The 92,540-nt window shown below is 59.9% G+C and carries 87 protein-coding genes and 3 pseudogenes (1 of these 90 only partly in view); 35 read left to right on the top strand and 55 right to left on the bottom strand.

Translation table 11 applies throughout. From position 1 onward, the window contains the following. On the top strand, positions 1 to 132 hold a 132-nt coding region (locus B9Z52_RS09435; RefSeq protein WP_146182808.1), incomplete at its 5' end, for an IS3 family transposase. 74 nt (positions 133 to 206) lie between these two features. Here the strand turns inward: B9Z52_RS09435 and B9Z52_RS09430 are convergent. Then, positions 207 to 680 carry a hypothetical protein gene (locus B9Z52_RS09430; RefSeq protein ID WP_108413574.1) on the bottom strand — a complete coding sequence of 158 codons (474 nt, stop codon included), beginning with the start codon at positions 678 to 680 and terminating at the stop codon, positions 207 to 209. 160 nt (positions 681 to 840) lie between these two features. Here B9Z52_RS09430 and B9Z52_RS09425 point away from each other — a divergent pair, with 160 nt between their 5' ends. The 3 genes from B9Z52_RS09425 (at position 841) to B9Z52_RS09415 (ending at position 3,214) form a co-directional block, all read left to right on the top strand. Beyond that, positions 841 to 1,818, top strand: coding sequence for a LysR family transcriptional regulator (locus tag B9Z52_RS09425; protein ID WP_199222070.1), 978 nt, complete (start codon positions 841 to 843; stop codon positions 1,816 to 1,818). Then, positions 1,815 to 2,675 carry a metallophosphoesterase gene (locus B9Z52_RS09420; RefSeq protein WP_108413573.1) on the top strand — a complete coding sequence of 287 codons (861 nt, stop codon included), beginning with the start codon at positions 1,815 to 1,817 and terminating at the stop codon, positions 2,673 to 2,675. Before B9Z52_RS09425 ends, B9Z52_RS09420 begins: the two co-directional genes overlap by 4 nt. Before the next feature lie 116 nt (positions 2,676 to 2,791). After that, positions 2,792 to 3,214 (top strand): universal stress protein, encoded by a 423-nt coding sequence (locus tag B9Z52_RS09415; protein WP_108413572.1) that lies wholly within the window; start codon positions 2,792 to 2,794, stop codon positions 3,212 to 3,214. Positions 3,215 to 3,306: 92 nt separating this feature from the next. Here the strand turns inward: B9Z52_RS09415 and B9Z52_RS09410 are convergent, their stop codons facing one another. Both B9Z52_RS09410 and B9Z52_RS09405 read right to left on the bottom strand, forming a co-directional pair. Further along, a complete protein-coding gene (locus B9Z52_RS09410) occupies positions 3,307 to 4,920 on the bottom strand; it encodes an alkaline phosphatase (RefSeq protein ID WP_233251907.1) in 1,614 nt (537 codons plus the stop codon). Positions 4,921 to 4,947: 27 nt separating this feature from the next. After that, on the bottom strand, positions 4,948 to 5,751 hold the full coding sequence (locus tag B9Z52_RS09405) for an alpha/beta fold hydrolase (RefSeq protein ID WP_108413571.1): 804 nt from the start codon (positions 5,749 to 5,751) through the stop codon (positions 4,948 to 4,950). A gap of 97 nt (positions 5,752 to 5,848) precedes the next feature. On the opposite strand from B9Z52_RS09405, the gene B9Z52_RS09400 reads away from it, so the two are divergent. From B9Z52_RS09400 to B9Z52_RS09345, 15 genes and pseudogenes are all read left to right on the top strand, one after another. Next, the gene (locus B9Z52_RS09400; RefSeq protein WP_108413570.1) at positions 5,849 to 6,733 is read left to right on the top strand and encodes a DMT family transporter; all 885 of its coding nucleotides are present in this window, start codon (positions 5,849 to 5,851) and stop codon (positions 6,731 to 6,733) included. Positions 6,734 to 6,856: 123 nt separating this feature from the next. Next, positions 6,857 to 7,843, top strand: a complete 987-nt coding sequence (locus B9Z52_RS09395) for an MDR family oxidoreductase (RefSeq protein WP_108413569.1) — start codon at positions 6,857 to 6,859, stop codon at positions 7,841 to 7,843. A 127-nt stretch (positions 7,844 to 7,970) separates the two neighbouring features. Continuing rightward, entirely contained in the window at positions 7,971 to 8,894 is a 924-nt protein-coding gene (locus tag B9Z52_RS09390) for a 3-keto-5-aminohexanoate cleavage protein (protein WP_108413568.1), read from the top strand. Positions 8,895 to 8,943: 49 nt separating this feature from the next. Next, positions 8,944 to 9,939, top strand: a complete 996-nt coding sequence (locus B9Z52_RS09385; protein ID WP_108413567.1) for a tripartite tricarboxylate transporter substrate binding protein — start codon at positions 8,944 to 8,946, stop codon at positions 9,937 to 9,939. A gap of 22 nt (positions 9,940 to 9,961) precedes the next feature. Beyond that, complete coding sequence (locus B9Z52_RS09380) at positions 9,962 to 10,300, top strand: NIPSNAP family protein (protein ID WP_108413566.1); 339 nt, start codon at positions 9,962 to 9,964, stop codon at positions 10,298 to 10,300. Next, on the top strand, positions 10,297 to 11,211 hold the full coding sequence (locus B9Z52_RS09375; RefSeq protein WP_108413565.1) for an NAD(P)-dependent oxidoreductase: 915 nt from the start codon (positions 10,297 to 10,299) through the stop codon (positions 11,209 to 11,211). The genes B9Z52_RS09380 and B9Z52_RS09375 overlap by 4 nt, the downstream gene beginning before the upstream one ends. A gap of 36 nt (positions 11,212 to 11,247) precedes the next feature. After that, entirely contained in the window at positions 11,248 to 11,751 is a 504-nt protein-coding gene (locus B9Z52_RS09370; RefSeq protein WP_108413564.1) for an SRPBCC domain-containing protein, read from the top strand. Positions 11,752 to 11,887: 136 nt separating this feature from the next. Then, entirely contained in the window at positions 11,888 to 12,055 is a 168-nt protein-coding gene (locus B9Z52_RS17860; protein WP_158270529.1) for a hypothetical protein, read from the top strand. Positions 12,056 to 12,133: 78 nt separating this feature from the next. Next, positions 12,134 to 13,183, top strand: coding sequence for a hypothetical protein (locus B9Z52_RS18130; RefSeq protein WP_233251906.1), 1,050 nt, complete (start codon positions 12,134 to 12,136; stop codon positions 13,181 to 13,183). Further along, the gene (locus B9Z52_RS18125) at positions 13,180 to 14,532 is read left to right on the top strand and encodes a hypothetical protein (protein WP_233251905.1); all 1,353 of its coding nucleotides are present in this window, start codon (positions 13,180 to 13,182) and stop codon (positions 14,530 to 14,532) included. Before B9Z52_RS18130 ends, B9Z52_RS18125 begins: the two co-directional genes overlap by 4 nt. Positions 14,533 to 14,606: 74 nt before the next feature. Further along, the gene (locus B9Z52_RS09360; protein WP_108413563.1) at positions 14,607 to 14,924 is read left to right on the top strand and encodes a transcriptional regulator; all 318 of its coding nucleotides are present in this window, start codon (positions 14,607 to 14,609) and stop codon (positions 14,922 to 14,924) included. Beyond that, on the top strand, positions 14,911 to 15,201 hold the full coding sequence (locus tag B9Z52_RS09355) for a BrnA antitoxin family protein (RefSeq protein ID WP_108354838.1): 291 nt from the start codon (positions 14,911 to 14,913) through the stop codon (positions 15,199 to 15,201). Before B9Z52_RS09360 ends, B9Z52_RS09355 begins: the two co-directional genes overlap by 14 nt. Before the next feature lie 5 nt (positions 15,202 to 15,206). Beyond that, positions 15,207 to 15,497, top strand: coding sequence for a BrnA antitoxin family protein (locus B9Z52_RS09350; RefSeq protein ID WP_108413609.1), 291 nt, complete (start codon positions 15,207 to 15,209; stop codon positions 15,495 to 15,497). Further along, positions 15,478 to 15,618 (top strand): hypothetical protein, encoded by a 141-nt coding sequence (locus B9Z52_RS17855; RefSeq protein ID WP_158270528.1) that lies wholly within the window; start codon positions 15,478 to 15,480, stop codon positions 15,616 to 15,618. The genes B9Z52_RS09350 and B9Z52_RS17855 overlap by 20 nt, the downstream gene beginning before the upstream one ends. Positions 15,619 to 15,625: 7 nt before the next feature. Next, positions 15,626 to 16,670 (top strand): annotated as a pseudogene (locus B9Z52_RS09345) (virulence RhuM family protein). Positions 16,671 to 16,763: 93 nt separating this feature from the next. On the opposite strand, the pseudogene B9Z52_RS09340 reads toward B9Z52_RS09345, so the two are convergent. Continuing rightward, positions 16,764 to 17,060 (bottom strand): annotated as a pseudogene (locus B9Z52_RS09340) (LysR substrate-binding domain-containing protein); the annotation flags it as partial. Between the two features lie 134 nt (positions 17,061 to 17,194). Between B9Z52_RS09340 and B9Z52_RS17605 the strand changes: the two are divergent. Continuing rightward, positions 17,195 to 18,829, top strand: coding sequence for a hypothetical protein (locus tag B9Z52_RS17605; protein WP_146182815.1), 1,635 nt, complete (start codon positions 17,195 to 17,197; stop codon positions 18,827 to 18,829). A gap of 103 nt (positions 18,830 to 18,932) precedes the next feature. On the opposite strand, the gene B9Z52_RS09325 is transcribed toward B9Z52_RS17605, so the two are convergent. Continuing rightward, positions 18,933 to 19,841: a LysR substrate-binding domain-containing protein gene (locus B9Z52_RS09325; RefSeq protein ID WP_108413560.1), complete on the bottom strand. Its 909-nt coding sequence runs from the start codon at positions 19,839 to 19,841 to the stop codon at positions 18,933 to 18,935. A 110-nt stretch (positions 19,842 to 19,951) separates the two neighbouring features. Between B9Z52_RS09325 and B9Z52_RS17995 the strand changes: the two genes are divergently transcribed. Both B9Z52_RS17995 and B9Z52_RS17990 read left to right on the top strand, forming a co-directional pair. Next, positions 19,952 to 20,665, top strand: coding sequence for a helix-turn-helix domain-containing protein (locus B9Z52_RS17995; protein WP_199222069.1), 714 nt, complete (start codon positions 19,952 to 19,954; stop codon positions 20,663 to 20,665). Between the two features lie 3 nt (positions 20,666 to 20,668). Then, positions 20,669 to 21,637, top strand: a complete 969-nt coding sequence (locus B9Z52_RS17990) for a DNA glycosylase AlkZ-like family protein (protein ID WP_199222068.1) — start codon at positions 20,669 to 20,671, stop codon at positions 21,635 to 21,637. A 93-nt stretch (positions 21,638 to 21,730) separates the two neighbouring features. On the opposite strand, the gene B9Z52_RS09315 is transcribed toward B9Z52_RS17990, so the two are convergent. The 15 genes and pseudogenes from B9Z52_RS09315 to B9Z52_RS09245 form a co-directional block, all read right to left on the bottom strand. After that, positions 21,731 to 22,627, bottom strand: a complete 897-nt coding sequence (locus tag B9Z52_RS09315; protein WP_369907875.1) for a CoA ester lyase — start codon at positions 22,625 to 22,627, stop codon at positions 21,731 to 21,733. Positions 22,628 to 22,635: 8 nt separating this feature from the next. Further along, positions 22,636 to 23,988, bottom strand: a complete 1,353-nt coding sequence (locus B9Z52_RS09310) for an MmgE/PrpD family protein (protein ID WP_108413559.1) — start codon at positions 23,986 to 23,988, stop codon at positions 22,636 to 22,638. A 183-nt stretch (positions 23,989 to 24,171) separates the two neighbouring features. Next, positions 24,172 to 25,353: a CaiB/BaiF CoA-transferase family protein gene (locus B9Z52_RS09305; protein ID WP_108413558.1), complete on the bottom strand. Its 1,182-nt coding sequence runs from the start codon at positions 25,351 to 25,353 to the stop codon at positions 24,172 to 24,174. Positions 25,354 to 26,050: 697 nt separating this feature from the next. After that, entirely contained in the window at positions 26,051 to 27,208 is a 1,158-nt protein-coding gene (locus B9Z52_RS09300; protein ID WP_199222066.1) for an acyl-CoA dehydrogenase family protein, read from the bottom strand. 45 nt (positions 27,209 to 27,253) lie between these two features. Beyond that, positions 27,254 to 28,141 (bottom strand): MaoC family dehydratase N-terminal domain-containing protein, encoded by an 888-nt coding sequence (locus B9Z52_RS09295; RefSeq protein ID WP_108413556.1) that lies wholly within the window; start codon positions 28,139 to 28,141, stop codon positions 27,254 to 27,256. A gap of 270 nt (positions 28,142 to 28,411) precedes the next feature. Then, positions 28,412 to 29,929 carry a class I adenylate-forming enzyme family protein gene (locus tag B9Z52_RS09290; protein ID WP_108413607.1) on the bottom strand — a complete coding sequence of 506 codons (1,518 nt, stop codon included), beginning with the start codon at positions 29,927 to 29,929 and terminating at the stop codon, positions 28,412 to 28,414. A 2-nt stretch (positions 29,930 to 29,931) separates the two neighbouring features. Continuing rightward, complete coding sequence (locus tag B9Z52_RS09285; RefSeq protein ID WP_108413555.1) at positions 29,932 to 30,936, bottom strand: tripartite tricarboxylate transporter substrate binding protein; 1,005 nt, start codon at positions 30,934 to 30,936, stop codon at positions 29,932 to 29,934. Between the two features lie 112 nt (positions 30,937 to 31,048). After that, positions 31,049 to 32,023: a nitronate monooxygenase family protein gene (locus tag B9Z52_RS09280; RefSeq protein ID WP_108413554.1), complete on the bottom strand. Its 975-nt coding sequence runs from the start codon at positions 32,021 to 32,023 to the stop codon at positions 31,049 to 31,051. Between the two features lie 15 nt (positions 32,024 to 32,038). Beyond that, the gene (locus B9Z52_RS09275) at positions 32,039 to 33,205 is read right to left on the bottom strand and encodes an acyl-CoA dehydrogenase family protein (RefSeq protein WP_108413553.1); all 1,167 of its coding nucleotides are present in this window, start codon (positions 33,203 to 33,205) and stop codon (positions 32,039 to 32,041) included. Between the two features lie 18 nt (positions 33,206 to 33,223). After that, positions 33,224 to 34,408, bottom strand: coding sequence for a thiolase (locus tag B9Z52_RS09270; protein ID WP_369907877.1), 1,185 nt, complete (start codon positions 34,406 to 34,408; stop codon positions 33,224 to 33,226). 111 nt (positions 34,409 to 34,519) lie between these two features. Continuing rightward, a pseudogene (locus B9Z52_RS18120) lies at positions 34,520 to 34,843 on the bottom strand (Zn-ribbon domain-containing OB-fold protein); the annotation flags it as partial. A gap of 10 nt (positions 34,844 to 34,853) precedes the next feature. Continuing rightward, positions 34,854 to 35,774, bottom strand: a complete 921-nt coding sequence (locus B9Z52_RS09265; RefSeq protein ID WP_108413552.1) for an SDR family NAD(P)-dependent oxidoreductase — start codon at positions 35,772 to 35,774, stop codon at positions 34,854 to 34,856. Between the two features lie 544 nt (positions 35,775 to 36,318). After that, a complete protein-coding gene (locus B9Z52_RS09255; RefSeq protein ID WP_108413550.1) occupies positions 36,319 to 37,122 on the bottom strand; it encodes an enoyl-CoA hydratase/isomerase family protein in 804 nt (267 codons plus the stop codon). 48 nt (positions 37,123 to 37,170) lie between these two features. Next, positions 37,171 to 37,590 carry a MaoC family dehydratase gene (locus B9Z52_RS09250; RefSeq protein ID WP_108413549.1) on the bottom strand — a complete coding sequence of 140 codons (420 nt, stop codon included), beginning with the start codon at positions 37,588 to 37,590 and terminating at the stop codon, positions 37,171 to 37,173. Between the two features lie 9 nt (positions 37,591 to 37,599). Further along, positions 37,600 to 38,052, bottom strand: a complete 453-nt coding sequence (locus tag B9Z52_RS09245; RefSeq protein WP_108413548.1) for a MaoC family dehydratase N-terminal domain-containing protein — start codon at positions 38,050 to 38,052, stop codon at positions 37,600 to 37,602. A gap of 191 nt (positions 38,053 to 38,243) precedes the next feature. On the opposite strand from B9Z52_RS09245, the gene dapD reads away from it, so the two are divergent. Further along, on the top strand, positions 38,244 to 39,221 hold the full coding sequence (gene dapD / locus B9Z52_RS09240; protein WP_108413547.1) for a 2,3,4,5-tetrahydropyridine-2,6-dicarboxylate N-succinyltransferase: 978 nt from the start codon (positions 38,244 to 38,246) through the stop codon (positions 39,219 to 39,221). Between the two features lie 72 nt (positions 39,222 to 39,293). On the opposite strand, the gene yjjJ is transcribed toward dapD, so the two are convergent. The 8 genes from yjjJ to B9Z52_RS09200 form a co-directional block, all read right to left on the bottom strand. After that, positions 39,294 to 40,625: a type II toxin-antitoxin system HipA family toxin YjjJ gene (gene yjjJ, locus B9Z52_RS09235; protein WP_108413546.1), complete on the bottom strand. Its 1,332-nt coding sequence runs from the start codon at positions 40,623 to 40,625 to the stop codon at positions 39,294 to 39,296. A gap of 155 nt (positions 40,626 to 40,780) precedes the next feature. Then, on the bottom strand, positions 40,781 to 43,882 hold the full coding sequence (locus B9Z52_RS09230; protein ID WP_108413545.1) for an efflux RND transporter permease subunit: 3,102 nt from the start codon (positions 43,880 to 43,882) through the stop codon (positions 40,781 to 40,783). A 9-nt stretch (positions 43,883 to 43,891) separates the two neighbouring features. Then, positions 43,892 to 45,019: an efflux RND transporter periplasmic adaptor subunit gene (locus tag B9Z52_RS09225; RefSeq protein ID WP_108413544.1), complete on the bottom strand. Its 1,128-nt coding sequence runs from the start codon at positions 45,017 to 45,019 to the stop codon at positions 43,892 to 43,894. A 173-nt stretch (positions 45,020 to 45,192) separates the two neighbouring features. Further along, entirely contained in the window at positions 45,193 to 46,146 is a 954-nt protein-coding gene (locus B9Z52_RS09220; RefSeq protein ID WP_108413543.1) for an alpha/beta hydrolase, read from the bottom strand. Between the two features lie 21 nt (positions 46,147 to 46,167). Next, on the bottom strand, positions 46,168 to 46,989 hold the full coding sequence (locus tag B9Z52_RS09215; protein ID WP_108413542.1) for an amidohydrolase: 822 nt from the start codon (positions 46,987 to 46,989) through the stop codon (positions 46,168 to 46,170). A gap of 10 nt (positions 46,990 to 46,999) precedes the next feature. After that, a complete protein-coding gene (locus B9Z52_RS09210) occupies positions 47,000 to 47,839 on the bottom strand; it encodes a shikimate dehydrogenase (protein ID WP_108413541.1) in 840 nt (279 codons plus the stop codon). 18 nt (positions 47,840 to 47,857) lie between these two features. Beyond that, a complete protein-coding gene (locus B9Z52_RS09205) occupies positions 47,858 to 48,994 on the bottom strand; it encodes an ABC transporter substrate-binding protein (protein ID WP_108413540.1) in 1,137 nt (378 codons plus the stop codon). A 130-nt stretch (positions 48,995 to 49,124) separates the two neighbouring features. Next, positions 49,125 to 49,469 carry a YkvA family protein gene (locus B9Z52_RS09200; protein ID WP_108413539.1) on the bottom strand — a complete coding sequence of 115 codons (345 nt, stop codon included), beginning with the start codon at positions 49,467 to 49,469 and terminating at the stop codon, positions 49,125 to 49,127. 90 nt (positions 49,470 to 49,559) lie between these two features. Between B9Z52_RS09200 and B9Z52_RS09195 the strand changes: the two genes are divergently transcribed. Beyond that, positions 49,560 to 49,940: a YkvA family protein gene (locus B9Z52_RS09195; protein WP_108413538.1), complete on the top strand. Its 381-nt coding sequence runs from the start codon at positions 49,560 to 49,562 to the stop codon at positions 49,938 to 49,940. A 132-nt stretch (positions 49,941 to 50,072) separates the two neighbouring features. After that, complete coding sequence (locus B9Z52_RS09190; RefSeq protein ID WP_233251904.1) at positions 50,073 to 52,574, top strand: TonB-dependent receptor; 2,502 nt, start codon at positions 50,073 to 50,075, stop codon at positions 52,572 to 52,574. On the opposite strand, the gene B9Z52_RS09185 is transcribed toward B9Z52_RS09190, so the two are convergent. The 4 genes from B9Z52_RS09185 to B9Z52_RS09170 are packed head-to-tail and all read right to left on the bottom strand — an operon-like array spanning position 52,567 to position 55,776. After that, complete coding sequence (locus B9Z52_RS09185; protein ID WP_108413537.1) at positions 52,567 to 53,208, bottom strand: response regulator transcription factor; 642 nt, start codon at positions 53,206 to 53,208, stop codon at positions 52,567 to 52,569. The genes B9Z52_RS09190 and B9Z52_RS09185 overlap by 8 nt on opposite strands. After that, complete coding sequence (locus B9Z52_RS09180) at positions 53,205 to 54,134, bottom strand: ATP-binding protein (protein WP_158270527.1); 930 nt, start codon at positions 54,132 to 54,134, stop codon at positions 53,205 to 53,207. Before B9Z52_RS09180 ends, B9Z52_RS09185 begins: the two co-directional genes overlap by 4 nt. Positions 54,135 to 54,164: 30 nt before the next feature. Then, positions 54,165 to 54,785, bottom strand: coding sequence for a cytochrome b (locus tag B9Z52_RS09175; RefSeq protein ID WP_108413535.1), 621 nt, complete (start codon positions 54,783 to 54,785; stop codon positions 54,165 to 54,167). Between the two features lie 43 nt (positions 54,786 to 54,828). Further along, on the bottom strand, positions 54,829 to 55,776 hold the full coding sequence (locus B9Z52_RS09170; RefSeq protein WP_108413534.1) for a beta-propeller fold lactonase family protein: 948 nt from the start codon (positions 55,774 to 55,776) through the stop codon (positions 54,829 to 54,831). A gap of 416 nt (positions 55,777 to 56,192) precedes the next feature. On the opposite strand from B9Z52_RS09170, the gene B9Z52_RS09165 reads away from it, so the two are divergent. From B9Z52_RS09165 to B9Z52_RS09145, 5 genes are all read left to right on the top strand, one after another. Next, positions 56,193 to 58,235, top strand: a complete 2,043-nt coding sequence (locus B9Z52_RS09165) for a 4Fe-4S binding protein (RefSeq protein ID WP_233251903.1) — start codon at positions 56,193 to 56,195, stop codon at positions 58,233 to 58,235. Continuing rightward, positions 58,232 to 59,242, top strand: coding sequence for an FAD:protein FMN transferase (locus B9Z52_RS09160; RefSeq protein ID WP_108413532.1), 1,011 nt, complete (start codon positions 58,232 to 58,234; stop codon positions 59,240 to 59,242). The genes B9Z52_RS09165 and B9Z52_RS09160 overlap by 4 nt, the downstream gene beginning before the upstream one ends. A gap of 313 nt (positions 59,243 to 59,555) precedes the next feature. Then, entirely contained in the window at positions 59,556 to 61,256 is a 1,701-nt protein-coding gene (locus B9Z52_RS09155) for a PQQ-dependent methanol/ethanol family dehydrogenase (RefSeq protein ID WP_108413604.1), read from the top strand. 80 nt (positions 61,257 to 61,336) lie between these two features. Next, positions 61,337 to 61,675, top strand: a complete 339-nt coding sequence (locus B9Z52_RS09150; protein WP_108413531.1) for a c-type cytochrome — start codon at positions 61,337 to 61,339, stop codon at positions 61,673 to 61,675. A gap of 8 nt (positions 61,676 to 61,683) precedes the next feature. Further along, positions 61,684 to 62,496 carry a tetratricopeptide repeat protein gene (locus B9Z52_RS09145; RefSeq protein WP_108413530.1) on the top strand — a complete coding sequence of 271 codons (813 nt, stop codon included), beginning with the start codon at positions 61,684 to 61,686 and terminating at the stop codon, positions 62,494 to 62,496. Positions 62,497 to 62,500: 4 nt separating this feature from the next. Here B9Z52_RS09145 and B9Z52_RS09140 read toward each other — a convergent pair whose 3' ends face one another. Then, positions 62,501 to 64,531: a sigma-54-dependent Fis family transcriptional regulator gene (locus B9Z52_RS09140; RefSeq protein WP_108413529.1), complete on the bottom strand. Its 2,031-nt coding sequence runs from the start codon at positions 64,529 to 64,531 to the stop codon at positions 62,501 to 62,503. 214 nt (positions 64,532 to 64,745) lie between these two features. On the opposite strand from B9Z52_RS09140, the gene pedF reads away from it, so the two are divergent. Together pedF and B9Z52_RS09130 are read left to right on the top strand one after the other, a co-directional pair. Further along, the gene (gene pedF / locus B9Z52_RS09135) at positions 64,746 to 65,237 is read left to right on the top strand and encodes a cytochrome c-550 PedF (RefSeq protein WP_199222065.1); all 492 of its coding nucleotides are present in this window, start codon (positions 64,746 to 64,748) and stop codon (positions 65,235 to 65,237) included. 31 nt (positions 65,238 to 65,268) lie between these two features. Beyond that, positions 65,269 to 66,132: an ABC transporter substrate-binding protein gene (locus B9Z52_RS09130; protein ID WP_146182814.1), complete on the top strand. Its 864-nt coding sequence runs from the start codon at positions 65,269 to 65,271 to the stop codon at positions 66,130 to 66,132. A gap of 81 nt (positions 66,133 to 66,213) precedes the next feature. Here B9Z52_RS09130 and B9Z52_RS09125 read toward each other — a convergent pair whose 3' ends face one another. After that, the gene (locus B9Z52_RS09125; protein ID WP_108413527.1) at positions 66,214 to 68,307 is read right to left on the bottom strand and encodes an acetoacetate--CoA ligase; all 2,094 of its coding nucleotides are present in this window, start codon (positions 68,305 to 68,307) and stop codon (positions 66,214 to 66,216) included. A 90-nt stretch (positions 68,308 to 68,397) separates the two neighbouring features. Next, positions 68,398 to 68,958, bottom strand: coding sequence for a cob(I)yrinic acid a,c-diamide adenosyltransferase (locus B9Z52_RS09120; protein ID WP_108413526.1), 561 nt, complete (start codon positions 68,956 to 68,958; stop codon positions 68,398 to 68,400). A gap of 199 nt (positions 68,959 to 69,157) precedes the next feature. On the opposite strand from B9Z52_RS09120, the gene B9Z52_RS09115 reads away from it, so the two are divergent. Further along, positions 69,158 to 70,585 (top strand): FAD-binding oxidoreductase, encoded by a 1,428-nt coding sequence (locus tag B9Z52_RS09115; protein WP_108413525.1) that lies wholly within the window; start codon positions 69,158 to 69,160, stop codon positions 70,583 to 70,585. Positions 70,586 to 70,626: 41 nt separating this feature from the next. On the opposite strand, the gene iaaH is transcribed toward B9Z52_RS09115, so the two are convergent. The 11 genes from iaaH to B9Z52_RS09060 all read right to left on the bottom strand — a co-directional run bounded on the left by iaaH (position 70,627) and on the right by B9Z52_RS09060 (position 82,902). Then, entirely contained in the window at positions 70,627 to 72,240 is a 1,614-nt protein-coding gene (gene iaaH, locus B9Z52_RS09110; RefSeq protein ID WP_369907874.1) for an indoleacetamide hydrolase, read from the bottom strand. A gap of 95 nt (positions 72,241 to 72,335) precedes the next feature. Beyond that, positions 72,336 to 73,088, bottom strand: coding sequence for a response regulator transcription factor (locus B9Z52_RS09105; RefSeq protein ID WP_108413523.1), 753 nt, complete (start codon positions 73,086 to 73,088; stop codon positions 72,336 to 72,338). Between the two features lie 85 nt (positions 73,089 to 73,173). Continuing rightward, complete coding sequence (locus B9Z52_RS09100) at positions 73,174 to 74,919, bottom strand: ATP-binding protein (protein ID WP_108413522.1); 1,746 nt, start codon at positions 74,917 to 74,919, stop codon at positions 73,174 to 73,176. A gap of 2 nt (positions 74,920 to 74,921) precedes the next feature. After that, positions 74,922 to 76,655 carry an ATP-binding protein gene (locus B9Z52_RS09095; RefSeq protein ID WP_108413521.1) on the bottom strand — a complete coding sequence of 578 codons (1,734 nt, stop codon included), beginning with the start codon at positions 76,653 to 76,655 and terminating at the stop codon, positions 74,922 to 74,924. 10 nt (positions 76,656 to 76,665) lie between these two features. Beyond that, positions 76,666 to 77,583, bottom strand: a complete 918-nt coding sequence (locus tag B9Z52_RS09090) for a ParB/RepB/Spo0J family partition protein (protein WP_108413602.1) — start codon at positions 77,581 to 77,583, stop codon at positions 76,666 to 76,668. Between the two features lie 2 nt (positions 77,584 to 77,585). After that, positions 77,586 to 78,122 (bottom strand): alpha/beta hydrolase, encoded by a 537-nt coding sequence (locus B9Z52_RS09085; protein ID WP_108413520.1) that lies wholly within the window; start codon positions 78,120 to 78,122, stop codon positions 77,586 to 77,588. A 2-nt stretch (positions 78,123 to 78,124) separates the two neighbouring features. Beyond that, positions 78,125 to 78,895 (bottom strand): ParA family protein, encoded by a 771-nt coding sequence (locus tag B9Z52_RS09080; protein WP_108413519.1) that lies wholly within the window; start codon positions 78,893 to 78,895, stop codon positions 78,125 to 78,127. A gap of 15 nt (positions 78,896 to 78,910) precedes the next feature. Next, on the bottom strand, positions 78,911 to 79,528 hold the full coding sequence (locus B9Z52_RS09075) for a LysE family translocator (RefSeq protein WP_108413518.1): 618 nt from the start codon (positions 79,526 to 79,528) through the stop codon (positions 78,911 to 78,913). A 167-nt stretch (positions 79,529 to 79,695) separates the two neighbouring features. Then, entirely contained in the window at positions 79,696 to 80,349 is a 654-nt protein-coding gene (gene rsmG / locus B9Z52_RS09070) for a 16S rRNA (guanine(527)-N(7))-methyltransferase RsmG (protein WP_108413517.1), read from the bottom strand. Further along, positions 80,346 to 82,316 (bottom strand): tRNA uridine-5-carboxymethylaminomethyl(34) synthesis enzyme MnmG, encoded by a 1,971-nt coding sequence (gene mnmG / locus B9Z52_RS09065; RefSeq protein ID WP_108413516.1) that lies wholly within the window; start codon positions 82,314 to 82,316, stop codon positions 80,346 to 80,348. Before mnmG ends, rsmG begins: the two co-directional genes overlap by 4 nt. 118 nt (positions 82,317 to 82,434) lie before the next feature. Next, positions 82,435 to 82,902, bottom strand: a complete 468-nt coding sequence (locus B9Z52_RS09060) for an Lrp/AsnC family transcriptional regulator (RefSeq protein WP_108413601.1) — start codon at positions 82,900 to 82,902, stop codon at positions 82,435 to 82,437. Between the two features lie 121 nt (positions 82,903 to 83,023). Here B9Z52_RS09060 and B9Z52_RS09055 point away from each other — a divergent pair, with 121 nt between their 5' ends. Beyond that, on the top strand, positions 83,024 to 86,560 hold the full coding sequence (locus tag B9Z52_RS09055; RefSeq protein WP_108413515.1) for an indolepyruvate ferredoxin oxidoreductase family protein: 3,537 nt from the start codon (positions 83,024 to 83,026) through the stop codon (positions 86,558 to 86,560). 71 nt (positions 86,561 to 86,631) lie between these two features. Here the strand turns inward: B9Z52_RS09055 and minE are convergent, their stop codons facing one another. From minE to B9Z52_RS09010, 9 genes are all read right to left on the bottom strand, one after another. Beyond that, positions 86,632 to 86,892: a cell division topological specificity factor MinE gene (minE, locus tag B9Z52_RS09050; RefSeq protein WP_108413514.1), complete on the bottom strand. Its 261-nt coding sequence runs from the start codon at positions 86,890 to 86,892 to the stop codon at positions 86,632 to 86,634. A 3-nt stretch (positions 86,893 to 86,895) separates the two neighbouring features. Continuing rightward, the gene (minD, locus tag B9Z52_RS09045) at positions 86,896 to 87,711 is read right to left on the bottom strand and encodes a septum site-determining protein MinD (protein WP_108413513.1); all 816 of its coding nucleotides are present in this window, start codon (positions 87,709 to 87,711) and stop codon (positions 86,896 to 86,898) included. A gap of 34 nt (positions 87,712 to 87,745) precedes the next feature. After that, a complete protein-coding gene (gene minC, locus B9Z52_RS09040) occupies positions 87,746 to 88,498 on the bottom strand; it encodes a septum site-determining protein MinC (protein WP_108413512.1) in 753 nt (250 codons plus the stop codon). Between the two features lie 282 nt (positions 88,499 to 88,780). Then, positions 88,781 to 88,993: a DUF2788 domain-containing protein gene (locus B9Z52_RS09035; RefSeq protein WP_199222064.1), complete on the bottom strand. Its 213-nt coding sequence runs from the start codon at positions 88,991 to 88,993 to the stop codon at positions 88,781 to 88,783. Further along, the gene (locus B9Z52_RS09030; protein WP_108413510.1) at positions 88,993 to 89,847 is read right to left on the bottom strand and encodes a DUF2189 domain-containing protein; all 855 of its coding nucleotides are present in this window, start codon (positions 89,845 to 89,847) and stop codon (positions 88,993 to 88,995) included. Before B9Z52_RS09030 ends, B9Z52_RS09035 begins: the two co-directional genes overlap by 1 nt. Before the next feature lie 99 nt (positions 89,848 to 89,946). Next, entirely contained in the window at positions 89,947 to 90,405 is a 459-nt protein-coding gene (locus tag B9Z52_RS09025; protein WP_158270526.1) for a Spy/CpxP family protein refolding chaperone, read from the bottom strand. A 108-nt stretch (positions 90,406 to 90,513) separates the two neighbouring features. Next, a complete protein-coding gene (locus B9Z52_RS09020; protein ID WP_108413600.1) occupies positions 90,514 to 91,395 on the bottom strand; it encodes a pirin family protein in 882 nt (293 codons plus the stop codon). 52 nt (positions 91,396 to 91,447) lie between these two features. Then, on the bottom strand, positions 91,448 to 91,642 hold the full coding sequence (locus B9Z52_RS09015) for a DUF2892 domain-containing protein (RefSeq protein WP_108413508.1): 195 nt from the start codon (positions 91,640 to 91,642) through the stop codon (positions 91,448 to 91,450). A gap of 23 nt (positions 91,643 to 91,665) precedes the next feature. Continuing rightward, positions 91,666 to 91,863: a heavy-metal-associated domain-containing protein gene (locus tag B9Z52_RS09010; RefSeq protein ID WP_108413507.1), complete on the bottom strand. Its 198-nt coding sequence runs from the start codon at positions 91,861 to 91,863 to the stop codon at positions 91,666 to 91,668. 65 nt (positions 91,864 to 91,928) lie between these two features. Between B9Z52_RS09010 and B9Z52_RS09005 the strand changes: the two genes are divergently transcribed. Next, a protein-coding gene (locus B9Z52_RS09005; RefSeq protein WP_108413506.1) for a cation-translocating P-type ATPase crosses the window boundary here: on the top strand, positions 91,929 to 92,540 show its start. 1,596 nt of this gene lie beyond the right edge of the window; only the first 612 of its 2,208 coding nucleotides appear in the window; it begins with the start codon at positions 91,929 to 91,931; its stop codon lies beyond the right edge, outside the window.

Raw genomic sequence — 92,540 nt, 5'->3', positions numbered from 1 at the left:
AAATTCGAGAATGTGAAAGAGCTTGAGATGGGCTTGAAGGAGTACATCCACTACTACAACAACGATCGGATCAAGATCAAACTAAAAGGGCTGAGTCCTGTGCAGTACAGAACTCAGCCCTCTATGGCCTAATCAGCCTTTTAAACCGTCCAACTTATTGGGGTCAGTTCACGAGGGAGGCTTGAATTGACCCGCCTATTGGCAGATCAGATGTAGTAAAGGCGACTTGCCACCATGCGGGCCACGCGGCGGCTCATCAGCGCGTGCACATCCTTGGCGGGCTCGCTGTCCTCGTCGGCACGGTCCATGGCGGTTTGCAGGTCGCGCATCATGCGGGTGTCGTTCTGGGCCATGGCCCACAGGCGCTGGTCCGAGCGGCGACGGGCCACTTGAGCTGACCAGCCGTCCAGATTGGCCATCAGTTTCTGGGCCAGAATGCGGGTCACGCCGCGCAAGGCCCCAATGGCCAGCACCGCCACAGCCCACAGGGCCAGCCAGGAGGCCAGCACATGGGTTTCGGCCCAGTCGTCGATCATTTGGTCGGCCATCACGACCAAGGCGGCCACGCCAGCGGCGAGCAGCAAGGTGGACAAGGTTTTGGCCGAAGTCGCCGGTGCCACGGCTTGGGCCGTGGCGGCGGGCATTTGGCCCAGCACAGATTTGCTGACAGTCGTGTTCATTTTGTATTCCCTTTCAACGGGTTTTGATACTTTGAGAACCAAAGAGTGTCAAAACCATGGCTTGAATATTAGGGTTAATACGGGTATTGTTCAACTTTATATTCATGATGTGTATCATTCACATTGGTGATGAATAGCCTATATTGGCGCTCACTCCTGCATGAACACCCCCATCCCCGCCTCCTTTCGCACCTTGGACCTGAACCTGCTTCGGGTTTTTGACGAGGTCATGGCCGAACGCAGCCTGACCCGGGCGGCACGCAATTTGTCGCTCACCCAGCCTGCAGTCAGCAACGCCTTGCGCCGCCTGCGCGATGCGCTGGACGACGAGCTGGTGCGCCGCCAGGGCCACGGCATCGAACCCACGCCCCGCGCTTTGGCCCTGTGGCCCAGCGTGCGCGAGGCCTTGCGCCAATTGCAAGCGGCCATCGTGCCCAGACTGTTCGTGCCGGGTCAGGCCAGCAGCACCTTTGTGCTGGCCATGGCAGATGCCACCGCGGCCGAACTCATGGGCGGGCTGGCCAGGCGGCTCGAGAGCGAAGCTCCCGGCGTTTCGCTGAGGGTGGTGCCGCTGACCACCCGCGATCCGCGCCGCCTGCTCAGCGATGGCGCCGCCGACATGGCATTGGGCTACTTTCCGGCGGTGCTCACCGATTTGACCGCCCGCGCCCAGGCTGGCGAGGCCGTCACTTTTGAACACCAGCGCCTGTACGCGGGTGAATACGTGTGCGTGATGCGCAAAGACCACCCCTTGGCCGATCAGCCGCTGACGATCCAGCACTACTGCAATGCACGGCATTTGCTGGTGAGCTTTTCGGGCAGGCCTTACGGCTTTGTCGATGAAGCCCTGGCCTCCATCGGCCAGCAACGACGCATCGTGATCACCGTCAACCAGTTCTTCACCGCCGGGCAAGTCGTGGTCAACTCCGATTTGCTCACCGTGCTGCCACGCCACTTTGTACCCACCACCGGCATGGCCGACCAACTGGCGCTGCGCGAGCTGCCCTTTGATGTGCCGCCGGTGCACGTCGAGGCCTTGTGGCACCGCCGCCTGCACCACGACAGCGCCCACCAATGGCTGCGCGGCCAATTGTTGCAAGTGGCGCAACAAGCCTTCATGCCTGAGAGCACCCCATGAACATTCAGCTTCTGTCGGACCTGCACCTGGAAAGCAACCCCGGTTTCATGCCCACGCCCGCCACTGGTGCCGATGTGCTGGTGCTGGCCGGTGACATTGGTTCCTACCAGAACAACTCGGCGCTCAGCGCCGCGGGCGACGCCGACTTTGGCCTGGGCCGCTTCTCGCCGCAAAACGGCTGGCCCACGCCAGTGCTGTTTGTGCCCGGCAACCACGAGTACGACGGCATGGACTTTGACGAAGCGCACCAGCGCCTGCAAGAGACCTGCGCCCGCTTGGGCATCACTTGGCTGGAGCGCGAAGTGGTGCAGCTGGGCGGGGTGCGTTTTGTCGGCACCACGCTGTGGTCTGACTTTGACGCGCTCGGCCCCCTGGCAGGACAAACATTGCCCGACAAAATCCCGGCGCACTTCAGCCACCCCAACAGCCAGTTCACCCGCCAGCTCAAGGCACGCGACAAAGCTTTTCGCGCCGCCAACTATTACCTGCGCAAAACCGGCACCACGCGGACGAACGCGCCTTGGCTGGCCGAAGGCATACGCGAACAAGCCCTGCTGTGCCAAGACTGGTTGAGCGCTGCCCTGGATGCCCCGTTTGACGGCCCCACCGTGGTCGTGACGCACTTTGCCCCCAGTCTGCGCAGCGCCGACCCACGCTACGGCGAAACGCCGGGCACGGCCGGATTTTGCAACGCGCTCGATGACCTGCTGCCCAAAGCCCAACTGTGGCTGCACGGCCATTTGCATTGCCCAAGCGACTATGCGGCGGGTGACTGCCGCGTGGTGGCCAACCCCTTGGGCTATGCGCACAAGGGCGAACAGCTTCGGTTCAAGGCACAGCAGCTGATCACCGTTTGAACGGTGCGTTGGCACACCGTGTTGGCGCTGGCACAGCCCACGGGATTGACCTGAGTCAACACGCGAGCACCGACATCGAACTAAGCTGAAAGCTCCCCCCCTCTGAGGAGCTTTCCATGAAAATTTTGTTGGCCGTTGACGGCAGTGAATTCACCAAAAAAATGCTGGCCTATCTGGCCACGCACGACGAGCTGTTCAGCACATCGAACAAGTACACCTTGATCACGGCACAAGCTCAATTGCCTGCACGGGCACGCGCCGTTGTGGGCAAAGAGGTGGTCGAAACTTACCAGCGCGAAGAAGCCGAAAAAGTGCTGGCCCCGGTGTCCACCTTTTTGGCCCGCCATGGCATCGAGGCCAAAAGCATCACCAAGGTCGGTCATGCGGGCGAGATCATCTCAAAGACCGCCGACAGCGGCAAGTTCGACATGGTGGTGATGGGTTCGCACGGCCACGGCACGCTGGGCAACCTGGTCATGGGTTCGGTGGCCACACAGGTGCTGGCGCACTGCAAAGTGCCGGTGCTGCTGGTGCGCTGAACGCTCTTGCAGGGGGCCGCACCGCCTGTGCGAATCAAACGCTTGTGGTTCACAAACCATCGCGCACGGGGTGCTGCTCCTACAGGAGCCCTTTAGGCTTTTTGTACACCTGGCACGCCCGCCTGGATCTGGAATTGCGCTTGGGTCTTGAGCACGCCATCGGCTTTGGCCGGGTTGGGCGTGGTCCGGAACTGGGCGCTGATGCCCTGGGGCTTGACCTCCAGCAAGGTGTAGCCGCGTTCATCGGATCGGGCATGCAGGATGTCGGGATTGCTGTCCCGGATCTGCGCCAGCAGCTTCTCGCCCAGACCGCGTGAGGTGATCGAGGTGGTCACGAGTTCGCTGGCCACGATGGGCGATTTTTCGTCGTTGGCCTGCACGCGCAACTGCGCGGCAACGTTCATGTGCACATCGCCGCCGAGCACCACCACATCTTTGAGCCCAGCCTGCGCCACATGACCCAGCAACTTGGCACGCGCCTGCGGATAGCCGTCCCAACCATCGGTGAAAGCACTTCGCCCCAAAGGCGTGTTGATGCCGCTCGAACTCATCTGGGTAGATTGGGCCACCAGCTTCCAGCGTTTGCTGCTGCGCGTAAGCCCCTCGGTGAACCATTGCTCCTGAGCCGTGCCCAGCATGGTGCGCGAGGTGTCGGCCAACGCATCGCAGCCCACCACCACACGGCCACCGCCACGCATCGGGTCAGGGCAGGCCTGGTGATCGCGGTATTGGCGGCAGTCCAGCGTCCACAGGTCGGCCAAGCGTCCCCAGGCCATGCGGTCGTGGATGCGCATCTGGCTGGCGTTGTTCGCATCGGGCCCCAGGCGCACCGGCATGTGCTCAAAATAAGCTTGGTAGGCCGCTGCGCGTCTGCGCAAAAAAACCTGTGGATCAGAGAAATGGCGATCCAGGTCGTTGGCATAGTCGTTGACCACTTCATGGTCATCCCAAGTCATCACCCAAGTGTGCGCGGCATGGCAGGCACGCAAATCCGCATCGCCCTTGTACTGCGCATGGCGTTCACGGTATTCGTCCAGCCGCTTGGGCTCAGCGCCATCGTGCTTGCGCAGCATGTATTGAGGGTTGGTGCTTTCGTAGATGTAGTCACCGACAAACAGCACCAGGTCCAGATCGCGCTGCGCCATTTCGCGGTGCGCCACAAAGTAGCCCTGCTCAAAATGCTGGCAAGAAGCCAGTGCGATGCGCAAGCGGTCCACCGCATCGTTCACGCCCGGGCTGGTGCGGGTGTGGCCCACCGGGCTGGTGGCGCTGCCGCACACAAATCGGTACCAATAATGCCGTCCGGGCTGCAGTCCGCTGGCGATGACGTGCACGCTGTGCGCACGGCTGGCGTCGGTCAGCACGCGCCACTGGCGCACCGGTTGGCGCAAGGCGGCGTCGGCAAACAGCTCACACACCACGCCGACCGACTGGCCCATCTGCGCCGCATCGACCTCGGTGATGCGCAAGCGCGTCCACAGCACCACGCTGTCAGGCTGAGGCTGGCCGCTGGCCACGCCCAGGCTGAACGGGTCTGCCTGCCAGCGCGGACCTTGCGCGGCTTCGGCCGAACTGCCCACAGCCTGGGCCTGCGCGCAGGCGCCCAGCCAGGGCGTCATGGCCGCTGCCAAGGCCAGGCGGTGCCAGTCGCGGCGATTCAAAGGGCCCGCTGGCAAGGCGGTCATGTGTTTTTCAAATGCGTTCATGGCTATTTTGCTCCCTGCGTCCCACGTTCAATGCGTCCAGTGAACGGGCGGTTCATCCAGAAAATCCATCAACAAAGCGTCAAAGGCCTCCGGCGATTCCAGTGGTAGCCAATGTCCCACGCCCGGCATCTGCACCCAGCGGCAGCACTGGATGCGCCGCGCCATGCGCTCGATCGCGGCCACTGGTGCCAAGCGGTCATGCTCTCCCGTGATCAACAATGTGGGCACATGGATGAGCGGCAAGGCCGCATCGCGGTCAAAAACGGCCTGCGCCTGCAGGGCATGGCGGTAGGTGACGGGTGAGACCTGCGCCATGCAATGGCTGGCCAGCATCACCCCTTCGGCCAAGGCCAAAGGGCCCACCTGGGCATCCACCACGCTTTGGGCCCAATGTTGCGGGTGGTCATCCCAAGCCGCATCCAGCAGCATCGTCTGGCGCTCTGCATCGCTGGCCCAGCCCGAGTCTGGCCCGCTGGTGCTGCCCACCAGCACCAGGCTGCGCACCAGGTCGGGCCTGCGCATGATCAGCTCTTGCGCCACCATGCCGCCCAGGCCATGCCCCACCAAATGCACCGACCGCTCAGGTGCCGGGGCATCGGCAGGCAACAAGGCCTCGATCAAAGCGATGGCGCTGTGTGCCAGGCCCTTGAGCCCATAAGGCTCCACCGGCACGCTGTGGCCGTAGCCCGGCATGTCCCAAGCCACCGCCTTGTACCCCGCATGGGCCAGGCGTTCCACCTGCGGCGCAAAACTGCGGAAGTTGCCCCCTGCCCCGTGCAGCATCAAAACAATCGGGCCAGCGCCAAGCGCGGTGAAATGGGGAAGCAACATGTCGCGTGAATTCAGAAACCTTGTGCAGGCATATTACCTGCATGGTGCACGCCCAAGGTGACAGCCTGTCCCTCTGGGGCGCGGCACAATGCTTCGCATGAATTCACGCAAAGAGCATCTGGATGGGTTGGCGGTCGGTATTTTGTTGGTTTGCTGCATGTTTTGGGGTCTGCAACAAATCCTCGTCAAGTCCATCATGAGCGAGGTAGCGCCGCTGTATCAGGCCAGCTTGCGCTGCATGGGCGCTTGCGTGCTGCTCTTGGTTTGGTGCCGCGTGCGGGGCATCCGCCTGTTCGAGCGCGATGGCTCTTTGTGGGCAGGTCTGCTGGCCGGTGGCTTGTTCGCGGCCGAGTTCGCCTGCATTTACCTGGGCCTGCGTTACACCACGGCTTCGCGGCTGACGGTGTTTTTGTACACCTCGCCGTTTTGGGTGGCCGCGCTGGTGCCCTTGTTCGTCAAGTCCGAACGCCTGCGCCCCCTGCAATGGCTGGGCATGGCCTGCGCCTTTGTGGCCGTGGTGTTTGCCATGCGCGAAGGTCTGGGTGCGGGCAACAACAGCGCCCTGGGTGATCTGTTGGGCCTGGCCGCAGGCGCCTTGTGGGGCCTGACCACGGTGTCCATCCGCGCCAACAACCTGACGCGCATTTCGCCCGAAAAATTGCTCTTCTACCAAATCGCCGCCACCGCGCTGGCCGTGCCTTGGCTGTCGGTGGCTTTGGGCGAGACCTGGTCCTTCCAATGGAGCGCTCTGGCTTGGGGCTCCATGCTGGCGCAAACCGTGATCGGCGCTTTTGCCAGCTACCTGGCCTGGATGTGGATGCTGGGCCGCTACCCGGCCACCAAAATTTCGGTGTTCGTATTTTTGACGCCGCTGTTTGCCTTGCTGTTCGGCACGCTCTTGCTGGGCGAGTCCGCCACCCCCACCTTGCTGATGGCGCTGGGCCTGGTGGCCGTGGGCATTGTGCTGGTCAACCGAAAATGAAATGCAAACCCTGTAGGAGCCCACCCCGTGGGCGATGGTTTTAAGAGCGTGTGCCACGCCCATCGCCCACGGGGTGGGCTCCTACAAAAAACCCATTGACTCCCTTTGATTGAAAGACCCTCCATGACTTACCAAGCCCTGCAAATTGAAAAAGACGACGCCGGTTACCGCTGCACCCTGCAAACCCTGGATGACAGCGCCTTGCCAGAGGGCGATGTGACGGTGCAGGTGGACTACTCCACCCTCAACTACAAAGACGGCCTGGCCATCACGGGCAAAAGCCCGGTGGTGCGCAAATTTCCGCTCACGCCCGGCATTGACCTGTCGGGCACGGTGACCGAGAGCCAGCACCCGCTGTTCAAGGCGGGCGACAAAGTCGTTTTGAACGGCTGGGGCGTGGGCGAGAGCCACAGCGGCGGTCTGGCGCAAAAGGCGCGCCTGAAAGGTGACTGGCTGGTTAAACTGCCTGCAGCTTTCACCCCGCGCCAAGCCATGGCCATTGGCACCGCAGGCTACACCGCCATGCTGTGTGTGATGGCTTTAGAAAAGCACGGCGTCACACCGGACAAAGGCGACATTTTGGTCACCGGCGCAGGCGGCGGCGTAGGCAGCGTGGCAATTGCCTTGCTGGCCAAGCTGGGCTACCGCGTCGTGGCCAGCACGGGCCGACCACAAGAAGCCGACTATCTGCGTCAGCTGGGTGCGGCCGACGTCATAGACCGGGCCGAGTTGTCTGCCCCCGGCAAGCCACTGGCCAAAGAGCGCTGGGCCGGCGTGGTCGACACCGTGGGCAGCCACACGCTGGCCAACGCCTGCGCCAGCACGAAATACGGCGGCGTGGTCACCGCTTGCGGCCTGGCCCAGGGCATGGACTTTCCCTCGAGCGTGGCACCCTTCATCTTGCGCGGCGTGACGCTGGCGGGCATCGACAGCGTGATGGCCCCGCGTGCCGTGCGCGAAGCCGCTTGGGCGCGTTTGGCACAAGACCTGGACGCCGCGCAGCTGGAACGCATCACCCGCGAAGTGGGCTTGGCCGAAGCGATCGGCTTGGGTGCCGAGATTCTGGCCGGTCAGGTGCGTGGCCGGGTGGTGGTGAACGTCAACGCTTGACGCCACCTGCGGCGCTGCAGGCCGCAGCGCCGCTGTAACCCATGCGTCTGCCCTTAGGGGTTAACGTGGTGTGAAGCCCGATGACTCGTCCCTACGATGGCCTGACTTCCAACCTCAAGTCCATCAGATGAACAAAGTCATCATCACCTGCGCCGTCACCGGCGCCATCCACACGCCCTCCATGTCACCCTATTTGCCGGTGACGCCCGAGGAAATCATTGAAGCTTCAGTGGAGGCAGCCAACGCAGGCGCGGCCATCATCCACCTGCATGCGCGCGACCCGGTCACCGGCAAGCCCGACCAAAGCCCCGAAGCCTTCGGCAAGTTTTTGCCGCAGATCAAAAGCCGCACCGATGCGGTGCTGAACCTCACCAGCGGCGGCTCGCCCTTCATGACGATTGATGAACGGATTCAACCGTCCATGCGGTTTGCGCCCGAGGTGGCTTCGCTCAACTTAGGCTCATTCAATTTCGCGCTTTTCCCGATGCTCGACCGCTTCACCGAGTTCAAGCATGAATGGGAGCGCGAGCACCTGGAAAACAGCCGCGACCTGATCTTTCGCAACACCTTCAAGGACATCGAATACGCCTTGCGGGCCTGCGCCGAAAACAACACCCGCTTTGAGCTGGAGTGCTACGACGTCGGGCACCTGTACAACCTGGCGCACTTTGCCGACAAAGGGCTCATCAAGGGGCCGTTTTTCATCCAGTCGGTCTTCGGCATTTTGGGCGGCATTGGCAACCACCCCGAGGACGTGATGCACATGCGCCGCACCGCCGACCGTTTGTTTGGCGACCAATACCAGTGGTCTGTTTTGGGCGCAGGGCGTCACCAGATGCGCATCGCCGCCATGGGCGCCAGCATGGGCAGCCATGTGCGCGTGGGCCTGGAAGACAGCCTTTGGCTGGGCAAGGGCACGCTGGCCAAAAGCAATGCCGAGCAGGTGCGCCAAGCCCGCCAGATCATCGAAGGCCTGGGCCTGCAGATCGCCACGCCTGCAGAAGCCCGGCAAATCCTGGCGCTCAAAGGCGCTGAGCGCGTGAACTTCTGAGACTTCGCAACCCAACACCGCTTCCCATCACAACACCGGAGACAACACCATGAAACGCCGTCATTTGATTGCCCTGGCCACCACGGCCGCACTCAGCACCACGCTCATCGCGACGCCCAGCGCCTTTGCGCAGACTGCGGGCTACCCCAATCGCCCGATCAAGCTGGTGGTGCCTTTCCCTGCAGGCATCTCGCCCGATGTGGTGGCGCGCCTGATTGGCGACAAACTGAGCGTGGCCCTGGGCCAACCCGTGGTGGTCGACAACAAACCTGGCGCGGGCGGCATGATTGGCGCTGTGGCGGCAGCCACCGCACCGGCCGACGGTTACACCCTGTTTTTCAGCGTCAAGGCATCGCACACGATTGCGCCCAATGTGTACCGAGACGCCAAATACAACCCACCGCGTGACTTCAAGGGCATCACCCAAATTTTGCAAGTGCCGCATGTGCTGACCGCCACGCCCAAAGCGCCTTACAACAACATGAAGGAGCTGGTGGAATACGCCAAGAAGAACCCCGGCAAGATCGATTACGCGTCTTTGGGCGTGGGCTCTCAGCCCCACGTGGCACTGGAGGTGTGGTCGCAGCGGCTGGGCATCAAGCTCAACCATGTGCCCTACAAAACCAACCCCTCGCCCGACGTGATGAGCGGCGTGGTCAGCCTGTCCGTGGAAGCTTCCACCACCGCGATTCCGCTGATCAAATCGGGCAAGGTCAAAGCCTTGGGCATCTCGGGTGCGCAGCGCATCCCCGGCCTCCCCGACGTGCCCACCATGACCGAGTTTGACCCCAACCTCGACGTCAACGGCGTCATCGGCAGCTCGTGGCACGGCATCTTTGCGCCCACAGGCACCCCCAACGACATCATCGCCAAGCTCAACACCGAGATCGTCAAGATCGTGAAGCTGCCTGAAATTCAGGCCCGCCTGATTGACCTGGGCCTCACGCCCACCGGCACCAGCGCTGCCGCGCTCGACACCGTGGCCAACTCCGACTACGCCTTCTGGAACAAGGTGATCAACGATCTGGGCATCAAGGCCGAATGAGGACAAGCATGAGGACAGCACCGTGATCGTTGAGCACCGCACCTACACCATCAAGGCCCTGCGCACAGGCGACTTTTTGAAGCTGTACGAACGCGCGGCCTTGCCGCTGCAGCTCAAGTACCTGGGGCACTTGATCGGCTTTTATGTGTCCGAGATCGGGCCGCTCAACGAAGTGGTGCACCTGTGGGGCTTTGCCAGCCTGGCCGAGCGCGAGCGCCGCCGCGCTCTGATGGAGGCCGACCCCGGCTGGGCGGTCTACCGTCAGGCGCTGCTGGAGCTGGACGTGGTGGTGGAGCAAAGCACCAAGATGCTGCGGTCCACGTCCTTCTCGCCCACCGCTTCATTGGAAGCGCAGCCATGAGCACAGCGCCCAAAACACCCCGCCCCGCACAACCTGCTTCGCCCATCCAGCGCGTGGGCATGCTGGGCGTGGGCATCATGGGCCGGGCCATGGCCGCCAACCTGGTCAAGGCGGGCTTTGTGGTCAGCGGCTACGACCCCGACCCCAAAGCCATGAAACGCCTGAAAGCGGCCGGGGGCACACCCTGCGCCAGCGCGGGCGACATGGCAAGTACGGTGGACGTCATCATCTGCGCGCTGCCCAGCCCTGAAGCGCTGCACGGTGCGGCGCAGCAGATCGCCGAGCGCGGCCACCGCAAGCTGCTGGTGGTGGAAACCAGCACGCTCGACATCGCCGACAAAACCACCGCCCGCGATGCACTGCACGCGAAGGGCATCGTCATGCTCGACTGCCCCTTGTCGGGCACAGGCGCGCAAGCGGTGCACAAAGACCTGACGGTGTACGCCAGCGGGCCCAAAGCGGCGATCAAAAAACTGGCCCCCGTCTTTGCGGGCTTTTCAAAAAACTGCTTTGACCTGGGCGCCTTTGGCAACGGCATGAAGATGAAGCTGATGGCCAACCTGCTGGTGGCCATCCACAACGTGTCCACCGCCGAAGCGCTGCTGCTGGGCCAGCGTTGGGGCATCCAGCCCAAGGATGCGGTCAAAGTGCTGAGCGACGGCGCAGGCGGCTCGCGCATGCTGCAAGTACGCGGCCCTCTGATGCAAGGCCAAGGCTGGAACACGCCCACCATGAAAGTCGGCATCTGGCAAAAAGACATGAAGCTCATTGCCGCTGCGCTGGCCGAGGCCCAAGTGCCCGCGCCGCTGTTTGCCGCCACCGTGCCCGTCTACAACGCCGCCATGGCGCTGGGGCACGCCGAGCACGACACGGCGGCGGTGTTCGATGTGTTGTCGAGGATGTCGTCTTAGAATTCGCAACCGTCCTCAACATGTCTTGCGAACACCATGAGCACCATCACCCCCTTTGTCATTTCCCGTGTGTTCCAAGCGCCTCGCCCGCTGGTGTTCGAGGTCAACACGCAAGCTCAACACCTGGCGCACTGGCTCAGCCCTGAGGGCTTTCACAACATCCACACGGACATGGACTTTCGCGTGGGCGGGCGTTACCACTACGGCATCCAGGGGCCAGGGGGCATGGAGATGTGGGGCAGACAAGACTTCCGAGACATCACCGTGAACGAGCGGCTGGTGCTGATTCAAAGCTTCTCCAACCGCGAAGGCGGCTTGGGCGCGCACCCCATGGCCCCCACCTGGCCAAAGTACATGCACGTGACCACCACGTTTGAAGATGCCGAAGGCGAAGGCACACGCGTGACGATCACTTGGTTACCGCATGAGAGTGACGAGATTGGCTGTCAGACCTTCGATGTGGCAAGGCCTGGCATGGAGGTGGGCTTTGGGGGTACGTTTGTGAAGCTGGATGCTTACCTGCAAAAACTTCAAAGCTGAAACAGCAGAACCTGCGTCAACCATCAGGGTCTGCATTGACCGTGCTTTTGCGCTGTCACGGCTGATTTGTCGTGGATTTTTTGATATTTACATCAATAAACAGTTCGATACCTCGATTTATTGACGTAAATATCAAGTGCAAACCCTCCAAGAACTCGGTGAAGCCGTGGCCGACGTGGGCCACGAAGTGCGCCGGACCATGACCGAGCACCCCGGCTTTGAAGACGTTGGCAAACGCATGCTGCGGGCCTTGGCCGAATGTGTGCAGGGTCTGCGCGATTTGCACGTCGATGTTGTGGACTAACTGCAAGCAGCAATTAATGTGAACTATTGAATTTAAATTGAAAGACAATATTGGATTAATTGTTCAATATTGTCTGCCGTGAGCCTCTACACCCAGCTGCAATCCGCCAAGAGCGAAGAAGACGTCAAAGACGCGTACATCAAGGCCCTGGGCCTCAAGGGTTACACCAAGGGCCTGATCGACATCCAGAGCCGCGAGATCTGGTTCGAGGCCAAGGACACCGACCGCCACTCCAGCTACGCCATGTTCACCCAGCTGCTGCATTACGTGCAGGTGGCGCTGAACAAAGGCGAGCCTGTGCCGCCCTTTTTGGCAGTGATCGACACCGAAAAAGCCGCCATCATGAAAAGCGCCGATGTGCTGCCTTTTCTGGCCAAAAAAACCATCCAATGGGGCAAGTCGGCCAGCCAGTTCACGCAAGAAGCGCTGGACGACATCTCGGCCCACATCGGCACCTACTTTGTGTCGTTCAGGATCAAGACGCACGAAGACGAGTTCATCAGCACCGTCAAGGCGGCCATCCAATCGGGCGACATCATCCGCACGCAGATCACGCCGGACAACCTCAAGCAGGTGTTTGACAAATGGGTGGCCATGGTGGGCCGCGAGATCGTGGGCGTGAGCGAAGAAGATTACGCGCTGCTGTTTTTTGCGGACATCATGCACGACGGCACCGTGTCCACGCACGCCAATTTGCCCGCCGAATTGATGCACAAAAACGGCGCACCGGTGTTCTCGCTCAAGGGCAAAAACTACGACTTGGGCAACAAGGAAGGCTATCGGCAGTTTTGGGCCATCCACCACCGCCCGCCCAAATCGGAGTACCGCGACTACCTGCTGGAGCGGCGCGACAGTTTGATTCCGTACGACGAACGCAGCTTCAAAGGGGCGTATTACACCCCCCTGCATGTGGTGGACAAAGCCTATGACAAGTTGACCGAAACGCTGGGGGCCAACTGGCAAAAAGACTACATCGTCTGGGACATGTGCTGCGGCGTGGGCAACCTGGAAGTCAAGCACAGCAACCCGCGCAACCTCTACATGAGCACGCTCGACCAGGCCGACATCGACGTGATGAAAGCCACCAAACCTGTGTGTCGGCGCAGCGCTTTCAGTACGACTATTTGAACGACGACATCACTGACGACGGGCAGATTGATTACAGCCTGAGCAACAAGGTGCCGCCCGCATTGCGCAAAGCGATTGCGGAGGGGAAGAAGATTTTGGTGTTGATCAATCCGCCTTATGCGGAGGCAACTAATCTTGAAAACATCTCAACAGGATTGCTTGCAGGTGAAAACAAATCGGGAGTCTCCAAAACGAAGTTGGCCGCTAATGCAATGGCTGCTTATGGCAAAGCCAGCAATGAGCTTTTCACGCAGTTCGTGGCGCGGGTAGCTCAAGAAATTCCAAATGCGACTTTGGCGATGTTCAGTACTTTGAAATACATCAACGCCCCAACCCTTGCCACTTTTCGAGCCAATTGGAACGCGAAATATCTGGGCGGTTTTGTGGTTCATAACCACGCATTTGATGGGTTGAGCGGAAAATTCCCAATCGGCTTTCTGGTCTGGAAAACTGATCAGCACCAAAAATCTCAGATCACCGAGATTCAAGTCGAGGTTCTTGATAAGGACGCACGCGAAATAGGTTCAAAGACGTTTTTCAACTTGCCTAGCAATCAATATCTAAGCGAATGGTTTGTTCGACCAAAAACAAATTCTGTTGATGTTGTTCCGTTGAAAAATGCAGTCACACCCGCCACAGCAACAAAAGATTTGCGAGGCACCAAATGGGCAGATGGTGCAATTGGGTACATGCTGTCTGGAGGCAATGACCTTCAGCACGCAGAACAACAGACAGTCGTTTTTTCATCTGGGTACGGCAGTGCACGAGGTTTCTTCATCACCGACAAAAACATATGGCAAGCGGCCGTCGTCTTTGCCATGCGCCGCGCGGTTCGTCCCACTTGGCTCAACGACCGCGATCAATTTTTGCAACCGACCAAACCACTGACGGAAGAATTCAAAACCGATTGCCTGATGTGGATGTTGTTCAACCGCAGCAACCGAACCGCCAGCGCCAACGACCTCGAATGGAACGGCCAAAAGTGGTCCATCGTCAACCACTTCATCCCCTACACCGAAGAAGAAGTCGATGCACCCGACCGCTTCGAGTCCGACTTCATGGTGCAGTACCTGGCCGACATTACCCTGTCCGCTGAAGCCACCGCCGTGCTGGATGCGGGCCGCAGCTTGTGGAAAGCCTACTTCGCCCACACCGACGTGCGCACCGTTCGCGACCAATACAAACTCAACCGCCCCGATGTGGGCTGGTACCAAATCCGCAACGCGCTGGCCGAACGCAACAAAAGCGGCGACACCGCCCCCGTCAACTTCAACCCCTTCGAGTCGGCCTACCAAGCCCTGACCGACAAGCTCCGCCCGCAGGTGTTCAGTTTGGGGTTTTTACGCTGATATCGCCTGCGACTTTGCTTCAAAGGTGCAAATATGCACCTCATAATTTTATTTAATTCAATGTACAATTAATTATGTTGACCGTGACCGAAACACCCGTCTTTCAGTCGATGGTGGAAGGCATTTGGACACCATCAGAGCGCGAGGATTTCGCGGTTTTCATCAGTGAGCATCCGTTCGCGGGAGATGTGATCCCACAAACCGGAGGGCTTCGAAAGCTGCGCTGGTCGCGCCAAGGCATGGGCAAACGCGGCGGCGCGAGGGTGATTTACTACACACGATTGCCAAAAGGTGACATCGTGCTGGTTGCGGTTTATGTCAAAGCCAAGTTCGACAACATACCCGCTCAAGTTTTGAATACATGGAAGGAAGCCTACGATGAGCAAGCCTAAGCCGATTGAAATGGATGCCGAAACAGCAGCATTTGCAGAGAGTGTGCGTTTGAGCCTGATGCAGGCCAAGCAAGGCCAAGCCGCACGCACGTATACGCCGGAAGAACTTCAAAGCATCAAGGCCAAACGGGGTCGGCCCACAGGCAGCAAGCAGGCCACCGTGAAAGTACCGACCACGCTGAGACTGGATGAAGCAGCGCTTGAGCGCTGGCGGGCCTCTGGCAAAGGCTGGCAATCAAGAGCCGCCCTTGTGCTGGCGCAACACGCGCCGGGTTGAAATCTGTGTCGACAATTTCTAAGCGCCCAACTGTGCGCATGCCCAGCGTGCAAGCGGACAAGGCCATCACCGCCGCAGCCAAAAGTGATCCTGATGCGCAGCCGCTCACGCCCACGCAATTGAAGGCCATGGTCCAGCTCAAAAGTTTGCGTGGCCGTCCTAAATCCGAGAACAAAAAACAGTTGGTTTCGGTGCGCTACAGCCCCGAGGTGCTGGCCTATTTCAAGTCCACGGGCGATGGCTGGCAGTCGCTCATGGACAGCGTGCTGCGCCAATATGTGGCCAGCCATTCGTGACCCTGAGCACAACCAAAGCGGCGACACCGCCCCGGTCAGCTTCACACCGTTTGAGCAGGCCTACCAAGCCCTGACCGACAAGCTGCGCCCGCAGGTGTTCAGTTTGGGGTTTTTACGATAATGGACAAATGGTGAATGCCCAAAACAATGAACCGGTGAACCCCGGCGAATTCCTGCTCTACGAGACCGAAGATGGCCGGGCTCGTGTGGAATGTCGCTTTGTGGCAGCCAGCCTCTGGCTCTCACAAGCCGCCATGGCAGATCTGTTCCAGACCACCAAGCAAAACATTGCGAAACATCTGAAAGCCAACTTTTCCGAGGGTGAGTTGGCCCAGGATTCAGTTGTCAACCAATGGTTGACAACTGCTGCCGATGGCAAAAGCTATCGGGTTTCCCACTACAACCTCGACGCCATCCTGGCGGTGGGCTATCGGGTTCGCTCGGCACGGGGCACGCAGTTTCGCCGCTGGGCCACCGATCGCTTGCGGGACTATCTGGTCAACGGGTTTTTGCTGGATGACGAGCGCCTGAAAAACCCGCCGGTAGGTGATTCTGCGGCGCCCGACCGTTTCAATGTGTTGTTGGCGCGCATTCGAGACATTCGCGCCAGCGAACGGCGCATGTACCTGCGGGTGCGCGAGATTTTTGCGATGGCGGCGGACTATTCGCCGTCTCTGCCTGAGACCAGTCGCTTTTTTCGTTTCAGAAAACAAGCTGCATTTTGCTGTGACAGGCAAAACGGCCGCCGAATTGATCGCTGAGCGTGCCGACAGCACCCAGCCACACATGGGCTTGACCACTTGGAAATCGGGCAGCGTACAAAAAGCAGATGTCACCGTGGCCAAAAACTACCTTCATGAGCCTGAAATTCAATCACTCAACCGCATCGTGACGATGTGGCTGGATTACGCAGAAGACCAAGCCCTGCGACGTAAAGAGGTGTTTTTGAAAGACTGGGCAGAAAAGCTGGATGGGTTTTTGACTTTCAACGAACGCCAGGTGCTCGAAGGCGGGGGCAAAGTGTCGAATCAACAAGCCACAGCGCATGCCCAAGCGCAATATGAGCAGTTCGCCGCCCAGCGGCGAGCACTTTTAGAGTCCGAAGGGGGCGAGTTCAATATGCGCGCCTTGGAGGAAGCGGCTAAAGCATTGCCCAAACCCACAAAAGGCTGAGGCGACAACCCACCTGTCAACTTCACGCCTTTTGAGGCGGCCTACCAAGCGCTGAATGACAAGCTGCGCCCGCAGGTATTCAGTTTGGGGTTTTTACGATGACGCCCCTGCCAGCCTCGCATCCTCTGACAACAGATCAATCAAGTCCCGCGCAAAGTTGGGCAGCTCGTCCAGACTGCGCACGCAAATCTGCATGGAGCGCAGCGCCCACGCGTCAGACAGGGGCACCAAGCGGATGGCCATGCTGCGGGCGTGGCGGCGGGCGGCCGATTCGGGCAGCACGCCCACGCCCACACCGGCTTCGATCATGCGGCAGGCCGACTCGAAGCTGCTGACCTGGATGCGCACCTTCAGCGGCTTGTTGAGTTGCTCGCATTCGCGGTTCAACCACGTCAACTTAGCGCAAAGAGTTTGATAATTTTGCTATTAAATATTTAATACAATAAATATATAAGTACTTTATTAGCATTTTATTCAGTTAAGATTTCCTTCGGCACCTGTAAAAATTGCTGTAAAGGAAAACAATGACCAAATTCCATCTGCCATCAACGCCCGCTGTCAAACTGTCGGCCATGAGCATGGCCTTCTTGTTGATCTCCGCCTGTGGCGGTGGTGGTGGTGCACCCAACACACCTGACACAAACACGAGTTCATGGCCCAAATCAGGGAGTTATGAAGTGGTCTTGAAGCCCTCCGGCTTCACAACAGCATCACCCTTGCAAACTTCACTTTCACTGGTGCATGCATCCACACCCGATACCGAATACCAAATCGACACAACGGCTGCAGCAACGCAGTTGGGGGTCTCTTTGAGTCAAGGTCAATGGAACCCAACCAAGGGACAGTTCACTGATTTGCAGAATGCGGCTTACGTTGACCATCGCAATGGCACTGTGCGCGTCACGTCGTTGCTCGCCAATAGTGCACGTCCTGTCCAATCGACTGCGCCTGCAGCCGACTTGTGCAGCACAAGCCAACTGGCGCGAAACTTTTCCAAACCTTTTGCCAGTCAAATGATCGTCGACACTGCTGGCGCAGACGGTTTGTGCAACACCAGTGATGACGGGCAAATGCTGGTCAAATTTTCAGATACCGGCGTACCGTCCATCGCAGCTGTAGCATCTCAAAATCGATATTTAGGTTATTTGCGCTCACCCACAACGGGACAACCCACCCATTGGCTTGTTACCTGGAAAGCCGGCGGCCAAATCGACTTATGGTCTATTGCCCAACCTGGAACAACCATCATTGAACCCGGTTTTTCTACAAGCACCTCCCAATTTTCCAGCGTGGCCAACCTGTCTGATTTGATTCTTTATACGCAAAACGGTCTGCTTAAAGCCATGCGAATGGTCAATGGGACGCCCAGTATTTCAAACGTTTCCGCGTTATCAGGCACTTCCGGCTGGAAACTGGCGGGTAACGATGCGTCGAATGCTTATGCTTATTTCAGTTCTGGTGCCAGCTCCTCATGCACAGGCACTTGGCGAATCACCTCTGTTTCGAGATCTGCCGCATCAGCCAATACTTTGGCTACAGGCACCGGAAGTTTGATCGCAGCGACCACACTCAATGGCGCTGTGTACGCCTCGGTCTGCTCGGGCAGCACAGGGTCATTGATCAAAGTGGACACGACAACAGGTACCCAAACCGTCTTAAAAGCACCATCGTCCACGATTTATATGGCCTCATCCTTTTCCGGTGAATTGGCCGTGACGGGAATTTCCTCTAACAACGGCAGCTGGTCCCTGAATTTCCTGAACCAAACCGACAGCTTACTTTACGACGCTGGCGACGCCATGGTCTATGGAGCCAACCAAGCAGCCTACGATGCATCCAGCAATATCTTTATGGGTGACAGCGTTTATGTTGTGCCGCGGACATTGGGCACCACAGGAGCAGGCGGCACACTCCAGCGTTGGGATGTGGCAAACAATGCCATGCACACCGTAGGCGCTCTTCCATCAGCCACCGATTTGGGTGGGACTGCTGGCAATCGTGTTTTCACGGGGCCGATGTCCCCCAGCGCCTTGATCGGTGGAACCTTTGTGGCACGGATTTCTTCAGACAGTCAGATTCAACCATCAGGCAGCAGGGTTTACACGCTTCTACCCAAAACCGACAACAGCTTGGTACTGACCACCAAGCAGGTTAAGTGAACGTGTCATGAGTCCTGCAGGCAGCCTTCATGTAAGGCTGCCTGCAGTTATAAGGAAGCCTTCCAAGCGATAGCTTCATCTGATGTCTGAACACTCAGACCATTCAACCCCTCGCCAGCCTCGCATCCTCTGACAACAGATCAATCAAGTCCCGCGCAAAGTTGGGCAGCTCGTCCAAGCTGCGCACGCAAATCTGCATGGAGCGCAGCGCCCACGCGTCGGACAGCGGCACCAAGCGGATGGCCATGCTGCGGGCGTGGCGGCGGGCGGCGGATTCGGGCAGCACGCCCACGCCCACACCGGCTTCGATCATGCGGCAGGCCGACTCGAAGCTGCTGACCTGGATGCGCACCTTGAGCGGCTTGTTGAGTTGCTCGCATTCGCGGTTGAGGAAGGCGTGCAAGGCGCTGGCTTCGTGCAGGCCCACATGGTCAAACTCCAGCGCGTCGATCAGCGGCATGCTGGGCAGGTCGGCCACGGGATGGCCATCTGGCACCACCAGCACCAGGCTGTCAGACCGGTATGGCAAGGTCTGCAGGCTTTCGGTGCGCACCGACCCGGCCACGATGCCGATGTCGGTCTTGCCGTCGATGACAGCGCGCACGATTTCGTTCGACAGTTTTTCTTGCAGATCGATGTTCACATCGGGGTGCGTGGCCAGGTAGCGCTTGAGCACCTCGGGCAAAAACTCGCCCAGGGCCGTGGTGTTGGCGTACACGCGCAGGTGGCCTTTGATGCCGCTGGCGTATTCCTGCAGGTCGCCGCGCAGATGTTCAATCTGGCCCAGCACCAGCCGCGCCCGGTGCACAAAAGCTTGCCCCGGTGGCGTGAGGGTCACGCCCTGGCTGTGGCGGTTGAGCAGCTTGGCACCGATGCTTTCTTCGAGGTTTTTGATGCGCGTGCTGGCCGCAGGCAGCGAGATGTGCGAAGCCTCAGCCCCTTTGGTGAGGCTGTTGGCTTCGGCCACCCGCACCATCAGACGCAAATCCACCAGATCGAAATGAACAGACATGGGGGGATTGTGCCAGTGGGCCAGTAGGCAGCTGCGGCGCGAATGGGGTGACGGCTGCACGGCACTATGATTGAAATGTGCATTAACGACAACACCAAGGAGGCTGCACCATGAGCTTGCCCATTCATTCACAGACCTTACCTGCTGGTGAGTCCCTGACTGTTGAATTCAAAAGCGACCGCAAGCGCTTGTCGGACACCGAGCTGGTTGAAGCGCTGGTTTGTCTGGCCAACACCGAGGGCGGCACGCTTTGGCTTGGCGTCGAAGACGATGGACAGGTCACGGGCTTGCATGCAGATCACCTGTTGTTGACCGGACTGGCGGGGCTGGTGGCTGCACGCACTTCACCATCACTTCAAGTGGATGTGATGCATGTGGACATCCAGGGTGTGACGGTCGCCTGCATTCATGTGCCTAAAGCACGAAGTGAAGTGGCTACACAGGCGGGTGTGTACGTGCGTCGTCGCATCAAACACGATGGCACGCCCGAATGCGTGCCCATGTTGCCTCATGACCGCATCAGCCGTGCATCAAGTTTGGGGTTGGTGGACATATCCGCACAAGCTGTGGCTGGTTGCACACTGTCCGACTTTGATCCGCTGGAGCGCGAACGCTTGCGCCAGGCGGTGCAGAAATATGGCGGTGACCGTGTCTTGCTTGACTTGGATGACGAGGCGCTGGACGGTGCTTTGGGTTTCACGAAGCGCCTACCTGATGGCACCCGTTTGCCCACGCTCACAGGCTTGCTTTTGCTAGGCCGAGAGTCGGTGTTGCAACAACACGTCGCCACGCATGAGTTCGCGTTTCAGGTGCTGGCCGAATAAGCTGTGCGTTTCAATGAATTTCGCCGTTATCCATTGCTCAAGGCGCTGGATTGGCTGGAAACCAACTTTCGTCCCTACAACCCCGAGCAAGAGTTGCAGGTCGGGCTTTTCAGAGTGCCAGTGCCGCTGGTGGACATGGCGGCTTTTCGTGAAGCGATTGCCAACGCCCTGATTCATCGCGACTATCACCGCATTGGTGCGGTGCATGTTCGGCTGGAAAACGATGCCTTGGTGATCAGCAACCCAGGCGGTTTGGTGGATGGCGTGACTTTGGCCAACTTGTTGGTGACCGAGCCGCGTCCCCGCAACCGGGCTTTGGCCGATGCCATGAAGCGCATTGGTATGGTGGAGCGGTCAGGTCGTGGTGTGGACACCATTTACCGTGGCATGTTGAAGTTTGGTCGCCCCGCACCAGACTATGGCCGCACCGATGCGCTCAATGTGGTTGTGCAATTGCCGACTGTGCCTGCCGATATGGCTTTTCGGCGCATGGTGGTCGATATTGAAAATCAGCGCGGATCGGAGTTGCCGATTGATTCATTGATTGCTTTGGGGGCTTTGCGTGAAATCAAACGCCTCTCGGCCGAAGACTTGGCCCAGCGCATCCAACGGGATGTTGGTAACGCCAAACGGACACTGGAAGCTTTGACCGAAGCCGGGCTGGTCGAGGCACATGGCAACACCCGAGGACGCAGCTACACACTGTCATCCTCGGTCTACTCCGTGGTGAGCGACAAAGCGGCTTATACGCGCCAAGTGGGGTTTGGGCCGATTCAGCACGAACAAATGGTGTTGAGCTACATCCGACAACACGGTCAGATCAAACGGGGCGAAGTGATGGACTTGTGTCGGTTGACAGAGGGGCAAACCAAGGCACTACTGCGACGCTTGGTTGAGTCTCAAAAACTCACATTACAAGGCACTGGAAAGGCTTCAAGATATTCCGAATTTGTCCTGCCATCTCAAGTTTGATCCATAAATACGGATGAATACGGATGAATACGGATGCGTTGTTACCGTTCGGAACAGGCTGTAAATTCAGCACGCTGTCATCTAATCAAACCGTCAACGCTCCCGTAATTGCAAAATCTGACGCGCCAGCAGCAACACAGGCGGGTCGACCATCTTGCCGTCCACGCTGAACGCGCCGCCTTGGGCCTGCACCTCGGCAGCCAGCACGCGCTCGGCCCAAGCGCATTCGGGTTCGGTCGGGGCCAGGGCCTGGTGCACGCCCGCCACTTGCGCGGGGTGGATGCACAGCTTGGCGGCAAAGCCAAAACGGCGGCTGCGCTGCGCGTCGCGGGCCAGCACATCGGCGTCGATGGTGGCGGTGGTCACGCCGTCCACCGGGGCGGGCAGGCCCGCACGGCGCGAGGCCACGACCAGCGCCACACGGATGGGGGCGAGTTCGGCTTCATCGGGTCCGCAGCTCATGCTCAGATCCACCTGCAAATCAATGTGCCCAAGTCCCAAACGCAAGACGCCTGGTGCACGGGCCATGGCGTCCATCTGCCCCACGCCTTCGGCGCTTTCAATCAAAGGCAAGACCGGCACACCGCTGGCCATGAAAGCGTGTTCGACTTGCTGTGCGTTTTCGGCCTTGGGCAGCATGAGCGCGCCCAGGCCTGGCAAGCTGCCCAGTGCCGCCAAGTCGGCAGCGTGCCAGGGCGTGCCGGCCGGGTTCACGCGCACCAAGAGGCGTGCACGTTCGGCCGCGTCAAAGGCAGTCCAAGCATTGCGCAGTGCCGTGCGTGCCGCATCTTTGGCGTCCAGCGGCACCGCGTCTTCGAGGTCGATGATCACCGCATCGGCACCGCTGGCCAAGGCCTTGGCAAAGCGCTCAGGGCGGTTGCCGGGCACAAACAAAAAACTGCGCGCCAGTGCAAGTGCCGATGACTGTGCCTGTGCCAGCGGCGATGGCAGCCCGTGGGTGGGAGCCTGGGCGGCTTCTTGTGCAGACACTGGCCCGCTCATGACAACAAAGCGCCGACCTTGGGCCAAGTGGCCACTTGCCAGAGCGCGTCCACGCTTTGGCGCATGGCCTCAGGCGTGGCACCGCCGCTGAAGGCGGCCAAGCGCAGGGCCTTGTCGGTGATCTCCTGACGCGAGAGCGTGTTGCCCGGATCGCCCTTGGGCTCGTCCACGCGGCCGTGCAGCACGCGGCCGTCGGTGGTGGTGACCGTGACTTTGCCGATCCAGCGCTTGGGGTAGGCGCTGTCCACTTCGGCGTCGAGCGCCATCGTGACCTTGTCGCGCAGCGCCTGCGTTTGTTGGCTCAAAAAGTCGCGGTCGAATTCGGTCAGGCCCGCATGGCCATGTTGCGCCACCAGGGCCAGCACCGTGCCCATCGAGAACTTGCTCTGGTGCACCGTGGTGGGTTGCACCACCGGGCCCAGCACGTCGATCGCGCCTTGGTGCACATGGGTCACCACTTGGGCCAGGTCATCGAGCTTGAGGCCGTTGGATTGCATGACGTGCAGCAGCGCATCGGCCGCCGGGTGGGTGTGGCGGCAGCTGGCGTGGTACTTGAACGAGGTCTCGGCCGTGGCCCAGCGCGTGCCCAAGCCGTCCACCAGGCGACTCGGGTCGGCGTCGCTCGACATGCCCACGGCCATGCCCTGCGGGCCTTCCAGAATTTCTGCCGCGCCCGTGAAACCGTCTTTGGCCAAGTAGGCTGACATGAGGCCCGCAGCGGCCGCGTGGGCGGTGTGCAGCTGCTTGCTGTCGGCGGCGGTGCGCAAGAACTCCCACAGGCCTGCCGACTGCGTGCCGGCCGAGCCCAGCGCGTGCTGCATTTGCTGCGCGTTCAGGCCCAACAGGTGGCCCACGGCCGCTGCTGCGGCCAGCGTGCCTGCGGTGCCCGTGGTGTGGAACACGCGGTAGTGCGAGCGCCCCAAAAATTCACCCACACGGATGCCGACTTCGTAGCCGACCACCGATGCGGCCAGCAGTTGTTTGCCGCTCGCGCCCAGGGCTTGGGCCACCGCCACAGCGGGTGGAAAAACCACCGTGGCCGGGTGGAACACCGAGCCGTTGTGCACATCGTCTTGCTCGGCCACATGCGAGGCAGCGGCGTTGGCCATGGCGGCCAAATAGGGCGTGGTGCGTGCGCCGTTGATGATGACTTCAGACGGGCCTTGTGCAGGGCCCATGGCTTGGGCAAAACGCGTGATGCTTTCCACCGGGCGCGTGCCGTGCCCGGCCACGGCCGAGCCAAACCAGTCGACCAGCAGGTCTTCGATCTTGCTCACCACGGGCGCAGGGATGTCCTCGAAGCGCAGCCCTGCGGCAAAGGCCGCGAGTTGGGCGGTGTTGGATGTCATGTTCTCTCCTTTGTTTTCGTTCAAGTTCCTGTAGGAGCCCACCCCTGTGGGCGATGGGCGTGGAACATGCACTCAACAGCATCGCCCTGCACACCATCGCCCACGGGGTGGGCTCCTACAAAAAATCCATGCCTGACCTGCGGCTCAAGTCTGCAAAGGACCGGATCGATAAAAATTCACGGTTCATATGGCCTGCTTGTTCCGCAGCGCCTGCACCGCCGCCTCGTCCAGACCCAGCTCGCGCAAGATGGCCTCGGTGTGCTCGCCCACGGCGGGCACGGGGTCCATGCGGTAGTCGTATCGGTTGTTGCGCCCGGGCGGCAGCAGGGCGGGGATGTCGCCCGCAGGTGAGCCCACCTGTTGCCAGCGTTGGCGAGCTTTGAGCTGCGGGTGAGCCCAAACACCGGCCATGTCGTTCATGCGGGCGTTGGCGATTTGCGCTTGGTCCAAGCGCGCTTCGACCTCGGCCGTGTTCATGGCCGCAAAGACACCCAAAATCAGTTGCTGCAACTCGGCGCGGTGGGCGTTGCGCAGGGCGTTGGTGCAAAAGCGCGCATCGCTGGCCAAAGCCGCATCGCCCAGCACCACCTCGCAAAACACTTTCCACTCGCGCTCGTTTTGCAGGCCCAGCATCACGGTGCCGCCGTCGCCCGCCGCAAACGGGCCATAGGGGTAGATGCTGGCGTGCGACGCGGCCGTGCGCGGTGGCGGCGCTGCGCCTTCAAAGGCGTAGTACAGCGGGTAGCCCATCCACTCGCCCAAAGCTTCTAGCATGGACACGTCGATGTGGCTGCCCTGGCCGGTCTTGCCGCGCAGCAGCAGGGCCGACAGGATGTTGGTGTAGGCGTACATGCCCGCCGCGATGTCGGCCATGGAGTTGCCCGCCTTGGACGGCGCCTCGGGCGTGCCGGTGATCGACAACAAACCCGCTTCACTCTGGATCAAGAGGTCATAGGCTTTTTTGTCGCGGTAGGGACCGTCTTCGCCATAGCCTGAGATGTCGCAAACAATGAGTTTGGGGTGCGTGGCGCTGAGGGCTTCAAACGACAGGCCCATGCGGGCGGCCGCGCCGGGCGCGAGGTTTTGCACCAGCACGTCAGCGTCTTTGAGCAGCTCGCGCAGCACGGCCATGGCCTCGGGGTTTTTGAGGTCGAGCGTGAGGCTTTCTTTGGAACGGTTGGTCCACACAAAGTGCGAGGCCTGGCCGCGCACCCGCGTGTCATAAGCCCGCGCAAAGTCGCCCGCGCCGGGGCGCTCGACCTTGATGACGCGTGCGCCCAAGTCCGCCAGTTGCCGCGTACAAAAAGGCGCGGCGATCGCGTGTTCGAGAGAGACGACGGTGATGCCGTCCAGAGGTCTTGTCATATCGATCCAGCCTCAAGATGATGGAATGTGGTGAAGTGCGTTTCTTGCACACCAGTGAGCGTGTCCCGGTAGGAGCCCACCCCTGTGGGCGATGGTTTGCGCGGCGTGTACCACGCCTTATCGCCCACGGGGTGGGCTCCTACGTGAAGATGCGGCATGCGGTTTTCTTGCCAAACTTCAAAGGGCTGGATCGCTGTTCGCGCATGGTGGCAATTGACGTTGCGAACACCTGGCCACCCGTAGGAGCCCACCCCTGTGGGCGATGGTTTGCACGGCGTGTGCCACGCCTTATCGCCCACGGGGTGGGCTCCTGCATGAAGATGCGGCATGCGGTTTTCTTGCCAAACTTCAAAGGGCTGGATCACTGTTCGCGCATGGTGGCAATTGACGTTGCGAACACCTGGCCACCCGTAGGAGCCCACCCCTGTGGGCGATGGTTTGCGCGGCGTGTGCCACGCCTTATCGCCCACGGGGTGGGCTCCTACGTGAAGATGCGGCATGCGGTTTTCTTGCCAAACTTCCAAGGGCTGGATCACTGTTCGCGCATGGTGGCGATTGACGTTGCGAACACCTGGCCACCCGTAGGAGCCCACCCCTGTGGGCGATGGTTTGCACGGCGTGTGCCACGCCCTATCGCCCACGGGGTGGGCTCCTACAAATTCAGTGTTGTTCATCGGTATCGGCCAAGCACTCGTATTTAAAACGAACGGGGCAGCCCGAGGATGTGCTCGGCCACGTAGCTGAAGATCATGTTGGTCGAGACCGGAGCGACTTGGTACAAGCGCGTCTCGCGGAACTTGCGCTCGATGTCGTACTCGCAGGCAAAACCAAAACCACCGTGCGTTTGCAAGCAAACGTTGGCCGCTTCCCAACTGGCCTTGGCCGCGAGGTACTTGGCCATGTTGGCTTCGGCCCCGGCGTTTTGCATGGCGTCGATTTTTTCGCAGGCCTTCCAACGCATCAGGTTGGCCGCTTCCAGCTCGATGAAGGCGTCGGCAATCGGGAACTGCACGCCCTGGTTTTGGCCAATGGGGCGGCCAAACACCACGCGCTCGTTGGCGTATTTGCTGGCACGGTCGATGAACCAATAGCCGTCGCCAATGCACTCGGCGGCGATCAAAGTGCGCTCGGCATTCAGGCCGTCGAGCAGGGTTTTGAAGCCCTTGCCTTCTTCGCCCAGCAGCGCGTCTTCGGGGATTTCAAGGTTGTCAAAAAACAGCTCGTTGGTCTCGTGGTTGACCATGTTCAGGATGGGGCGCACGGTGAGGCCGTTGCCAATCGCTTGCTTGAGGTCGATCAGGAAACACGACAAACCTTCTGAGCGTTTTTTCACCTGGTCAGCGGGCGTGGTGCGGGCCAACAAAATCATCAAGTCGCTGTGCTGGATGCGCGAGATCCAGACCTTCTGGCCGTTGATGACCCAGCGGCCGTCTTTTTTGACGGCGGTGGTTTTGAGCTTGGTGGTGTCCGATCCCGTGGTGGGCTCGGTCACGCCCATGGACTGGATGCGCAACTCGCCCGTGGCGATCTTGGGCAAGAGCGTGTTTTTCTGCGCGTCAGAGCCGCTGCGCACGATGGAATTCATCACGTACATCTGGCCGTGGCAAGCGCCCGAGTTGCCACCGGAGCGGTTGATCTCTTCCATGATGACCGAGGCTTCGGACATGCTCAGGCCCGAGCCGCCGTATTGCTGCGGGATCAGCGCAGCCATCCAACCGGCCTTGGTCAGCGCATCGACAAATTCTTCGGGGTAGGCGCGTTTTTCGTCGACCTTGCGGTGGTATTCGTCAGGGAACTGGGCGCAGAGGTCGCGCACGGCGTCGCGGATATCCTGGTATTGGTCGGGTGCGTGCATGGTGGTGATGGAAATGGGTTGTCAAAAATAGATGCGCGTGCAGCTTCAGGCCAGCGTGGCTTGCGCCTGCATGGTGAGCCAGCCTTCGTGGTCGCAGGCACAAAGGTCTATGGTTTTACCGTCGGCAGACGGCCGCCCGTTCAGCCGGAAAGGGTGCAGATCAAACGTGGGGCGCACGGCGCGGAACTGGAACGAGGCGACACGCGCCTCAGGCACTTGCCTGCGCACCAGGTCCACCAGCAAGGTCGCGATCAGCGGGCCGTGCACGATGAGGCCGGGGTAGCCTTCTTCTTGCGTGACATAGCTGCGGTCGTAATGGATGCGGTGGCCGTTGAAGGTGAGCGCCGAATAGCGAAACAGCGACACCGGATCGGGCACGAACTCGCGCTGCCAGGGCGCGCCTGTTTCTGCGGCGGTAGGTGGCACTTCGGGGGCGCCGGGCACAGCGGCTGCGCGGTAAACGATGTCGTGCGTTTCGGTCAAGCACAGGCCCTGGGCATTGTGGAAAGCATGCTCGACTTCGACAAACAGCAGGTCACCCGTGCGGCCCGACTTGTGCTTGACGGACGCGATGCGCGAGCGCTTTTGCGCGGCGTCGCCCACGCGCAACGGGTTGTCGGTTTGCCACTGCAAGCGGCCACCGGCCCACATGCGGCGCGGCAACGGCACGGGCGGCAAAAAGCCCCCGCGCAAGGGGTGGCCGTCGGGCCCGATCTGGCTTTGCCGCGCCTGCGGCAAGAAGTACAGCCAGTGCCACAGGGGCGGCACTTCGCTGCCAGCGGTTTGGTGGGCATCGTCGCGGTCCAGCAGCGCGCTTTGGCCGCGCAAGGGGGCGGCACTGATGTCATCTTGGAGCGTTTCGCTGCGGCCTTCCCAGCTGCGCAGGTGCGCGACTTGGGTGGCGTCAAGGGTGGTGGGGGTATTCATAGACATAACTTCGCTGAGTTCAAGGCCTGAACTTGTCTGTCTTTGTGAAAGCCCATCTTTGGCGAACCTGAAGGGCTGCATGCGGGGTGAACCCATGGCGATGTCTTTTCGAGGCGCCTCCTTTGGAGCCCGTTTTGTAGGTCGGCACCTTCAGGTCCGACTTTGTGGGCTGTGGCACAGGCACTTGTCGGGGCTGAAGCCGCCGACCTACAAATACCTCTCCAGCAGCTTGTCGACAAGCGGGTGGATGGGGGGACATTGACCATGGCTGGTGCCTCACACCTGGCTGTACTGCTCGACCAGCTCGCGCTTGAGCACTTTGCCGCTCAGGGTCATGGGCATCTCGGCCACCAGCGTCACCGCCGAAGGCCGTTTGTAGGGCGAGAGGTGTTCATGGGCATGGGCTTTGAGGGCGTCCAGGTCGATCTGCGCACCGGGCTTGGGCTCGATGAAGGCCAGGATGTCTTCGTTGCCATCGGCCGTTTTGCGCCCAGCCACCGCCGCACGCTGCACACCGGGCCAGGCCAAAAAGACAGCCTCCACCTCGCCGGGGTACACGTTAAAGCCCGAACGGATGATCATTTCTTTCAGGCGTCCGACCACCTGCAAAGCGCCATCGGCGTCTTGTCGGCCCAGATCGCCGCTGGCGTACCAGCCGCCGGGCTTGATGACTTGCTCGGTGATCTCGGGGTCGCGGAAGTAGCCGGGCATCAGGCCCACACCGCGCATCCAGATCTCGCCGGTTTCGCCTGCGGGCAAGTCTTGCCCTTGGGGACCGATGATGCGCAGCTCGGCCCCTTCGACCAGGTAACCCGCGCTGGTGTCCTTGCGCCATTCGCCCCGGCGGCACAGCGTGAGTGCGCCGGCGTATTCCGACAGGCCATAGCCGTGGTGCAGCGGGTGGCCAAAGCGCGCCTCGATGGCTTTTTTGACGCTCAGGTCCAACGGCGCTGCACCGGTGTAGACGTAACGCAGGTCAGGCGCTGCGGGGTGATCGATGCCCTGGGCATCAAGCCAGGCCAGCAAGCGGGTGAACATGGCGGGCGGCCCTTGCAGCTGCGTCATGCCTTCATGGGCCAGCGCGTCAAACACATCGGCTGCGTCAAAGTGGCTGCGCATGAGCAAACCGGCCCCGGCGTGCAGCGAGGCCATGAGCACGGTGCCCAGGCCAAAGATGTGCGTCATCGGCAAGTAGGCATACGAGCGGTCGGCAGGCACCAGCTGGCGCGACTGCGCCGACACCTTGCCAAACTGCAGCAGGCCCGCGTGCGTGAGCATCACGCCTTTGGGTTGGCCGGTCGTGCCTGAGGTGAAGATGATGGCGGCCACGCGCTCGGCCAAGTCGCCCGTTTGTGCCGTGGCTTGCGCATCGGCCAGCGTGCGGCGCAGCGCAGGCAAAACGCTCTCGCGCGTGTCGTACTGCTGCGCATGCTGACGCGCCGATTCGGACACGCCCACCGTGAAATACAGCACGCGGGCGTCGGCCTTGGCGGCAAAGGCTGCCAGCTCAGACGCCGTCATGCGCGCATTAACGCCACAGGCCCAAGCGCCCACGCGGCTGCAGGCCAGCACCAAGGCCACATGCTCGGGGCAGTTTTCTGCAGCCACCAACACCCGGTCACCCAAGCGGACACCGGCTTCGCGCAGCTCGGCTTCGAGCGCATTCACCTGCTGGGCCAGCTGGCCCAGCATCATCACCCGGTCGGGCATGAAGAGGAAGGGGTGGTCGGGGGCCTGTGCAGCGCGCTCGTCGAACAGCTGGTGGATTCGGGTGTGTAGAGACGTGTGAAACATGTTCATTCGAACGCCATGCCTTTGGTGACTTCGGCCCACAGCGCGTGCTCGCGGCGCATGCGCTCGGCCAGATCGCTCGCTTTGCCGTTCCAGATGACGTAGCCCTGGTCGATCCAGCGCTTGCGCAGGTCGGCGTCTTGCAAGGCGCGGGCCGTGGCGGCGGCGATGCGTTGACTCGCATCAGCGCTCATGCCCAGCGGGCCATACAGGCCATACCAGCCACCGATGTCGTAGTCGCGGATGCCCAACTCGGACATGCTGGGCAACTGCGGGAAAGCCGGGTTGCGCTCTTTGGACGTGACGGCCAGCGCACGCACCTTGCCGCCGTCGATGTAGGACTTGGCACCCCCGACGATGTCAAACATCATCTGGATCTGCCCGCCCATCACGTCGGTCATGGCGGGGGCATTGCCCTTGTAGGGCACATGGGTCATGGTGATGCCCGCACGGCGCGCAAACAGTTCGCCGCTCAGGTGGTTGGACGCGCCCATGCCAGCCGAGCCATAGGCCAGCTGGCCCGGGTTGGCCTTGGCGTGCGCCACCAGCTCGGGCAGGGTCTTGAAGGCTTGGTTCTGATTGATCACCAGCACATTGGCATAACTCAGGATGGGCGCGAGCGGCGTCAGGTCCTTGAGCGGGTCAAAGGTCATGGCCTTGAGCACATGCGGGCTGATGGTCATGGTGGGGCTGGCCGCGAAGTAAATCTCTTGCCCGTTGGGCTGCGCCTTGACCACGCTGTTGCCTGCCACCGCACCGCCTGCGCCCAAGCGGTTTTCCACAATCACCGGCTGGCCCAGCTCACGGCTGAACACCGGGGCAAACACGCGCGCGGCCGCGTCCACCGGGCCGCCTGCGGCGTAGCCCACGATGAGCTTGACGGTGGGGCCGGTGCTCTGGGCTTGTGCCCAGCCGCTGCCTGCCAGGCAGGCCAAGGCAGCGCCAGCGGCCAGCAAGCAGCTGCGGCGACTGAAGAAACGGTGGATCGGTGAACGGTTGTTGGATGTCATGTTTTGTCTCCTAGAGTTTTTCTATTCGTGGTTTCAACGCGGGTCCAGCAGCTTGGCAAACGCCACTTTGTCGTAGAGGGTGGAGGTGTCGATCTCGCTCATCTGGTCTTCCTCAAGCTTGCGCCCAGCGCGAAGCCTGCTGCAGTTGCTGGCGGCACTCGGCCACCATGCGTTCCATCAATTCGGCACAGGTAGGCACATCGTCGATCAGGCCGATCACTTGCCCTGCCGCCACCACGCCGCCGTCCACATCGCCCGACTGCAAGGCCTGGTTGCCGCGCTGGCCTGCGACCAGATGGCGGATGTCTTCAAAGCTGCAACCGCCTTCGCGGTTTTCGGTGGCGACCACCTCTTGCGACACCGCATTGCTCCAGGCGCGCGTGGTGTTGCGCATCGTGCGGAACATCAACTTCGTGTCGCGCTCGGTGGCGCCCACCAGCGCTTGCTTGATGTTGTCGTGCACCGGCGCTTCTTGCGTGACCAAAAAGCGCGTGCCCATGTTCACGCCTTCGGCGCCCAGCGCCAAGGCGGCGGCGAGACCTCGCCCATCGGCGATGCCGCCCGATGCGATCACGGGCACCTTGAGCGCACGCACCGCCAGCGGGATCAGCACCAGACCGGGCACATCGTCTTCACCGGGGTGGCCCGCGCATTCAAAGCCGTCGATGCTGACCATGTCCACGCCGTTGCGCTCGGCACTCAGGGCGTGGCGCACCGAGGTGCATTTGTGCACGATGGTGATGCCCGCGTCCTTCATGCGTCCGATGAAGTCCTTGGGGCTGTTGCCTGCGGTCTCCACGATCTTGACGCCGCTGTCGATGATGGCCTGCAGGTATTCGCCGTAGGGCGGCGGGTTGATCGAGGGCAAGATGGTGAGGTTCACACCAAAGGGCCGGTCGGTCAGGGTGCGTGTGCGGGCAATTTCTTGCGCCAGGGCTTGCGGTGTGGGTTGCGTCAAGGCGGTCAGCACGCCCAAGCCACCGGCATTGGACACGGCCGACACCAACTCGGCCTTGCCCACCCACTGCATGCCGCCCTGGATGATGGGGTAGCGGATGCCGAGCGCTTCGGTGACGCGGGTTTTCATGGTCTTGTGCCCGACTCAGCCGCGTGCTTCACGCACCATGTTGCGGCCAATGATGATTTGTTGTATCTGGGTCGTACCCTCATATAGACGGAACAAACGCACATCGCGGTAGAAGCGCTCGATGCCGTACTCGGCCAAATAACCCGCGCCACCCAAAATTTGTACCGCACGGTCGGCCACACGGCCGCACATCTCGGACGCGAACATCTTGCAGCACGAGGCCTCGGTAGACACGTTTCGGCCTTCGTCACGCTTGCGTGCGGCATCGATCACCATGCACTCGGCCGCGTACAGCTCGGCCTTGCTGTCGGCCAGCATGGCCTGCACCAGTTGGAACTCGGCAATGGGCTGGCCAAACTGCTTGCGGTCGATGGCGTATCGCAGCGCGTCATCGAGGATGCGCTGGGCCACACCCACACACACAGCGGCCAAATGGATGCGGCCTTTTTCGAGCACCTTCATCGCGGTCTTGAAGCCCTGGCCTTCTTTGTGACCGATCAGGTTGGCGGCCGGGACACGCACGTTGTCAAACATCACGTCGCAGGTGTGCGCGCCTTTTTGGCCCATCTTCTTGTCGTTTTTGCCCAAGCTGATGCCGGGCGATTGGGCATCGACGATGAAAGCCGACACACCGCCCGCGCCCTTGTCGGCAGGGTTGGTGCGCGCCATGAGCGTGAAGATTTTGGAATGCGGCGCGTTGGTGATGTAGCGCTTGGTGCCGTTGACAATGTAGTGGTCACCCAAACTGTCCGTGCCTCGGATGGCGGTGGTGCGCAGCGACGCCGCGTCCGAACCCGCGTCGGGTTCGGTCAGCGCAAACGAGGACGACAACTCGCCCGTGGCCAGCTTGGGCAGGTAATAGGCTTTTTGCTCTTCGGTGCCGTCCATCAGGATGCCCTGCGAGCCAATGCCCACCGTGGTGCCGATCACCGAGCGGAATGCAGGCGAGGTCTTGCACAGCTCAAACAGCAGACGAGCCTCTTCTTCCATGGTCAGCTCCAGGCCGCCATAGGACTCGGGGATGGTCAAACCAAACAAACCCATTTCGCGCATCTCTTGCACGATGGCTGGTGGAATCTCGTCGGTGTCGGCCACTTCGTTCTCGGCAGGCACCAAACGCTCACGCACAAAACGGCGCACGGAGTCGAGCAAGGCTTCGAAGGTTTCGGTATCTCGGATCATGGCTTGTGGGTGATGAATTTACAAAGTCTCAAAAGTGCCGAGTATGGCCGTGGACTGGCTCGACAGCGTGCCGCCGTTGCCGTGGGCCAGCGCGGTTTGCGCACCCGCCACTTGGCGTTCGCCGCCTTCACCGCGCAACTGGCGCACGGCTTCGATCAGGGTGAAGATGCCGTACATGCCCGGGTGCGTGCACGACAAGCCGCCGCCGTTGGTGTTGACCGCCAAACGGCCACCGGGTGCGATCGCGCCACCTTCGACAAATGCGCCGCCTTCGCCTTTTTTGCAAAAGCCCAGGTCTTCCAGAAAGAGCAAGGTGTTGATGGTGAAGGCGTCGTACAGCTGCACCACGTTCATGTCGGCGGGCGTGAGGCCCGCCATGGCAAAGGCTTCGCGCCCCGACTGGCTGGCCGAGGTGACGGTGAGGTCGTGCATGGACGAGACCTGGCGGTTCCAGTTGGCGGTGGCGTTGCCCAGCACGTACACAGGTTTCTTCGGCAGGTCACGCGCACGGTCGGCACGCACCAGCACAAAGGCGCCGCCGCCGTCGGTGACCAAGCAGCAGTCACGCACCGACAAAGGATCGGACACCATGCGGGCCTTGAGCACCTCGTCGATCGACAGCGGATCGCGCATGAAGGCTTCGGGGTTGCGCTGCGCCCAGGCGCGTGCGGCCACCGCCACTTCGGCCAGCTGGCGGCGGGTGGTGCCGTATTGGTGCATGTGCCGGCGCGTGGCCAGCGCGTAGGCGCTGAGCGGCTGCATCGGGGCATAGGGGGTTTCGTAGGGCTGCGGGTCCATCACGCGGCGGGCCTGGGCGATCTCGGCGCGGCCAAAGGTGGACGTGCGCTGCGTGCTGCCGTAGCACACCAGCACCGCATTGCACTGGCCCGACTGCAAAGCCATCATGGCGGGCAAGAGGTGTGCGACAAAGCTGGAGCCGCCGAGCATGGTGCCGTTGATGTAGCGGGGGTTGATGCCCAAATACTCGGTCACCGGCATGGGCCACATGGTAGACAACACACTGGCGGTGCACAGGCCGTCGATGTCGCTCATCTTGAGTCCGGCATCGGCCACCGCGGCGTGCGCGGCGCGGGCCAGCACTTCCATCTCGGTGAAGCCCGTGGCTTCGCCGCAGCCAAAGGTGGCCACGCCCGCGATGGCGGCGCTGCCGCGCAAGGCCTTGAGGCCGGTGGACGAATGCACCGCTGCCGATGCGGCCGGGCCACGGGGCACGGGCTTGGCCGACGTGGCCTCTGTGCTGACCGGGTCAAACACCACCACGCCTTGGCCTTTGTCGACCTCCACACGGGCCTGCACCCGCTGGCCCACCTGCACGGCGTCGACAGGGTCCATGTCCACGCGGGCCATCAAGCGCACGCCTTCGTCCAGGTCGATCAGGCAGACGTTGTAGTCGCCACCCGCGTCGGGCTTGCGGCGCACCGTGGTGACCGAATACACCGTGCCCAAGCCCGTGGGGGCCACCAACGCCACATGGTTGCTGCCGCAGTGCGGGCAGACCTCACGCGGAAAGTAAATGTGCTGGCTGCAATCAGCGCACTGTTGAATCAGAAAGCGGCCTTCGGCCAGGGCGGCCTGGTGCTGCGCGAACACACCGGAGTCTTTGTTCTGTGTTTGCATGCGCATCGCCTCAGATCGGGTCCCAGCTGAACACGTCACCCGAGCGGTCCAGATCGAAGAAGCTGGACTTGAGCGCAGGCATGGCGTGGTCGAGCACGGTCTGCGGCGTCCAGCCCTCGCTGCGGTGCACCGAGCGGATGGGGCGCGGCTGGCTCATCAAAAAGATTTCGTTGTTGCGCACAGCAAAGACCTGGCCGTTCACATGGGCCGAGTCGTCGCTGGCCAGGGCCACGGCCATGGGCGCGATCTTGGCGGGCGTCATCTGCTTGATGCGCTCGACGCGGGCTTGCTCTTCGGGCGTCTCGGTCGGGATCGAGCCGATCATGCGGCTCCAGGCAAAAGGCGAGATGCAGTTGGAGCGCACGTTGAACTTTTGCATGTCGAGCGCGATCGACTTGGACAGCGCGGTCACGCCCAGCTTGGCCGCCGAGTAGTTGGCCTGGCCGAAGTTGCCCACCAGCCCCGAGGTCGAGGTCATGTGGATGTAGTTGCCGCTTTCCTGCTCCTTGAAGTGCGGGGCAGCGGCGCGGCTGACGTAAAACGCGCCATACAAATGCACCTTGAGCACCGCGTCCCATTCGTCCATGCTCATCTTGTGGAAGAAGCGGTCGCGCAAGATGCCTGCGTTGTTGACCACCACGTCGATGCGGCCAAAGCTGTCGATGGCCGTTTGGATGATGCGGGCCGCGCCTGCGGCGTCAGACACGCTGTCGGTGTTCGCAGCGGCCTGACCGCCCATGGCTTTGATTTCGTCCACCACTTTTTGTGCAGGGCCTGCGTCTTGGCCTTCGCCCGAGACGGACGCGCCAATGTCGTTGACCACCACCTTGGCACCTTCGCGCGCCATGGCCAGCGCGATGTCGCGGCCAATGCCGCCACCTGCGCCGGTGACCACGACGACTTTGTCTTCAACCAATCGGGCTTTGCTCATTTTTTTCTCCTGGGAAAAATGGGGCGAACGTCTGGCGGGCCAGCGTCACCCCACTGGGGGGTTGATGTATCTTGCGGCGTTCAGTGATTCTGAACAATCTTCGAATGCTGAAGCGGGTCTTTCGGATTCCCGAACTCAGGGATTGCCCTTGGTTTGTGGCCTGTCCATGGATTGCAAGGCTTGTTTTGTAGGAGCCCACCCCGTGGGCGATTTTGTGATGCCTTGGGTCTGCGTGAAATCGCCCACGGGGTGGGCTCCTACAAAGCAGTGAAATCGCCCACGGGGTGGGCTCCTACAAAGAAGTTGCCTTTCAGTTTTTGTCCTGGGCTGGCCAAGCAAACAAAGGGGTTTGCTTGGTCAGAAAGCGCCCCACGGCTTCGCGGTGCTCGGCGGTGCCTGCGCTTGGGCTTTTGAGCCTTGGTTTGTGGCCTGTCCATGGATTGCAAGCCTTGTTTTGTAGGAGCCCACCCTGTGGGCGATTTTGTGAGGCCCTGGGTCTGCGTGAAATCGCCCACGGGGTGGGCTCCTACAAAGCAGTTGCCTTTCAGTTTTTGTTCTGCGCGGGCCAAGCAAACAAAGGGGTTTGCTTGGTCAGAAAGCGGTTGACGGCTTCGCGGTGCTCGGCGGTGCCTGCGGCCAAAGACTGGGCTTGCGCTTCGGCGCTCAGCATGTCTTGCAGACCACCGCCCAGCGCGTTGTTCAGGCTGCGCTTGATCAAGGCCACGGCGGCAGGTGATGCCCCCACAAAGCTGCGGGCCAGGGCCTGTGCACGGGGCAGCAGCTGGTCCGGCTCGTGCAGCTCCATCACCAGCCCCAACCGCAAGGCCTCTTGCGCGTCGATGTCGCGGGCCGAGAGCATGATTTCTTTGGCACGCTGCACGCCCACCACGCGGGGCAGGGTGTAGAGCGCGCCCACATCGGGCACCAGGCCGACCTTGAGGAAGGACATGTTGAACCAAGCGCGTGGGGTGGCCAGCACGAAGTCGGCCGACAAAGCCAGGCTAAAACCCGCACCTGCAGCCGCACCGTCGACGGCGGCGATCACCGGGCGGTCGAGCGTCAACAAGACCTGCACCCACTCGTGCAGGGTCTGCATACGACCCAACCAGCCGCCGTTGTCGAGGTTGGCCGCCGCGATGTTTTTCAGGTCACCGCCCGAACAAAAGTGCCCACCCGCCCCGGTGAGGACCACGGCGCGGATGGACTTGTCGTGCTGGATGTGTTGCAAAGCCACCGCCAACTCGTCACGCATGGCGGGCTCGAGCGCGTTGCGTTTGCTGGGGCTGTCAAAGGTGATGGTCGCGACCTGGTCGGTCACATCGAATTGCAGCAAAGATGGAGGGTTCATGGGGTTCTGGAAAAATGTGATCAAAGAAAGTGCCGCGCCTGGCCCCGATCAAGCCCATGCAAGCACGGCCTCTCCTGACAACTTGATGTGGCCTTGCGCATTCATCGCCGTCAAGGACAGGCGCACACGGCGCTCCCCATCGAGCTCAAATTTTTCGACCACCTGACCCGAACAGGTGATGCTTTCGCCCACTTGGGTCATGGCCGCGAAGCGCACGCTGTAATCACGGATCGCCGTTTGAGGCACCCAGTTGGTGAGCAGGCGCGCCAGCCAAGCCATGGACAACATGCCGTGCGCGATCACATCGGGCATGCCTGCGCCGTGCGCGAAATCGGTGTCGACATGGATGGGGTTGTGGTCACCCGATGCACCGCAGTACAGCGCCAGCGTCAGGCGCGAGACGGGTGGCAGCTCCAGCGGGCAGATAGCGTCGCCCACTTGCAGGGCGTCAAAAGAGGGGAGGGTCATGGGGTGTCCTTATGCGCTGGGGCCATGGCGCAAAACGGTCACTGCACGCAGGTCGGCCACATGCTCGCCACGCTGGTTGCTCACGCGGGTCTGGCGCACCACAAATTCAAGTGCGCCGCCCTTTTTGTCGTAGATGTCTTCGATGCGTTGCTCAAAGCGCAGCACATCGCCCGCATAGGCCATGCGGTGAAAAGTGAAGCCCTGCTCGCCATGCAAAAGCTTTCGGTAGTCCATGCCCAACAGATTGCGGATGGCGGCCGGGTCAGGCGACTCCATCTCGAGGCAAAACAAAAAAGTGGGCGGCACAGGCAAGGCCGGGTGCCCAGCGGCCTGCGCTGCGGCTTCGTCCCAATAAACCGGATCGGTCTGGCCGGTGGCCTTGGCAAAAAAACGCAAACGGCCTTTTTCCACCAACACTTCAAAATCCGGCATGACATGGCCGATGTAGCGACGATCAATCATGTTGTCTCTCTGTTTTTTCTGTACCAATCCATCGTATCCCAGGCATGCGCCAACAAGCCAGGCCAACGGGCATCTGTGTGTCGCACACAGGATTCAAACCACACCGGTCAAAGGTTGAACAGCGCGGCTGGCGCGATCGAATGGCCTCCGCGATAATGGATGGTTTTCAAGCACTTCAGCAAAGTACATCCATGAGCACTTTCCAAAACACCGGCGCACGCGCCACGGGCCTGGCCACCTTGGCCGCTGACGGCACCGTGCTGGACACCTGGTTCCCCGCCCCCGAGCTGGCCGATGGCATTGCCGCCAGCGGCAGCACCCGCCTGACCGAAGCCGAAGCCGTGGCGGCTTTGGGCGCTGATGTGGCCGAGGCCCTGACCGCCTGCACTGTGCGTGGCACCTTCGTGGTGGCTGTGCGCACCGAGATCAAAAGCCTGGCCGATGCGCCCACCGACACGCACGACGCTTACCTGCGCCTGCACCTGCTGAGCCACCGCCTGGTGCAGCCGCACGGCGCGAACGTGACCGGCATCTTTGGCCTGCTGGCCAATGTGGCTTGGACCAACTTTGGCCCTTGCGCCGTGAGCGAAGTGCCCGCCGCCCGCCTGAAAGCCCGCGCCGCTGGCCGCTTGTTGGAGATCAAAGGCGTGGACAAGTTCCCGCAAATGACCGACTACGTGATCCCGTCTGGCGTGCGCATTGCCAACGCCGACCGCGTGCGCCTGGGTGCACACCTGGCCAGCGGCACCACCGTGATGCACGAAGGCTTTTGCAACTTCAACGCGGGCACCTTGGGCGCCAGCATGGTGGAAGGCCGCATCAGCGCGGGCGTGGTGGTGGATGACGCCAGCGACATCGGCGGCGGCTCGTCCATCATGGGCACGCTGTCGGGTGGCGGCAAAGAAGTCATCAAAGTGGGCAAGCGCTGCTTGCTGGGTGCCAACGCCGGCATCGGCATCTCGCTGGGCGACGACTGCATTGTGGAAGCCGGTTGCTACATCACCGGCGGCAGCCGCGTTCAGCTGCCCGACGGCAGCGTGGTCAAGGCCAAAGAGCTGTCCGGCAAAAACGGCATCCTGTTCCGCCGCGATTCACAGTCGGGCGCGCTGCACGCCATTCCGCGCAACAAGAGCTGGGGCGAGTTGAACGCTGAGTTGCACAAGAACTGATTTCAGGTTCTCTTCAAAACAAAACGGCGTGCACGCGAAAGCGGCACGCCGTTTCTTTATCAAGCGCTGGACTCAAAGACCCTGCACCACCGCGGCATTGGCCCGCGCCACCGCTCGGAACTCGTCACCGATCCGCGCATCCTCCGCCGCCCTTTGCCAAAACTGCTTGGCCAGCGCCTTCGCTTGCGGCCAGACGCTCAGGGTGTGGGCATTAGGGCGCGGCAATTGGCTGGCCCAATCGCGCTCGACCACTTCACCCGCGACTGGGGCATAAAACATGGGCAACATGTCGTAGGCGGGGGCCAGTTGCCAGCGGTGTTGGCGCAGCAGCAAAGACACATTGCCGTGGTGGCGGTCGGTGTTGGCGATCAGGGCGCCAAAGGCGTCGAGCAGGCACAAGGTCTGGATGTCGGCGGCGCTCAGGCTTTCGGCACCGGCGCGACCGGTCTGCATGGCGGTGGCCGCCCATTGCGAGCCGATGCCGATGTAGTGCGCGTCGTACATCTCCAAAGACACCATGCCCACGCGGCCCAAGACCGTGCGGTCAAAGCGGCGGCTTTGCAAAAACACACGGCCCGCGGCCTGCACGATGTCGGACTGCGCGGCGGCAATGCCTGCGGCATGCAGCGTTTGCAGGGCCAAGGCCTCGCACACCAGCAGGTCGCGCCAGCGCTGGTCGGCCGGGGCGTCCCCTGCGGGTGAGAACTTGACCAGCACGGGCAGGCCATGGGTCACCGCACCAAACTTGGGCTGCTCGCCGCCCGCGCTGGAGCCCGGGGCGGCGCTGCCCAAGGCTTGCAAGGCCAGACGGGGATAGTCGTGCGCTGGATCCATCACCACAGGGGCGGCGCTGCGGTTGGACGGCAAGGCCAGATAACGATCCAGCGAAGCCGCGCCCACCAGCAGGTTGCCGGGCAGGTCTTCACCCGCACGCACCAGCGCCAGCAGGATGTGGTCATCGGTCCAATGGGCCAAATGGGGGGGCAAGGCCAGCTCGGCATGGGCTTGTGCAAAGGCGCGACCCAAAAAGCCCTGGGGGCGGGTGTCCATCAAGAACCAGGGCAGGCTGGGGTGAAAAGCGCTTTGGCCGTGGGCCTTGTCGGCTTCGTCCATCCAGAAGCCGCCCCCGGCCAATGGGAACAGCGTGCCAAAGCTTTGCAGTTCACCACTGGGTTGCACTTGGTGGATGAGCACCTGTCGGCCCACGCCGGGCACGTCACGCGGCAGCAGGTAGCGCTGCGCCCGGGCAGCCCCCACTTTGACCACTTGGCCTGAGGCCAGCAAGGGGGCCAGCAGGCGCGAGACCGTCGCTTGGCTCACACCCAGCTGCGCTTGCAGCTCGGGGCTGCTGGCGTGGCCGTTGTGGCGTTGCAAGGCGTGCAGGAGGGTTTCGGCGGCGGCCATTGAATGGATTTATGAATAGATAAATCAATACTATAGCGAATTTAAACCCTTGTCATGCAATGATATTTTTTGATAGGCCTTAAAAATTTGCTGATTTTGAGAATAAATTTTATAGCCGAATCAACCGCTTATGGATGGTCAAGGACATGGGCCTCTCAGTCACGAGCCCGCGCCAAACGCCCCCACAGCCGCCCCGACCACTGTCCCAAATCATCCAGGTAGGTGAACACCACCGGGATCACCAACAAACTGAGCACCGTACTGGTGAGCAAGCCGCCGATCACGGCAATGGCCATGGGTGAGCGGAAGCTCGCGTCGGCTGCACCCCAGCCCACGGCAATGGGCAACATGCCTGCGCCCATGGCAATCGTGGTCATGACAATCGGCCGGGCGCGTTTGTGGCACGCGTCCAGAATGGCATCCCAGCGGCTCATGGGCGGCACGGCGGGGTGATCGCCCTCGGCGGGTTTACCGCGCCGCGCTTCAATCGCGTATTCCACCAACAAGATCGAGTTCTTGGTGGCGATGCCCATGAGCATGATCAGGCCAATGAGCGAGGGCATGGAGAAGCTCTTTTGTGCGATCAGCAAGCCCACAAACGCACCGCCCAAAGACAGCGGCAGCGCGACCAAGATGGTGATGGGGTGCAAAAAGCCTTTGAACAGCAACACCAACACGATGTAGATGCACAGCACACCGATCAGCATGGCCAGGCCAAAGCTGGCAAACAGTTCGCCCATGACTTCGGCGTCGCCCACTGCCACCACCTTGACGCCGGGCGGCAAGCTTTGCAGCGCGGGCAGTTGTTGCACCGCTTGTGTCACGTCGCCCAAGGGCATGCCCGACAGCTCGATCTCGAAGTTGATGTTGCGCTGGCGGTCGTAGCGGTCAATCACCGCCGGGCCGCCCGCCACCTCGATGCTGGCCACTTGGCCCAGCATGACGGGACCACGGCTCCCGGGCACCATCAGGCGCTCGAGTGTGCTCAGGTCATGCCTCGACTCGTCACCCAATTTCACGACGATGGGCACTTGGCGCTCCGACAAATTGAGCTTGGGCAATGCCTGGTCGTAGTCGCCCAGCGTGGCCACGCGCAAGGTGTCGCTGATGGCGGCGCTGGTCACGCCCAGGTCGGCGGCTTTGGCAAAGTCGGGGCGCACCGCGATCTCGGGGCGCACCAGGCTGGCGGTGGACGCAATGGAGCCCAGGCCTTGGATGGTGCGCAGGTCACGCTCGACGGCCATGGCGGCGGTTTGCAGGGCTTGTGGGTCTTCACCGGTGAGCACCAGCACGTATTTCTCGCCCGAGCCGCCCAAGCCCACTTTGCTGCGCACGCCGGGCAGTTGTTGCAACTTTGTGCGGATGTCGTTTTCTATCACCTGCTTGCGCGGGCGCTTGCCGCGTTCGGTCAGCTGGATGGTGAGCGTGGCCTTGCGCACCTCGGCCGCACCACCACCGGCAAACGGGTCGCTGCCCGCACTGCCGCCACCGATGGTGGTGTAGACGCTTTTGACATCGTTCACCGTCATGAGCAGCTTGCGGGCGTGTTCGGCGCTGGCCTGGGTTTGCGCCAAAGTCGAGCCAGGGGGAAGCTCCACATAAACCTGGGTTTGCGAGTTGTCGTCCGGCGGAATGAAGCCCTTGGGCAGCAGCGGCACCAGCATGATGGAGCCGATGAAAAACAAGGTGGCCAGCACCATGGTGACCAAGCGGTGCCGCATGCACCAAGTGGCCCAAACCATGTAGCGCTTGAGCCAGCCCGGCTCGTGCGCGGCCGTGACGATGGGCTTCAAAATGTAAGCCGCCATCATGGGCGTGAGGACCCGCGCCACCACCAGCGAGGCGAACACCGCGAGCGACGCCGTCCAGCCAAACTGCTTGAAGAACTTGCCCGGAATGCCGCTCATGAAGGCCGTGGGCAAAAACACCGCGATCAGGGTGAAGGTGGTGGCGATCACGGCCAGACCGATTTCGTCGGCCGCTTCCATGGCCGCCTGATACGGTGACTTGCCCATGCGCAAATGGCGCACGATGTTTTCCACCTCGACAATCGCGTCGTCCACCAGCACACCGATCACCAAAGACAGCGCCAGCAAAGTCACCACGTTGATGGAAAAGCCCAAGTAAGCCATGCCAATGAAGGCCGGGATGACCGACAGCGGCAGCGCCACCGCCGACACAAAGGTGGCCCGCCAGTCGCGCAAGAACAGCCACACCACCAGCACCGCCAAAATCGCACCCTCGTACAGCAGCACGAGTGAGCCCTTGTATTCCTCTTCTACCGGGGTCACAAAGTCGAAGGATTCGGTGATCTCGATGTCCGGGTTTTGCAGCCGGTAATCGGCCAGCGCCTGACGCACCAAGCGGCCCACGGCCACTTCGCTCTCGCCTTTGCTGCGCACCACCTCAAAGCCCACCACGGGCACACCGTTGAGGCTGGCTGCAGAACGGGCATCGGCCAGCGTGTCGCTCACGGTGGCCACTTGGTCCAAACGGATACGGCCGCCGCGCGAGCTGGCCAGCTCGATCTGACCCACCTCTTGCGCCGTTTTGACGGTGGCCAGCGTGCGCACGGGTTGTTCGCCCGTGCCCACATCCATGCGCCCGCCCGAGCCTTCTTGCTGCACCTGCTTGAGCTGGCGCGACACCTCGGCCGCCGTGATGCCCAGTGACTGCAAGCGGTTCACGTCCAGCGCCACGCGCACTTCGCGCGTCACGCCGCCCACGCGGTTGACGGCACCCACACCCCGCAGCGACAAGAGTTTGCGGGTGATGTCTTTGTCGACCAACCAAGACAGCGCCTCGTCGTCCATGCGCGACGAGCGCACGGTGTAGGCCAACACGGGCGAGCCGGCCAGGTTGAGCTTTTGCACCACCGGGTCGCGCAGGTCGCCGGGCAAATCGGCCCGCACGCCCTGAATGGCGGAGCGCACGTCGTCCACCGCCTCCTGGCTGGGCTTTTCCATGCGGAACTCGGCGGTGATGGACACCACGCCGTCTTGCACCTTGGTGGTGATGTGTTTGAGACCCTGCAGCGGGGCCAGCGCGTTTTCGAGCTTGCGGGCCACATCGGTTTCGAGCTGCGAGGGCGCAACCCCAGGCAGGCTGGCGGTGACCGAGATGGTGGGCACGTCCAGGTCCGGAAAGTTTTGCACTTTCATGGACCCAAAAGCGATGAAACCGGCCAGCGTCAGCAGCACAAACAGCATGACGGCCGGGATCGGGTTGCGGATCGACCAAGAAGAGACGTTGAGCATGACGTCCCTTTATTTGGTGGCTGGGGCTGCTGGCGCGGCTTGAGCGGCTGGCGCATCCACCACACGCACCGTGTCGCCGTGGTTCAGGAATGCCCCGCCACTGGCCACCACGCTGGCATCGGCTTTCAGGCCGCTCGTCACCTCGACGCGGCCTGCGCTTTGGCGTCCGGTTTGCACCTTGAGCTGGCTGACCTTTTGGTCGGCCCCCACGGTGTAGACATAACTGAAACCGTCTCGCACCACCACCGCCGCTTGTGGCACGGTGAGCGCCTGGCTTTGGCCCAGCGCGATCTCGCCTTGGGCGTACATGCCAGCGCGGGCGCTGCCGGTTTGCGCGGGCAAGTCGACATAGACCAATGCGTTGCGGGTTTGGGCATCGACCGACGGAGCCACCATGCGCACCTTGCCTTGCAACAGCTGGCCACTGGCGGCTTTGATTTGCACGGGCGCACCCACCTGGATACGGCCAATCTCGGCAGCGGTCACTTCAGCCCGCCACTCGATGCGGCCCTGGCGAATCAGGCGGAACAACTCGGCGCCTGCGCCCACCACACTGCCCACGGTGGCCTGCCTGGCCGAGATCACGCCCGCATCGGGCGCACGCACCTGGGTTTGTGACAAGCGCACGTTTTGCAGCTGCACCATGGCGCGGGCGGACTGCACACGGGCCACAGAAGAGGCCTCTGCGGCCAGCGCTTGGCTCAGCTGCGCTGCACTGAAAAAGCCTTGCTGCTGAAGACTTCGAGCGCGATCGGCCTGGGCTTTGGCCTCTTGGGCGCTGGCCGTGGCTTCGGCGAGCAGGCCTTCGGCCTGCGCCAGCTCGGCCCGCAAGCTGTCGGCCTGCAAAGTGGCCAGCACGTCACCGCGCTGCACCCGGTCACCCACGTTCACACGCACCTCGGTGATCTTCAGGCCATTGGCCTCGGCCCCAACGATGGCTTCTTGCCAAGCGGCCAGATTGCCGTTGGCGCTGATTTTTTGGGCCAGGCTGATGGCCTGGGGAACGGCCACAGTCACGGTCAAGCTGGGCTTGGCCGACGGCTGAGGCTTGCCCTTTTCATCGGCAGCACAAGCTGCACCCCCAATACCCCCCCAAACAGCGACCAACAAACAGCCTGTCCATGCAGATTTTTTCATGATTGACCCAGTGACCCAAGATGGGTGTGAGTTTATCGGGGTGCATGAAGTCCATTGACGTCAATGGCCCATTGTTGCGTGCTCAAAACCACAGGGCACCTCTTCAGGTGGTGGAGTGAGTGGCGCTGGAACCAACCAATCGAGACATTGGCACGGCTGGGCAAAAGTGCCGCTCAGCGCACCCGATCCACCAGCTGCTTCATCAGGTGGGTCACGGTTTTGTCCGCGCTGTTGATCGAGTAGATCTCGGACATGTGGCTGTGGCCCATGAGTTTGTAGATGCCTGGGCATTGGCCCGCTTGGCACAAGGCGGCGTTGAGTTGCTCGCTTTGGCGGTGAAAGTCGAGCGGGTCCAGCTCGGCATAGGCCAGCAGCAAAGGCACTTTGGCAGCCACCAGACCGGGCACGGCCGAGCGGGCGGGGTATTGCGCGGCGTCTTGACCGAAGTAGGCTTGCAGGGGCGGGTTGGACTCGGCCGTCGTTGGATCAAAGATGCCCGACAGCAGCACCGCACCCGCCAGGCCCGAGCCGGGCGCGGCATGGAACTGCGGGTGCGCCACGTATTGCGCCACATGCGCCGCGCCGGCCGAGTGGCCCATCAAGATGATGCGTTGAGGGTTGCCGCCGCTGGCAGCGATGTTTTCGCGCACCCATTTCAGGGCCGACTGGATGTCTTGTTGCGCGGCGGGCCAGGGGTTGGCTGGGGCCAGGCGGTAGGTCATGTTGACGCCGACCATGCCCTGGCGCACGGCCCAGAGCATGATGTTGTCGTAAAACGGGCTGTCGCCGGTGCGGCGCTCGCCGCGCATAAAGGCACCGCCGTGCACGAACACCAGCACGGGCTGCTTGGCTTGTGGTTTGTCGGGGGTGAACACATCGAGCAAGTTCCGAGCATCGCTGCCGTAACGCACGTCGCGGCGCACCTGAACGCCCGCATAGGACTCGCGCTCAGCCAGCGGGGCGTAGAGTTTTTCAGTGGGGGGCGGCGCGACGACCGGGCCGATCTTGAGCAGTTCGGCGGCGATCTGGGCTGGGACGGCCGAAGGGACTTCGACGGTTTTGGAAGTGGGCACGCCAGCGCACCCGACAAGGCCCGCAGACAGAATGGCAGTCAGGACAGTACGCATGGGGAACACTCCAATAAGGGCTTAAAACCCGAAATGCCGCTTGGGGGAATCCCACAACATGGCGGCACGCTCGGCTGGGGAAAACTGCGACTCAAACACCTTGAGCATGGGGCCGTAGTCCAGCCGGTAAGGTGCTTTGAGGTAGGGCCAGTCAGACGCCCACACGCATTGGTGAACGCCGAAGTTGTGCACCAATGCGTCGGCATACGGGCGCACATCGGGGAACGGGAAACCCGCTTGCGAGAATTTGGCGTAGCCCGACACCTTGACCACAGCGCGGCCTTCGCGGCCCAGTGCCAGCAGGGTCTGAAAACCCGCTTGCTGCATGTCCGCGTCCAGCGTGGGGCGGCCGCAGTGGTCAAACATCATCTTGGCCTGCACCCGCTCCAGCATGGGCATGAAGTCGAGCAACAGGTCTTTTTCGACCTGAAACTGCGCCCACAGGTCCAGCGCTTTCAGGCGCATGAGCAGGGGCTCGATGTCGGCGTAATACCCAAAGCCGTGCAGGGCCGGGTTGAAGGCGATGCCGATCACACCGCGTGATTTCAAATCGGCCAGCGTCTCCAGCGAGCAGTCCTTGGGCACAACGGCGATGCCTTTGTAGTGGCCTTGGCCCATGGCGATGGCGTCCAGCAGGCAGCGGTTGTCGGTGCCGTAGCCCGAGTTGGGGCCGACCAACAGGGCGTGCGCCACGCCATGACAGGCCATGACTTCCAGAAAGTAGCGGGCATCGCCCATCTCTTGCCCAGCGGGGCGGTAGCCCACATCGGGCGCATACGGAAAGCGCTGAGGGTCCAGCACGTGGCAGTGCGAGTCGATCTTGCGCTCGTCAAAGATGGACATGCGGTGCCCGTCAGAAGGTGGCCAAGATGGCTTGCTTGAGTTCGGGGGTGATCTCGGGCATCACGCCAAACCAAGCCTTGAAGGCAGGACGCGCTTGGTTGAGCAGCATGCCCAGACCATTGACGGTGGTGTGGCCGCGCAAACGCGCAGCTTGCAGCAATGGGGTTTCGAGCGGGATGTAAATCACGTCCGACACCATGGCCGACAACGGCAGGACGTCGAGCGCCACATCGAGCGGCGGCTGACCGTACATGCCTTGGTTGGTGGTGTTCACCAACAAAGCCGCACCGTCCATGGCCGCGTTGCGCTCGGCCCAGGGCACGACCTTGACGACGGCTTCCAGACCGGCGGCCAAGGCCTGGGCTTTGTCGATGCTGCGGTTGGTCAGGCGGATCTCGCGAGCACCCTCGTCGATCAGGCTCAGCACCACGGCACGCGCCGCACCGCCAGCGCCCAACACGAACACAGGGCCTGCGTCGGCACGCCAATCGGGCTTCACATCCTTGAGGCTCTGAATGTAGCCATAACCATCGTTGTTGAAGCCGTGCAAGCTGCCGTCGTCCTGCACCACGATGCAATTGATCGCGCCCATGCGCAGGGCCACTGGGTCGACCACGTCCATGAAAGCCAGCGCTGCAACTTTGTGCGGCAACGAAATGTTGCAGCCCGCCAGACCCAAGGCAGACAAGCCGCGAATGGCCGCTTGCAGATTTTGTGGCTCAACCTGAAAGTGGCCGTAAGCGCCCTTCAAGCCGTATTGAGCCAGCCAGTGGTTATGAAGAATCGGCGAGCGCGACTGAAGGATGGGCGAGCCCATCACCCCGGCCAGTTTGAACTTGGTGTGTTCCATCGGTGTGTGGTTGAGGGTTTATTTCTTGTTGACGGGCGGCAAGATGTCGGTGACCACTTGTTTGCCGCCCACCACTTTGGTCATGTAGCTTTCGCGGTCCAGGTCGCCATTGGCGTCGTAGCTCAAGTCCAGCAATAAGCCGGGCGTGGTCTTGGCCGAGAGGCTGATGTTTTTCATGGCGGCGGCAAAGGCCTTGGCATCGAACTTGCCGATCTTCTCGGTCACAGCCTTGACGGTGTAAATGCCGATGTAACCCTTGAGGCCGTTGTGGTCGGTGCGCGACTTGAATTCGCGCTGGTAGGCCTCGTCAAATTTCTTCACGCTGGGCTGCGGCGCGTCGGCGGTCAAGCCCACATGGGCCACAGCGCCATTGGCGGCATCACCGGCCAACTCGATCACTTTCTGGCTGGTCAGAACCGTCTCGCCGATCACGGGTTTGTTGTAGCCCTGCTTTTTCAGCTCGCGCAGCAAGCGGGCCGACTCTTCCTCATTGGAGTACACAAACACGGCATCGCCACCGGACTGCTTGACCTTGATGACCGCGCTGCTGAAGTCAACTTGGCCAGGTTCGGTGGACACATCGGCCCCGACCTTGATGCCACGGGCTTCAAGCGCCTTGTTGATCAGGTCACGGCCGCCTTTGCCGAAATCGTTGTTCACATAGATCACATCGACCACTTTGGCCTTGACCGTGTCCTTGATGTAGCCCGCGATCTTGGGCATGGCGGTCGATTGCGTGAACGAGGTGCGGAACACATAGGGGTTGCCCTGCTGCGTGATGGCCGCCGCTTCGCCGCCCGTGAAGTTCGGAATCTCGGCGCGGCGGGTGGCCGCCATGCTCACCAAAATGGAGCCCGAAAACACCGGGCCCATGACCACGTAGGCACCATCGTCGGCGGCTTTTTCGGCCAGGCCTTTGGCCACGCCGGGGTTGGACTGGGTGTCGCTGGCGCTGTAGTCGATCTTGCGGCCCAGGATGCCGCCTGCGGCATTGATTTCCTTGACGGCCAGCTTCATGCCGTTGTCAAAGTTGGTGCCCGAAGTGGCGCCGGTGCCGGTCAGCTCGACCAGGCCGACAATCTTGACCGTTTGCGCCTGCACCGCAGCCGATGCGAACAGTGCGCTGATCAGCGCGGTTTTCAAAAATGCATTCATGGGGGTCTCCTGTGGGTGCGGGCGGCACAACGCCCTTGTGTAGAACCGATGTCTTCACGCATCTTGCTTGAGGTGTCTGTGCATCGCCATCAGGGAATACGTGACTGAAAGCCCCCTTGGGCACAAGCCCTCACGAAAACCAAGTACGAACCTTGTCGCGGGCTTGTTGCTTGACGTCATCGCTCACGTACATGGCGACCGTCAATACGGCCGAGACCAGCACGCCCAGGTCGTCCGAGTAGCCCAGCACCGGCGTGATGTCGGGCACCGCGTCGATCGGCGAGATGAAGTAAGTCAATGCGCCATAGATGACGGTCTTGGCCCACAGCGGGGTGTCGGGCCGCTGGGCGGCATAGTACAAACACAATGCTTTTTCAACCACGTCCTTGCCAGCGATCAAGGCAGCATTGCGGAGCTTGTCCCACAGGTGCTCGTCTTTGAACTCGGGTTTGTCCAGCAGTTTGTCCTGGGTCATGAATGCCTTCCGGTGGCGTTACGATGGGTGTCTGTCCATTTTGCCCCCACAACGCCCTTTCTGCCCGGTTTGACAAAGCCATAGACCGCCATGCTCCAATCCATCAAATCCTGGGCGCGCCAGATCAAGCAAGATGTGGTCGCCGTCTATTTCGCAGCGCGCGACCCGCGCACGCCATGGTTCGCCCGCATGCTGGCCCTGCTGGTGGCCGCCTATGCACTCAGCCCCATCGACCTGATTCCCGATTTCATTCCGGTGCTGGGCTACCTGGACGATCTGCTGATCGTGCCCCTGGGTCTGCTGGCCGTGATCCGATTGCTGCCACCCGATGTGCTTTTGGAAGCCCGAATGCAAGCGACGGCCTTATTGGCGCGGCCCCGCAGCCGTGCAGCCGCTGTGTGCTTTGTTGTGGTCTGGCTCATCGGCGGCGCATGGCTGATTCACCTGGCATTGACACAGGCTTGGCTTTAAAACAGCAGGTATCCATCAGAAACACGGCGGGATTTTTTCCCTGTCGCTTGTGACGCCGCCGCCCTAAAGTAGAACCATAGGAATATGGTCCCTGTTTTGCGGATCGATCGTGTTGGTTTCAGGTGGTACCCGATGGTGAAAAATTTTCGGTTTTCGTGGATGCCGTTGGCGTTGACGGCACTCTGTGCGCACTTGACGGCACAGGCACAAGAGCTTACGCCACGCGCAGAAGTTGTGACTGTGATCGGCACCTTGCCAGTCCCCGGCGTGAACCAACCCCTGTCCGAGATCGCCTCGGCCGTGCAGACCGCCACCAGCGCAGAAATCGATGCAAGTCAGGCCTTGAACCTGTCTGATTTCATGAACCAAAGGCTGGGTGGCGTGCATGTCAACAATACACAAGGCAATCCGTTCCAGATGGACGTGAGCTACCGGGGTTTTACCGCGTCACCCTTGCTGGGCACGCCGCAAGGCCTGTCGGTGTACATGGACGGGATGCGCATGAACCAGCCTTTTGGCGATGTGGTGAGCTGGGATCTGATGCCACGCAGTGCGATCGCCAGCATCACGCTGATGCCCGGCTCCAACCCGCTGTTTGGCCTGAACACATTGGGCGGGGCTTTGTCCATACAGACCAAGTCGGGGCTCACGCACGCAGGCACGTCGGTCACCGGCACCGCAGGGCAATACGGCCGCCGCTCAGCTGAGTTTGAACACGGTGGGCGTAACGAACAAGGCCTGCACTGGTGGATCACCGGCAACAGCTACAACGAGACAGGCTGGCGTGATGCCTCACCCTCACAGGTTCGGCAACTGTTTGGAAAACTGGGCTACAAAGACGGCAGCACCGATGTGGCTTTGTCCATCTCGCACGCCGACAACGCACTCACCGGCAATGGCATGCAAGAAATGCGCATGCTGGCCAATGCGCGCAACAGTGTCTACACCCGCCCCGACCAGACCGAGAACCGCGCTACGCAGATCAACCTAACCGCCAAGCATGCCTTGAGCGACGAGCTGATTTTTTCTGGCAATGCTTACGCCCGCAGCGTGCACACCCGCAGCCTCAATGGCGATGTGAACGACAACGCACTGGGCCAGTCCGTCTACCAACTGAGTGCGAATGATCGCTCGGCCTTGCAAAATTCTGGCTACACCAACTACCCAGCGGGCGCAGGGGCCAACGCCAGCAATACCCCGTTCCCGATGTGGCGCTGCATTGCACAGGCCTTGCAAGGCGACGAACCGGCCGAAAAATGCACCGGCCTGCTCAACCGCACCCGCACCGAGCAAAGCAACGTCGGCTTTGCCGGTCAATGGACATGGCTGGCCCCACTGGCCGGACAACGAAACCAGCTGACCGGCGGGTTGGCTTATGACAAGAACCAAACCCGCTTTGAACAAACCAGCGAACTGGGCTACCTCAACCCCGACCGCAGTGTGACGGGTGTCAAGGTTTATGCTGATGGTGTCACCGGCGGAACCTTGGACGGCGTGCCTTTTGACAACCGGGTGGACCTGCGCGGCCAAGCCACCACCTGGAGCTTGTACGCCACCGATACCTTGTCATTCAACGAGCGCCTACACCTGACGCTGTCAGCGCGCTATAACCACACGCACATCCGCAACAACGACCAGATCACCCCAGGGGGTGGCACGGGTTCGCTTGATGGGGACCATTCATTCAGCCGACTGAACCCGGCGCTGGGACTGGCTTTTGTTGTCAGCCCTGCTGTGAGCGCCTATGTCGGCTACAACGAAGGCAGCCGCACCCCCACTTCGACCGAACTGGGCTGCGCAGACCCGGCAAGCCCCTGCAAATTGCCCAATGCCATGGCTGGTGACCCACCGCTGCGGCAAGTCGTCACCAAAACCTGGGAAGCCGGCTGGCGCGCCAAATTGTCACCCCAGACCCAATGGACTGCTGGCGTATTCCGCGCCGACAACACGGACGACATCCTGTTTGTCGCATCGGACACCCAAAACGGTTTTGGTTACTTCCGCAACTTCGGCCAAACCCGACGCCAAGGCCTGGAGCTGGGCGTACAAAGCCGCTATACCCGTTGGGCCTTCGGTGGCCAATACACTTGGCTGCAGGCCACTTACCAAAGCCCCGAAACATTGGGCGGCTCGGCCAACAGCAGCAGCGATGCCAGCGCCCCCGGGCTGGACGGTAACATCAGCGTGCGCCCGGGCGACTCCATCCCACTCATGCCCCGGCACATCCTCAAGCTGCATGCTGATTACCAAGCCAACAACGCATGGCGCGTGGGTGCCAGCATGGTGGCCACCAGCAGCATGCTGGCCAGGGGCAACGAAAACAACCAGCACCAGCCCGATGGGCTGAACTACCTGGGCTCGGGTCGCACCGCGGGGTATGCGGTGTTCAACCTGAACGCACGCTACCAGAGCGCACCCGACACCACTTGGACCCTCAACATCGCCAATCTTTTCAACGCCGCATACGCCAGCGCCGCCCAGATGGGCCCCACCGCCTTCAGTGCAAACGGCCAACAGTTTGTGGCGCGACCTTATGCAGCCGTTGGCAACGCATATCCACGACAAAATTCGATGTTTGTGGCGCCGGGAGCGCCGCGCACCTTTTGGCTGAGCCTGCGCCAACGCTTTAACTGAAGGCGCGATCAATGATGTGGTGCCGCTGAGCCAGGTGCACCAAGGCTGCAGAAGTACCGACCCCCAACTTTTCCCGAATCAGGGTTTGGTTATTGGCCACGGTTTTCAAACTCAGGTTCAGCAGTTGGGCACATTCGGCAGCCGTGTGCCCCAGCGCCAGCAAACGCCAGATCTCAATTTCACGCAAAGTGAGTTGTGCCACCAGCACGCTTTCGTCATCTGCGACTTCGCTCAACAGCGCTGGATCCAGGTCATCACTCAGGAAGCGCTCACCGGTCATCACCTGCAGCACGGCCTGCGCCAAGTTGTCGGGTGGTGCGTTTTTGGTGACAAAGCCCGCAGCACCTCCTTCAAGAGCGCTTCGCACCAGGGTCGGGCTGTCGTGCATGCTGCACATCAGCACCCGGGCATCCGGGTCGCGCTGGCGGATTTTGCGCAAAAGCTCCAGTCCCCCCGTGCCGGGCATGGACACATCCGAGATGGTGACATCAGGGCAGTGCTCAAGAAATGCAACATAAGCTTCCTGAACGGACGCGGCTTGCGCCACCACTTGGATGGCGTCGGCCTGCTCCAGCAAGCGCGAATAACCGGCACGCACCACCGGATGGTCATCCACCAACAACACCCGGATCATGGCTGGCGCTGCTTTAAAAGTGACACCAATGGCAATGTGGCCACCACGTGCACACCGGGTCGAGCGTCTTGCCAGACAATCGCGCCGTGCAAACTGGCCACCCGTTCGTGCATGCCCACACAACCCAGGCCCAAGGCGTGCTCGGCATCTACAGGGATACCGCAACCGTTGTCTTCAATGCTGAGCATCAATGCATCGCCTTGGACCACAACCGCTACCTGCACGCGTGTAGCCCTGGCGTGCCGAGCGACATTGGTCAAAGCCTCCTGAATCAATCGGTACACACTGATGCTGGCGTAATCGAGGAACGCGTCGGGCAAGCCTTTTGCCACAAAAGTGCAAGCCACCCCGCATTGCATCTGCCAATTGCGGCACAGTTCGTGCAAAGCACGCTCCAGGCCCAAGCTGTCCAGGTGCGCCGGGCGCAGCCGAGTCAACATGTCGCGCGCCAGCCTGTGCATCCGGTGCGCTGCATCATCCACCCGCTGGGCAGCACTGACCACTTGCTCGGGTTGGGCATGCGCGGCTTTCGCAATGTAAGCCGCCTCAATGCGCAAAGCGGTACAAGCCTGTCCCACTTCATCGTGAAGGTCACGCGCCAACAGTTGACGTTCGTCTTCTTGGGCGGTGAAAAGGCGCTGCGTCAGGTCGCGGTTGTGGGCCAGCAACTCCGACACACGGACCTGAGCGGCTTTGCGCTCCATCAGCTCGGCTTGGGCATCGCGCACACGCCGCCAAGCAAACCAAGCCAGGCTGAGCGACAGCACCAAGAGTGTCAAAGGCAGTTCGTCCAGTTGCAATGCTTCGTGCTGCCGCAACCACGGCACCAGCCTCTCAGACAATTCGAGCTTTGAAGTCAAAACGACAAATCCCAGAACCGCCGCCAGCACACTCACGCCATCACGCCACGAACTTGACACAAGCATGCGGAGATTGCCCAGCATCACCGGCGACCCTCAAGCTGCCGTTTCGGGCGCAGCGGCACCGGCTTTTTGTGCCACAGGCCAGATGCGCGAGAACACGCCGTCACGGCGCAGCACATGCCACAAAGTGGCCATCACATGCAGCACGATCAGGCCTATGAAAACGTAAGAGGTGCCCGTATGCACCGAGCTCAGCAGGTTTTTCAAATCAGGTTCGGCCTGCCACAGACGGGGCAGAGGTGTACCAAAAAACTTGATCGGGTATTGGGTGAAGCTCGAACCCAAAAAGCCACTCAAGGGCATGGTAAACATGCAAACATACAGCAGCGCATGTGAGATGCCCGCTGCCTGCTGTTGCCAGCACGGCAGTGCTTTGGGCCATCCAGGGCGGGCATGGGTCAGTCGCCACACACCACGCAGCAAGATCAACAAACCCAATAGCAAACCGACGGATTTGTGCCAATTGAACCATTCGGCGCGCAAACCCGGCGGGGTCTTGGGCACGCCGTCCATCCAGATGCCCAAAGTCAGTTGGTACATCAGACCCACGGCCAACAACCAATGCAAAACAATGGCGATACGGGTATAGCGCAAGCGGCTTGTGTCTTGAACCGTCGCTTCAGCGAAGGGGGGCCATGCAGGCGTTTTGTTCATGCGAAGTCAATCCAGGTTGTCTGAAGCGGTACGTCAACACGATTCAATTGGCAGCAGTGCCCCAAGGCAGTTTGCCCACAGGAATACTTTTGAGTGATTCGAAGTTCTGGGTATCCACCACGCCCACCGCGTGACTGCGGCCAGATGCCACATAAAGTTTTTTGCCATCGCGGCTGATCGCCATGTTCCAGGGTCTCTGGCCGACGGGTGCCTTGGCCACCACCTTGAAGCTGGCCGTATCCACCACGGCCACATTGGCATCACCGCCATTGCTGGCAAACAACCACCGACCGCTGGGGTGCATGGCCAGACCATTGGTGCGCAGGCCAACTGCCAGCCGCCCTTTCACGCTCAGTGTCTGCATGTCGATGGCCACCAACACATTGTCCACTTCTGCGGCGACATAGGCAGTTCGCCCATCCGGGCTGAACGTGATGCCCCGGGGTCGCTGGCCCACGCGCACACTGCCTGTCTGTCGCTGGGCGGCTACATCCACCACATCTATCTGGTCCGCTTCTTCTGCCGACACCAACAGCAGCTTGCCGTCGGGACTGAACACGGCATGCTCAGGGTTTTTACCTTGTACCGGGATATTGAACTCCACCTTGAAACTGCGGGTTGACACCAAACTCACGCTGTTGCTGTCTTCGTTGGCAATCGCCAGCCACTTCCCATCGGGCGAGCAATTGACCGCTTCTGGCGAGTCCCCCAAGGTCAGCGTCTTATGCAGTTGGTGGTTGCGGGTGTCAATCACCTGCAACTGCGACTGGTACTGGTTGCTCACATACAAATAGGGGTCGTTGGCGCAAGTGGCCAAGCCGCGTGGCTTGCCACCCAAGGCGATCGTGGCGACAACTTGGTCGGTGTGCACATCGATCACCGAAACATCGCCGCTGCCTTCGTTGGTGACAAAGATCTGGTCAGCCGCCAATGCGGCCTGATGGCAAGTACCGGCAAAACAAACCAGGGCGATCAGATACTGCAAGGTCATGGAAAGAACTCTCGGGGGTTCGTTTTGAAAGGGTGCCTTTGGCTGCAACGCACCCAACTGAAGACACCGAGGAATACTCACACCCACTTGAATGGTTTTGATAGAAATGCTGCTTTTGCTTTTGCAAAATCAATCTTTCTCGGCATGGGCACTTTTCAAAATAGGTGGATTCACTGTAAAGCAAAAGCTGTTCCACACACGGCGCAAAACGGGCAGGGATATCCCCTATGCAACACGGCACCTGTTTTGCTTGTTATTTGAAAACGTGTTGCACGGCGGAACAATCCTGCCCTGCAGTCAATCACTTCAGGAGTTGTATGAGCCTGCGTTGGATGAGGTATTTGGCGTGCTGTTGGACGATTGCAGTGGCGGGTCTGGCCTTACCAGTCCATGCTGGCGTGATGACACACGACACCATGGCAAAAGCGTTTCCTGCGCCGCTGTTGGTCGGCGAAAAAGACCGCGATCTGCCGATATGGCCCATCCTCAAACAAGACCTGACTTCGACCACCGTGGTGGCGTATGCCTACGAGTCGATTGACTTGTCGCCGATTCCCGGCTTCTCCGGTACCCCCTTCAATTTGCTCGTGGCCCTGGACACACAAGGCCAGTTCATGGACGTGCGGGTGATTTCTCATCACGAGCCCGTGTTCCTGGACGGACTGGGCCAGGCCCCATTGATGTCTTTTGTCGACCAGTACAGAGGCTTGTCGCTCAAGCAAAGCATCAAGATCAGCACCGGACAGAACAATGCCGCCAACAAGACCGGCAGCGCCAATGTGTACATCGATGGTGTGGCCAAGGCCACAGCTTCGGTACGCATCCTCAACCAAAGCTTGCTGGCGGCCTCGCTCAAGGTCGCGCGCGCCAAGCTGGGCTACAGCGAAGGGCGTGACCCAGATCTGATCGCCAAGATCAGGCCCGAGGTGTTCCAGCCCATGGACTGGAACGCACTGGTGCGTGCCGGTCTGGTGCACAAGTTCAGCTTCAAGAACCGCGACATCAACAAAGCCTTTGCCGGCACCGCAGGCGAGGGCTTGGACCTCGAGGCTGACAAAGCGCCGGACGAGACCTTCACCGACCTGTATGCGGCGCACCTGAACGTGCCCGCAGTGGGCCGCAACCTGCTCAGCCCCGAACGCTGGGCTTATTTGCAGCAGCGCCTGGAGCCGGGCGACCATGCCTTGCTCTTGATCAGCGCTGGGCGCTACCCGCTGGTGAGTGAAAACTTTGTGCGCGGCACAGTGCCAGACCGCATCACGCTCAAGCAAAGCCAACTGCCCATCGAGATCCGTGACATGGACCTGGACGGTCCGCTGCAGGTGCCTGCGGCCTTGCAAGACGCCCAATGGCGCGTGTTCCGTGTGATCGCCCCAGCGGGCCTGGACCCAGGCCAGCCGCTCGACTTTGAACTGCACGTCACGCGCAGCAAGGGTCTGATGTACGCGGAGGTCGTGCACAAGACCTTCCCCTTCAGCGCCAGCTTGCCAGACGACTACGTTCAAGCCGCCAGCAGTGACCAAAAAACCTGGCGCACCAGCTGGACCGAGCGCTGGCCCGAGCTTCTGGTCCTGACCCTGGGCCTGGCAGTGTTGGCCATTGCTTTGCGCAACCCACCTTGGCTGGTGCGCTCAGCCCAACGGGTGAAGTGGTTTCGCAACACCTATCTGCTGTTCACTCTGGTCTTCATCGGCTGGTACGCGCAAGGGCAGTTGTCCGTCGTCAACCTGACGGCGGTGATCCAGTCGGTGCTCGCCGGACGCAGTCTGGCGTTTTTCCTCTACGACCCGATGACGGTGCTGCTGTGGGCCTTTGTGGCGGTCACTTTCTTCGTGTGGGGGCGCGGCACCTTTTGCGGCTGGCTGTGCCCCTTCGGTGCGCTGCAAGACCTGGTCAGCCAGCTCACGCGGCAACTGGGCCTGAAATGGTTGCGCGTGCCTGCGCTTTGGGACCAGCGCCTCAAGCGCCTCAAATACGTGGTGCTGGCCGCCATCTTGCTCAGCGCCTGCCTGTCGGTGAGCCTGACCGATGCGCTGGTCGAGGTCGAGCCCTTCAAGACCAGCATCACGCTGAACTTTGTGCGGGCTTGGCCCTTTGTGTTGTGGGCTGTGGCACTGGTGGTGCTCAGCTCTTTCTTCTACAAGGGTTACTGCCGTTATCTGTGCCCGCTGGGCGCGGGCATGGGCCTGCTGGGCCGTTTGCGTCGAGGCGACTGGATTGCGCGGCGCAGCGAATGTGGTCAGCCCTGCCAGCGTTGCCGCAGTGACTGCGCTTACCAGGCCATCACGCCCCGGGGCACGGTGGATTACGACGAGTGCTTCCAGTGCCTGGACTGTGTGGTGATTTACGAAAGCGATGCGCTGTGCGTGCCATTGATGCAACAGAAAAAATCGGCCCGTGATGGCCTCGTGATCCCCATCGTGGCGCTGCCCGCCACGCCAAACCGGAAGATGTCATGAAACGTCGCGCTTTCATCCAATCGGCCTGGGGGCTGGGTGGCCTGGCACCCTTCTCGGTACAGGCCTCCCCCGCTGTCACGCCCCGGCCCCTCATCTGGCGCGAGACCCATTTCACAGGACTGGGCACCCTGCTGAGCATCCGCGCCGCCCACGCGCACAGCGCCACACTCGAGGCAGCGCTGGCAGCGGCGCGGCAAACGGTCGAACGCATCGAAGACCAGATGAGCCTGTTTCGCCCAGACAGCGCCATCAGCCGACTCAACCGCGAAGGACAGTTGAGCCATCCCGCGCCCGAATTGCTCGCGCTTGTACAACGCAGCCAACAGATCGCGCAGCAAAGCCGGGGCGCATTTGACATCACCGTGCAGCCGCTGTGGCAGCTGTACGCCCGAGCCCAAGCGCAAGGCCGCCTGCCCAGCGCGCGCGAAGTGCAAGCCACACGCCAAAAGGTGGGCTGGCAGCATCTGCACATCACGCCCGAGCGCATGGCCTTTGCCCGACCGGGTATGGGCATCACACTCAACGGCATTGCACAAGGCCATGCCGCCGACCGGGTGCGCGAGGTCTTGCAGGCCCACGGCATTGCACATGCGCTGGTCAACACTGGCGAGTGGGCACCTCTGGGTCAATCGCCTGCCGGGCAGGACTGGGTTTTGGGTGTAGCCAACCCGCGCGCGGCCACCCCTGCAGACCCGCAAGTGGCTGCGCGGCTGGCCCTGCAGGGGCGCTGCCTGGCGACATCCGCCGATGACGCTAGCGCCTTCACACCCGACCGGCAGCACCATCACATCTTCAACCCGCACACGGGCTTGTCGCCACCGGACATCGCCAGCGTGACGGTGGCGGCACCCGACTGCACCCTGGCCGACGCGCTGACCAAAGTCCTGTTTGTGGCCGGTTATGCGCGAGCGCTGGCGGTGGCCCGAGTCTGGCAGGCCGATGCTCTGGTCATCCATAAAACAGGTCGGTTGCAATCATCCGCAGGTCTGCAGCGCCTGGCGGTGTGACAGCGCCCAGCGGCAACAGCCACAGCTGTACCAAAACAGAACAATGTCACACCCTAGACCAGGGTCTTTGTCACACGCCGTTCGGCATGGCCACGTCGGCAGACCGATCTGCAGACTTTTCCTCTCTCAGAAAGGGTATCGGACGTGGCTTGAAAATCTGGCACGCCTATTGCTGAACCCATCGCACGGACGGAGTCGGTCTGAATCAGGCCCCTGTTCGCACCTCCTTAGACTGACAAATTTTTGTCGTTTTTTTAACAAAATCACAAACCGGAGAGACACCGTGAAAAGAAAACTTCTGAGCTTGCTGGTCATGATGGCAGCCGCCCAAATGGCAGCGCCCGTGTCGGCACAAGTCACCGACGCCATGATCGCCAAAGACGCCACTGACACCGACTCGGTGCTGAGCTGGGGCATGGGCACACAAGGCCAGCGATTCTCGCCCCTGACCAGCATCAACACCAAAAACGTGAGCAAGCTCGCGCCGGTGTGGTCCATGTCGTTTGGCGGTGAAAAGCAGCGCGGTCAGGAATCGCAGCCGCTGGTCTACAAAGGCAAGATGTTCGTCACGGCCTCTTACTCGCGCATCTTTGCGGTGGACGTGAAGACCGGCGAAAAGCTCTGGAAGTATGAGCACCGTTTGCCCGAAGGCATCATGCCTTGTTGCGACGTCGTCAACCGCGGTGCGGCCCTGTATGACAACCTGGTGATCTTCGGCACGCTCGACGCGCAACTGGTGGCCCTGGACCAGAACACCGGCAAAGTGGTCTGGCGCGAAAAGATCGACGACTACACCGCAGGCTACAGCTACACAGCCGCGCCGCTGATCGCCGAAGGGCTGCTGCTGACGGGCGTGTCAGGGGGTGAATTCGGTGTGGTCGGCCGCGTGGAAGCGCGCGACCCCAAGACCGGCAAACTGGTCTGGTCACGCCCCACAGTTGAAGGCCATATGGGCTACAAGGATGGCAAAGAAAACGGCATCAGCGGCACCACCAACGCCACATGGCCTGGTGAGACATGGAAAACCGGTGGCGCATCCACTTGGTTGGGCGGCTCCTACGATGCCACCACCGGCTTGGCTTATTTCGGCACAGGCAACCCTGGGCCATGGAACAGCCACGTGCGCAAAGGCGACAACTTGTACTCATCGTCCACCGTGGCGATTGATGTCAAGACCGGCAAGATCGCTTGGAGCTATCAAAACACCCCCAACGATGCTTGGGACTTTGACGGCGTGAACGAATTTGTCACCTTCGACATGGATGGCAAGCGCATGGGCGGCAAGGCCGACCGCAATGGCTTCTTTTATGTGAACGATGCCAAAACCGGCAAATTGGTCAATGCCTTCCCTTTCGTGAAGAAAACGACATGGGCCAGCAGCATCGACTTGAAAACAGGACGTCCTGTATTTGACCCCGCCAACCGTCCCGGCGACCCAACGGCCAGCACCGATGGCAAAAAAGGCGCTTCTGTGTTTGCTGCCCCAGGTTTCCTGGGTGGCAAGAACCAAATGCCCATGGCCTACAGCCCCAAGACCCAGTTGTTCTATGTGCCCACCAACGAATGGGGCATGGAAATCTGGAACGAACCCATCAGCTACAAAAAAGGCGCGGCTTACCTGGGCGCGGGCTTCACCATCAAGCCTTTGTTTGATGACCACATCGGCTCGCTGCGTGCCATTGACCCCAAGACTGGCAAAGTGGCATGGGAAGTCAAAAACAGTGCGCCTTTGTGGGGTGGTGTTTTGACCACTGCGGGCGACTTGGTGTTCTGGGGCACGCCAGAGGGTTACCTCAAAGCGGCTGACGCGAAGACAGGCAAAGTATTGTGGCAGTTCCAAACCGGTTCTGGCGTGGTGGCGCCTCCCATCACTTGGAACGACGGTGCTGACCAATACGTGAGCGTGGTCTCGGGTTGGGGTGGAGCGGTGCCTCTGTGGGGTGGTGAAGTGGCCAAGAAGGTCAACTTCCTCGAACAAGGTGGCTCGGTCTGGACTTTCAAACTGTCCAAATAAACGCCGCTTGAGTTGAACGATCCGAAGGGGCGAGGCCCGGTGATGCACCGCCCCGCCCCTTGTTCTTTTTCTGATTTGCGATGAAACACTTTTCTTTCTTCTTTTCCCTGTGCGCACTGGCCGGTGCCGCGCACGCCACCCCCACGCTGAGCGCCAAAGAAGCCGCCGAGGCCTTGGCGCTGGCCAAAGGCAGCGGTTGCCTGAGTTGCCACGCCATGGACGAAAAAATCGTTGGCCCTGCTTACAGCAAAATCGCCGACAAATACAGCGCTGACAAGGACGCCGCAGCCTCGCTGGCCCAGTCCATCCGAAACGGTTCACAAGGCAAATGGGGCCGCATCCCGATGCCCGCCAATGGCAGCGTCAGCAACGACGATGCGCTCACGCTGGCTCGTTGGATCCTGAGTTCCCCCAAATAAGCCCACCCATGCGGCTTCGCACGCTGGGTGTCTGCTTCGGTGCGTGGCTGGCCTGCATCACACACGCACAAGACAGCGATCGCGCCGACTGGCTGCGCAACCCGGCCATGGGCAATTACAAAGCCTATGCCGAGTTCAAGATGGCCCATTACACGCTGGCCCGTGAAGTCTGGCAAACGCTGGCCGAGGTGGGCAATGGCGATGCCTTGTTCAACCTGGGCATCTTGGCTGAGGACGGTCTGGGCGAGCCGCGTGATCGAGACACAGCCCTGGCGCTTTACACCACCGCCGCACAGCGCGGCAACTTCAAGGCGCAATACCGACTCGGGCTGCTCTACAGCGTGGGGCAATGGCTGCCCAAAGACACCGAAAAAGCACGCCTGTTCCTGAGCCTTGCAGCGCAGTCAGGCGACAAAGATGCGCAAGGCATGTTGGCCCGCCTGGACGCCCCATCCAACCCACCCACACCACTGCAACAAGCCGATTTATGGAGTGCCGCCGGCGAGCACGCCAAAGCAGCAAGCCTCTACAGCATGCTGGCAGCGCAAAGCGATGCCACTGCACAAACCCGGCTGGCCTGGCTGCATGAAGCCGGCCGAGGAGTGCCACAAAATTTGGCTGAAGCCGCACGCCTGTTTGAGTTAGCGGCTGCGGCGGGAGAAGCCGAGGCGCAATACGCCTTGTCGGTCATGCTGCGCACAGGCCGTGGCCAAGACAAGGATTTGACGCAAAGCCTGCTGTGGCTGCAACGCGCGGCGGCACAAAACCATGTCTCTGCGCTGGCCGCTCTGGCATCGTGGCAGGCCGCGACACCGCCCTGAGCGTTCAAGCCCAGATATCGGGCGGCAACTGGTCTTTCTTGCGGTAGATCGTGTTGCGCGACACCCCTAGCGCCTTGGCCGCCAAGGAGATGTTGCCCTTGAAACTGCGCAGGGCTTGTGCCATGGCATCGAGCGTCACACTTTCCAAGGCCTTCGGCGCGTCATTCGTGACCGGCACCACCCATTGCGCCATCGGCGGCAAATGCACAGGGACGGACTCACCTACCGGCGACACCACAGCGCTGTGCACAGGCAACAACTCAAGGCCTTGCACCTCTTCCAGAAAATCGTCGGGCAAATGTTCAATGCAAATTTCAGACTCGTCACTGGCCATGGCCATGGCGGTTCGCAGCAGATTGAAAAGTTGCCTGAAATTACCCGGCCAAGCATAGGCCCGCAACAACGCCATGACCTGAGGAGAAAGCCCCACAGGCCGCGAGCCGGTGTTCACACTGACCAAAATCTTGCGGATCACGGTGTCCAGATCCTGCCGATCGCGCAAGGCAGGAAGCTTCACGACCAGGCCATTGAGCCGGTAATACAGATCTTCGCGAAAAGTACCGCTGGCAATCATTTTCTTAAGGTCTTTGTGGGTGGCACAAATGACCATCAAATCGACCGCCACCTCTTTGCCTGCACCCAGCGGGTTGACCTTGCGCTCTTGCAGTACACGCAAAAGCCGCGCCTGCAAATGCAAAGGCATATCCCCGATTTCATCCAGGAACAAAGTGCCCCCATGGGCCTGCTGGATTTTGCCAGGGGAGCCCTTGCGCCGTGCCCCGGTGAACGCACCCTCTTCGTAGCCAAAGAGTTCGGCCTCAATCAGGTTTTCAGGAATGGATGCGCAGTTGAGGGAAACAAACGTCTGCCGCGCACGGGCCGAGTCCTGGTGGATGGCCTGCGCCAGCAGGTCTTTGCCGGTACCGGTCTCGCCCAAAATCATGACCGGGATGTCTCGGCCCTGCACGCGGCGAAGCTTCTGGATCACGGCAGCCACCTGTGGGTCGCCAGTATCCAGGTACTTGAGGCCTGACAGTGTGGCTTTTTCAGCCGGCGCAGGGGGCCGTTCCGACACAAACACAGGTGCAGATGGCTGCATCAAACCCTGCATGAAGCTGCTCGAAAACGGCACAGCGGATTTGCAACACACCGTCACACCGTTGTGCAAACACAGCACGACCGGCTGGCCAGCACTCGCGCGCACGCGGTCCTGAAACTGAGACATGGACACATCAAACAGGGATGAAAATGTGTGCGCTTGCAACGCATTGATGCTCATACCAAACTGGAACTGTGCGCTGCGGTTGGCCGCTAAAAAACGCCCTTCGCCGGTGAACACCACAATGCCTTCCACCATGGTGCCCAAAAACTCTGAACGTGTGTGGAAATGCACCCGAACCTCTTTAGGAAACACATCGGCAAACATGTGGTTTTCAATCATCTGCGCCGACATCCGGGCCAGCGCCATGGTGTGCTGGTGGTAACTGCGGTAATCGCCCGTCACATCAAGTGCGCCAACCACATTGCCGTGAGGATCAATGATGGGGGTGCATGAGCAGGTGAGGAAATGGTGGGCTTTGAGGTAATGCTGATCGCCGTGCACCACCATCGGCTGTCCTTCCGCCAAAGCAGTGCCGATGGCATTCGTTCCTTTGCTTTGCTCAGACCAGTCCATGCCAGGTGCAAGCGCAATCTGCGAGGTTTTCTCAAGAAAATCAAGGTCTCCCAGCGAATGCAGCACCATGCCACTGCGCGCCGTCAGCAAAATCATGCTCTGGGTATTGGCGATCTGCTCGTACAGCGTCTCCATGACGGGCGCAGCATGCTGAAACAGCAGGCGGTTTTCTTCGAGAAAGGTCTGCAGCTGGCCACGCCCAGTCGACGAATAATCAGGCTGCTCTTGCGCTGTCAAACCAAAATTACGTGAACGCTGACGTGATGACTCAATGATGGCCGCATGTTCTGGGCTGTTGTACGTGGCACCTTGAAAGGCACCTTGTACAACCCTTCTGTTGGCAATGACTGGGGGATTCATCTGGTCCACTCGTTTGATCACCGTTGCTTGATATCAAATATTTTTGCACCAGAACGCAACAGCATCCATCGGTTTTAACCCTTGTGAACGCAGTCAGAAAGCAGTCAGTGTGTGTCAATTTGACACACTTCTAGACGACATCGATTGGCTTGGAAATTGCTGTCATCACAGTTGATCGTTTTTGTAATTTCAAATGCTTCTGAAAGACCTCGTCATGCTCGCGTACCTGAACACACCCCTTCGTCGGATTTTCCAAATGCTGCTGCTGAGCCTCACCATGTTGTGTGGAACAACGGTCTTCGCACATGGGGATGTCGTCCCACAATCGGTAGACACCTCAAGCCTGCCGCAGTTGGGTCCAAAGTGGCGCGATGCCAACCCTTTCTCAACAGGGCCTGCCCAAGCCGAAGCGCTGCGCATCGGTACATCAGCCTACAACCAGAACTGCGCTCGTTGCCACGGCCTGGAAGCCATTTCTGGCGGCATTTCACCCGATCTGCGCATGCTCGACCGTGACTGCTCGGACCTGAAGGATGCGGCCAAGAAACAAGCTTGCCATCAAGAAATGGACGAATATTTTGTCGCCACCGTACGCCGTGGCCGCACCCGCGATGGCCGGGTTTACATGCCCCCGTTCGAAGGCATCCTGACGCAAGAGGCCATCTGGTCGATCAAGACTTACCTTGAGACGCGCCGCCAACCCTGATGTCACACTCGCTGACCTACCGGAGAATGCATTGACAACACCCCTTTCGCACCTCACCCGCCGCCAAGTGCTGGGCATGCTGTCCTTGGTGTGCGCCACGCCAAGCTGGTCACAAGAGCCCAGCCCCATTGAAAAAATCAGAGCGAGTGGGACCCTGAAGGTGGCGGTTTACAAAGACAACGCCCCATATTCAGATGGTACGGGTCAAGACATGTCGGGATTGGACATCAGCTTGGCACAAGCGCTGGCCAGCCAGCTTGGCCTGAAGTTGTCGTTGCTGCCATTTGATGCCGGCGAAAACATGAACGATGATCTGCGCAACATGGTCTGGAAAGGCCATTACCTGGGCTATGGCCCCGCAGACATGATGCTGCACGTGCCTGTAGACCGGTATTTGATGAACGAAAACAAACAGGCCCACATCTTTGGTGCTTATGTTCGCGAACATCTGGTGGTTTTACACAACACCGAGCGACTCAACTCCGTCTACAACCCCGAAGACCTGATCCAACGCAAGATCGCAGCAGAACAAGGCAGTGGCGCAGCCAGCGCCTTGATGGGCTACAAAGGCGGCTTGCTGCGCCAGCAAGTTTCCATCTTCAAGGACGGCATTGAAGCGGCAAAGCAAGTGTTGACAGGCTCATTCGATGCCGCATTTGTGAGCCGCGCTCAAGCAGAAGCTGCCATCTTTGCGCACAAGGACAAGCAACCCTGGGCACTGTCCTCACTGACTTTACCTGGCGTCATGCCCAACGGCTGGCCCTTGGGCATGGCCGTGAAAGCAGACAACAAGGAACTTGCTACTGCCTTGGACAACGCGCTGACCACCTTGCGCGAACGAGGTGAACTGCTCAAGCTGTTCAAGTCGCACGGTCTGACATTGGCAGCGCCTTGACATCTCATGGCACTGACCGAGACGCTGACACAAGCTGAAAAAAGCCACCGCCCTTGGCGGTCGCTTTTTTGAACAGGTCGTTCAGTTCTTGTTCAGATGCTGCCGGGCTAATGCCACATACCAATCCAAGCAGCCCGGGTTAGCCATGGCGTCTTTGTTGACGACTTTTTCGAGCGGCTGACCAAGCATCAATTTCTTGATAGGCAGTTCCTGCTTTTTGCCAGACAGGGTACGCGGGATCTCGGCGACTTGGAAGATCTCATTCGGGATAAATCGCGGGCTGAGCGCTACCTTGATGGCGTTGTTGAGCTTGGCTTTGAGCGCATCGTCCAGCGTCGTGCCCGGGCGCAGCACCACAAACAGCGGCATGTAGCTTTCTTTGCCCAGGTACTCCAGATCGACGACCATCGAGTCCATGACTTCGGGCAGGGCCTCAACAGCGCTGTACAGCTCGCTGGTGCCCATGCGCAAGCCGTGGCGGTTGATGGTGGCGTCGCTGCGGCCAAAGATCACGCAGCCTTCGCCCTCGCCTTGCGCGTTGCCGATGCGCAGCCAGTCGCCGTGACGCCAAACGCCCCCCATGCTGGCCGGGCCGTCGCCGCCACCGGGCTTTCGACCGTGGCCTGCGGGGTACATCTCAAAGTAACTGCTCAGGTAACGGGCGTTTTCTTTGTCGCCCCAAAAGTACAGCGGCATCGAGGGAATGGGCTGCGTGCAAACCAACTCGCCCACTTCGCCCTTGACCGGCACGCCGGCTTCGTTCCACGATTCGACCGCCGCGCCCAGCATGCGGCACTGCATCACGCCGGGCTCTTGCGGCAGCTCGCGGTGGCCGCCCACAAAGGCGCCCGCAAAGTCGGTGCCGCCCGAGATGTTGCACCACCAGATGTCAGTGCCGATCTTCTTGAACTCTTCAGTGCCCCAGCTTTGCGTCTCGGGTGACAAGGGCGAACCCGTCGTGCCCAAGGCGCGAATCAGCGACAGGTCGCCACAACGCGAGAGGTCGACCCCGACTTTTTGGCAGTTGGCAAAGAAGGCAGCGCCGGCCCCAAAAAAGGTGACTTTTTCTTCGGACGCCATGCGCCACAAAATGCCCCAGTCGGGGTTGTCTTTGCTGCCGCCAGGGTTGCCGTCGTAAATCACGCAGGTCACGCCATTGAGCAAGCCCGCCACTTGGGCATTCCACATGACCCAGCCGGTGGAGCTGTACCAGTGAAAGCGCTCACCAAAGCTGTTGGGGTGGTAACTGCAGCCCACGTCGTTGTGCAAAATTTTGTTGGCCAGCGCCACGATCACAGTGCCGCCGTGGCCATGCACGATGGGCTTGGGCAAGCCGGTGGTGCCGCTCGAATAAACAATCCACAGCGGGTGGTCAAAAGGCAGCCACATGGGCTCGAAAGCCTGCACATCGGCGTCGTCACGGGCCGTGACGACCGACATGGGCACGCTCGCGGCCACATCGCACTGGGCAATGTCCACGGTGCCCAGGTTATCGTGGATGATGACGTGCTGTACGCTAGGCAGCGCGTCCTTGAGTTCCTGCACCACGGCCATGCGGTCAAAGTCGCGGCCGCCGTAGCTCACGCCGTCCACGGCGATCAAGATCTTGGGTTCGATCTGCTTGAAGCGGTCCAGCACGGCATTGGTGCCCATGTCGGGCGCGCAAATGCTCCACACGCCGCCCACGCTGATGGTGGCCAAAAACGCCACCATGGCCTCAGGGATGTTGGGCAGGTAAGCGGCCACGCGGTCGCCCGGTTGCACGCCTTGGGCTTGCAGGTGCAGGGCCATGGCGGCCACTTGGCGGCGCAGCTCAGGCCAGCTCATTTCGCGGCGCAGGCCTTTTTCGTTGATGCTGATGACCGCCGGGAACCCCGCTGCGTGGGCTGCCTGCACATGGCGCAGCACCTGCTGTGCGTAGTTGGTCTTGGCACCTGGGAACCACTTGGCACCCGGCATGGCGTTGTTGGCCAGCACCGCCGTGTGCGGGGTGGGCGACTGCATCTCAAAGTAATCCCAGATGCTTTGCCAGAACGCGTCGAGCTCACTCACCGACCAGTGCCAGAGCTCGTTGTAGGTGTCGAAGGTCAGGCCGCGTTGGTCGCGCAGCCAGTTTTGGTAAAGACGGATCTGGGGCACATAAGGTGCTGGGCTCGGAGTTACAGCGGTGTTCATGGGGCTGAGGGTATCAGCGGGTATGCACCGTTGTCACTCGGTCAAACCCGCCAACGTACACATAAGTGACAGGGCGGGTTCAGAACAGCATCACCCTGCGGTCTTCATGCGCTGACTTTTCCAGTACACATCGTCACCCCCGTTGACACGGTTGAGCACGCGGGCCAGCACAAACATCAAGTCTGACAAGCGGTTAAGGTACTGCCGAGGGGTATCGTTCAGAGCCTCTTCATTGCCCAGCGCCACGCAAGCGCGCTCAGCACGGCGAGCCACGGTGCGGCACACATGGGCGTGGGCCGCACCTCGAGTGCCTGCGGGCAAGATGAACTCTTCCAACTTGGGCAGCTGAGCGTTGTATTTTTCAAGGGCCTCGTCGAGCGCCGCCACCGCTTCTTCCTTGAGCAGCTCAAAGCCGGGAATCGACAGCTCGCCACCCAGGTTGAAGAGTTGGTGCTGGACTTCCACCAGCACCTCGCGCACATCAGAAGGCATGTCTTCGCACAGCAACACGCCAATGTTGGAGTTCAATTCGTCCACCTCGCCCATGGCGTGCACGCGCAGGCTGTTTTTGGACACGCGCTGGTTGTTGCCCAGGCCAGTGGTGCCGTTGTCGCCGGTGCGGGTGGCGATTTGTGTGAGTCGGTTGCCCATGGTGTTGCTCTCTTTTTTGTTGGCCCAGGCGTGGAGGGTGTGAAAAATCGCCCACGGGGGTGGGCTCCTACAAAGAGGGTTGATTGTCAGCCAAGTGGCTGCAACTTGTCTGACAACGGACAGCAAGGCCTGTATTTGCGGCGTAAACTGCCGTTCAGCATGTCTGGCGGCCTTGCCCCGCCACCACCGGAGACACCCTATGAACGCCCCCACCCCCGCCGCCCACCTGGCCCCCGAAATTGCGCAACGCGCTGTGCCCGAAGCCTTTTTAGCCGCGCTCAAGGCCCGCTTTGGTGACAACTGCTCCACCGCTTTGGTGATCCGCGAGCAGCACGGCCGTGACGAATCGGCTTTCACCCATGTGCCGCCACCGGCTGCGGTGGTGTTTGCTGAAAACACACAGGATGTGGCCGATGCGGTCAAACTGTGCGCCGAGCACAAGGTGCCCGTCATTCCCTTTGGCGTGGGTTCCTCACTAGAAGGCCATTTGCTGGCGGTGCAAGGCGGCATCAGCATCGACCTGATGCGCATGAACAAAGTGCTGGCCATCAACGCCGAAGACCTGACGGTGACGGTGCAGCCGGGCGTGACGCGCAAGCAGCTGAATGAAGAGATCAAATCCACCGGGCTGTTTTTCCCGATCGATCCGGGTGCCGACGCCACGATTGGCGGCATGAGCGCCACTCGGGCCAGCGGCACCAACGCCGTGCGCTACGGCACCATGCGCGAGAACGTGCTGGCGCTCGAAGTGGTCACCGCCCAAGGCGAAGTCATTCGCACCGGCACCCGCGCCAAGAAGTCGAGCGCGGGCTACGACCTCACACGCCTGATGGTGGGCAGCGAAGGCACGCTGGGCGTGATGACCGAAATCACCGTGCGCCTGTACCCACTGCCCGAAGCCATTTCGGCCGCGATCTGCTCGTTCCCGAGCATCGAGGCGGCGGTGCACACCGTGATCCAGACCATCCAGCTGGGCGTGCCGATTGCACGCGTGGAGCTGATCGACCACAACACCGTGCGCATGGTGAACGCCTATGCCAAGTTAGGCCTGCGCGAAGAGGCGCTGCTGCTGATGGAGTTCCACGGCTCGCCTGCGGGCGTGAAAGAACAAGCCGAGACGGTGCAAGAGATCGCCAGCGAATTCGGTGGCAACGCTTTTGAATGGGCCACCACCCCCGAAGAGCGCACGCGCCTGTGGACAGCCCGGCACAACGCCTACTTTGCCGCCGTGCAAAGCCGCCCCGGCTGCCGCGCCATCAGCACCGACACCTGCGTGCCCATCAGCCGCCTGGCCGATTGCCTGCTGGACTCGGTGACCGAAACCGATGCCAGCGGCATCCCCTACTTCTTGGTCGGCCACGTGGGCGACGGCAACTTCCACTTCGGTTACCTGATCGACCCCAACAACCCCGAGGAATGCGCCACCGCCGAAGCTTTAAATCAGCAACTGGTCAACCGCGCCCTGCGCTTGGGCGGCACCTGCACGGGCGAGCACGGCATTGGCCTGCACAAAATGGACTTTTTGCGCACCGAAACCGGCGAAGGCGCGGTGGACATGATGCGCACCATCAAGCGCGCGCTGGACCCGCACAACATCATGAACCCGGGGAAGATTTTTTCGATGTAAAAGACGCAAGGCCTCTCAAAGGCCTCGCGTTTTTCAAAGCATCAGACCGCTGGCGCTTTGACCGAGCCCCACTGCGCTTCCATGCCCATGCCGATGGCCAGCAAGTTGGTGTCTGAGCCCAATGGGCCGTCAATCTGCATGCCCACGGGCAAGCCGCCAGCTGTCAGGCCTGCAGGTATGGACAAACTGGGGATACCTGCATTGGTGCAAGGGTCGGTGTTGCGGATGCAAGTGCCGAAAGTATCTTTGTCCTTTTGTTCAACACCACCGACGGTATAGCTGAGGTTTTTGGAGCCATTGGCGGCATCGATTCTTGGCGCTGCCAAGATGGTCGTTGGGAACAACACACACTCCACGCCTTGGGCCGCAAAGTAGTCTTTGTAGAGTTTTTGCAATTGTGCCCGGCCACCTGTCAAGGGGACCATGGCAGCGGCATAAGGGTCGGCAAAAACATCGCCTGCAATCGCGCCAAAAGCACCTGCCACGTCAGGGCTGGCCAATCCGGCCTGCACTTGAGCAACGGTGGTGACTGGCGCGTTGTTGGCGGTCAAATAGGCGGGGATGGCCGCAACGGGTTCATGCAATGCAATCGGAAAAGACATCGAGTCGTTGAGCGCCATGATGCCGGTCAAGTCGGCATCCACAAACACAACGCCCGCATCGGCCAGCTTTTTCTTGGCTGCATCAGCCACCGGCTTGACGCTGTCGTCCAGACCAGCCCAGAAGGCAGCGGGAATACCGACCTTCAGACCTTTGAGCGCCTTGGCCGTGGGCACAGCGCCGCCAGTGATGACCGCATCGAGCAAGGCAATGTCTGCAACAGTGCGAGCCATGGGGCCGACGGTGTCGCGTGTGGTGCTGATCGGCAACGCGTCTGTCGCGGTGTCTGGGTAACGGCGGCCTTTGCCGACGCCGTCGCCCACCGATGGCCGAAAGCCTGCAATGCCGCAAAACGATGCTGGCACACGGGTCGACCCTCCGGTGTCTGTGCCCAAGCCTGCTGGCGCAAAGCGCGCAGCGATGGCAACGCCGTTGCCACCCGATGAGCCGCCTGGGATGCGGCTGTTGTCGTAGGGGTTTTTGCAAGGACGTGCTGCAGCACCAGACTGGTCGGTGCCCAACGTGAAGTTGGTGCTGGTGATACCAAAAGCCCATTCGTGCAGGTTGGATTTACCCAACACAATCGCGCCTGCATCGATGAGTTTTTGCAAAGAGGGCGCATTGGTTGTGGGTTGATGGTTACGCAGAGAAGGCGTGCCACCTGTGGTCTTCATGTCTTTGGTGTTGATGTTGTCTTTGACCACAATCGGCAAACCAGCCAAAGCGCCCAGTGTTTTGCCAGCGGCTTTGTCTGCGTCAATGGCTTTGGCTGCTTTCAATGCCTCAGCCTCATTCAAGAAAATCATGGCGTTCAAGCCGCTGGCCGCTTTGGCGCGGGCGATCATGGCGGTCATGTAGATCTCGGCCTTGAGCGTGCCATTTTTGATGTTTGCAACCACTTGAGTGGCGGTCAAGGCCAACAAGGGATCTTCAGGGGTGGATGATGAATCGCCGCCGCAAGCCGTCAAGCCTGCGCCAACGCCGCCCAGCATGGCCGCAGCGGATACGGCACCGGTGTTTTTAAAGAAATTCCGACGTGATGTGCTTGTAGTCATTGATGTCTCTTTTCTGGTTGTAACGCCACCATTGGCGTTCAATCGATGCTAGAGACAAGGCTTGTCAGCCACCATCCTTGATTTTCAGGATGTCTTCATGGCCTGAGTTTGTGCACCAGCGCAGCCCGGTTGCTCACGCCGACTTTGCGAAAGGCGTTTTCCAGGTGGGTGCGCACGGTGGTGGTGGAAATGGCCAGTGCCCGGGCAATGTCCTTGTCGGTCATGCCGATCATGACCAAACGTGCGGTGTCTTGTTCGCGAGTGGTCAAGCGTTGCGACAAGGTGTTCAGCGTCAATGACTCGGGCTGATGCGTTCTTTGCGCTCGGGCCAGCGCCGTGACAAAAGCCGGTTGCAGCATGTCCAGCAAGCGCAACTCGTCGGGCGTGAAATTATCCCGGCGCTTGTCGCGCCAGATGCGCATGTCGCCCAGGTTTTGGCCCTGGTGCCAGGCGTACAGGTTCACGCCCCAGTACAGGCCGTCCTTATTCAGGAAGTCGTTGAAGAATTCGGTTTTCTTCAATGCTTCATGGTGCAGAACATCGGTGACCCTGACTGCCACTTGATAACGCTGCATCAGCGGCGTGATCGGGTCGTGGAACTGGTAATAACTTTCATAGGCCCGAAGGTTCATCGGGTCCATGTTGATCTGCGTTGCTTGCGCAAATGTCTGCTCAAGCGGCTGCCAAACAAAGCTCGCATAAAACTGTGCCCCCAGCAATTGCATGACGAGGTCACCCATGATTTCGCGAATCTCATTTTCTTCATGGGGCTCGGCCAAGGTTTGCATGATTTGACCGAGCAAGGTCGCCTGTTTTGCGCTCAGGTACATTTTGGTTGTCTTTTGCATGACGAGGATGTACAGATTACATACCAGCGTCCTGCAATCATCCACCGGGTTTGCACCATCCTCAATTTCAAGGATCCGCCATCGATCAGCACCGGCGCAAGAGCTGTTCAATCCTCTCGCACAGCGCCGCTGGCTCAAACGGTTTGAGCATCACTTCGCTGAGCCCAGCTGCCTTGAAGCGATCCAGATCGCGCGGGTTGACATTGGCGGTGAGGCCCAGCACAGGCAACTGACTCAGCCGGGGATTGGCGTCCATACGCAGCGCCGCCGTGGCGGCAATGCCGTCCATCACCGGCATGACCATGTCCATGAGCACCAAGTCCACCGCCTCGTTTTGCAGCATGTCCAAGGCTTGTTGGCCGTTCACCGCTTCGAGCACCGTGCTGGCAGGCCAGGCGCTTTGCAGCACCTGCTTGGCCAGCAAGCGGTTGATGGGGTGGTCGTCGGCCACCAAAAAGCGCCAAGCAGTCTGGGGCGTTTGAACCTCCAGTTTGTGGCTGGTTTTTTTCTGCAGGGGCGCTGGCACGGCCGACAAGGGCAAGTGCAGCCAAAAGCGTGAGCCTTGACCGGGTTCGCTTTCAAAACCGATCTCGCCACCCAGCAAATGCGCCAACTTTTGTGAAATGGCCAGGCCCAAGCCGTTGCCTCCGTAACGGGCTTGGGTGTCGTCTTCGGCCTGGCTGAAACGTTTAAAAATGTTCACCTGCCGCGCCTTGGGAATGCCGATGCCCGTGTCCTGCACAGAAAACAGCACACCGGGGTTTTGCCATTGCATGCGCAGCACGACCGAGCCCTGGTGGGTGAACTTGAGTGCATTGCCCAGCAGGTTGACCAGCACCTGCATCAGGCGGTGGCGATCGGTGTGCACCCAGGCGGGCAGCTGGTCGTCCAACTCGATGCGGTAGTCCAACTCCATGCTTTTGACGCGCGGCTTGAAGAGCTCAAACGCGTGTTCGGCCACGCGGCGCAACTCAAAGGTTTCGGGCTGCACCACCAACTTGCCCGCTTGCAGCTGCGAATAGTCGAGAATGTCGTTGATCACCGTCATCAGATGGTCGGCCGACTGGCGCGTGTGGTTGAGCACCTTGAGCGCTTCGGGCTTGCCCTCGACGTTGGACAGCAGCAAAGCATTAAAACCCAAGATGGCGTTCATGGGCGTGCGCAGCTCATGGCTCACGGTCGCAATGAAGTGCTCGCGCATTTGCAGCGTCAACTCCAGCTCCTGGCGTTTGGCTTCCAGTTCACGCTGGTAACTCAGGCTTTTCTTCAAGGCCATGACGTGCAAGCGGTCATAGATCACTGGCACGATGATGAGCATGCCGGTGACGAGGCTGAAGGTCACCCACGACGACACCGCATGCTCTGGACCAGGCTCGAACGCGGGCACCAGGCCCAGGTGGTTGGCCAGCGCGATGGCCGCTTGCCCCAGCCACACCAAGCCCAGCCAAGCCAGGCCCGCACGGCGGCTGATGACGTAAAACGGCGTCAAAGGCAGGACCAACAACCAGGTCAGTCGTGGCGAGAAAACACCGCCTGCATTCCAAACCGCATAGGTCAGCACGCACGCGCCAGCGAAAGTGCCCATGTGGACGCCCCAGGACAAGGGCATGCCAAAGTTCATCAGCAGCAGCAGCAGCGAGAGCCAAGCGGCCATCGACAAAAACAAGGGGGTTGCATTGTGGTACGGGCTGATGGTGGAGTACATCAGCAAGATGGTGATGACCACCCCGACGAAAAACACGATGTAAGGCATCTTGCCTTCGCGGTAAGGCGCAGGCAAACGGGCCACCAAGCGCTCAAAACCCTGCTGCAAAACGCCTTTGATCTGCATGCTCAAGCCCTCGCCTTCAGCACGTGGCGGCTCACGCAGCGCACCAGGGTTTGCAGGTCCATCGGTTTGTCGAGCACATCGTCCATGCCTGCGTCCCTGCAACGCTGCCGGTCCACCGGGTTGGTGTTGGCCGTGAGCGCAATGATGGGCATGCGGGCGGTGATGGCCGGGAACTGGTGGCGGATTTGGCCGGTGAGCGCCATGCCATCCATGTCGGGCATGACCATGTCGACCAAGGCCACGTCAAACGCCTGCTCGTCCAGCAGGGCCAACGCCTTGGCAGCGCTGTCGAGCGTGACGATGTCGGCGCGGGGCCAGCATTTTTGAATTTGCAAGCGCGCCACCATCAGGTTCATGGCATTGTCGTCCACCACCAGAATGCGCAGGGCTGCGCTCTCGGGCAAAGCTTCGTCGGGTTGATGTGCGGTGGCCGCCGTTTGGGCTTGCAGCAAAGGGACATGGAACCAGAAAGTGGCGCCATGGCCTTCGAGGCTGCGCACACCAATCTGGCCACCGTGCAACTCGACCAATTTTTGGCATATGGACAGCCCTAAGCCAGTGCCACCATAAGCGCGGGTGGTCTGCACATCGGCGTGTTCAAAGCGCCGAAAGATGTGGGCCTGTTGGTCCGGCGCAATGCCCCGCCCGGTGTCGCGCACCACGAAGTTCAGGCGGTCGGTGCCTGCATGGATGTGCAACAGCACCTCACCTTGCGGCGTGAATTTCAGCGCATTCCCAAGCAAGTTGCGCAGGATTTGCAGCAGCCGCTGGCGGTCGGCGCGCACGCGTGCAGGCAGCGCCGGATCCAGCTTGCCACGCCAGGCAATGCCTTTTTCAAGCGCCTTGTCGCTGTCAGCCTGCAAGGCCTCGTCCATCAGGGCCTGCAGCTCAAAGTCTTCGAGGTGCAGCATCAGTTTGCCAGCCTGCAGCTGCGAGAAGTCCAGGATGTCATTGACCACCTGCAGCAAATGGCCGGTGGAGCGGCGGATGTGGTCCACCACCTCCACCTGCTCGGGCCGATCGGCCAACTCTTGGCGCAGCACGCCGTTGAAGCCCAAGATCGCGTTCATCGGGGTGCGCAGCTCATGCCCCACCGCCGCCACAAACTCGTCTTTGTGGGCCTGGGCTTGTAGCAGGGCTTCGTGTGTGCGTTGGAGTTCCTCGTTGCGTTCTTGCAGTTGCTGCATCTGCGACTCGTGCAGGTGGTCGTACAGGCGCACCGCCAGCATCAGGTTGCCCATGGCCAGCGCCTGGTTCATGAAGGCCCAGGGCACGGCTTGCTGTGAGTAATGGATGTGGCTGTCCAGATAGCCCGTGACCGAACCCAGCAACAGCACCAATAGGGTCGCCAGCACGATCACGATCCAAACCACGGCCGGGCGCGGCCCGTGCAACAAGAGCACGGGAACAGCCAACACATTGAGCCAGACCAGGCCGGAAGAGTTGATCGCTCCCGTCTGGCTCGCAATGTAGGTGACCAGCACGAGACTCAGGAAGGTGACCAGATGAATCAAAGGCGTGAACAACGATCGCATCCGAACCAGGGGCAGCATGGCCATGGTCAGCAGCGAAAATACCAGGTTGGCGTTGCGGGCATAGTTACCTGGCGGGATCAGGTAAAAAATGAACGAAGTCAAACTGGTGGCCAGCAAATAGATCGCCAATAGGCTTTGCCGAAAATAAAGGGAATTGCGCAGCTGAGCTTGCAGCGCCCAGAGTCTCCCGATGCCCGCCATGGGTGTGCTCTTAGCCGCGCAGTTTGTCGATCAGACCATTGAGCTCGTCGAGCGAGCCAAACTGGATGCTCAACTCACCCATTTCCTCCATCTTGCCCAAGCGCTTGACGCGCTTTTTGATGCGCACTTCGACCTCGGCCATCAAGAGGTCAGACAGCTCTTCTTCAACCCGGCGCACATCACGCGACTTTTCTTTCTTGGGTTTTTGTTGGACCAGATTGAATTCAGCGCTGAGTTTCTTGACCAGGCTTTCTGCCTCACGCACCGACAACTTTTTGGCGGCGATCTGGTTGGCCGCTGTGATTTGGGCCGCTTTGTCCAGCGCCAACAAGGCACGGGCATGGCCCATGTCCAGATCGCCCGCCATCAGCATGGTCTGCACCGGATCGGCCAGATTCAAAAGGCGCAGCAAATTGCTGGCGGCGCTGCGCGAACGGCCCACAGCCTGCGCCGCTGTTTCGTGAGTGAGTCCAAACTCTTTGATCAGACGTTGAAGGCCTTGCGCTTCTTCCAGTGGGTTGAGGTCTTCTCGCTGGATATTCTCGATGAGTGCCATGGCGGCCGCAGCCTCATTGGGCACATCGCGCACCAACACGGGGACCACGTCCAGGCCAGCCAGTTTGGACGCTCTGAAGCGCCTTTCACCGGCAATGATTTCGTATTTGCCAGCATTCGGGCCGTCGCTGAGCTGACGCACCAGGATGGGCTGCATGATGCCTTGGGCCTTGATGGACTCGGCCAACTCGTACAAAGCGCCCTCGTCCATGCGGGTGCGTGGCTGGTAAACGCCGGCCACCATCTGGTCCACATTCAGCTGACTGGGCAAGCCAGATTCGGCATTCGCAGCAGCGGCGGGTGCATCGGCGACTTTGGGCCCCAACAGCGCTTCAAGTCCACGGCCTAAGCCTTTGGGTTTTTTAGTGACCATGATCATTCCTTCAAAAGATTTTGCAAAAGCGCATGCCCCTCAGGCCAATCGCCCAGCGATGTTTCTGCGTTGATGTGTCCCGCTGCTCCGATGTTCACCCAATGGGAGCCCCAGTCTCGGGCCAAGGCCTGGGCACGTTCTTCGCGGCAATACGGGTCGTTGTGGCTGCTCACCAAGATGCTCCTGAAGGGCAAGGACTGGCGCACGATGGGCTGCCAACCGGGCAGTTTTTCTTTCAATTCGGGCGTTTCCACATCGCTGGGCGCCACCAGCAAAGCGGCCTGCACACGGGCAGTGTGCCGGGAAAAAGCGGCCCAAGCCGCGACCTGAGAACAGCCCAGGCTGTGGGCCACCAGCACCAGCGGTCCAGGGGTGTCGACCACCGTCTCGTCCAGCCGGGCCAACCAGTCACCACGCCGTGGCCGCTGCCAGTCGTTTTGCTCAACCACGGCATAGCCGTGGCAGCGCACCCAATGCATTTGCCAGTGCTCTGGGCCACTGCCTTGCCAGCCCGGCAAAATCAAGACGGTGGGGGTCATGCTCAGAGGGAGGGTGCACGCTGCACCAGCTCGCGGGCAAATTCTAAATAGGCTTGGCTGCCCCTGGCTGAAGGGTCAAACACCACGCCCGGCAGGCCATAGCTCGGTGCCTCCGCCAGGCGCACATTGCGCGGAATCACGGCGTTGAACACCTTGTCGCCAAAGTGGGCCTTGAGCTGGTCACTGACTTGCAGCTGCAAGGTGATGCGCGGATCGAACATGACGCGCAACAAGCCGATGATCTTGAGGTCCTTGTTCAGGTTGGCATGCACCTGCTTGATGGTGTTGACCAGATCGGTCAAACCCTCAAGCGCAAAGTATTCGCACTGCATCGGCACGATCACACCATGGGCCGCGCACAAACCGTTCAGGGTCAGCATCGACAGGGATGGTGGGCAATCGATCAGGACAAAGTCGTAGTCTGCATCGACAGCGGCCAATGCGCTTTTCAAGCGCTGGTCGCGGTGCTCCAAATCCACCAGCTCCACCTCTGCACCGGCCAATTCACGGTTGGCGCTGAGCACTTCATAGCCGCACTTGTCGGCTTTCACAGCCGCCTCTTTGATCGAGGCGGACTCCAGCAACACGTCATACACGCTGAGTTCGACATTGCGCTTATCAATGCCCGAACCCATGGTGGCATTGCCTTGGGGGTCCAGATCCACCAACAGCACACGCTGCCCCACTTTGGCCAGGCCTGCGGCCAAGTTGACGGTGGTGGTGGTTTTACCGACGCCACCTTTTTGGTTGGCAATGCAGAAGATTTTGGCCATGGTGAAGCGTCCGGTTTATTTGGAAATGGCCAGCTTGACGCTAAAGCCGATGAGGAAAACGCCAGCCAGCTTTTCGAGCCAACGTCCGATCTGAGGATTCGCCCGCATTCGTTCGGCCAAATGGTGTGTCAGCAAACTCATGCCCAAACCATAAAGGAATGTCAGGCAAGCGATGGTGGCCGCCATTACAGCAAAACTGACCAATCCCAAGTGGTGTTTGGTGTCCACGAACAAAGGGAAAAATGCCATGTAAAAAACAATCGCCTTGGGATTGAGCAAGGTGATGGCCAAGGCCTGTTGGAAATAATGGCGCGGACGAATGTTGAGCACAGGCGCATCACCGGGCTTGGCCGACAACATCTTCCAGCCCAACCAGGCCAGATAAACGGCACCCAGCCACTGCACAGCAGCGAATGCCGCAGGATAAGTGGACAACACCGCCGCCACACCGGCCACGGCCAACCACATCAGCACCTGATCCCCGGCGATCACCCCAAAAGTGGCGCTCAAGCCGCCAGCCATGCCTCCTTTGCTGGTCGAATTGATGAGCGCCAGGTTGCCCGGTCCGGGAATAGCCAGGAACAAAACAATCGCTGCAACAAACGAACCATAATCAGAAATACCGAGAAACATGGGCACTCTTTTTGGGGGAATATGGCGAGTGTAAGTGATGGGGCCACAAATCCCGAGTCAACCGAATCTGTTTCACGTGAAACACGTTGGTCGTGGCGTCTCGTGATCAAGATGAAGACATGCCTATTTTGTGGCCATTACCAGGCGAAGCGGCCTGACAACCCCGATCAAGCGACGCCGATGTTCAGACGCATCCAGATCATGCAGCGCTCCACATCCAGGCCTGGCACTGTCAAGGGTTCCACGTGAAACACTTTCACATCCTGGGGCAAGGCGTCAACTTCATCTTGAGGATGCTTACCCTTCATGGCCATCCAGACGCCCCCTTCCACCAAGGCCGAACGGGACCAAGTCACGAAGTCAGGCAAAGAGGCAAAGGCACGAGAACAAATGACCTGGTACGGATCGGTCAAGGTTTCCACCCGGGCATGTAGCCCACGCAAGTTAGGCAGCCTCAAGCTTACGGCCACCTGCTGCACAAAGGCGGCCTTTTTAGCCACCGTGTCCACACAGGTCACATTCAATTCGGGCATGCAAATGGCCAACACCACGCCGGGCAAACCACCTCCCGAGCCCACATCCAGCACACGGATCGACTGGCCCAGCGTGTGCCTGGTCAATGGCGCAATCGCCGTCAAGCTGTCCAGCAGGTGGTGCGTCAGCATCTCTGCAGGATCTCGCACGGCGGTCAAGTTGTACACCTTGGTCCATTTTTGGATCAATGCCATGTAGTCCAGCAGCCGTTGTTGCTGTTCAGCCGACAGGTCCAAGCCCAAGGCCTGGATGCCCGCACGCAAACCCTCTGCCAGATTAGTGCTCATGCAGACTGGCTTTCTTCTGCGGGTTGCATGAAGCCCTTGAAGCCACCCTTCTTCAAATGAATCAACAGCAGCGAAACGCTGGCGGGCGTGATGCCCGAAATGCGTGAAGCCTGGCCCAATGTTTCAGGCCGGTGTTTAGCCAACTTTTGGCGCGCCTCAATCGACAAGGCCGACACATGCATGTAATCCAGCCCCTCGGGCAAGCGCAGGTGTTCATAAAACGCGGCCCGCTCCACCTCGCCCTTTTGGCGGTCGATGTAGCCGGAATACTTGGCAGCGATCTCGACCTGCTCGATCACCGAAGGGCTCAGGTCGCCCAGCGTTTCACGTGAAACATCCGCACTGGCCATGCGTCCGCCGTCCAGCGACATCAGCGCGGGATAGTTCACATTCGGTCTGCGCAGCAAATCGAACAGGTTGTGCTCGTGCTCAATGGCCTTGCCCAGCACACGCTCAGACTCAGCAGCAGGTAGATTGCGCGGGTTGACCCAAGTGGATTTCAGGCGCTCTGTTTCACGTGAAACAGCATCGCGCTTGCGGCTGAAGGCGTCCCAACGGGCATCATCCACCAGTCCCATTTGCCGCCCCACTTCGGTCAAGCGGGCGTCGGCATTGTCTTCTCGCAGCTGCAGACGGAACTCTGCACGACTGGTGAACATGCGGTAAGGCTCGGTCACACCCTGAGTCACCAGGTCGTCGACCAACACACCCAAATAGGCCTGATCGCGTGCAGGCGTCCAGGCGGCTTCGCCTCGGCACTGCAGAGCGGCGTTGATGCCCGCAAACAAACCTTGGGCGGCAGCCTCTTCGTACCCGGTGGTGCCATTGATCTGACCGGCGAAAAACAAGCCGTTGATTTGCTTGGTCTCAAAACTGTTTTTCAAGGCGCGCGGGTCAAAGTAGTCGTATTCAATGGCGTAACCGGGTCGCAAGATGTGGCAGTTTTCCAGGCCCTTCATCGAGCGCACCAGGTCGTACTGGATATCGAACGGCAGGCTGGTCGAGATGCCGTTGGGGTAATACTCGTTCGTCGTCAGGCCTTCAGGCTCCAGAAAAATCTGGTGGCTGTCCTTGTCGGCAAAGCGGTTGATCTTGTCTTCGACGCTGGGGCAATAGCGCGGGCCCACACCCTCGATCTTGCCGGTGAACATGGGGCTGCGGTCAAAGCCCGATCGGATGATCTCGTGCGTGCGCTCATTGGTATGTGTGATCCAGCAGGGCATTTGCTGTGGGTGCATGTCTGCACGGCCCATGAAGCTGAACACCGGCACACCATCATGAGGATTCATGCCGCCGGGCATGCCGTCCCCGGGCTGCTCGCTGCATTGGCTGAAGTCAATGGTGCGGCCATCCAGACGCGGCGGTGTACCGGTCTTCAAACGCCCTTGCGGCAGCTTCAACTCTTTCAGACGTGCAGACAAGCTGACGGCAGGCGGATCCCCTGCCCGACCCGCCGAATAGTTCTGCAAGCCCACATGGATCTTGCCATCCAGGAAAGTCCCGGCCGTCAGCACCACCGTGCGCGAACGGAAACGGATGCCCACTTGCGTGACGGCCCCCACCACCCGGTCGCCTTCGACCATCAAATCGTCCACGGCTTGCTGAAACAGCCAAAGGTTCGGCTGGTTTTCCAAGATACGGCGAATGGCCGCCTTGTACAAAATGCGGTCGGCCTGGGCACGGGTGGCACGCACAGCGGGGCCTTTGGAACTGTTGAGGATACGGAACTGGATGCCGCCCTCGTCGGTGGCCAGCGCCATGGCACCGCCCATAGCATCCACCTCTTTGACAAGGTGGCCCTTGCCAATACCGCCAATGCTGGGGTTGCAACTCATCTGCCCCAAGGTCTCGATGTTGTGGCTGAGCAAAAGTGTTTTGCTGCCCATGCGGGCGGCCGCCAAGGCGGCTTCGGTTCCAGCATGGCCGCCACCGACCACGATCACATCGAATTCTTGAGGATAAAGCATGAGTGTCCGCCTCCGCTTGAAGGCTAAAAAATGAGCGCCACATGCGCCGTGAGCCGCCCTGCCACGGGGTCAGCCGAATTTGCTGATTTTACAGGCACACCCCCAATGGGTGCACGCGTTAAGACTTCAAAGGCAAGGCACCCACGGCTTTGACCTCACCCAAGGAAAAACTGGTGTGCAGATCCTTCACATTGGGCAGGTTGATCAGCACATCGCGTGCGAACTGGCTGAAGCTGTTGAGGTCTTTGCTGACCACTTGCAACTCAAAGGTGCCTGCCCCGCTGATGTAGTGGCAAGAAATGACCTCAGGAATCTTGAGGATGGCCTCTTCCAGTTGACGGGTCACATCGCCTCGGTTGCGCTCGGCATCCAGCCGAACGAAAGCGAACACGTCCAGACCCACTTTCTGGCGATCAATCTCTGCACGGTACCCTTTGATGACGCCCGACTCCTCCAGTGCGCGAACCCGTCGCCAACATGGTGCCGCTGACAAACCCACACGCTGGGCGAGTTCCGCGTTGGTCAAGCGGCCATCGTTTTGCAGTTCATTCAAGATGGCCCAGTCGAATTTATCCATTGTTTCCAAAATCAATCCTTTTGAGCAAGATTCTTTCAAATCATAGGGGAAATCCTGTCACATAAAGCAAGCACCTGTCAGCAAGCGCGCTCTACACTGATCCTGAATTTCTATCTGCAGGACACGCGCCATGAATGCACCTTTGCCCGACTCGATCCGCCAAGCTCTTGAGACGGTGACCCTGGACGACAAGTACAGCCTGGATGTCGGCCGGGCTTTCATGAGCGGGGTGCAAGCCCTGGTCAAACTGCCCATGTTGCAACGCCAACGCGACGCCTTGCAGGGCAAAAACACCGCAGGCTTCATCAGCGGCTACCGGGGCTCGCCCTTGGGCAGTTACGACCAATCGCTGTGGAAGGCCAAGGATCACCTGAAGGCCCAAAACATCGTCTTCCAACCAGGCGTGAACGAAGAACTGGCCGCCACTGCTCTGTGGGGCACACAGCAATTGGGCTTTGCGCCTCCCGGCACCAACAAGTTCGATGGCGTGTTCGGCATCTGGTACGGCAAAGGCCCGGGTGTTGACCGCTGCTCAGACGTGTTCAAACATGCCAACATGGCCGGCACCACGCCCTGGGGTGGCGTCTTGGCGGTGGCCGGTGACGACCATGTGGCCAAAAGCTCGACCGCTGCACACCAGAGCGACCACATCTTCAAGGCCTGTGGCCTGCCGGTGTTCTTCCCGGCCAGCGTGCAGGACATCCTCGACCAAGGCCTGCACGCGCTGGCCCTGAGCCGCTTTGCAGGCATCTGGTCGGGCATGAAAACCATCCAGGAAATCGTCGAGTCCAGTGCGACGGCGCACATCGACCCCGAGCGCGTGCAGATCGTGCTGCCCGAATTCGTCATGCCACCCGGCGGCGTGCACATCCGCTGGCCCGACACAGCGCTGGAGCAAGAGGCCCGTCTGTTCGACTACAAGTGGTACGCCGCGCTGGCCTACATCCGTGCCAACCGGCTCAACCACAACGTGATTGAAGGCGCCAACGACCGCTTTGGCCTGATCGCCAGCGGCAAAGCCTACAACGACACCCGGCAAGCATTGCTGGACTTAGGACTCGATGACGACCGTTGCCGACAGTTGGGCATACGTTTGCACAAAGTGAACGTGGTTTGGCCTCTTGAAGCCCAAACCACACGTGAATTTGCCACCGGCTTGCGCGAAATTCTGGTGGTTGAAGAAAAACGCCAGGTCATTGAATACCAACTCAAAGAAGAGCTTTACAACTGGCGTGACGATGTGCGCCCCAACATTTTGGGCAAGTTTGAAGAAAACGAAGGTGATCTCTCGGGCGGTGAATGGTCAAACCCCAACCCCAGCGAACGCAAGCTCTTGCGTGCCAATGCCGATTTGACTCCTGCCATCATTGCAAGAGCGATTGCCAAGCGCCTGAAAAAATTGGGTATAGACCGCGACACAGCTGCTCAGATCGACGCCCATTTGGCCATTTTGGATGCCAAAGAAAGCGCCATGGAAGTCCAGGTGCTGGGCGCTTCCAATGAACGCCAACCCTGGTTTTGCTCGGGCTGCCCTCACAACACCTCCACCAAAGTGCCCGAAGGCTCACGCGCCATGGCCGGCATTGGCTGCCACTTCATGAGCCTGTGGATGAACCGCAGCACCGCCGGCTTTACCCAAATGGGTGGCGAGGGTGTGCCATGGAGTGGGCAACAGCCGTTTTGCACCGACACACACATCTTTGCCAACATCGGTGACGGCACCTACTTCCACAGCGGCATCTTGGCGGTACGGCAAAGCGTGGCATCGGGCGTGAACATCACTTACAAGATCCTCTACAACGATGCCGTGGCCATGACGGGCGGCCAGCAAGTGGGCGAGCGTCCTGAAGGCCACAGCGTGGTCCAGATCGCCATGAGCATGAAGGCTGAAGGCGCCCAACGCATCGTGGTGGTCACCGACGAACCCGAGAAATACGAGGGTGTCGCCTTGGCCGAAGGTGTGCGGGTGTTTCACCGCGATGAGCTGGACCGGATTCAACGCGAAATGCGTGAAATCAAGGGCACCACCGTCATCATTTACGACCAGACCTGCGCGACCGAAAAGCGCCGCCGCCGCAAGCGCGGCACCATGGTGGACCCTGCTATTCGGGTCATGATCAACGAGGAAGTGTGCGAAGGCTGCGGCGACTGCGGCGTGCAATCGAACTGCCTGTCGGTGGAGCCGCTGGAAACCGAACTCGGCCGCAAGCGCACCATCAACCAAAGCACCTGCAACAAGGACACCAGTTGCCTCAAGGGTTTTTGCCCCAGCTTTGTGACGGTGGAAGGGGGTCAATTCAAGAAAAAAGCCAGTAAAGCCGCACACGGACTGTCACCGGCAGAATTGGGCGCATTGCCAGAGCCATCTCTACCAGACACGACCCACCCATGGGGCACAGTGGTGGCCGGTGTAGGCGGCACCGGGGTCATCACCATCGGTCAATTGCTGGGCATGGCCGCACACATCGAAGGCAAGGGGATCGTTACGCAAGACGCTGCGGGTCTGGCCCAAAAAGGAGGCGCCACCTGGAGCCACATCTTGGTGGCCAATGCCCAGCAAGACATCCGAACCACCCGCGTGAGCATGGCCGCAGCCGATCTGATTTTGGGCTGCGATCCAATCGTGACCGCATCCAAGGAAACCCTGCTGCGCATGCGCGAAGGCCGCACCCATGTGGCGCTCAACAGCAGCAGTACACCCACCGCAGCCTTCGTTAAAAACGGCAATTGGCAAAACCCGTCCGAACAGTGCTTGGTCGAAATTTCCAGGCAAGTGGGCAGCGATGGCGTCAGCGCTTTCGATGCCGATCTGCTGGCCAAACAACTGATGGGAGACACCATTTATGTGAACCCCATGATCCTGGGTTACGCATGGCAAAAAGGCTGGATTCCCATGCACCGTGAATCTTTGATCCGTGCCATCGAACTCAACGAAGTCGCTGTACAAAACAACCTGATGGCGTTTGAATGGGGCCGTCATGCCGCACACCATCTGGATGTGCTGATGCAGAAAATTCAACCGGCACAAACGATCCACTTCAAAAAGCGTGAAACATTGGACGATCTGGTGCAAAACCGCATGGTGCGATTGACCGACTACCAAAACAGCGCTTACGCTGAGCGTTACCAAGTCTTCATCGAACGCGTCAAAGCAGCAGAAGCGCCATTGGGCAAAAGCTTGCTGAGCGAGACCGTCGCTCGCCAACTCTACAAGTTGATGGCCTACAAAGACGAATACGAAGTCGCGCGCCTGCACACCCAGTCAGATTTTTTGGCCCGCATCCAGGACAGTTTTGAAGGCGACTTCAAGGTTCATTACCACTTGGCACCCCCTCTCTTGGCCAAACGCAACGCCAAGGGCGAATTGGTCAAACAAAAATTTGGCCCAGCTATGCTGACAGGATTCAAACTGCTGGCCAAACTCAAAGGCTTGCGTGGCACTGCACTGGACATTCTGGGCCGCACCGAAGAAAGAAAAACCGAACGAGCCTTGATTGGCGAGTACATGCAACAAGTTGAAGCCACGTTGCCAGGACTCAACGCCCAGACCCATGGGCACGCGGTGGACGTGGCACGTGTTCCAGAAAACATCAAAGGCTTTGGTCACGTCAAGGAACGCAACATTCAGGCCGCACGCAGTCTGTGGGCATCGCTGAACAAATCCTAAAAAACAAAGGCCACCTTGTGGTGGCCTTTGGTGATTTTTAGTCCACCATCAGGGTGGACTTTGTTTCAGGATCAACGTGCGTCAGGCAACTCGATCTTGACTTCCAGAACTTCCAGGTTGTCCTGACGTTCCAGATTGACCTTGATGTCATCCTGATTGATCTTGATGTACTTGCTGATCACTGCGATCAACTCACGTTGCAAGTCGGGCAAATAATCTGGCTCTGCTGCATTGCGACCACTGCGCTCATGAGCAAGAATGATTTGCAAACGCTCTTTAGCCACGTTAGCGGTTTTCTTCTTTTCGCCCAGGAAGAAAGAAAGAAATGACATGGTTTATTTGCCTCCGAACAGGCGCTTCAAGAAACCTGGTTTGTCAGCTTCTGTAAAACGCATCGGTTTGTCTTCACCCAAAAAACGATCGATCACATCTTTATACGCTTCGGACACATCGGTGTTAGCCATATGGATCGCAGGTGTACCTTGGTTGGATGCCTGCAAGACATTTTCGCTTTCAGGGATTACACCAATTAACTTGATTCGCAAAATGTCCTGAATATCCTGCAAAGAGAGCATCTGGCCGTCTTCTACTCGATTGGGGTTGTAGCGAGTAATCAAGAGGTGTTCCTTGATAGGCTCCTGTCCTTCAATGGCACGCTTGGTCTTGCTGCCCAACATGCCCAAGATGCGGTCAGAATCACGCACAGATGACACTTCAGGATTGGTCACGACCAATGCTTCGTCGGCAAAGTGCATGGCCATCAAAGCGCCTGTTTCAATACCCGCTGGTGAATCGCACACGATGTAGTCAAAACCCATCTCACGCAGATCTTTCAGAACTTTTTCAACACCTGCTTGTGACAAGGCATCTTTGTCACGGGTTTGCGAAGCAGCCAATACAAACAAGTTATCGCACTGCTTGTCCTTGATCAGGGCCTGATTCAAATTGGCCTCACCTTGGATCACATTGATCAAGTCGTACACCACACGGCGCTCACAACCCATGATCAGATCCAAATTACGCAGACCCACATCAAAGTCGATCACAGCTGTTTTGAAGCCTTTCAAAGCCAAGCCAGTGGCGAAACTGGCGCTGGTGGTGGTTTTGCCGACGCCGCCTTTGCCGGAAGTCACAACGACAATTTTTGACATGGGGTTTTCTTTCTTTGAGACTGATAAAACAGCTTCAGGGTTTTAAGGGCTTGATCAGCAATTTGTCGCCATCAGCGTCTGATTGCAAAAAAACTTGAGCAGGCAAGCCCAGAACTTCCGAAGATAAAGGGTTTTCGCTGGTTTGGTAAACACCAGCAATGGAGATCAATTCAGGTGCCATGGACTGCGCAAAAATCATGGCATTTATGTTGCCGCGAGCGCCAGCAATGGCTTTTCCTCTCAAAGTACCGTAAATGTGAATTGAACCATCGGCAATCACCTCTGCACCAGGATTGACCATGGCCAAGACAACAAGATCACAGCCTTTGGCGTATACCTGTTGACCAGAACGCAAAGGTTTGTCGATGACCATTGCACCTAAAGGACGCAAATCAACGGTACTTGGTGGAACAGCGGAAGGCTCAGCAACAGGCATAGAACGGCGTATACGGGCATCGGACGCATCTACCAAGCCCATACCCAGTGCTACAGCCAATAAATTGCTTTGTGCTCCTTTGATGGCAATGGGAACCAGCCCATGAACACGCAAGATTTTCAGCAGATTGGCCAAATCCAAACTTGATGCTTTCAAGTCATCAGACAAACCTGATACATCGATCACCAGGGGATCATTGTCAAAAAAACCGGGGTTTTCTGACAATTGTTGACTCAAAGCCTGGGAAACAAGTGCAATGTCTGAAGTTTTCAGCAACAGCGCAACCAATGACAGATCAGCGCTTTTGATGTCGTAACAGTGTAAGGGAGATGCTTCTGAAACGATGGCCATGGTGCCGATGAAAGAGGAAAGTCGTAAATCTTAACAGCGAGCTTGTTCTTTATTGTCTTCTTATAGCTTTAGATTTTAAATTAGTAGTAGTAGGTAAGGAGGAGGTACTGCTGTGGGTAAGTCTATTTTTTCTATATAAAACAACGACTTATCGTATTTTTAAGCATGTGTGTGACCGCGCTTTTGGTTTGCATTGCAAATATGAACAACTTTGAAAACAGGCTGTGTGCTGTGGATAACTAGGGGGTTGATAAATATTTATCCACAGCTTTATGAATAGCATCATCCAATGGCAAAGAGCCACTGGATGATGCCTTTGGCCACAAAACCGACCATGCCAAAAGCCAGACCTAGAAAAATAATAAAGGTGCCAAATTTTCCAGCTTTCGACTCCCAAGCCAGTTGCCCAATGATGAACAACATGTAGAGCATGAAAGCGCCCACGCCAATGGTCAGTCCAAACCAGGCAAATTGTTCTTCGGTGAATCCCCACATCACTGCTCACCTTGTCCGGAAATGCGCTCTTTGAGATGGGAGACATCGATCAGCTGGCGGTAAGCGTGCCAACTGCCATGACCGAGCATGGGCACCACCAAAATGAGGCCCAAAAACAAGGAAAAGATGCCCAGCAAGCTGAACCCCATGATGAGAAATGCCCAAAAAGCCATCTCCAAGGGGTGGGTCAACACGGTTTTCCAGCTGGTCAACACCGCTTGCAACACACCCACTTTGCGGTCGAGCAACAAAGGCATGGAAATCACACTGGATGCAAATACCGGTGCTGCCATCAAACCGCCCAAGCCAAGCCAGAATTCAAAAAGGAAATGGTCAGGGCTGAGCACAACATGGCGCACAAAATCCATGGGTGTGTGAATGGGTACGGGTGCCATCAAAGTGATCAAAGCCGCGGATGTGATCACCCAGCCTGTGGCCGCCAATGCCAACAGCAAGCCAAAACGGATCAGGCTCCAGTAACTCTCAGGCTGACGGCGTAAACGCAAGTGCCACTGTGTCCAGGTGTTTACCAGCAGTTGGAAATTGACCGTTTCTCCCCGTTCCATGGCCCGACTCATGGCATACAGGCTCGTCGCCAATACAGGCGCAATCACCAAGAACCCAGAGAGACAACCGGCCAACAACCAAAATTGATCATGTGCCATCCAGGTGATGCCGAGTCCGCACAGGCTCATGAACAAGCCGTGCAAAGTGCTCAACCCAGGAGATCTTGCGAAATCCTTGAAACCCAGTGCCAACCATTGCAAGGGTTGGTCAAAGACGATGGGTAAAACAGGCGGTAAAAAGACAGTAGAGCTGCCTTCGGGGTTGGTTTGGGCTGGAGGTTTGAGCATCCGCCGAGCTTAACGGCCGTGGATGGTGATGAATTTGATGCAAGTCAAGACAAAAAAGGCAGCCCGCAGGCTGCCTTGAGGGGAATGCAAGTCAATCCATCAGGGGTGGCGGGGAGCGCCTTTGCGCATACCGTGCATGAACCGCAAAGTTTCATTGTCAAACACCTTTTTTTGCTCAGCGCTCAGAACGCCATAGAAAACTTTGGTGGCTTCAACATGCTTTTGCATTTGCGCGTCCATTTTGGCGCGCTGTGCTTGCATTTGGTCAAGGCGCTCAGGGGTGCTCATTTTTTCCAAGGCCGCGCGATCAAACCGTTCGGGGGCGTGTGCACCGGGCTGCATGGCCTGTGCGAATGCAGCCCAAGCCGCTTCCTGGTCGCCTTGCAATTTCAATTGGGTTTTGAGTTCTGTCAGATGCTGGGTATGACGTTGCGACATGTGTTCATGCATTTTGGCCATGTGCTCACCGCCAGCAGCAGGGCCCATTTGGGCAAAGCTCAAAGACGACAGACCTGCCAGCAAAGACGCTGCGATCAAGGTGTTGCGAATCAGTTTCATGGAAAACATCCTTTCGGTGATGGGATGGCTTCAGTGTGCTGTGTGCATGTGTCTGCCATGTTCTTTGTTTGCACCATCACTGTAAAGTTCAGCAAACCACCCCACCGATCACTGACCTAAACGCCCTGCTTGAAAGTCTTCAACGGCTTGCAGCAATTCTTCGCGTGTGTTCATGACAAAGGGCCCGTACTGCGCAATGGGTTCGCGCAATGGCTGGCCCGTGATCAGCAAGGCGCGCGTGCCTGCTTGGCCTTGAAGCACCACGCCATCACCCCCATGGCTCAAAATCCCCATGCGTTGAAGCGGCACAGTTTCAGTGCCTTGCGCACTTTGCACCGCCAGCGAGCCACGGTAAACATAAACGAAAGCGTTGTGGTCAATCGGGATGCTTTGCGTGAAAGCTTGGTTGTCGCTGAAATGGATGTCCAGGTACAGCGGGTCGGTGGGGTAGTCTTTGGCAGAACGATGCAAAGCGCCTTGCACACCGTGACTTTGGCCAGAGATCACACGCACAAGAACGCCCGCATCGGTGACCACCTCCGGGATGCTTTCACTTTGAATATCCCGATACCAAGGCGTGCACATTTTTTGATGAGAGGGCAGGTTCAGCCACAGCTGAAAACCTTCCATCAGCCCCTCTTCTTGTTCAGGCATTTCGCTGTGAACCAGACCACGGCCTGCGGTCATCCATTGCACCCCACCGTTTTGCAGCAAACCTTCGTGGCCTGCGCTATCGCGATGGCGCATGCGGCCTGCGATCATGTAGGTCACCGTTTCAAAGCCACGGTGAGGATGGTCAGGAAAACCAGCACCGTAATCTTTGGGATCGTTGCTGCCGAATTGATCGAGCATCAGGAAAGGGTCAAGGCGCTGTTGCAATTCGCCCGTGAGCACACGGGTCAAACGCACACCTGCGCCGTCGCGTGTGGCGCGACCAGTAACCAAGGCCTCCACAGAACGTGGATTTTGAACAAGGGCAAAAGAAGTCATGCCCCGGATGATGCCGCAAAAAACCAACCCCGCTCACCACGGAGCCTGAGTTTCAAACTTTGCGGTTTTTGCAGGTGTTGATGCCCAACAAGCTGTAAGGCGGGCACCAGCCCATCAGACCTGTGGCCACAGGCAAGAGGCCCACCCAGCCCCAGACGCCGACTTCTCCGGTTGCCGCCAATGCGATCAAGACAAGGCCGATCACGATGCGCAAGATGCGTTCAATGCCGCCGATGTTTGTGGTCATGGAAACTCCTTCGGGGTTAAAAATCAGGCCGCGACTCGGTAGCCCTCTTGGGCAATGGCTTGAGCCAAATCTTCGCGTGGTTTGTCAGAATCAATGTCGACTTTGTTGTGCGTGCGGTCGATGACGATTTTGGCTTGTGCATCCACAGCCAACAAAGCTTTGGTCACTGCCTTCTCGCAGTGGCCACACGTCATGCCTTCAACAGTGAAAATTTGGTTCATGATGTCACTTTCAGGTAAACCCTCACGGGTATGCTCAAAGCATAGTCCAATACAGGTCTCAAGACATGACTTATATCAAGCCGAAACAAGCCCCCATCGACATTGGGATTGGTGGCATGACCTGTGCGTCGTGTGTGGCTCGGGTTGAAAAAGCCTTGAACAAAGTGCCCGGTGTTGAATCGGCCACCGTTAATTTGGCCACGGAGTCCGCACGCATCACGGTGCAATCTGCAGAGGTCACTGACGCCCGTTTGCGTCGTGCCATTCGCGATGCGGGTTATGAGCCCTTGACGCCCCAAGCGCTTGAATCGGCTGAACAAGCATCCGCCTGGTCGGGTTTTGCACCCGTGGCATGGGGCTTGTTGCTGTCGGCACCGCTGGTCTTGCCCATGGTGGGCGATCTGTGGGGCCAGCACTGGATGCTGCCTGCCTGGGTGCAATTTGCATTGGCCACGCCGGTGCAGTTCATCCTCGGGGCCCGTTTTTACAAAGCCGGTTGGCACGCGCTCAAGGCCTTGACGGGCAATATGGATTTGCTGGTGTCCTTGGGCACCACAGCAGGTTGGTTGCTTTCGGTCTGGTTGTGGCTCAACGCACACGAAGGCCATGCCCCGCACCTGTACTTTGAAGGCTCAGCGGTGGTCATCACCTTGGTCTTGCTGGGCAAATGGCTGGAA

Origin of the sequence: Limnohabitans sp. Jir72 (assembly GCF_003063575.1) — a bacterium.
Classification (GTDB): Bacteria; Pseudomonadota; Gammaproteobacteria; order Burkholderiales; family Burkholderiaceae_C; genus Limnohabitans_A.
The sequence above is the reverse complement of the archived record's forward strand: the minus strand, read 5'-3'. Positions and strand labels throughout refer to the sequence as shown.

Excerpts from the sequence above, each read along its gene's own strand:
- B9Z52_RS09430 (WP_108413574.1), bottom strand. The coding sequence starts at position 680 with ATGAACACGACTGTCAGCAAATCTGTGCTGGGCCAAATGCCCGCCGCC.
- B9Z52_RS09425 (WP_199222070.1), top strand. The coding sequence starts at position 841 with ATGAACACCCCCATCCCCGCCTCCTTTCGCACCTTGGACCTGAACCTG.
- B9Z52_RS09420 (WP_108413573.1), top strand. The coding sequence starts at position 1,815 with ATGAACATTCAGCTTCTGTCGGACCTGCACCTGGAAAGCAACCCCGGT.
- B9Z52_RS09415 (WP_108413572.1), top strand. The coding sequence starts at position 2,792 with ATGAAAATTTTGTTGGCCGTTGACGGCAGTGAATTCACCAAAAAAATG.
- B9Z52_RS09410 (WP_233251907.1), bottom strand. The coding sequence starts at position 4,920 with ATGAACGCATTTGAAAAACACATGACCGCCTTGCCAGCGGGCCCTTTG.
- B9Z52_RS09405 (WP_108413571.1), bottom strand. The coding sequence starts at position 5,751 with ATGTTGCTTCCCCATTTCACCGCGCTTGGCGCTGGCCCGATTGTTTTG.
- B9Z52_RS09400 (WP_108413570.1), top strand. The coding sequence starts at position 5,849 with ATGAATTCACGCAAAGAGCATCTGGATGGGTTGGCGGTCGGTATTTTG.
- B9Z52_RS09395 (WP_108413569.1), top strand. The coding sequence starts at position 6,857 with ATGACTTACCAAGCCCTGCAAATTGAAAAAGACGACGCCGGTTACCGC.
- B9Z52_RS09390 (WP_108413568.1), top strand. The coding sequence starts at position 7,971 with ATGAACAAAGTCATCATCACCTGCGCCGTCACCGGCGCCATCCACACG.
- B9Z52_RS09385 (WP_108413567.1), top strand. The coding sequence starts at position 8,944 with ATGAAACGCCGTCATTTGATTGCCCTGGCCACCACGGCCGCACTCAGC.
- B9Z52_RS09375 (WP_108413565.1), top strand. The coding sequence starts at position 10,297 with ATGAGCACAGCGCCCAAAACACCCCGCCCCGCACAACCTGCTTCGCCC.
- B9Z52_RS09370 (WP_108413564.1), top strand. The coding sequence starts at position 11,248 with ATGAGCACCATCACCCCCTTTGTCATTTCCCGTGTGTTCCAAGCGCCT.
- B9Z52_RS09360 (WP_108413563.1), top strand. The coding sequence starts at position 14,607 with ATGTTGACCGTGACCGAAACACCCGTCTTTCAGTCGATGGTGGAAGGC.
- B9Z52_RS09355 (WP_108354838.1), top strand. The coding sequence starts at position 14,911 with ATGAGCAAGCCTAAGCCGATTGAAATGGATGCCGAAACAGCAGCATTT.
- B9Z52_RS17855 (WP_158270528.1), top strand. The coding sequence starts at position 15,478 with ATGTGGCCAGCCATTCGTGACCCTGAGCACAACCAAAGCGGCGACACC.
- B9Z52_RS17605 (WP_146182815.1), top strand. The coding sequence starts at position 17,195 with ATGACCAAATTCCATCTGCCATCAACGCCCGCTGTCAAACTGTCGGCC.
- B9Z52_RS09325 (WP_108413560.1), bottom strand. The coding sequence starts at position 19,841 with ATGTCTGTTCATTTCGATCTGGTGGATTTGCGTCTGATGGTGCGGGTG.
- B9Z52_RS17995 (WP_199222069.1), top strand. The coding sequence starts at position 19,952 with ATGAGCTTGCCCATTCATTCACAGACCTTACCTGCTGGTGAGTCCCTG.
- B9Z52_RS09310 (WP_108413559.1), bottom strand. The coding sequence starts at position 23,988 with ATGACATCCAACACCGCCCAACTCGCGGCCTTTGCCGCAGGGCTGCGC.
- B9Z52_RS09305 (WP_108413558.1), bottom strand. The coding sequence starts at position 25,353 with ATGACAAGACCTCTGGACGGCATCACCGTCGTCTCTCTCGAACACGCG.
- B9Z52_RS09300 (WP_199222066.1), bottom strand. The coding sequence starts at position 27,208 with ATGCACGCACCCGACCAATACCAGGATATCCGCGACGCCGTGCGCGAC.
- B9Z52_RS09295 (WP_108413556.1), bottom strand. The coding sequence starts at position 28,141 with ATGTCTATGAATACCCCCACCACCCTTGACGCCACCCAAGTCGCGCAC.
- B9Z52_RS09290 (WP_108413607.1), bottom strand. The coding sequence starts at position 29,929 with ATGTTTCACACGTCTCTACACACCCGAATCCACCAGCTGTTCGACGAG.
- B9Z52_RS09285 (WP_108413555.1), bottom strand. The coding sequence starts at position 30,936 with ATGACATCCAACAACCGTTCACCGATCCACCGTTTCTTCAGTCGCCGC.
- B9Z52_RS09280 (WP_108413554.1), bottom strand. The coding sequence starts at position 32,023 with ATGAAAACCCGCGTCACCGAAGCGCTCGGCATCCGCTACCCCATCATC.
- B9Z52_RS09275 (WP_108413553.1), bottom strand. The coding sequence starts at position 33,205 with ATGATCCGAGATACCGAAACCTTCGAAGCCTTGCTCGACTCCGTGCGC.
- B9Z52_RS09265 (WP_108413552.1), bottom strand. The coding sequence starts at position 35,774 with ATGAGCAAAGCCCGATTGGTTGAAGACAAAGTCGTCGTGGTCACCGGC.
- B9Z52_RS09255 (WP_108413550.1), bottom strand. The coding sequence starts at position 37,122 with ATGAACCCTCCATCTTTGCTGCAATTCGATGTGACCGACCAGGTCGCG.
- B9Z52_RS09250 (WP_108413549.1), bottom strand. The coding sequence starts at position 37,590 with ATGACCCTCCCCTCTTTTGACGCCCTGCAAGTGGGCGACGCTATCTGC.
- B9Z52_RS09245 (WP_108413548.1), bottom strand. The coding sequence starts at position 38,052 with ATGATTGATCGTCGCTACATCGGCCATGTCATGCCGGATTTTGAAGTG.
- dapD (WP_108413547.1), top strand. The coding sequence starts at position 38,244 with ATGAGCACTTTCCAAAACACCGGCGCACGCGCCACGGGCCTGGCCACC.
- yjjJ (WP_108413546.1), bottom strand. The coding sequence starts at position 40,625 with ATGGCCGCCGCCGAAACCCTCCTGCACGCCTTGCAACGCCACAACGGC.
- B9Z52_RS09230 (WP_108413545.1), bottom strand. The coding sequence starts at position 43,882 with ATGCTCAACGTCTCTTCTTGGTCGATCCGCAACCCGATCCCGGCCGTC.
- B9Z52_RS09225 (WP_108413544.1), bottom strand. The coding sequence starts at position 45,019 with ATGAAAAAATCTGCATGGACAGGCTGTTTGTTGGTCGCTGTTTGGGGG.
- B9Z52_RS09220 (WP_108413543.1), bottom strand. The coding sequence starts at position 46,146 with ATGCGTACTGTCCTGACTGCCATTCTGTCTGCGGGCCTTGTCGGGTGC.
- B9Z52_RS09215 (WP_108413542.1), bottom strand. The coding sequence starts at position 46,989 with ATGTCCATCTTTGACGAGCGCAAGATCGACTCGCACTGCCACGTGCTG.
- B9Z52_RS09210 (WP_108413541.1), bottom strand. The coding sequence starts at position 47,839 with ATGGAACACACCAAGTTCAAACTGGCCGGGGTGATGGGCTCGCCCATC.
- B9Z52_RS09205 (WP_108413540.1), bottom strand. The coding sequence starts at position 48,994 with ATGAATGCATTTTTGAAAACCGCGCTGATCAGCGCACTGTTCGCATCG.
- B9Z52_RS09200 (WP_108413539.1), bottom strand. The coding sequence starts at position 49,469 with ATGACCCAGGACAAACTGCTGGACAAACCCGAGTTCAAAGACGAGCAC.
- B9Z52_RS09195 (WP_108413538.1), top strand. The coding sequence starts at position 49,560 with ATGCTCCAATCCATCAAATCCTGGGCGCGCCAGATCAAGCAAGATGTG.
- B9Z52_RS09190 (WP_233251904.1), top strand. The coding sequence starts at position 50,073 with ATGGTGAAAAATTTTCGGTTTTCGTGGATGCCGTTGGCGTTGACGGCA.
- B9Z52_RS09185 (WP_108413537.1), bottom strand. The coding sequence starts at position 53,208 with ATGATCCGGGTGTTGTTGGTGGATGACCATCCGGTGGTGCGTGCCGGT.
- B9Z52_RS09180 (WP_158270527.1), bottom strand. The coding sequence starts at position 54,134 with ATGCTTGTGTCAAGTTCGTGGCGTGATGGCGTGAGTGTGCTGGCGGCG.
- B9Z52_RS09175 (WP_108413535.1), bottom strand. The coding sequence starts at position 54,785 with ATGAACAAAACGCCTGCATGGCCCCCCTTCGCTGAAGCGACGGTTCAA.
- B9Z52_RS09170 (WP_108413534.1), bottom strand. The coding sequence starts at position 55,776 with ATGACCTTGCAGTATCTGATCGCCCTGGTTTGTTTTGCCGGTACTTGC.
- B9Z52_RS09165 (WP_233251903.1), top strand. The coding sequence starts at position 56,193 with ATGGCAAAAGCGTTTCCTGCGCCGCTGTTGGTCGGCGAAAAAGACCGC.
- B9Z52_RS09160 (WP_108413532.1), top strand. The coding sequence starts at position 58,232 with ATGAAACGTCGCGCTTTCATCCAATCGGCCTGGGGGCTGGGTGGCCTG.
- B9Z52_RS09155 (WP_108413604.1), top strand. The coding sequence starts at position 59,556 with ATGATGGCAGCCGCCCAAATGGCAGCGCCCGTGTCGGCACAAGTCACC.
- B9Z52_RS09150 (WP_108413531.1), top strand. The coding sequence starts at position 61,337 with ATGAAACACTTTTCTTTCTTCTTTTCCCTGTGCGCACTGGCCGGTGCC.
- B9Z52_RS09145 (WP_108413530.1), top strand. The coding sequence starts at position 61,684 with ATGCGGCTTCGCACGCTGGGTGTCTGCTTCGGTGCGTGGCTGGCCTGC.
- B9Z52_RS09140 (WP_108413529.1), bottom strand. The coding sequence starts at position 64,531 with ATGAATCCCCCAGTCATTGCCAACAGAAGGGTTGTACAAGGTGCCTTT.
- pedF (WP_199222065.1), top strand. The coding sequence starts at position 64,746 with ATGCTCGCGTACCTGAACACACCCCTTCGTCGGATTTTCCAAATGCTG.
- B9Z52_RS09125 (WP_108413527.1), bottom strand. The coding sequence starts at position 68,307 with ATGAACACCGCTGTAACTCCGAGCCCAGCACCTTATGTGCCCCAGATC.
- B9Z52_RS09120 (WP_108413526.1), bottom strand. The coding sequence starts at position 68,958 with ATGGGCAACCGACTCACACAAATCGCCACCCGCACCGGCGACAACGGC.
- B9Z52_RS09115 (WP_108413525.1), top strand. The coding sequence starts at position 69,158 with ATGAACGCCCCCACCCCCGCCGCCCACCTGGCCCCCGAAATTGCGCAA.
- iaaH (WP_369907874.1), bottom strand. The coding sequence starts at position 72,240 with ATGACTACAAGCACATCACGTCGGAATTTCTTTAAAAACACCGGTGCC.
- B9Z52_RS09105 (WP_108413523.1), bottom strand. The coding sequence starts at position 73,088 with ATGCAAAAGACAACCAAAATGTACCTGAGCGCAAAACAGGCGACCTTG.
- B9Z52_RS09100 (WP_108413522.1), bottom strand. The coding sequence starts at position 74,919 with ATGCAGATCAAAGGCGTTTTGCAGCAGGGTTTTGAGCGCTTGGTGGCC.
- B9Z52_RS09095 (WP_108413521.1), bottom strand. The coding sequence starts at position 76,655 with ATGGCGGGCATCGGGAGACTCTGGGCGCTGCAAGCTCAGCTGCGCAAT.
- B9Z52_RS09090 (WP_108413602.1), bottom strand. The coding sequence starts at position 77,583 with ATGGTCACTAAAAAACCCAAAGGCTTAGGCCGTGGACTTGAAGCGCTG.
- B9Z52_RS09085 (WP_108413520.1), bottom strand. The coding sequence starts at position 78,122 with ATGACCCCCACCGTCTTGATTTTGCCGGGCTGGCAAGGCAGTGGCCCA.
- B9Z52_RS09080 (WP_108413519.1), bottom strand. The coding sequence starts at position 78,895 with ATGGCCAAAATCTTCTGCATTGCCAACCAAAAAGGTGGCGTCGGTAAA.
- B9Z52_RS09075 (WP_108413518.1), bottom strand. The coding sequence starts at position 79,528 with ATGTTTCTCGGTATTTCTGATTATGGTTCGTTTGTTGCAGCGATTGTT.
- rsmG (WP_108413517.1), bottom strand. The coding sequence starts at position 80,349 with ATGAGCACTAATCTGGCAGAGGGTTTGCGTGCGGGCATCCAGGCCTTG.
- mnmG (WP_108413516.1), bottom strand. The coding sequence starts at position 82,316 with ATGCTTTATCCTCAAGAATTCGATGTGATCGTGGTCGGTGGCGGCCAT.
- B9Z52_RS09055 (WP_108413515.1), top strand. The coding sequence starts at position 83,024 with ATGAATGCACCTTTGCCCGACTCGATCCGCCAAGCTCTTGAGACGGTG.
- minE (WP_108413514.1), bottom strand. The coding sequence starts at position 86,892 with ATGTCATTTCTTTCTTTCTTCCTGGGCGAAAAGAAGAAAACCGCTAAC.
- minD (WP_108413513.1), bottom strand. The coding sequence starts at position 87,711 with ATGTCAAAAATTGTCGTTGTGACTTCCGGCAAAGGCGGCGTCGGCAAA.
- minC (WP_108413512.1), bottom strand. The coding sequence starts at position 88,498 with ATGGCCATCGTTTCAGAAGCATCTCCCTTACACTGTTACGACATCAAA.
- B9Z52_RS09035 (WP_199222064.1), bottom strand. The coding sequence starts at position 88,993 with ATGTGGGGATTCACCGAAGAACAATTTGCCTGGTTTGGACTGACCATT.
- B9Z52_RS09030 (WP_108413510.1), bottom strand. The coding sequence starts at position 89,847 with ATGCTCAAACCTCCAGCCCAAACCAACCCCGAAGGCAGCTCTACTGTC.
- B9Z52_RS09025 (WP_158270526.1), bottom strand. The coding sequence starts at position 90,405 with ATGAAACTGATTCGCAACACCTTGATCGCAGCGTCTTTGCTGGCAGGT.
- B9Z52_RS09020 (WP_108413600.1), bottom strand. The coding sequence starts at position 91,395 with ATGACTTCTTTTGCCCTTGTTCAAAATCCACGTTCTGTGGAGGCCTTG.
- B9Z52_RS09015 (WP_108413508.1), bottom strand. The coding sequence starts at position 91,642 with ATGACCACAAACATCGGCGGCATTGAACGCATCTTGCGCATCGTGATC.
- B9Z52_RS09010 (WP_108413507.1), bottom strand. The coding sequence starts at position 91,863 with ATGAACCAAATTTTCACTGTTGAAGGCATGACGTGTGGCCACTGCGAG.